Source organism: Micrococcus sp. iso_239 (assembly GCF_056173395.1).
The window spans coordinates 1358782-1474124 of the sequence record NZ_CM149672.1 but is presented as its reverse complement, the minus strand read 5'-3'; the positions used below and the strand labels follow the sequence as shown (position 1 = coordinate 1474124).

95 protein-coding genes and 1 pseudogene (2 of these 96 only partly in view) are annotated in these 115343 nt (G+C 73.9%); 62 read left to right on the top strand and 34 right to left on the bottom strand.

The genetic code is table 11. The features are described from left to right. Together pknB and AC0VX2_RS06760 are read right to left on the bottom strand one after the other, a co-directional pair. On the bottom strand, window positions 1-947 hold the 5' portion of the coding sequence (pknB, locus tag AC0VX2_RS06765; RefSeq protein ID WP_230297514.1) for a Stk1 family PASTA domain-containing Ser/Thr kinase. Its footprint begins 991 nt before the window's first position; only the first 947 of its 1938 coding nucleotides appear in the window; the start codon lies at window positions 945-947; its stop codon lies off the left edge, out of view. A gap of 55 nt (window positions 948-1002) precedes the next feature. Beyond that, a complete protein-coding gene (locus AC0VX2_RS06760) occupies window positions 1003-2100 on the bottom strand; it encodes a LysM peptidoglycan-binding domain-containing protein (protein ID WP_230297513.1) in 1098 nt (365 codons plus the stop codon). Between the two features lie 267 nt (window positions 2101-2367). On the opposite strand from AC0VX2_RS06760, the gene AC0VX2_RS06755 reads away from it, so the two are divergent. Further along, on the top strand, window positions 2368-2766 hold the full coding sequence (locus AC0VX2_RS06755) for an Rv2175c family DNA-binding protein (protein WP_044659490.1): 399 nt from the start codon (window positions 2368-2370) through the stop codon (window positions 2764-2766). Between the two features lie 43 nt (window positions 2767-2809). Here the strand turns inward: AC0VX2_RS06755 and AC0VX2_RS06750 are convergent, their stop codons facing one another. Next, window positions 2810-3925, bottom strand: a complete 1116-nt coding sequence (locus tag AC0VX2_RS06750; protein ID WP_098092497.1) for a polyprenyl synthetase family protein — start codon at window positions 3923-3925, stop codon at window positions 2810-2812. Window positions 3926-3981: 56 nt separating this feature from the next. On the opposite strand from AC0VX2_RS06750, the gene dinB reads away from it, so the two are divergent. The 24 genes from dinB (at window position 3982) to nrdR (ending at window position 31516) form a co-directional block, all read left to right on the top strand. Further along, complete coding sequence (gene dinB, locus AC0VX2_RS06745; RefSeq protein WP_144819695.1) at window positions 3982-5277, top strand: DNA polymerase IV; 1296 nt, start codon at window positions 3982-3984, stop codon at window positions 5275-5277. A 133-nt stretch (window positions 5278-5410) separates the two neighbouring features. Continuing rightward, window positions 5411-5797, top strand: a complete 387-nt coding sequence (locus AC0VX2_RS06740) for a DUF3040 domain-containing protein (protein ID WP_002854577.1) — start codon at window positions 5411-5413, stop codon at window positions 5795-5797. Between the two features lie 323 nt (window positions 5798-6120). Continuing rightward, window positions 6121-6552: a division/cell wall cluster transcriptional repressor MraZ gene (gene mraZ, locus AC0VX2_RS06735; protein ID WP_002854575.1), complete on the top strand. Its 432-nt coding sequence runs from the start codon at window positions 6121-6123 to the stop codon at window positions 6550-6552. Between the two features lie 142 nt (window positions 6553-6694). Continuing rightward, on the top strand, window positions 6695-7690 hold the full coding sequence (rsmH, locus tag AC0VX2_RS06730; RefSeq protein WP_144818922.1) for a 16S rRNA (cytosine(1402)-N(4))-methyltransferase RsmH: 996 nt from the start codon (window positions 6695-6697) through the stop codon (window positions 7688-7690). A 20-nt stretch (window positions 7691-7710) separates the two neighbouring features. After that, a complete protein-coding gene (gene ftsL / locus AC0VX2_RS06725; RefSeq protein ID WP_251393417.1) occupies window positions 7711-8280 on the top strand; it encodes a cell division protein FtsL in 570 nt (189 codons plus the stop codon). 68 nt (window positions 8281-8348) lie between these two features. Then, window positions 8349-10103 (top strand): peptidoglycan D,D-transpeptidase FtsI family protein, encoded by a 1755-nt coding sequence (locus AC0VX2_RS06720; protein ID WP_251393416.1) that lies wholly within the window; start codon window positions 8349-8351, stop codon window positions 10101-10103. Window positions 10104-10141: 38 nt separating this feature from the next. Beyond that, window positions 10142-11899 (top strand): Mur ligase family protein, encoded by a 1758-nt coding sequence (locus tag AC0VX2_RS06715; protein ID WP_251393415.1) that lies wholly within the window; start codon window positions 10142-10144, stop codon window positions 11897-11899. Then, window positions 11896-13410, top strand: coding sequence for a UDP-N-acetylmuramoyl-tripeptide--D-alanyl-D-alanine ligase (locus tag AC0VX2_RS06710; protein ID WP_036341567.1), 1515 nt, complete (start codon window positions 11896-11898; stop codon window positions 13408-13410). The genes AC0VX2_RS06715 and AC0VX2_RS06710 overlap by 4 nt, the downstream gene beginning before the upstream one ends. Then, window positions 13407-14534 (top strand): phospho-N-acetylmuramoyl-pentapeptide-transferase, encoded by a 1128-nt coding sequence (gene mraY / locus AC0VX2_RS06705; RefSeq protein WP_036341564.1) that lies wholly within the window; start codon window positions 13407-13409, stop codon window positions 14532-14534. Before AC0VX2_RS06710 ends, mraY begins: the two co-directional genes overlap by 4 nt. Continuing rightward, the gene (gene murD / locus AC0VX2_RS06700; RefSeq protein WP_169577779.1) at window positions 14531-16126 is read left to right on the top strand and encodes a UDP-N-acetylmuramoyl-L-alanine--D-glutamate ligase; all 1596 of its coding nucleotides are present in this window, start codon (window positions 14531-14533) and stop codon (window positions 16124-16126) included. Before mraY ends, murD begins: the two co-directional genes overlap by 4 nt. A 44-nt stretch (window positions 16127-16170) precedes the next feature. Next, window positions 16171-17463 carry a putative lipid II flippase FtsW gene (ftsW, locus tag AC0VX2_RS06695; RefSeq protein ID WP_102708626.1) on the top strand — a complete coding sequence of 431 codons (1293 nt, stop codon included), beginning with the start codon at window positions 16171-16173 and terminating at the stop codon, window positions 17461-17463. Next, window positions 17460-18590: an undecaprenyldiphospho-muramoylpentapeptide beta-N-acetylglucosaminyltransferase gene (gene murG, locus AC0VX2_RS06690; protein ID WP_144819694.1), complete on the top strand. Its 1131-nt coding sequence runs from the start codon at window positions 17460-17462 to the stop codon at window positions 18588-18590. Before ftsW ends, murG begins: the two co-directional genes overlap by 4 nt. Continuing rightward, window positions 18587-20074: a UDP-N-acetylmuramate--L-alanine ligase gene (gene murC / locus AC0VX2_RS06685; RefSeq protein ID WP_102708624.1), complete on the top strand. Its 1488-nt coding sequence runs from the start codon at window positions 18587-18589 to the stop codon at window positions 20072-20074. The genes murG and murC overlap by 4 nt, the downstream gene beginning before the upstream one ends. Then, window positions 20071-20850, top strand: a complete 780-nt coding sequence (locus tag AC0VX2_RS06680; RefSeq protein ID WP_256598131.1) for a cell division protein FtsQ/DivIB — start codon at window positions 20071-20073, stop codon at window positions 20848-20850. Before murC ends, AC0VX2_RS06680 begins: the two co-directional genes overlap by 4 nt. A 317-nt stretch (window positions 20851-21167) precedes the next feature. After that, window positions 21168-22391, top strand: coding sequence for a cell division protein FtsZ (ftsZ, locus tag AC0VX2_RS06675; RefSeq protein ID WP_475432434.1), 1224 nt, complete (start codon window positions 21168-21170; stop codon window positions 22389-22391). Next, complete coding sequence (locus tag AC0VX2_RS06670; RefSeq protein ID WP_060974345.1) at window positions 22388-23209, top strand: purine nucleoside phosphorylase YfiH/LACC1 family protein; 822 nt, start codon at window positions 22388-22390, stop codon at window positions 23207-23209. The genes ftsZ and AC0VX2_RS06670 overlap by 4 nt, the downstream gene beginning before the upstream one ends. Then, window positions 23206-23994 (top strand): YggS family pyridoxal phosphate-dependent enzyme, encoded by a 789-nt coding sequence (locus AC0VX2_RS06665; protein WP_061867225.1) that lies wholly within the window; start codon window positions 23206-23208, stop codon window positions 23992-23994. The genes AC0VX2_RS06670 and AC0VX2_RS06665 overlap by 4 nt, the downstream gene beginning before the upstream one ends. 110 nt (window positions 23995-24104) lie before the next feature. Continuing rightward, window positions 24105-24737, top strand: a complete 633-nt coding sequence (locus AC0VX2_RS06660) for a cell division protein SepF (RefSeq protein ID WP_475432432.1) — start codon at window positions 24105-24107, stop codon at window positions 24735-24737. A gap of 7 nt (window positions 24738-24744) precedes the next feature. After that, window positions 24745-25041 carry a YggT family protein gene (locus AC0VX2_RS06655; RefSeq protein WP_049146938.1) on the top strand — a complete coding sequence of 99 codons (297 nt, stop codon included), beginning with the start codon at window positions 24745-24747 and terminating at the stop codon, window positions 25039-25041. 139 nt (window positions 25042-25180) lie between these two features. Next, window positions 25181-25780: a DivIVA domain-containing protein gene (locus AC0VX2_RS06650; protein ID WP_475432430.1), complete on the top strand. Its 600-nt coding sequence runs from the start codon at window positions 25181-25183 to the stop codon at window positions 25778-25780. Window positions 25781-25836: 56 nt separating this feature from the next. Continuing rightward, on the top strand, window positions 25837-26307 hold the full coding sequence (gene lspA, locus AC0VX2_RS06645; protein ID WP_115166288.1) for a signal peptidase II: 471 nt from the start codon (window positions 25837-25839) through the stop codon (window positions 26305-26307). Between the two features lie 4 nt (window positions 26308-26311). Further along, window positions 26312-27274: an RluA family pseudouridine synthase gene (locus tag AC0VX2_RS06640; RefSeq protein ID WP_475432428.1), complete on the top strand. Its 963-nt coding sequence runs from the start codon at window positions 26312-26314 to the stop codon at window positions 27272-27274. A 107-nt stretch (window positions 27275-27381) separates the two neighbouring features. Further along, complete coding sequence (gene dnaE / locus AC0VX2_RS06635) at window positions 27382-30978, top strand: DNA polymerase III subunit alpha (RefSeq protein WP_475432426.1); 3597 nt, start codon at window positions 27382-27384, stop codon at window positions 30976-30978. Window positions 30979-31021: 43 nt separating this feature from the next. After that, entirely contained in the window at window positions 31022-31516 is a 495-nt protein-coding gene (gene nrdR, locus AC0VX2_RS06630) for a transcriptional regulator NrdR (RefSeq protein ID WP_002855838.1), read from the top strand. 158 nt (window positions 31517-31674) lie between these two features. On the opposite strand, the gene ppgK is transcribed toward nrdR, so the two are convergent. Together ppgK and map are read right to left on the bottom strand one after the other, a co-directional pair. Continuing rightward, window positions 31675-32499, bottom strand: a complete 825-nt coding sequence (ppgK, locus tag AC0VX2_RS06625) for a polyphosphate--glucose phosphotransferase (RefSeq protein WP_049146942.1) — start codon at window positions 32497-32499, stop codon at window positions 31675-31677. Window positions 32500-32520: 21 nt separating this feature from the next. Beyond that, window positions 32521-33465 (bottom strand): type I methionyl aminopeptidase, encoded by a 945-nt coding sequence (map, locus tag AC0VX2_RS06620; protein ID WP_082836650.1) that lies wholly within the window; start codon window positions 33463-33465, stop codon window positions 32521-32523. A gap of 36 nt (window positions 33466-33501) precedes the next feature. On the opposite strand from map, the gene AC0VX2_RS06615 reads away from it, so the two are divergent. Continuing rightward, window positions 33502-33714, top strand: coding sequence for an SPOR domain-containing protein (locus AC0VX2_RS06615; protein ID WP_036340724.1), 213 nt, complete (start codon window positions 33502-33504; stop codon window positions 33712-33714). A gap of 68 nt (window positions 33715-33782) precedes the next feature. On the opposite strand, the gene panB is transcribed toward AC0VX2_RS06615, so the two are convergent. Beyond that, entirely contained in the window at window positions 33783-34646 is an 864-nt protein-coding gene (panB, locus tag AC0VX2_RS06610; protein ID WP_070708815.1) for a 3-methyl-2-oxobutanoate hydroxymethyltransferase, read from the bottom strand. A gap of 36 nt (window positions 34647-34682) precedes the next feature. On the opposite strand from panB, the gene glnA (AC0VX2_RS06605) reads away from it, so the two are divergent. Both glnA (AC0VX2_RS06605) and AC0VX2_RS06600 read left to right on the top strand, forming a co-directional pair. Further along, window positions 34683-36023, top strand: coding sequence for a type I glutamate--ammonia ligase (gene glnA, locus AC0VX2_RS06605; protein WP_070708816.1), 1341 nt, complete (start codon window positions 34683-34685; stop codon window positions 36021-36023). 10 nt (window positions 36024-36033) lie between these two features. Further along, window positions 36034-39156 (top strand): bifunctional [glutamine synthetase] adenylyltransferase/[glutamine synthetase]-adenylyl-L-tyrosine phosphorylase, encoded by a 3123-nt coding sequence (locus tag AC0VX2_RS06600; protein ID WP_101966002.1) that lies wholly within the window; start codon window positions 36034-36036, stop codon window positions 39154-39156. A gap of 66 nt (window positions 39157-39222) precedes the next feature. Here AC0VX2_RS06600 and AC0VX2_RS06595 read toward each other — a convergent pair whose 3' ends face one another. Both AC0VX2_RS06595 and glnA (AC0VX2_RS06590) read right to left on the bottom strand, forming a co-directional pair. Further along, window positions 39223-40227, bottom strand: a complete 1005-nt coding sequence (locus AC0VX2_RS06595; RefSeq protein WP_036314199.1) for an LLM class flavin-dependent oxidoreductase — start codon at window positions 40225-40227, stop codon at window positions 39223-39225. A gap of 153 nt (window positions 40228-40380) precedes the next feature. Further along, on the bottom strand, window positions 40381-41805 hold the full coding sequence (gene glnA / locus AC0VX2_RS06590) for a type I glutamate--ammonia ligase (protein ID WP_036314201.1): 1425 nt from the start codon (window positions 41803-41805) through the stop codon (window positions 40381-40383). A gap of 151 nt (window positions 41806-41956) precedes the next feature. On the opposite strand from glnA (AC0VX2_RS06590), the gene AC0VX2_RS06585 reads away from it, so the two are divergent. Continuing rightward, entirely contained in the window at window positions 41957-42457 is a 501-nt protein-coding gene (locus AC0VX2_RS06585; RefSeq protein WP_049146950.1) for an RDD family protein, read from the top strand. A gap of 122 nt (window positions 42458-42579) precedes the next feature. Here the strand turns inward: AC0VX2_RS06585 and AC0VX2_RS06580 are convergent, their stop codons facing one another. Genes AC0VX2_RS06580 through lipB form a run of 3 tightly spaced genes read right to left on the bottom strand, consistent with a single transcriptional unit; the run spans window position 42580 to window position 45124 of the window. Continuing rightward, on the bottom strand, window positions 42580-43392 hold the full coding sequence (locus AC0VX2_RS06580; RefSeq protein WP_036314203.1) for a DUF4191 domain-containing protein: 813 nt from the start codon (window positions 43390-43392) through the stop codon (window positions 42580-42582). A 26-nt stretch (window positions 43393-43418) separates the two neighbouring features. Then, on the bottom strand, window positions 43419-44426 hold the full coding sequence (gene lipA, locus AC0VX2_RS06575) for a lipoyl synthase (protein WP_036383060.1): 1008 nt from the start codon (window positions 44424-44426) through the stop codon (window positions 43419-43421). Then, window positions 44423-45124 (bottom strand): lipoyl(octanoyl) transferase LipB, encoded by a 702-nt coding sequence (gene lipB / locus AC0VX2_RS06570; RefSeq protein WP_036314221.1) that lies wholly within the window; start codon window positions 45122-45124, stop codon window positions 44423-44425. The genes lipA and lipB overlap by 4 nt, the downstream gene beginning before the upstream one ends. A 108-nt stretch (window positions 45125-45232) precedes the next feature. Here lipB and AC0VX2_RS06565 point away from each other — a divergent pair, with 108 nt between their 5' ends. After that, window positions 45233-46888: a serine/threonine-protein kinase gene (locus AC0VX2_RS06565; RefSeq protein ID WP_144820223.1), complete on the top strand. Its 1656-nt coding sequence runs from the start codon at window positions 45233-45235 to the stop codon at window positions 46886-46888. Between the two features lie 116 nt (window positions 46889-47004). Here the strand turns inward: AC0VX2_RS06565 and AC0VX2_RS06560 are convergent, their stop codons facing one another. The 4 genes from AC0VX2_RS06560 to AC0VX2_RS06545 all read right to left on the bottom strand — a co-directional run bounded on the left by AC0VX2_RS06560 (window position 47005) and on the right by AC0VX2_RS06545 (window position 52359). Then, window positions 47005-47349, bottom strand: coding sequence for a hypothetical protein (locus AC0VX2_RS06560; protein ID WP_010078527.1), 345 nt, complete (start codon window positions 47347-47349; stop codon window positions 47005-47007). Between the two features lie 18 nt (window positions 47350-47367). After that, the gene (gene sucB, locus AC0VX2_RS06555) at window positions 47368-49233 is read right to left on the bottom strand and encodes a 2-oxoglutarate dehydrogenase, E2 component, dihydrolipoamide succinyltransferase (RefSeq protein ID WP_144818932.1); all 1866 of its coding nucleotides are present in this window, start codon (window positions 49231-49233) and stop codon (window positions 47368-47370) included. Window positions 49234-49331: 98 nt separating this feature from the next. Next, window positions 49332-50711, bottom strand: a complete 1380-nt coding sequence (lpdA, locus tag AC0VX2_RS06550) for a dihydrolipoyl dehydrogenase (protein WP_060973495.1) — start codon at window positions 50709-50711, stop codon at window positions 49332-49334. Window positions 50712-50826: 115 nt separating this feature from the next. Then, a complete protein-coding gene (locus AC0VX2_RS06545; RefSeq protein ID WP_044659535.1) occupies window positions 50827-52359 on the bottom strand; it encodes a leucyl aminopeptidase in 1533 nt (510 codons plus the stop codon). Window positions 52360-52592: 233 nt separating this feature from the next. Between AC0VX2_RS06545 and AC0VX2_RS06540 the strand changes: the two genes are divergently transcribed. From AC0VX2_RS06540 to AC0VX2_RS06530, 3 genes are all read left to right on the top strand, one after another. After that, window positions 52593-53549 carry a PAC2 family protein gene (locus tag AC0VX2_RS06540; RefSeq protein ID WP_044659523.1) on the top strand — a complete coding sequence of 319 codons (957 nt, stop codon included), beginning with the start codon at window positions 52593-52595 and terminating at the stop codon, window positions 53547-53549. Window positions 53550-53585: 36 nt separating this feature from the next. Then, window positions 53586-54644: a DUF4192 family protein gene (locus AC0VX2_RS06535; protein WP_144818934.1), complete on the top strand. Its 1059-nt coding sequence runs from the start codon at window positions 53586-53588 to the stop codon at window positions 54642-54644. A 160-nt stretch (window positions 54645-54804) separates the two neighbouring features. Further along, complete coding sequence (locus AC0VX2_RS06530) at window positions 54805-56337, top strand: RNA polymerase sigma factor (RefSeq protein WP_251393409.1); 1533 nt, start codon at window positions 54805-54807, stop codon at window positions 56335-56337. 65 nt (window positions 56338-56402) lie between these two features. Here AC0VX2_RS06530 and AC0VX2_RS06525 read toward each other — a convergent pair whose 3' ends face one another. Next, window positions 56403-56612: a DUF7455 domain-containing protein gene (locus AC0VX2_RS06525; protein ID WP_002858172.1), complete on the bottom strand. Its 210-nt coding sequence runs from the start codon at window positions 56610-56612 to the stop codon at window positions 56403-56405. A gap of 252 nt (window positions 56613-56864) precedes the next feature. On the opposite strand from AC0VX2_RS06525, the gene AC0VX2_RS06520 reads away from it, so the two are divergent. Then, complete coding sequence (locus AC0VX2_RS06520) at window positions 56865-58970, top strand: DNA gyrase/topoisomerase IV subunit B (protein WP_036384624.1); 2106 nt, start codon at window positions 56865-56867, stop codon at window positions 58968-58970. Between the two features lie 206 nt (window positions 58971-59176). On the opposite strand, the gene AC0VX2_RS06515 is transcribed toward AC0VX2_RS06520, so the two are convergent. Genes AC0VX2_RS06515 through AC0VX2_RS06505 form a run of 3 tightly spaced genes read right to left on the bottom strand, consistent with a single transcriptional unit; the run spans window position 59177 to window position 64233 of the window. Then, a complete protein-coding gene (locus AC0VX2_RS06515; RefSeq protein ID WP_036384625.1) occupies window positions 59177-60250 on the bottom strand; it encodes an NAD-dependent epimerase/dehydratase family protein in 1074 nt (357 codons plus the stop codon). Continuing rightward, the gene (locus AC0VX2_RS06510) at window positions 60247-63183 is read right to left on the bottom strand and encodes an alpha/beta fold hydrolase (protein WP_251393408.1); all 2937 of its coding nucleotides are present in this window, start codon (window positions 63181-63183) and stop codon (window positions 60247-60249) included. The genes AC0VX2_RS06515 and AC0VX2_RS06510 overlap by 4 nt, the downstream gene beginning before the upstream one ends. 18 nt (window positions 63184-63201) lie before the next feature. Further along, on the bottom strand, window positions 63202-64233 hold the full coding sequence (locus AC0VX2_RS06505) for a 3-oxoacyl-ACP synthase III (RefSeq protein WP_063189705.1): 1032 nt from the start codon (window positions 64231-64233) through the stop codon (window positions 63202-63204). Window positions 64234-64503: 270 nt separating this feature from the next. Between AC0VX2_RS06505 and AC0VX2_RS06500 the strand changes: the two genes are divergently transcribed. Genes AC0VX2_RS06500 through cydC form a run of 3 tightly spaced genes read left to right on the top strand, consistent with a single transcriptional unit; the run spans window position 64504 to window position 70640 of the window. Beyond that, a complete protein-coding gene (locus AC0VX2_RS06500) occupies window positions 64504-66078 on the top strand; it encodes a cytochrome ubiquinol oxidase subunit I (RefSeq protein ID WP_070709091.1) in 1575 nt (524 codons plus the stop codon). 27 nt (window positions 66079-66105) lie between these two features. Then, window positions 66106-67128, top strand: coding sequence for a cytochrome d ubiquinol oxidase subunit II (gene cydB / locus AC0VX2_RS06495; protein ID WP_036314110.1), 1023 nt, complete (start codon window positions 66106-66108; stop codon window positions 67126-67128). Then, entirely contained in the window at window positions 67125-70640 is a 3516-nt protein-coding gene (gene cydC, locus AC0VX2_RS06490; RefSeq protein WP_475432417.1) for a thiol reductant ABC exporter subunit CydC, read from the top strand. Before cydB ends, cydC begins: the two co-directional genes overlap by 4 nt. Before the next feature lie 10 nt (window positions 70641-70650). Here cydC and AC0VX2_RS06485 read toward each other — a convergent pair whose 3' ends face one another. Beyond that, a complete protein-coding gene (locus AC0VX2_RS06485) occupies window positions 70651-73257 on the bottom strand; it encodes a DNA gyrase/topoisomerase IV subunit A (RefSeq protein WP_036336994.1) in 2607 nt (868 codons plus the stop codon). 48 nt (window positions 73258-73305) lie between these two features. Between AC0VX2_RS06485 and AC0VX2_RS06480 the strand changes: the two genes are divergently transcribed. From AC0VX2_RS06480 to AC0VX2_RS06470, 3 genes are read left to right on the top strand one after another with little or no spacing between them, the layout of a single operon-like run. Further along, window positions 73306-76035: a bifunctional acetate--CoA ligase family protein/GNAT family N-acetyltransferase gene (locus AC0VX2_RS06480; protein WP_036382814.1), complete on the top strand. Its 2730-nt coding sequence runs from the start codon at window positions 73306-73308 to the stop codon at window positions 76033-76035. A gap of 57 nt (window positions 76036-76092) precedes the next feature. After that, on the top strand, window positions 76093-76761 hold the full coding sequence (locus AC0VX2_RS06475) for a DUF5998 family protein (RefSeq protein ID WP_036382843.1): 669 nt from the start codon (window positions 76093-76095) through the stop codon (window positions 76759-76761). Then, complete coding sequence (locus AC0VX2_RS06470) at window positions 76758-77939, top strand: alkaline phosphatase family protein (RefSeq protein ID WP_043279609.1); 1182 nt, start codon at window positions 76758-76760, stop codon at window positions 77937-77939. Before AC0VX2_RS06475 ends, AC0VX2_RS06470 begins: the two co-directional genes overlap by 4 nt. Window positions 77940-77969: 30 nt before the next feature. Here the strand turns inward: AC0VX2_RS06470 and sepH are convergent, their stop codons facing one another. After that, window positions 77970-79394, bottom strand: a complete 1425-nt coding sequence (gene sepH / locus AC0VX2_RS06465) for a septation protein SepH (RefSeq protein WP_020625074.1) — start codon at window positions 79392-79394, stop codon at window positions 77970-77972. Between the two features lie 291 nt (window positions 79395-79685). Here sepH and AC0VX2_RS06460 point away from each other — a divergent pair, with 291 nt between their 5' ends. Continuing rightward, window positions 79686-79985: a DUF4193 domain-containing protein gene (locus tag AC0VX2_RS06460; protein WP_002858157.1), complete on the top strand. Its 300-nt coding sequence runs from the start codon at window positions 79686-79688 to the stop codon at window positions 79983-79985. A gap of 19 nt (window positions 79986-80004) precedes the next feature. Here AC0VX2_RS06460 and AC0VX2_RS06455 read toward each other — a convergent pair whose 3' ends face one another. Then, the gene (locus AC0VX2_RS06455; protein WP_020625075.1) at window positions 80005-80547 is read right to left on the bottom strand and encodes a DUF3093 domain-containing protein; all 543 of its coding nucleotides are present in this window, start codon (window positions 80545-80547) and stop codon (window positions 80005-80007) included. A 117-nt stretch (window positions 80548-80664) separates the two neighbouring features. Here AC0VX2_RS06455 and dut point away from each other — a divergent pair, with 117 nt between their 5' ends. Genes dut through AC0VX2_RS06435 form a run of 4 tightly spaced genes read left to right on the top strand, consistent with a single transcriptional unit; the run spans window position 80665 to window position 82962 of the window. Continuing rightward, the gene (gene dut, locus AC0VX2_RS06450) at window positions 80665-81147 is read left to right on the top strand and encodes a dUTP diphosphatase (protein ID WP_020625076.1); all 483 of its coding nucleotides are present in this window, start codon (window positions 80665-80667) and stop codon (window positions 81145-81147) included. Further along, window positions 81144-81920 carry a DUF3710 domain-containing protein gene (locus AC0VX2_RS06445; protein ID WP_020625077.1) on the top strand — a complete coding sequence of 259 codons (777 nt, stop codon included), beginning with the start codon at window positions 81144-81146 and terminating at the stop codon, window positions 81918-81920. Before dut ends, AC0VX2_RS06445 begins: the two co-directional genes overlap by 4 nt. Next, the gene (locus AC0VX2_RS06440; RefSeq protein ID WP_020625078.1) at window positions 81917-82234 is read left to right on the top strand and encodes a single stranded DNA-binding domain-containing protein; all 318 of its coding nucleotides are present in this window, start codon (window positions 81917-81919) and stop codon (window positions 82232-82234) included. Before AC0VX2_RS06445 ends, AC0VX2_RS06440 begins: the two co-directional genes overlap by 4 nt. A gap of 23 nt (window positions 82235-82257) precedes the next feature. Then, window positions 82258-82962 (top strand): DUF3159 domain-containing protein, encoded by a 705-nt coding sequence (locus tag AC0VX2_RS06435; RefSeq protein ID WP_020625079.1) that lies wholly within the window; start codon window positions 82258-82260, stop codon window positions 82960-82962. Here AC0VX2_RS06435 and AC0VX2_RS06430 read toward each other — a convergent pair. Continuing rightward, window positions 82914-83627: a potassium channel family protein gene (locus tag AC0VX2_RS06430; RefSeq protein WP_020625080.1), complete on the bottom strand. Its 714-nt coding sequence runs from the start codon at window positions 83625-83627 to the stop codon at window positions 82914-82916. The genes AC0VX2_RS06435 and AC0VX2_RS06430 overlap by 49 nt on opposite strands. Then, window positions 83624-84325 carry a potassium channel family protein gene (locus tag AC0VX2_RS06425; protein ID WP_475432413.1) on the bottom strand — a complete coding sequence of 234 codons (702 nt, stop codon included), beginning with the start codon at window positions 84323-84325 and terminating at the stop codon, window positions 83624-83626. The genes AC0VX2_RS06430 and AC0VX2_RS06425 overlap by 4 nt, the downstream gene beginning before the upstream one ends. Before the next feature lie 134 nt (window positions 84326-84459). On the opposite strand from AC0VX2_RS06425, the gene AC0VX2_RS06420 reads away from it, so the two are divergent. The 5 genes and pseudogenes from AC0VX2_RS06420 (at window position 84460) to AC0VX2_RS06400 (ending at window position 93414) form a co-directional block, all read left to right on the top strand. Beyond that, complete coding sequence (locus AC0VX2_RS06420) at window positions 84460-86412, top strand: APC family permease (protein ID WP_036382845.1); 1953 nt, start codon at window positions 84460-84462, stop codon at window positions 86410-86412. Between the two features lie 159 nt (window positions 86413-86571). Continuing rightward, the gene (locus AC0VX2_RS06415) at window positions 86572-88044 is read left to right on the top strand and encodes a class I SAM-dependent RNA methyltransferase (protein ID WP_144860456.1); all 1473 of its coding nucleotides are present in this window, start codon (window positions 86572-86574) and stop codon (window positions 88042-88044) included. Between the two features lie 201 nt (window positions 88045-88245). Then, on the top strand, window positions 88246-90948 hold the full coding sequence (gene acnA / locus AC0VX2_RS06410; RefSeq protein WP_144860454.1) for an aconitate hydratase AcnA: 2703 nt from the start codon (window positions 88246-88248) through the stop codon (window positions 90946-90948). Between the two features lie 183 nt (window positions 90949-91131). After that, window positions 91132-91894, top strand: a pseudogene (locus tag AC0VX2_RS06405) (transposase); the annotation flags it as partial. A 369-nt stretch (window positions 91895-92263) separates the two neighbouring features. Continuing rightward, a protein-coding gene (locus AC0VX2_RS06400; protein ID WP_122054391.1) for an IS3 family transposase occupies window positions 92264-93414 on the top strand; the annotation gives its coding sequence in 2 pieces (ribosomal slippage) (window positions 92264-92534 and window positions 92534-93414; 1152 coding nt in all). Window positions 93415-93481: 67 nt separating this feature from the next. On the opposite strand, the gene AC0VX2_RS06395 is transcribed toward AC0VX2_RS06400, so the two are convergent. The 4 genes from AC0VX2_RS06395 to AC0VX2_RS06380 all read right to left on the bottom strand — a co-directional run bounded on the left by AC0VX2_RS06395 (window position 93482) and on the right by AC0VX2_RS06380 (window position 97447). Continuing rightward, window positions 93482-94105 carry a CueP family metal-binding protein gene (locus AC0VX2_RS06395; protein ID WP_144819003.1) on the bottom strand — a complete coding sequence of 208 codons (624 nt, stop codon included), beginning with the start codon at window positions 94103-94105 and terminating at the stop codon, window positions 93482-93484. A 182-nt stretch (window positions 94106-94287) separates the two neighbouring features. Then, window positions 94288-94623, bottom strand: a complete 336-nt coding sequence (locus tag AC0VX2_RS06390; RefSeq protein ID WP_020621614.1) for a metal-sensitive transcriptional regulator — start codon at window positions 94621-94623, stop codon at window positions 94288-94290. Window positions 94624-94634: 11 nt separating this feature from the next. Beyond that, window positions 94635-96770 carry a heavy metal translocating P-type ATPase gene (locus AC0VX2_RS06385; RefSeq protein ID WP_036382829.1) on the bottom strand — a complete coding sequence of 712 codons (2136 nt, stop codon included), beginning with the start codon at window positions 96768-96770 and terminating at the stop codon, window positions 94635-94637. Between the two features lie 89 nt (window positions 96771-96859). Next, a complete protein-coding gene (locus tag AC0VX2_RS06380) occupies window positions 96860-97447 on the bottom strand; it encodes a YdhK family protein (RefSeq protein WP_020627858.1) in 588 nt (195 codons plus the stop codon). Between the two features lie 501 nt (window positions 97448-97948). On the opposite strand from AC0VX2_RS06380, the gene dxs reads away from it, so the two are divergent. Genes dxs through AC0VX2_RS06360 form a run of 4 tightly spaced genes read left to right on the top strand, consistent with a single transcriptional unit; the run spans window position 97949 to window position 101786 of the window. Then, the gene (gene dxs / locus AC0VX2_RS06375; protein WP_020627857.1) at window positions 97949-99964 is read left to right on the top strand and encodes a 1-deoxy-D-xylulose-5-phosphate synthase; all 2016 of its coding nucleotides are present in this window, start codon (window positions 97949-97951) and stop codon (window positions 99962-99964) included. Beyond that, on the top strand, window positions 99961-100479 hold the full coding sequence (locus AC0VX2_RS06370) for a hypothetical protein (protein ID WP_020627856.1): 519 nt from the start codon (window positions 99961-99963) through the stop codon (window positions 100477-100479). Before dxs ends, AC0VX2_RS06370 begins: the two co-directional genes overlap by 4 nt. 3 nt (window positions 100480-100482) lie before the next feature. Next, window positions 100483-101457: an aldo/keto reductase gene (locus tag AC0VX2_RS06365; RefSeq protein ID WP_475432409.1), complete on the top strand. Its 975-nt coding sequence runs from the start codon at window positions 100483-100485 to the stop codon at window positions 101455-101457. Continuing rightward, a complete protein-coding gene (locus AC0VX2_RS06360) occupies window positions 101457-101786 on the top strand; it encodes a PLD nuclease N-terminal domain-containing protein (protein WP_020627854.1) in 330 nt (109 codons plus the stop codon). The genes AC0VX2_RS06365 and AC0VX2_RS06360 overlap by 1 nt, the downstream gene beginning before the upstream one ends. A gap of 7 nt (window positions 101787-101793) precedes the next feature. Here the strand turns inward: AC0VX2_RS06360 and AC0VX2_RS06355 are convergent, their stop codons facing one another. Then, window positions 101794-102306, bottom strand: a complete 513-nt coding sequence (locus AC0VX2_RS06355; protein WP_020627853.1) for a Rieske (2Fe-2S) protein — start codon at window positions 102304-102306, stop codon at window positions 101794-101796. Between the two features lie 94 nt (window positions 102307-102400). On the opposite strand from AC0VX2_RS06355, the gene AC0VX2_RS06350 reads away from it, so the two are divergent. Further along, window positions 102401-103057 carry a hypothetical protein gene (locus AC0VX2_RS06350; RefSeq protein ID WP_020627852.1) on the top strand — a complete coding sequence of 219 codons (657 nt, stop codon included), beginning with the start codon at window positions 102401-102403 and terminating at the stop codon, window positions 103055-103057. 41 nt (window positions 103058-103098) lie between these two features. Here AC0VX2_RS06350 and AC0VX2_RS06345 read toward each other — a convergent pair whose 3' ends face one another. The 4 genes from AC0VX2_RS06345 to msrB all read right to left on the bottom strand — a co-directional run bounded on the left by AC0VX2_RS06345 (window position 103099) and on the right by msrB (window position 107874). Further along, window positions 103099-105270 (bottom strand): 3-hydroxyacyl-CoA dehydrogenase NAD-binding domain-containing protein, encoded by a 2172-nt coding sequence (locus tag AC0VX2_RS06345; RefSeq protein WP_036317899.1) that lies wholly within the window; start codon window positions 105268-105270, stop codon window positions 103099-103101. A gap of 76 nt (window positions 105271-105346) precedes the next feature. Then, complete coding sequence (locus AC0VX2_RS06340; protein WP_036382839.1) at window positions 105347-106597, bottom strand: ribonuclease D; 1251 nt, start codon at window positions 106595-106597, stop codon at window positions 105347-105349. Window positions 106598-106668: 71 nt separating this feature from the next. After that, on the bottom strand, window positions 106669-107283 hold the full coding sequence (locus tag AC0VX2_RS06335; RefSeq protein ID WP_020627849.1) for a DUF3000 domain-containing protein: 615 nt from the start codon (window positions 107281-107283) through the stop codon (window positions 106669-106671). 75 nt (window positions 107284-107358) lie between these two features. Continuing rightward, complete coding sequence (gene msrB, locus AC0VX2_RS06330; RefSeq protein ID WP_020627848.1) at window positions 107359-107874, bottom strand: peptide-methionine (R)-S-oxide reductase MsrB; 516 nt, start codon at window positions 107872-107874, stop codon at window positions 107359-107361. 87 nt (window positions 107875-107961) lie between these two features. Between msrB and AC0VX2_RS06325 the strand changes: the two genes are divergently transcribed. Further along, entirely contained in the window at window positions 107962-109362 is a 1401-nt protein-coding gene (locus AC0VX2_RS06325) for an alpha/beta hydrolase family protein (RefSeq protein ID WP_020627847.1), read from the top strand. A 6-nt stretch (window positions 109363-109368) separates the two neighbouring features. Here AC0VX2_RS06325 and AC0VX2_RS06320 read toward each other — a convergent pair whose 3' ends face one another. Continuing rightward, complete coding sequence (locus tag AC0VX2_RS06320) at window positions 109369-111462, bottom strand: M3 family metallopeptidase (protein ID WP_136939970.1); 2094 nt, start codon at window positions 111460-111462, stop codon at window positions 109369-109371. A gap of 99 nt (window positions 111463-111561) precedes the next feature. Between AC0VX2_RS06320 and AC0VX2_RS06315 the strand changes: the two genes are divergently transcribed. From AC0VX2_RS06315 to secD, 6 genes are all read left to right on the top strand, one after another. Then, a complete protein-coding gene (locus tag AC0VX2_RS06315; RefSeq protein ID WP_036317934.1) occupies window positions 111562-112323 on the top strand; it encodes a YebC/PmpR family DNA-binding transcriptional regulator in 762 nt (253 codons plus the stop codon). A 47-nt stretch (window positions 112324-112370) separates the two neighbouring features. Next, the gene (gene ruvC, locus AC0VX2_RS06310) at window positions 112371-113006 is read left to right on the top strand and encodes a crossover junction endodeoxyribonuclease RuvC (protein WP_036317938.1); all 636 of its coding nucleotides are present in this window, start codon (window positions 112371-112373) and stop codon (window positions 113004-113006) included. An 80-nt stretch (window positions 113007-113086) separates the two neighbouring features. Next, the gene (ruvA, locus tag AC0VX2_RS06305) at window positions 113087-113731 is read left to right on the top strand and encodes a Holliday junction branch migration protein RuvA (RefSeq protein ID WP_036317942.1); all 645 of its coding nucleotides are present in this window, start codon (window positions 113087-113089) and stop codon (window positions 113729-113731) included. Next, window positions 113728-114750, top strand: a complete 1023-nt coding sequence (gene ruvB / locus AC0VX2_RS06300) for a Holliday junction branch migration DNA helicase RuvB (RefSeq protein WP_475432404.1) — start codon at window positions 113728-113730, stop codon at window positions 114748-114750. Before ruvA ends, ruvB begins: the two co-directional genes overlap by 4 nt. Window positions 114751-114810: 60 nt before the next feature. After that, the gene (locus AC0VX2_RS06295; protein WP_036317946.1) at window positions 114811-115242 is read left to right on the top strand and encodes a preprotein translocase subunit YajC; all 432 of its coding nucleotides are present in this window, start codon (window positions 114811-114813) and stop codon (window positions 115240-115242) included. A 70-nt stretch (window positions 115243-115312) separates the two neighbouring features. Next, on the top strand, window positions 115313-115343 hold the 5' portion of the coding sequence (gene secD, locus AC0VX2_RS06290; RefSeq protein WP_136939971.1) for a protein translocase subunit SecD. The gene runs 1775 nt beyond the window's last position; 31 of the gene's 1806 nt are visible here — the first part of the coding sequence; its start codon is at window positions 115313-115315; the stop codon falls past the right edge of the window.

Genomic DNA, 115343 nt, shown 5'->3' with positions numbered 1-115343 from the left:
GCTGCGTCCTCGGGGCCATCGGCGGCGGGGGCGCCCACCGCCGGCTCCGCATCCGGGCCCTCGGCGGGGTGGCGGTCCGGTTCGTCGGGGTCCAGGCCCGCCGCCACGGCGTCGATGCGGTGCAGGAGCTCGCCGGCACCGGCGGGCCGGTCGGCCGGGTCCGGCTCGGTGCACCACAGCACGAGGTCGTCGAGATCCTCGGGGAGCCCGGGGTGCAGCGTGGACGGCACGGGGACCCGCTCGTGGACATGCCGGTAGGCGACCTGCAACGCGGTCGCCGCGGTGTACGGCTGGCGGCCCGTGAGCAGCTCGAACAGGATGATGCCCACGGCGTACACGTCGGAGCGGGCGTCGGCGGGCGCCCCGGCGATGTGCTCGGGGGCGAGGTAGGCGGGCGTGCCCACGACGGCCTGCCCGGCCAGGGTGTGGGCCGTGGCGGCACGGGACAGGCCGAAGTCCGCGACCGTCACCCGCCCGTCGTCGCGGACGAGCACGTTCTCGGGCTTCACGTCCCGGTGCACCAGCCCGGCGCGGTGCGCGGCGGCCAGGCCGTCGACGAGCGGACGCAGGAACCGCAGCGCCTCCCGGGGTGAGAGCGGTGCACGGTCCCGGATGACGGTGCGCAGCGTGCGGCCGGGCACGTGCTCCATCACGAGGTAGGCCAGCACGTCGCCGTCCTCGGCCTCGGTGTGGCCCTGGTCCAGGACCGCGACGACGTGCGGATGGGACAGCCGCGCCGCCGTCTTGGCCTCCTGCTCGAACCGGCCGACGAGGACGGGGTCCTCCGCCAGGTGCGGGTGCATGACCTTGAGCGCCACCTCGCGGTCGAGACGCTCGTCCACGGCCAGGTAGACGGTGGACATGCCGCCCCGGGCCAGCCGCTCGACGACTCGGTAGCGGCCGTCGACGATGTCCCCCACGAGGGGGTCCCGGCGTGCGCTGCTCATCGTCCCAGGGTAGGACAGGCGGCGGACCCCCTCGGGGCGGTCCGCCGCCGGCGGATCAGAACATCGCCATGGCGGCGCGCACCTTGGCCACGTAGTCCCGTGCCTCCGGGTTCAGGCCGCTGTCCAGCACCCCGCCGAGGCCCTGGTAGTAGGCCCCGATGCCCTCATCGAGTGTGGGGGTGCGGTCCTGCACGTACTTGATGAACGCGACGCCGGCCACCGCGTTGTCGTAGGGGTCCAGCAGGTTCAGCTCGCGGCCCACCAGCTCCGAGGCGAACTCGCCCGTGATCGGGATGACCTGCATCGCCCCCACGGCGTTGCCGGGGGAGACCGAGGCCATGCGGAAGCGGGACTCGGTGTACGCGTGGCCCAGGGCCAGGCGGGGGTCCACGCCCATCCGCTCGGCGGTCTCGCGGACGATCTGCTGCATCTGCTCGGGGGTGGGCTGCGGGACGGAGCGCAGCAGGCGCAGGTTCTCGTTCGCCGAGGCCGTGACGTGCGGCGCGTCGGTGCGGCCGAGGAAGGTGTCGCCGACCGCCTGGACGGCGGAGACCGGCTCCACCTCGAGGGTGCCGTCGGAGATCACGAGCACGTCGCCGGGGTGTAGCGTCGAGGCCCGCGTCAGGCCGTTGAGCTCGCGCAGACGGGGGATGGAGACCTCGAACCGCTGGGAGATCCCCCAGAGGGAGTCGCCGGAGACCACGGTGTACCGGACCGTCTCGCCGGCGGCCGCCGGGGCCTTCGAGGCCGGCGCGGGGGCGGTCGACGCGGGGGTCTTCGGTGCGGCGGCCGTGCGCTGCGTGGTCAGGACCATGCCCGGGTGGAGCATGCTCGACGCGCTCATGCCGTTGAGCCGCTGCAGCTGCGCGGCGGAGACGCCGGTGCGGCGGGCGATGATCCACCACCCGTCGTTCGGCTGCACCGTGTAGGTCCCGACGGCCGGGGCCGGGGCCGCCGCGCCGGTCAGGCGGAGCTCGTCACCCGGGTAGAGCACGGTCTCCAGGCCCAGGCCGTTGAACCGCAGCAGGTCGGCGACGGAGACGCCGCGGGCGGCCGAGATCCGGGTGAGGGTGTCGCCCGGGCGCACGGTGTGCACCGCAGCCTCCTGGGCGTGGGCCTGGGCGGGCAGACCGGTGAGCAGCAGCAGGGGCACCGCGCCGCCGGTCAGGACGGAGCGCAGGCGGCGGGAGCGGACGGGGTGTGGGACACGGCAGACCTCGGCATCGGATCGGACGGATGGAACACGACGGGGAAGTGACGGGCGGGACCCGTGGCCCCCCGCGGTCGACCGACGACGTCGGCGCCCGGCCGTGGAGCCTCGGCGATGTTATCGGAATGTGATCTTCGTGACCATACCGAGATCCATGCCGTCCGGGGCGCGGTGGGCCGGGCCCGTCGGCGGCCACGTAGGCTGGCGCCCGTGAGCACCACTTCCTCCGACACCCCGGTCCCCGCTGACGCGATCCCCGCCGAGCTCGACGCCCTCGTGGGCGAGTGGCTCTCCGTGCCCGACGTGGCGGAACACCTCGACCAGCGCGTGACCCGCGTCCACAACCTCGTGCATGATCGCCGCCTGCTGGCCGTGCGTCGTCCCGAGCCCGCGGTGCGGTCCGTGCCGGCCCTGTTCCTCACCGAGACCGGCGTGCTCGACTCCCTGCAGGGCACGCTCGTGCTGCTGGCCGACGCCGGCTTCTCCGACGAGGAGGCCCTCCGTTGGCTGTTCACCGAGGACGAGTCGTTGCCCGGCCGGCCCATCGACGCACTCCGGGACGGCCGGAAGACCGAGATCCGGCGCCGCGCCCAGGCCCTGGCCTGGTGAGCCGGCCCCGCGGGCGGTCATCCGCCCGCGGGGTCCGTGCCGCTCAGTGGCGGCGCGACGTGTAGGCGTCGATCAGCCGCGTGAGCTCGGCGCTCACGTCCTCGGGGACGCCGTGCGCGAGCAGGCCCGCCACGGCCCCGGCCGCCTCGTGCGAGAGCGCCGCGACCCGCTCTTCGACGGCCCGGCGTGCGCCGCACGCCTCGAGGACGGCCTGCCAGTGGGCCACCCGGTCCGCGCCGAGGTCCGGGTCGCCGAGGTCCGCGTCGAGCGCGGCGGCCTCGTCCGGGGCGAGCAGCTCGACGGCGCGGGCGATGAGCACCGTCTGCTTCCCCTCCCGCAGGTCGTCGCCCGCGGGCTTGCCCGTGGTCGCCGGATCGCCGAACACGCCGAGCAGGTCGTCGCGGTACTGGAAGGCCATGCCGAACGGCAGCGACACCCGGGCGAACGCGGTCACCAGCCCGTCGTCCGCCCCCGCCAGCAGCCCCCCGAGGGCGAGCGGGTGCACCGCCGAATAGCGCGCCGACTTGTGCTCCACCACCGCCTCGGCGGCCGCCTCGGCCTCGCGGGCGTCGCGCGCCGCCGGGGCCATCTCGGCCACCACGTCGAGGTACTGACCCGCCATCACGCCGAAGCGCATCCGCTCGAGCTCGGCCCGCGCCCGGTCCTCCCGGGGCGTGCCGGCGAGGACGCGCGCGAAGGCCGTCTCGCTCATCCCCAGGGCGACGTCGCCGGCGAGGATCGCGGCGGAGACGCCGAAGTGCTCCGCGGCGTGGCGCCAGCCCGCCTCCCGGTGGAGGGACTCGAAGCGGCGGTGCACGCTGGGCATCCCGCGGCGGGTGTCCGAGCGGTCCAGGATGTCGTCGTGGATCAGCGCCGCGGCCTGGAACAGCTCGAACGCCGCGCCCGCCTCGGCGATGCGGGGGTCCTCCGCCTCGCCGCCGGCCGCCCGCCAGCCGAGCCAGGCCAGGACGGCGCGCAGGCGCTTGCCGCCCGCGGTCAGGTCCGCGATCGCGTCCACGAGGGGCGCCGTCAGCGGGTGGACGTCCCGGGCGCGTTCGCGGTGCTCCGCCAGCAGGCGGTCGAGGGCGTCGGCGACAGCGGCGCGGAAGCGGTCCTGGTCGGCGGGACGGGGGCGGGGGACGGCGACGTCGGCGGGCATGGCCCCACCCTAGCCGCGCCGCGCGGCGGCTCGCCGGTCCCGGATAGGCTCGGTCCATGTCCGAGACCGCGCCCGCTGCACCCCGCGATGAGGCGACGATCCTGCACGTGGACATGGACGCGTTCTTCCTGTCCGTCGAGCTGCGCGAACGGCCCGACCTCGAGGGGCGTCCCGCCGCCGTCGCCGCCCCGAGCGGCCGGTCCGTGGTGCTCTCCGCCTCGTATGCGGCGCGGGCCTACGGGATCCGCTCGGCGATGCCCCTGGCGCACGCCCGCGCCCTGTGCCCGCCGCTCGTGGTCATCCCGCCGCGCCAGCAGCTCTACCGGGCCGTCTCCGCCGAGGTGATGGCCGTGTTCGCGGACGTGACCCCCGTGATGGAGCAGCTCAGCGTGGACGAGGCGTTCCTCGACGTCGCCGGCGCCCGCCGCCGGCTCGGCCCGCCCGAGCACATCGGCCACCTGATCCGGGAGCGCGTCCGCTCCGAGCTGGGGCTGCCGTGCACCGTGGGCGGCTCGGCCGTGAAGTTCGTGGCCAAGACGGCGTCCACCGCGGCCAAGCCAGACGGCCTGCTGATCGTGCCGCCGGAGCGCACCCTGGACTTCCTCCATCCGCTGCCCGTGGGCCGGCTGTGGGGCGTGGGCCCCAAGGCGGCCGAGCGGCTCGCCCGGCGGGGGGTGGCGACCATCGGCGACCTCGCCCGGGTGGACCCCGCGCGGCTGGAGGCGTCGTTCGGGGCCGCCGGCCGGGAGTGGGCGTCGCTCGCCCGGGGCATCGACCCGCGCCCCGTCGCCCCGCGCCCGGCGGCCCGCAGCATCGGCGCGGACCACACCTTCGACGTCGACCCCGTCGACGTCGCGGGCGTCGACCCGGAGGTCCTGCGCCTGTGTCACCGGGTCGCGGCCCGGCTGCGCGCGGAGGGGGTCACCGCCGGCGCGGTCACGGTCCGCCTCAAGGCGCCGGACGGGTCGGTCCGCAGCCGCACCGCCCGCCTCGCCCGGCCGACCGCCACGGGCCACGACCTCCTCGGCCCGGCGCGGCGGCTCGTCCGCGAGCTGCACGCCGAACGGCCGCATCCGATCCGGCTCGTGGGCGTGCGCGCCGAGCGCCTCGGGGGCGAGGCCGATCAGCCTCCGGCCCAGGAGGCGCTCTTCGGCGGTCCCGCCTGGGGGACGGAGGACGAGGCGTCGGAGGAGGGCGACTGGGCCGGTGCCGAGGCCGCCCTGGACGCCGTCGCCCGGCGCTTCCCGACGGCGGCCGTGCGGCCGGCGTCGCTGCTGGGACGACGCGAGGCCCGCGCCGACGCCCGCCGGGACGCGCCGCGGCCGGGCCCCGGAGGCCCGGATCGGGAGTGAGGGGTTCCGGGGCCGGCGACGTCGCCACCTGGCTAGGGTGGGGCGGCAGGTCCTATCCTGGAGGGCAAGTCGGACGCGCGGGCGTCCCCTCCCGGTCCCGGAGGTGTCGGAGGCCGCGTTCGAAGGAGTCGCCATGCCCCTCTCAGAGCATGAGCAGCGGATGCTGGACCAGCTGGAGCAGCAGCTGCGCACCGAGGACCCCCGGCTGGCCACCCAGATGGCGGACACGGGGCGGCACCGGCTGCCCGTGGGTCGCGTCGTGGCCGGGGCCGTCCTCGCAGTGGTCGGGCTGCTCGTCGTGGTCCTCGGGGTCGCCAACCACGCGATCCTGCTGGGCGTGCTCGGCGTCGTCGTCATCGGGGCCGGCATCTTCCTGCTGACCACGCGGCCGCGCGCCGTCGCCTCCGGGGCCTCGGGCCCGGTGGCCCGACGGTCGGGCGCACCGCGACGGCAGGGGGGCGGCGACTTCATGGGCCGCCTCGAGCGGCGCTGGGACGAGCGGCGGGCCCGAGGCGACTGAGCGCCTGGCCCGCCGGGCCCCCACCCTCCTCCACTCCAGGCCCCGATCCGCTCCGGATCGGGGCCTTTGCGCTGCCCGAGGCCCCGTCGTCGCCGCGGCCCTCCACCGGGGGCCCACCGGTCCTCCACTTCCCTCCACGGCGACGCCGGCCCCGGGACCCGCGGGATGGCGCGCCGGACCCGGAAGCCTCGACACGCCCGTGGCGCCGGGACCCGCGTTCCTGGGTTGATGGTGGAGGGAAGTGGGGTAATGTGGAGGAAAGGAGAGAGCATGGGTCCCGACCTTGGTCGGGAGGGACCGCTCGACGAGCCAGGGGGTGTGCCGTGTTCTTGGGCACGTACACCCCCCGGCTCGACGAGAAGTCCCGGCTGATCCTCCCCGCCAAGTTCCGCGAGGAGCTGGCGGAGGGGCTGGTCCTGACCCGGGGTCAGGAGCGCTGCATCTACGTGTTCAGCGCTCGTGAGTTCGAGCGGGTCCACGAGCAGATGAGGTCGGCTCCACTGTCCTCCCGCCAGGCCCGTGACTACATCCGCGTCTTCCTCTCGGGGGCGTCGGACGAGGTCCCGGACAAGCAGGGTCGGGTGACCGTGCCGGCGCCGCTGCGGCAGTACGCGGGGCTGGACCGGGACGTGACCGTGATCGGCGCGGGGACGCGGGTGGAGATCTGGGACTCGGAGTCCTGGAACACCTACCTCGCCGAGCAGGAAGCCGCCTTCTCCGAGACCGACGAGGACGTCCTGCCCGGCGTCTTCTGACCGTGACCACCCGACCTCGAGCGAGACCTCCAGCCGACGCCGCCGCACCTGACCCGTCTTCCCCTGGGCCAGGCGTGGCGGCGGACGGATGGGGATCCCGCCCGAGGTCCGCCAGGACCGCGATGTGAGCAGGAGGTCGAGAGTGGACGCAGGCCAGCCGCGCCCCGAGGACCGCCACCTGCCCGTGATGCGGGACCGCGTCGTCGACCTCCTCGCCCCCGCCGTCCAGGCCGCGCTCGAGGCCGGCCGCACGCCCGTCGCCGTCGACGGCACGCTGGGCATGGGCGGGCACACCGAGGCCCTGCTGACCCGGTTCCCCCACCTGCGCGTCATCGGCATCGACCGCGACGCCCACGCCCAGGCCATGGCCGCCGAGCGCCTCGGCCCCCTCGCCGACCGTCTGATCCCCTTCCACGGCACCTACGACCGGGTGCCCGAGGCCATGGCCGCCGCGGGCGTCACGAAGGTCGACGCCGCGCTCTACGACCTCGGCGTGTCCTCCTACCAGCTGGACGACCGGGAGCGTGGCTTCGCCTACTCCTACGACGCTCCGCTGGACATGCGCATGGACGACACCGCCGAGCGCTCCGCCGCGACGCTCGTGGCGGAGCTGGACGAGCAGGAGCTGCGCCGGATCATCCGTCGCGACGGTGAGGAGCGCTTCGCCGGCCCCATCGCACGGGCCATCGTCCGGGCCCGCGCCGAGGCCCCCATCGAGACCACCGGCCGCCTCGTCGAGGTGATCCGCTCGGCCGTCCCCGTCGCCGCGGGGGCCACCGGCGGGCACCCGGCCAAGCGCACCTTCCAGGCCCTGCGCATCGCCGTGAACGAGGAGCTCGACATCCTCGACGCCGCCGTGCCCGCCATCCTCGACGCCCTCCACGTGGGCGGCCGCCTCGTGGTGATGAGCTACCACTCCCTCGAGGACCGGATCACGAAGCGGCACCTGAGCGCGTGGGCCACGTCCACGGCGCCCCCGGGGTTCCCGGTGGTGCTGGAGGAGCACGAACCCGTGGTGCGGGTGCTCACCCGCGGCACCGAGAAGCCCACCGAAGAAGAAATCTCAGAGAACCGTCGCGCCTCCTCCGCGAAAGTGCGTGCGGTTGAGAAGATCAGGACGTCCAGGACCACGGCATGACGCTGCACGAGGAGATGAGCATGGCCGCACACGCACGGATCGCAGAGTCGCTGCGCCCCGGGTCGACCCCCGTCGCCCCCGCGCGGCCGGCTCCGCAGGAGCGCACGCCGCTCTCGGTGGTGCCCGCCCCGCTGCCCCGATCCCGCTCCGGCGTGACCGTGCTGTGCGTCCTCGTGGTGCTCGCCGCGCTCGCGGCGGTGCTCGTCATGAACATCACGATGTCCAACCGGCAGTACGCCCTCCTGGACCTGCGCCAGGAGCAGCAGGCCGTCACCGAGACCAATGAGCGGCTGGCCGAGCAGGTGGGCCACCTCGAGGCGCCGCAGAACCTGGCCGCGCGCGCCGACGCCCTCGGGATGGTCGCCCCCGCCGGCACCGCCTCCGTGGACGCGGGCACGGGCCAGTTCGGCGGCGAGGCCCAGGCGGCCCAGGACGGCGACATCTCCGCCACCTACGTCGCGCCGCCGGCGGACGCGGACGCGGTCCGCCAGGGGGCGTCCGACGACGGCCAGGACGAGATCGAGGGACCGCGCACCTTCAGCGGCGCGGACGCCTCCGCCGCCCCCGACCAGGACGCCGCCGACCGTTGATCGACCGTCCCGCCTCGCACCTTCCCCGCGGCGGATCGACGGTCGGGCCCGCTCCCGGGCACCCCGCCGTGCGCACCCGCATCCTTCTCCTGCTCGTCTTCGTCCTGCTCGGCGGGCTCGCACTGCGGCTCGTCTACGTGCAGGGCATCGACCCCACGGGGCAGGCCGCGGCGGCCATGGACCAGCGCCTGACCCACCAGGAGACCCTGCCGCAGCGCGGGTCCATCCTGGACCGCGACGGCGACGTGCTGGCCGCCAGCGTGCGCCGCTACGACATCGTCGTGGACCAGCGCCTCGTCAAGGACTTCAACGAATGGGACCGCGAGGCCCGGGAGACCGTGCTGGTGGACGTGGACTCCCGCCTGGCCAGCCTGGCCGAGGTGCTCGGCATGTCGGAGGAGGAGGTGCGCGAGGCCACCATCGGCTCCCGCCCGTACGCCGTGGTGCGTCGCTCCGTGACCCCGGAGGTGCGGGACAAGGCCATGGCGCTCAACGTGCCGGGCCTGCTCTCCGAGGCGGTGGACCGCCGCACCTACCCGAACGGGTCGGTCGCCGGCAGCATCATCGGCTTCATGGGTGGCGACGGCACCGCCCTCGAGGGCCTCGAGCTCAGCCAGGACGACGTCATGACCGGCACCCCGGGCACCCGCACGTTCGAGGTGGGCGCAGACGGCATCCGCATCCCCAACGCCCCGCTCGAGGAGGTTCCGGCCGTGGACGGCGCCGACCTGCGCCTGACCGTGGACAAGGACGCCCAGTGGTTCGCGCAGGAGACCCTCGGCGCCCTCGCCGCCGAGTACGAGGCGGAGTGGGCGAACGCCGTCGTGATGGACGTGAAGACGGGCGACGTGATCGTCATGGCGGACTCCACCACGGTGGACCCCGCCGACCCCGACGCCACCGAGGAGAACTTCCGCACCTCCACCGTGATGAGCACCCCGTACGAGCCGGGCTCCACGGGCAAGGCGCTGCCGATCGCGGCCGCCGTCGACGCCGGGAAGGTCACCGCCACGGACGGCTTCACCGTCCCCGGCAGCCAGGACTTCGACGGGCAGACCATCAAAGACTTCTCCCCGCACCCGACGTTCGACATGACCGTGGCCGGCATCTACGCACGCTCCTACAACACGGGCACGGTGCAGATCGCCGAGAAGATCACGGACGAGCAGCGCTACGAGTACATGCGCTCCTTCGGGGTCGGCCGGCCCATCGACCTCGGCCTGCCGCAGCAGGCGGGCAGCGTCCTCGTCCCGCCCGAGCGGTGGGACGGCCGCCAGCGTCTGACCACGGCCTTCGGCCAGGGCTACACCCAGACCACCCTGCACACCGCCCAGATGTACCAGGCCCTCGCCAACGGCGGCGTGCTGATCCCGGCCCGGCTGATCGACGCCACGGTGGACGGCGACGGCGCGGAGAAGCGCTGGGAGTCGTCCGCGGAGCCCCACCGCGTGGTCTCCGAGGAGACGGCGGCGCAGATGCTCCGCATGATGGAGACCGTCGTGACGCAGGGCACCAGCAAGGCCGCCGCGATCCCCGGCTATCGCGTGGGCGGCAAGTCCTCCACCGCCGAGGCTGCGAGCGACACCGGCACGTACGACGGCTACAACCTCGGCTTCACCGCCGTCGCCCCGCTCGACGACCCCCGCTTCGTGGTGTCCGTGTCCATGCATCGGCCGCCGTCCAAGCAGGGCTCCCGGGACGTGTCCGTCGCGGCCGCCACGATCATGGAGTACATGCTCCGCCAGGCGGACGTGCCCGCCACCGGAGCCGAGCCGAACGACTACCGCGTCTTCGTGGACGATCCGCAGGACCGGCCGTGGTGACCCACGCCTCCGGCCCCGAGCACCCCAGGAGCACCCCCATGACCACCCCGAGCGACCCCCCTGCGCCGCTGACCTCGGCCCAGCAGGACGCCGCCTTCCGGCCCTCCCACACCCCCGCCACGGCCTGGCCCGCCCTCGCACGGGCGCTGGCCGAGGCGGGGATCGCGGCCCACGTCCACGGCGCGGCCCCGGCCGACGGCGTCACGGGGGTCAGCCTCGACTCGCGTGTCGTGCGCCCGGGCGACCTCTACGTCGCCGTTCCGGGGGCGCGCGCCCACGGCGCGGCGTTCGCGGCCACGGCGCTGGAGGCCGGCGCCGTCGGAGTCCTGACGGACGCGGCGGGCCGCGCGCTCCTGGCGGAGCAGGGCCTGGCCGACGTCCCGGTGCTCGAGGTCGACGCCGTGCGCACCGCCGCCGGCACCGTGGCGGCCCGCGTCTACGGCGGCGGGGGCGACGCCGGCCCGCGCCTGGTCGGCGTGACCGGCACCAACGGCAAGACCACCACGAGCTTCCTCGCCGCCGCGCTGCTCGAGGCCCTGGGGCGCCGGTCGGGCATCGTGGGCACGATCCTGATCCGCGCGGGGGAGCGGGAGGTCCCCTCCACGCTCACCACGCCCGAGGCCACCCAGCTGCACGCCCTCATGGCGCTCATGCGCGAGGAGGAGGTGGACACCGCCGTCATGGAGGTCTCCTCCCACGCCGTGGCGTATCAGCGGATCGCCGGCCTGCGCTACGCGGTGGCCGGGTTCACCAACCTGACCCAGGACCACCTGGACATGCACGGCTCGATGCAGGAGTACTTCGCGGCCAAGGCCGGTCTGTTCGACCCCGCTCGCACCGACCACGCCGTCATCACGCTCGACGGCGGCGAGGGGCCCCGCTGGGGCGTCGCCATGGCCCGGGCCGCCGGCGCTCCCGTCACCACGCTCGCCCTCGGGCCGGCCGCGCCGACGCCGGGCGCCCTGGCCGAACACGACCCCGGCCTCCGGGCGGACTGGGAGGTCGCCGAGCTCGCGCCGGACGGCCTCGGCCATCGCTTCACGCTGCGCCACGCGGCCACGGGCCGGGAGCTGCGGGCCTCCGTCGGTCTGCCGGGCCGCTTCAACGTGGCCAACGCGGCCCTCGCGGTCCTGCTCGTGCTGCACGCCGTGGGGGAGGAGCACCTGGACGCGCTCGCCGCCGTCCTGGACGTGCCCGCGGGCGAGGGCCCTCTGGCCGCCGCCGTCCCGGGACGGATGGAGGTCGTGGGCCGCGAGCCGGACGCCGTCGTCGACTTCGCGCACAACCCGGACGGCATGGTCCAGGCGCTGCGCTCCCTCGCCGACGCCCGGGCGGCGGCCGGGACGCGCGGCCGCACCCTGATCGTGTTCGGCTCCGCCGGTGACCGTGACCGTGACAAGCGGCCCGTGATGGGCGCGATCGCGGCCCGGGCGGCGGATGTGGTGATCGTCACCGACGACACCCCCCACTCGGAGGACCCGGCCCCGATCCGTGCCCACATCCTCGCCGGCGCCCGCGCCGAGGCCGACCGCATCGCGCGGGAGGAGGGCCGCACGGTCGTGATCGAGGAGGTGGCCGACCGTGCCGCGGCCATCCGCCGCGCCGTGGAGCTGGCGGGGCCGCAGGACGGCATCCTCCTGGCCGGCCGCGGGCACGAGACCACGATGGACTACGACGGCGAGCTCGTCCCGCTGGACGATCGGGTGGCCCTCCGCGAGGCCCTGGCCGCCCGTGTCGCGGCGGCCTCCGCCTCGGGCTCCGGCCCCGCCCGCGAGGGTAAGGTCATCGAGTCATGATCGCTCTCACCGCAGCCCAGATCGCCGAGGCCGTGTCCGGCACGCTCTCGGCCACCCTCGACCCCGCCACCGTGCTGGTGCACGTCACCCCCGACTCGCGGGAGGTCACCGCCGAGGGCACGCTCTACGTGGCGAAGCCGGGGGAGCGCGCCGACGGCCACGACTTCATCGACGCCGCGCTGGGCGCCGGCGCCGCCGCTGTGCTCGCCGAGCGCGCCACGCACGCCCCCGACGGCGCCGCGCACCCGGCGATCCTCGTGGAGGACGCCGTGCTCGCGATGGGCGCGCTCGCCCGGGAGGTCGTGCGCCGCGTCCGGGAGCACTCCCCGACCACCGTCATCGGCATCACCGGCTCGGCCGGCAAGACCACCACGAAGGACCTGCTCGCCGCCCTGCTGGCCACCCAGGGCCCCACCGTCGCACCGGTCGGCTCGTACAACGGCGAGGTCGGCGTGCCGCTCACGGTGTTCCGGGCGGAGCTGGACACGCGCTTCCTCGTGGTCGAGATGGGCGCGGACCACGTCGGCAACATCGCGTACCTCTGCGACCTCGTGCGCCCGGACATCGGCGTCGTGCTCATGGTGGGCACCGCCCACGCGGGCAGCTTCGGCGGCGTGGCGAACATCGCACGCACCAAGGGCGAGCTCGTGGAGGCCCTCGGCCCCGACGGCATCGCCGTCCTCAACCTCGACGACGAGCGTGTCGCCGGCATGGCGGCGCGGACCGCCGCCCCGATCACCTGGTTCACCGCGGACGAGCGGGGCGTCGCCCGCGCGGCCGAGGACGTGGCCGCCGGCCGTGCGTCGGGCCTCGTCGCCGCACGGGACGTGCACGCCGACGACCAGGAGCGCCCCGTGTTCGACCTGCAGGTCGGGACGGAGGAGGCCGCCCTGCGGCACCCGGTCGCCTCCGGACTGACCGGCCTGCACCACGTGCACAACGTGCTGGCCGCCGCCGCGGCCGCCCACGCCGCCGGCATGGACCCGGCCGAGATCGCCCGTGGTCTCGACGGGCTCGGGCCCGCCAGCCGCTTCCGGATGGAGCGCACCGACCGCGCGGACGGCGTCACGATCATCAATGACGCGTACAACGCCAACCCCGAGTCCATGCGCGCCGCGCTCCGGACGCTGGCCACCCTCGGCCGCTCCAGCGGCCGCCGCACCTGGGCCGTCCTGGGGGAGATGCTCGAGCTCGGCGATGCCCGCGTCCGTGAGCACACCCTCGTGGGCGAGTCCGTGGTGCGCCTGAACATCGCCCAGCTGCTGGTGGTGGGCGCCGGAGCCCGGCCGCTCTACATCGGCGCCCTCAACGAGGGCAGCTGGGGCGAAGAGGCGCACTTCGTCGACGACGCCGCGCAGGCCGAGGCGTTCCTCACCGAGCACCTGCGCCCCGGCGACCTCGTCCTCGTCAAGTCCTCCAACGGCGTCGGGCTCGCGGCCCTCGGCGAGCGCCTCGCCACGGCCGACGCCATCGCCGCCCCCTCCGCCTCCCCGAAGGAGTCCCGACCGTGATCGGACTGCTCATCGGCGGCGTGCTCGGCCTGGTCCTCTCGGCCGCCGGCACCCCGCTGTTCATCCGGTTCCTCGTCAAGCGCGGGTACGGCCAGTTCGTCCGCGACGACGGCCCGACCACCCACAAGACCAAGCGCGGCACGCCCACGATGGGCGGCGCGGTCATCATCGGCTCCCTGGTGCTGGCGTATCTGATCACCCACGGGCTGCTCGCGGTGCTCGGCGTCGACTTCGGCGGGCCCACGGCCTCCGGCCTCATCCTGTTGCTGCTCACCGTGGGCATGGCCTTCGTCGGGTTCGTGGACGACTTCACGAAGATCACGAAGCAGCGCTCGCTCGGCCTGACGCCGCGCGGCAAGATCATCCTCCAGGCCCTGATCGGCACCGCCTTCGCCGTCCTCGCCCTGAACTTCCCGGACGAGCGGGGCCTGACCCCCGCCTCGACGGCGATCTCCTTCGCCCGGGACGTCCCGTGGCTCGACCTGGCCTTCGCCGGACCCGCGATCGGCGTCATCCTGTTCGTGATCTGGTCGAACCTCATCACCACCGCCACCACGAACGCCGTGAACCTCACGGACGGCCTCGACGGGCTCGCCACGGGCGCCACCGCCATGATCACGGGCGCCTACGTCCTGATGTCGCTCTTCCAGTCGAGCCAGTCGTGCGCGCTCGAGGGCACACGCGGCTGCTACGAGGTCCGCGACCCCATGGACCTCGCCCTGCTCGCGGCGATCCTCACGGGCAGCCTGCTGGGCTTCCTCTGGTGGAACACCTCCCCGGCCAAGATCTTCATGGGGGACACCGGCTCCCTGGGCCTGGGCGGCGCCCTGGCCGGCTTCGCGATCTTCACGCGCACCGAGATCCTGGTGGCCGTGCTGGCCGGCCTCATGGTCGCGATCACCCTCTCCGTCATCATCCAGGTGGGCTGGTTCAAGGTCTCCGGCGGCAAGCGCGTGTTCCTCATGGCGCCGCTGCAGCACCACTTCGAGCTCAAGGGCTGGGCCGAGGTGACCGTCGTGGTCCGCTTCTGGCTGCTGTCCCTGATGTGCGTCACCGTGGGGCTCGCGATCTTCTACGGCGACTGGCTCATCCGCCAGGGCGGCCTCGCGGGGGTGACCCCGTGACCGGCCCCGCGTCCGACGCCGCGCCCGCACCGGTGCGCCGGCCCCGCGCCGACACCGCCCGCACCGCCGACCTCACGTCCTGGGACGCCCCGGGGTGGGCCGGCCTGCGCGTCGTCGTCACGGGCCTGGGCATCACCGGCTTCTCCGTGGCCGACACCCTGGCCGAGCTGGGCGCCGCCGTCGTGGTGGTGGACGGCGACGACGGCCCCGAGAACCGGGCGCGCGCCGAGACCCTGCGGATCGTGGGAGTCCGCGAGGTCCTGCTCGACCGGGCGGCCACGCAGGCGCTGCCCGAGGTCGACGGCGCCGCCGCGGACCTCGTCGTGACCTCCCCGGGCTGGCGTCCGGACCAGCCGCTGCTGATGGCCGCCCACGCGGCGGGCCTGCCGATCTGGTCCGACGTCGAGCTGGCCTGGCGGCTGCGCGAGCGCGCCGGCCGGAAGACCGCCGACTGGGTGTGCCTGACGGGCACGAACGGCAAGACGACCACCGTGACGATGGTCGAGGCCATCCTGCGGGCGGACGGCCGTCGGGCGGTGGCCTGCGGCAACGTCGGCACCCCCGTGCTCGACGCGATCCGCGACCCGGAGGGCTTCGACGTGCTCGCCCTCGAGCTCTCCAGCTTCCAGCTGCACTGGACGCACGGACTGGCGCCGGCGTCATCGGCGGTGCTGAACCTGGCCGAGGACCACGTGGACTGGCACGGCTCGATGGACGAGTACGCCGCCGCCAAGGGCAAGGTGTATGCGAACACGCGGGTGGCCTGCGTGTTCAACGAGCAGGACCCGCTGACCCGCACCCTCGTGGAGCGCGCGGACGTCCAGGAGGGCTGCCGCGCGATCGGCTTCACCACGGACACCCCGGGCCTGTCCGACATCGGCGTCGTGGACGGGATCCTCGTGGACCGTGCGTTCCTGGATAACCGGCGCCACGAGGCGATCGCCCTGGCCGAGCGCGCCGACCTGGGCCCGGTGGCGCCGCGCCACACCGTGGCCAACGCGGCCGCCGCGGCGGCGCTGACCCGGGCCGTCGGGGTGAGCCCCGCGGCCGTGGCCGAGGGCCTGCGCTCCTACGACCGCGGGGAGCATCGCATCCAGCTCGTGGCCACCTCCCGCGACGTGATGTGGGTCAACGATTCCAAGGCGACGAACCCGCACGCCGCGGACGCGTCGCTGGCGGCGTTCAGCTCCGTGGTGTGGCTGGCCGGCGGCCTGCCCAAGGGCGTGACCTATCACGAGCTGGTGGCCGCGCACGCCCACCGGCTCCGCGCGGTGGTGCTCCTGGGCAGGGACACCTCGGCCCTGCGCGCGGCCCTGGCCGCGCACGCCCCCGAGGTCCCCGTCCACGCCCCCCTCGCCACGGCCGACGGCACCGGCCCCGCCGACGGTGCGGCCGTGATGGCCGAGGCGGTGCGCGTGGCCGACGGCCTGGCCCGCCCCGGCGACACCGTGCTCATGGCGCCCGCCGCGGCGTCGATGGACCAGTTCCGCTCCTACGCGGCCCGCGGCGAGGCGTTCATCGAGGCCGTCGCCGGGCTGATGCGTGAGCACGGCTGGGACGTGCACGACGACGCCGCGCCCGACGCCGACTGACCCGCCGCCCACCCGACCGTCTCGCTTCCCCCGTGAGGAGGGCCATGTCCCCGATCGAGCTCCGCCCGGTGCGCTCCGGCGCGGACGACGACGCCCCCGAGCATCGGGAGCGGCTCCTGCGCCGGATGTGGCGGGTCCTCGAGGGTCGCCGCGCCCTCGACCTGTCGGTCCTGCTCATCAGCGGCTGCACCGCCCTGCTCACGGTGCTGGGCCTCGTGATGGTGCTCTCCTCGTCCTCCGTCGAGGCGATCGGCACCGGCGGCGGCTCGTACGCCCTGTTCCTGCGCCAGACCGCCTGGGCGGTGGCGGGCGTGGCGGCCCTGCTCGTGTTCTCGCGCCTGCCGGTGCGCGTCTTCAAGGCGCTCGCCTGGCCGGCGTTCGGCGTGGCCGTGATCCTGCTCGCGCTGGTCGCGTTCTCCCCGCTCGGGGTCACCGTGGGCGGCAATCGCAACTGGCTCGGCATCGGCGGGTTCAGGATGCAGCCCTCCGAGGCCGCCAAGCTCGCCCTGGCCCTGTGGGCGGCGGCGGTCCTGGAGCGCAAGCACCGCCTTGTCACCCAGGTGCGGCACGCGCTGATCCCGGTGCTGCCCGGCGGCCTGCTGCTGCTGGTCCTGGTGATGGCGGGCAGCGACCTCGGGACCGCGATCATCCTCGCGCTCGTGCTGGCCACGGTGCTGTACGTGGCCGGCACCCACTGGGGGGTCTTCCTCACCTTCCTGGCGCTGAGCGTGCTGAGCATCCTGGCCCTGACCCTCCTCGCCCCGCACCGCATGGTCCGGGTGCAGGCCTGGCTGGGGGACTGCTCCGACGCCACCGACCCCTGCTTCCAGCCGGCGCACGGGATGTACGCCCTGGCCTCGGGCGGCTGGTGGGGCGCGGGCCTCGGCCAGTCCCGCCAGAAGTGGAGCTACATCCCGGAGGCCGAGAACGACTTCATCTTCACCATCCTCGGCGAGGAGCTCGGGCTCGTGGGCACGCTGGTGGTGCTGCTGGCCTACCTCGGCCTGGCGATCGGCATCTACCGCGTCGCCTCCGGGACCACGTCCACGTTCATCCGCCTGTCCACGTGGGGGATCCTGGCCTGGCTCGTGGGCCAGGCGGCCGTCAACATCGCGATGGTCTCCGGGATCATCCCCGTGGTGGGCGTCCCGCTGCCCTTCATCTCCTATGGTGGTTCCGCGCTGACCCTGTCCTTGAGCGCGGTCGGCATCGTGCTGGCCTTCGCCCGCCACGAGCGTCGCCGTGCAGCGGAACCGGACGCCCGCCCGCAGGCGGGCGAGCCGGACACCGACCCCGTCCCCGTGATCCCCACCCCCGCCCTCCAGGAGCCCCGATGACGCAGACCTCTCATCCCTCCGGACCCCTGCGGGTGGTGCTGGCCGGCGGCGGCACCGCCGGCCACATCTCCCCGATGCTCGCGATCGCCCGCGCCCTGGAGGACGACGACGGCGGTCCCGTCGAGTGCACCATGGTCGGCACCGCCTCCGGCATGGAGACGCGTCTCGTCCCCGAGGCGGGCTACGAGCTCGACCTGATCGACCGGGTCCCGATGCCGCGCCGCCCGTCGATGGACGTCGTCCGCTTCCCGGCCCGCATGCGCGCCGCGGTCGCCACGGCGGCCCGGATCCTGCGGGACCGGCGCGCCGACGTCGTCGTGGGCGTGGGCGGCTACGTCGCCACCCCCGTGTACCTCGCCGCGTTCCGGGCCGGTGTGCCCGTGGTGGTCCACGAGGCCAACGCCCGCCCCGGCCTGGCCAACCGCATCGGCGCCCTGCGGGCCACGCACGTCGGCACCGCCCTGCCGGACACCCACCTCCGCGGCGCCCGCTGGGTGGGCATGCCGATGCGCCCCGAGATCTCCGGCCTGGACCGGGCGGCCGCCCGCCGTGCCGCCCGTGAGGCCCTCGGCCTCGACCCGGACCGGACCACCGTCGTGGTGACCGGCGGCAGCTCGGGTGCGCTGGCCGTGAACCGCACCGTGCGCGCCGCGCTGGGCGACCTCCTCGACGCCGGTCTGCAGGTCTTCCACCTGACCGGGCGGGACAAGGCCCTCACCGAGGACGACGGCAGCCTCCTGGTCCGGGACGGCTACGTCCAGCGGGAGTACCTGGCGGGCATGGAGCAGGCCTACGCCGCCGCCGACCTGATCGTCGCCCGCTCGGGCGCCGGCACGGTCTGCGAGGTGTCCGCGGTCGGCCTGCCCGCCGTCTACCTCCCCCTGCCCATCGGCAACGGCGAGCAGGCGCTCAACGCCCGCCCCGTGGTGGAGGCGGAGGGTGCGCTGCTCGTCCGCGACGACGCCTTCGGGCGCGCGTGGGTGCAGCGTCAGCTGATCCCGCTGGCGACCGACCCCGAGCGTCTGGCGCGCATGGGGGAGGCGGCCGCCCGCTTCGGCGTCCGGGACGCGGACGTCACCATGGCCGGCCTCGTGCGCTCGGCCGCCCAGGAAGGAGCCCGGCGATGAGCCGCGACGAGAGCACCCGTCCCGCGGCCGAGGGCCGCTTCGCCGACCTGGGCCGCGTGCACCTGCTGGGGATCGGCGGCGTGGGCGTGTCGGGGGTCGCCCGCATCCTCCAGGAGCAGGGCGTCGCGGTGTCCGGCTCCGACGCGAAGGACCTGCCCGTAATGCGCGAGCTCGCCGCGGGCGGCGCCCGGATCACGGTCGGCTACGACGCCGCGCACCTCGGCCGGGACGTCACCACGGTGATCGCCTCCTCGATCGCCGGGCCGGGCAACCCGGAGCACGACGCCGCCGTGGCACGCGGACTGCGCGTGCTGCACCGTTCCGAGGGCCTCGCCCTGGCCATGCGCGGCCACCGGGTGCTGGCCGTCGCCGGCACGCACGGGAAGACCACCACGTCCTCCATGGCCGCCATGGCCTTCTCCGACGCCGGCTGGGACCCCACGTTCGCCGTCGGCGCCGCCGTCGCCGGGCTCGGCACCAACGCCCGGGCGGGCCGGGGCGAGTGGTTCATCGCGGAGGCCGACGAGTCCGACGGCACCCTGGTGAACTACCCGAGCACGATCGGGATCGTCACGACCGTGGAGGCCGACCACCTGGACCACTACGGGACCGAGGAGGCGGTGCACCAGGTCTTCCGGGACTTCGCGGGCGGGCTGCCAGCCGCCGCCCAGGGCGGGGTCCTCGTGGCCTGCCTCGACGACGCCGGCGCGGCGGAGCTCGCCGCGTGGGCCCGTGACAACGCGGCCGCCGACGTCGTGACCTACGGCACGGCGCCCCGCGACGGCGTGGTGCCGGACCTGCTGGTCACCGACCTCGCGGTGGAGCCGGGCGAGACCGGAGTGGGCCAGCGCGCCACGTTCCGGATGGCGGACGGGCCGGAGCGCACCCTGCACCTGCAGGTGCCCGGCCGGCACAACGCGCTGAACGCCGCCGCCGTGGTCCTGGCCGCCGTCCGGGCGGGCATGGCCTTCGAGGCCGCCGTGCGGGGCGTCGAGGCCTTCCGGGGCACGGCCCGCCGATTCGAGTTCTGTGGCGCCGCGCGCGGCGTGCGGGTCTTCGACGACTACGCGCACCATCCCACGGAGGTGGCCGCCGCGGTCTCCGCCGGCCGTGCCGTGGCCGGTGACGCCCGCGTGCACGTCCTGTTCCAGCCCCACCTGTTCTCCCGCACCCGGGACTTCGCCGCCGAGTTCGCCGCCGCCCTCTCCGGGGCGGACGTGGTGCGCGTGCTGCCCGTGTACGCGGCCCGGGAGGAGCCGATGCCCGGCGTCGACTCGTCCCTCATCGCCTCCCGCCTCACCACGGGTGCCGCCGAGGACCGTGTCGTCGCCGAGGACCGCGCCGAGGCGGTGCGCTCGCTCGCGGCGGGCGCCACGGCCGGCGACGTCGTCCTGACGATGGGCGCGGGGGACGTCACCGCCCTGGGTCCGGACCTGCTGGCCGAGCTCGGCCGGGACGCGGCGCCCGGCGTCGCCCACCCGTGAGGCGCGGCCGCGGGACGCCGCCGCCGGCCGGAACCGACGCCTCCACCGTCGTCCAGTTCCCGGGGCGCACCGCGCGCCGGCGCCGCGCCACCCGCTGGGGTGTGGCGGCCGCGGTGCTCGCGGTGCTGGGCGCCCTGGGCTGGGTCGTGCTCGTCTCGCCCGTGCTCGCGGTGGACCGCGTCGAGGTCACCGGCACCCGCCATGTCTCCGCCACCGCCGTCCAGGAGCGCCTGGAGCCCGTGTACGGCGTGCCGCTGTCCCGCGTCGGGGCCGGCCGTGTGGGCGAGCTGGTCGGCGGTCTGCCCGGGGTGGCCGAGGTCCAGACCGTGCCCCGCCTGCCCACCGGCCTGGAGGTCGTGGTCCGGGAGCACGAGGCGCGGGCCCGGCGGGACGGTGACGACGGCGCGCAGCTGCTGCTCGCGGACGGCACCGTCCTGACGAGAGTGCCGGAGGAGCGGCTCGAGGGCGAGGACCTCCCCGCGTTCTCGGAGGAGCTGGCGCAGCGGGCACAGGAGGAGCGCGCCGAGGTGGCCGAGGTGCTGGCCGCCCTGCCGGAGCCTGTGGCCGATCGTGTCGAGACCGCCGACTCCCGGGGCCCGGGCCAGGTCTATCTGGCGCTCGAGGGCGGGGTGACCCTGGTCTGGGGCGACGCGCAGGACGCCGGCCTCAAGGGGTCCGTGGCCGAGGCGTTCCTGGCGGACGAGCGGCACGGGTCCGCGGCGGGCGGCGTCGCCGAGATCGACGTCTCCGTTCCCACGCGGCCGATCACGCGCTGAACCGGGGCCACAGGAGTCTCCAGTAGAACGTGAAGGTGAAGGTCGGGGCGCCTGGTCTCGTGCGAGTCGGGGTGTCCTCACCGCGGAGGCTCGTCCTTCGAGTCTCACGTGAAAGTTGATGTTGAGGGCGTCTTTTCCGCGTGGACACGCCGTTTTCTTTTGCGCGTGACGCGGGCCTCCCAGTACGGTGGATCCGAACGCGCGCGAGGCTCGCTTCACGCTGTGCTTGAAGGTGTCCACCCCGGGTGGCCGCCGATCACCGGGGCGATGTGCCTCGCGCTGACCTCTCGAGATCTCGAACAAAGGGAACCAACACCGTGGCTGCACCCCAGAACTACCTGGCCGTCATCAAGGTCGTCGGCATCGGCGGCGGCGGCGTGAACGCCGTGAACCGCATGATCGAGGTGGGGCTTCGCGGCGTGGAGTTCATCGCCATCAACACGGACGCCCAGGCGCTGCTGATGTCGGACGCGGACGTGAAGCTGGACGTGGGCCGCGAGCTCACCCGTGGACTCGGCGCGGGCGCGAACCCCGAGGTCGGCCGCCAGGCCGCCGAGGACCACGCGGAGGAGATCGAGGAGGTCCTGCGGGGCGCGGACATGGTGTTCGTGACCGCGGGCGAGGGCGGCGGCACCGGCACCGGCGGAGCGCCCGTCGTGGCCCGCATCGCGCGCTCGCTCGGCGCCCTGACCATCGGCGTCGTGACCCGTCCGTTCACGTTCGAGGGCCGCCGTCGCGCCGGCTCCGCCGAGGCGGGCATCGACGCCCTGCGGGACGAGGTCGACACCCTCATCGTGATCCCGAACGACCGCCTGCTGTCCATCTCGGACCGCAACGTCTCGATCATGGACGCCTTCCGTCAGGCGGACCAGGTGCTCCTCTCCGGCGTCCAGGGCATCACCGACCTGATCACCACCCCGGGCCTGATCAACCTCGACTTCGCGGACGTGAAGTCCGTGATGCAGGGCGCGGGCTCCGCGCTCATGGGCATCGGCCACGCGCAGGGCGAGGACCGCGCCGTCAAGGCGGCCGAGCTGGCGATCGCCTCGCCGCTGCTCGAGGCCTCCATCGACGGCGCGTACGGCGTGCTGCTCTCCATCCAGGGCGGCTCCGACCTCGGCCTCTTCGAGATCAACGAGGCCGCGCGACTGGTCCAGGAGGTCGCCCACCCGGAGGCCAACATCATCTTCGGCGCGGTCATCGACGACGCCCTCGGCGACGAGGTGCGCGTGACCGTGATCGCCGCGGGTTTCGACAAGGTGGACGTCACCTCCGCCCCGGCCGCCCCGCAGGCCGCGCAGCAGCAGCAGGCGGCCCCGCAGCGGGCCGCGGCCCCCGCGCAGCCGCAGCCCGTCCCCGCCCAGCCGCAGCCGGCCGCCCCGGCCCCGCCGCAGCAGGCCGAGCGCCCCGCCGTGCGCGGCACCGTGCCGCTGGCCCCGCAGGAGCAGCAGCCGCGCCGCCAGCAGGACCTGCCCACCGTGGTGGAGCCGGACCTCGGCGCCGGGTCCTCGGACCTGGACGTCCCGGACTTCCTCAAGTGACGGCCGCGGAGGGGCCGGCCGGGACCACACGGGTCCCCGCCGGCCCCTTCGTGCACCGCGAGACCGTCCGCACCGCGACGGGCGCCGTGCACGTCGCCTGGACCTCCGTGGCCGCCGGCAACCTCGCGCTGCACGTGGTCCCGCCGGACGAGGCCGAGGGGCTCGCTCGCGTCAGCGCCGCCCGTCGCGCCCTGGAGCGCGTGATGGGGGTCCCCGAGGGCGCCACGCTCTATCTGGACCAGGTGCACTCGGCCGACGTCGTGTGGGCGGACGGGCCCGGGCGCGGCGGTGCCCCGGCCCCCGTGGCCGACGCCGCCGTGAGCCGCGACGGGTCCCGGCCGCTGGCCGTCATGGTGGCCGACTGCCTCCCCGTGGTCCTCGTCGACGAGACGACCGGCGCGACCGCCGTGGCCCACGCCGGGCGACGCGGGCTGCTGGAGGGCGTCCTGGAGGCGACCGTCGATCGGCTGCTCTCCCTGCGTCCGGAGGCCGACCGAGCCGGTCCCGGCCTGCGCGCCTGGATCGGCCCCGGCGTGTGCGGCCGCTGCTACGAGGTGCCCGCGGCCATGCGCGACGACGCCGCCGCCCGCCTCCCGGCGACCGCCGCCACCACGTCCTGGGGCACCCCCGCCCTCGACCTGCCCGCCGGCGCCGCGGAGGTCCTCCGTGCCCGCGGGGTGGCCGCCGCGACGATCGACGTGTGCACGCGGGAGGACGAGCGCCTGTTCTCGCACCGTCGGGCGCCCGGTGAGGGCCGGTTCGCCGGCCTCGTCTGGCGCGCCGACCCCGACGCCACCACCCCGAGAGGAGACGCATGACCGCCCCCGCCACCGCCGGGCCGACCCCGACGGACCCCCGCGCCCGGGAGATCGCCGACGCGCTCGCCGCGGTGCACTCCCGCATCGCCGACGCCGCGCGGGACGCCGGGCGCGAGGCGGAGCCCGCGCTCGTCGTCGTGACCAAGACCCACCCCGCCGAGGACGTCGTGCGCCTCGCCGCGCTCGGCGTGACCGACGTGGGGGAGAACCGCGACCAGGAGGCCCGGCCCAAGGCCGAGGCCGTCGCCGCGGCCCTGGGGGCGGACGCCCCGCGCTGGCACTTCGTGGGCCAGCTGCAGACCAACAAGGCCAAGTACGTGGTGCGCTACGCGTCCGTGGTGGAGTCGGTGGACCGACCCGAACTGGCCGAGGCGCTCTCGCGGGCGCTCGTGCTGCGGCGCGAGCGCGAGCCCGAGGCCGCGATCCCCGACCTGGAGTGCCTCGTGCAGGTGGACGTCGACGACCGCGCCGACGAGGACCGTCCCGAGGGGATCGGTCCGCGCGGCGGCGCCCGCCCCGAGGACGTCGCCGCCCTCGCGGCCGTCGTCGCCGGCCTGCCGGGTCTGCGGCTGGGCGGGCTGATGTGCGTGGCACCGCGCGGCCTGGACCCGGAGGACGCGTTCCGCCGGCTCGCCGCTCTCGGCGCGCGCGTGCGGCAGACGCATCCGGAGGCCACCGCGCTGTCCATGGGGATGAGCGCGGACCTCGAGGCGGCCGTGCGCGCCGGGGCGACACAGGTGCGCATCGGCTCCGACGTTCTGGGGGCCCGGGACGCGGTGGGCTAACGTTGACCCCGCGCGTCCCGGCGGGACGCGACAGGACCGTGCGGACGCATGCGCACCGACGACGAACGACGGCGGCCCCCGGGGCCGGAGGACGTGGTGAAGGAAGACTCATGGCTGGTGCCCTGAAGAAGACGATGATCTACCTCGGCCTGGCCGACGGCGATGAGTACGACGAGCAGCCCCGTGCCACCGAGCGGGAGGCCGCGCCCCGACACGAGGTCGTCGAGGCGCGCCGCCCCGCGGAGCCGGACACCGACCCCCACATGGAGGCCGTCCGCCCGACTGCGGTCCGCGATCCCGAGCCGGCCGAGCGGCCGGAGCCCGTGACCCCGTCCGGCTCCACCGCGGCCGATCCCGTCGAACCCCGGCGTCCGGCGCGTCCCGAGCCGGTCGACCCGGGCTACCGGGCCCCGGTGACCCCCATCAAGCGAGCCGCAGCGTCGTCTGCCGAAGGAGCCTCCGTGCACACCCTGTCCACCGTCCACCCCCGCTCCTACAACGACGCGAAGGCGATCGGCGAGGCCTTCCGCTCCGGCGTCCCCGTGATCATGAACGTGACCGACCTCGGTGAGAACGAGGCCAAGCGCCTCGTGGACTTCGCGGCCGGCCTCGTCTTCGGCCTGCACGGCTCGATCTCCCGCATCACCAGCAAGGTGTTCCTGCTGACCCCGGCCACCGTGGACGTCGTCGGCGCCGAGCAGGGCGAGTCCGGCGCGGTCGACTCCCCGTTCGACGGCGACTGAGGCGCCCATGCAGCTGCTCCTCGCCCTCGCCTACCTCGCCCTGACGGTGGTGCTCGCGGCGCTGACCGTGCGGATCGTCCTGGACGTCACGCAGTCGTTCGCCCGCCACTGGCGCCCCACCGGGGCGGCCCTCGTGCTGGCCAGCGGCGTGTACGGGGCCACCGACCCGTTGCTGCGCCCCGTGCGTCGTGCCGTGCCGCCGGTGAACCTGGGCGGCATCGGCCTGGACGTGGCCTTCCTCATCGTGTTCCTCGGCGTCGTCCTGCTGCGGGTCCTGGTGCTGAGCCTGGCCGGCGTGGCCTGACCCGCGGCCCGGGGCGGCTGTCGGCCCCGGTGGTAGTCTTCGCGGCAGGATCGGCGCCGCCCCTCACCGGCGCGCCGGCCGTCGACGCGCCGGGCCGCCCGGCCGTCCCCGAGCACCGAGCAGAGAGCGAGACGGTTCCATGGCGCTGTCCTGGGAAGACGTGGTCAACAAGCAGTTCCAGCCCACGAAGTTCCGCGAGGGCTACGACCAGACCGAGGTGGATGACTTCCTCGACGAGATCGTGGCGGAGTTCAAGCGCCTGATCGCCCTCAACGAGCAGCTCGAGTCCGAGAACGCGGAGCTGCGCGCCGGCGGCGCCGCCCCGGCCGCCGGCCCCGCTGCGGACACCCCGCAGGCCGCCGCGACGCCGGCCTCCGCCGAGGAGTCGGCCCCGGCCGCCGCCCCCGAGTCCGCCGACGCGGCCGCGACCTCCGCCGCCGGCGTCCTGGCCATGGCCCAGCGGCTGCACGACGAGCACGTCGCCGCGGGCGAGCAGCGCAGCACCGAGCTCGTGGCCGAGGCCGAGGCCACCGCGGCCCGGCTCGTCAGCGACGCCGAGGAGCAGAAGGCCCGCACCCTCGAGGCCCTGGCCGAGGAGAAGGCCGGTCTGGAGGGCGAGGTCGAACAGCTGCGCAGCTTCGAGACCGACTACCGCAGCCGCCTCACCTCCTACATCGAGGGCCAGCTGCGGGAGATCCGCGCCCAGAAGCGCGTCGAGCCCCCCACGCCCACGGCGTGAGTCGTGCCGTCGACGCCGCGCCGGCCCCGCGATCCCCTCGCGCGGGCCGGCGAGCCGTGCTCACCGCCCTCATCGTGGCGGTGCTGGCCTACGCCCTCGACCAGCTGACCAAGTACGCGGTCGAGAGCACGATGCAGCTGGGGGACTCCGTCACGGTGATCCCCGGGGTGCTGCGCTGGCACTACATCCTGAACCCGGGCGCGGCCTTCTCCATCGGCGAGGACCACACCTGGGTGTTCACCGTCATCCAAGCCGTGGTGGCGGTGGCCGCCCTCGTCGGGATCGCCCGCGTGCGCTCGACGCCGTGGGCCCTGGCGCTGGGCGGGCTCGCCGGCGGCGTGCTCGGCAACCTCACGGACCGGCTGTTCCGGCCCCCGGCGTTCGGGCGCGGCCACGTGGTCGACATGATCTCCGTGCCGCACTTCGCGATCTTCAACGTGGCGGACTCGTTCATCGTCTGCTCCGTCATCGGCGTCGCCCTGCTCGTGATGACCGGCCGCCGCCTGGACGGCACACGGGAGGCGTGAGGACATGGGCATGAGACCGGGACTGACCGAGCGGCTCGAGGTCACCGAGGCCGAGGCGGGCCGGCGGGTCGACGCGGTGCTCGCCGACGCGTTCGGCATCTCACGATCGCTGCTGGCGGACTGGTTCTCCCGGGGCCTGGTGCGGGCCGAGTCGCGCTCCGGCCGCCGGGACCGCGTCCTGGCCAAGTCCGCGAAGGCCGTGGCGGGGGAGACCCTCGCCGTCGACGTCCCCGACGACCCCGACCCCCTGGAAGTGAGGGCAGAGCGCGTGGACGCGCTGAGCATCCTGTACGAGGACGAGGACCTGGTGGCCGTGGACAAGCCCACCGGCGTGGCCGCACACCCCTCGCCCGGCTGGGTCGGGCCCACCGTGGTGGGCGCCCTGGCCGCCCTCGGCTACGACATCACCACCTCGGGCGCCCCCGAGCGCCAGGGGATCGTGCACCGGCTCGACGTCGGCACCACCGGGGTCATGGTCGTGGCCAAGACCGAGCGCGCCTACACGGCCATGAAGGACCAGTTCCGCGAGCGCGTGCCGGAGAAGGTCTACCACGCCGTGGTCCAGGGCATCCCGGACCCGCTGAGCGGCACCGTGGACGCGCCCATCGGGCGGCATCCCGGCCATCACTGGAAGTTCGCGGTGCTCGACGACGGCCGGCCGTCCGTGACCCACTACGAGACGCTCGAGGTGTTCGGCCGGGCCACCCTGCTCGAGGTCCACCTGGAGACCGGGCGCACCCACCAGATCCGCGTGCACACCTCGGCGCTGCGCCACCCGTGCGTCGGCGACCTCACGTACGGGGCGGATCCGCGACTGGCGGCCGAGCTCGGGCTGACCCGCCAGTGGCTGCACGCCCACCGGCTGGCGTTCCCGCACCCGGTCACGGGGGAGCCGGTGACGATCACCTCCCCGTATCCGGACGACCTCGCCCACGCCCTGGCGGCGCTGCGCGGCGACGAGGACTGAGCCGGCACCGTCGACGAGACCCCCGTCCCGGTCCGGCCCCGCCGCCCGGGCACCACGAGTAGGCTGGTGCGGCCCCGCCGTCCTCCCCGTCGAAAGGCCCACCCCGCATGACCGTGTCCGCCGACGCCCGCGCCGACGCCGTGAAGGACGGCGGCTTCGTCCACCTGCACACGCACACCGAGTACTCCATGCTCGACGGCGCCGCGAAGCTGGACGACCTGTTCGCCGAGGCTCAGCGGCTGGGCATGGACTCGCTGGCCATCACGGACCACGGCTACCTCTTCGGCGCCTACGACTTCTGGTCCAAGGCGAAGGCGGCGGGCGTCAAGCCGATCATCGGGCTCGAGGCCTACGTGGCCCCCGGGCATCAGCACCGCACGGACAAGGAGAAGACCCGCTGGGGCGAGCCCCACCAGCGGGGGGACGACGTGTCCGGCGGCGGTGCGTACACGCACATGACGCTGCTGAGCGAGACCACCGAGGGGATGCACAACCTGTTCCGGATGGGCTCGATCGCCTCGCTGGACTCGGTGTACGCCAAGTGGCCGCGGCTGGACCGGGAGCTGCTGAGCCAGTACTCGAAGGGCCTGATCGCCACCACGGGCTGCCCCTCCGGCGAGGTGCAGACGCGCCTGCGCCTGGGCCAGTACCGGGAGGCGATGCAGGCGGCCTCGGACTTCCGGGACATCTTCGGCAAGGACAACTACTACTGCGAGATCATGCACCACGGCCTCGACATCGAGCGCCGGGTGATGACGGACCTGCGCCGGCTCGCCAAGGACCTGGGCCTGCCGTTCGTGGCCACGAACGACCTGCACTACACCCACGAGCACGACGCCAAGGCGCACGAGGCGCTGCTGGCCCTGCAGTCGGGCTCGAAGCTCAACGAGCCCAGCTACGACCAGGGCGGCTCCCGCTTCGCGTTCTCCGGCACCGAGTACTACCTGAAGTCCCCGCGGCAGATGCGCGAGCTCTTCGCGGAGCTGCCCGAGGCCTGCGACAACACGCTGCTCATCGCCGAGCGGTGCGAGGTCGAGTTCGACACGAAGGCCAACTACATGCCGGTCTTCCCCACGCCGGAGGGCGAGGACGAGACCAGCTGGCTCATCAAGGAGGTCGCCTCCGGTCTGGCCTACCGCTACCCGGACGGCGTGCCGGACCACGTGCGCAAGCAGGCGGACTACGAGCTGGACGTCATCATCTCGATGGGCTTCCCCGGGTACTTCCTCGTCGTGGCCGACTTCATCAACTGGGCCAAGGAGAACGGCATCCGGGTGGGCCCGGGCCGTGGCTCGGGCGCCGGATCGATGGTGGCGTACGCGCTGCGCATCACGGACCTGGACCCGCTCAAGCACGGGCTGATCTTCGAGCGGTTCCTCAACCCGGACCGCGTGTCCATGCCCGACTTCGACGTCGACTTCGACGACCGCCGTCGCTCCGAGGTGATCGACTACGTCACCCGCAAGTACGGCGACGAGCGCGTCACCATGATCGTCACGTACGGCACCATCAAGACCAAGCAGGCCCTGAAGGACTCGGCCCGCGTGATGGACCAGCCGTTCTCGATGGGCGAGTCCCTCACCAAGGCGCTGCCGCCGGCGGTGATGGCCAAGGACATCCCGCTCAAGGACATCGAGGACCCCGCGGCCCCGCGCTACGGGGAGGCCGCGCCCTTCCGCGCGCTGATCGCCACGGACCCGGTGGCGAAGGAGGTCTTCGAGACCGCCAAGGGCCTCGAGGGTCTGAAGCGGCAGTGGGGCGTGCACGCGGCCGGCGTGATCATGTCCTCGGTGCCGGTGATCGACGTCATCCCGATCATGCGTCGTCTCCAGGACGGCCAGGTCATCACCCAGTTCGACTACCCGATGGCGGAGTCCCTGGGCCTGATCAAGATGGACTTCCTGGGGCTGCGCAACCTCACGATCATCTCGGACGCGCTCGAGAACGTGAAGGCGAACCAGGGCGTGGACCTGGACCTGGAGACCCTCGACGTGGACGACCCGGCGGCCTACGAGCTGCTGGCCCGCGGCGACACCCTCGGCGTGTTCCAGCTCGACGGCGGCCCCATGCGCTCGCTGCTGAAGATGATGCGCCCGGACAACTTCGAGGACATCTCGGCGACCATCGCCCTGTACCGCCCCGGCCCCATGGGCGCGAACTCGCACACCAACTACGCGCTGCGCAAGAACGGGCAGCAGGAGATCACCCCGATCCACCCGGAGCTGGAGGAGCCGCTGCGGGAGATCCTGGACACCACCTACGGCCTGATCGTGTATCAGGAGCAGGTCATGGCGATCGCCCAGAAGGTGGCGGGCTACTCGCTCGGCCAGGCCGACATCCTGCGCCGCGCGATGGGCAAGAAGAAGAAGTCGGAGCTGGACAAGCAGTACGAGGCGTTCCACCAGGGCATGCTGGACCGCGGCTACTCGGAGGCCGCGGTGAAGGCCCTGTGGGACATCCTGCTGCCCTTCTCGGACTACGCGTTCAACAAGGCGCACTCGGCCGCCTACGGCCTGGTCTCCTACTGGACGGCCTACCTCAAGGCGCACTACCCGGCGGAGTACATGGCGGCGCTGCTCACCTCGGTGGGCGACGACAAGGACAAGCTGGCCATGTACCTCAACGAGTGCCGCCACATGGGCATCACGGTGCTGCCCCCGGACGTGAACGAGTCCCACCTGACCTTCACCCCCGTCGGCCGGGACATCCGCTTCGGCATGGGCGCCGTCCGCAACGTGGGCGCCAACGTGGTCAAGGGCATGGTCCAGGCGCGCGAGGACAAGGGCTCGTACACGGGCTTCGGCGACTTCCTGGCGAAGGTGCCGCTCGTGGTGTGCAACAAGCGCACCATCGAGTCCATGATCAAGGCCGGCGCCTTCGACTCCCTCGGCTACGCCCGCCGCGCCCTGCTGGCCGTGCACGAGGAGGCCGTGGACGCCACCGTGGCGCAGAAGCGCAAGGAGGATCACGGCGAGTTCACCTTCGACCTGTTCGCGCTCGGCGGCGGCGACGAGGACGACTCCGACGCCGCGGACGGCGTCGCCGTCCCGGACCTGCCGGAGTGGGCGAAGAAGGAGAAGCTCGCGTTCGAGCGCGAGATGCTGGGCCTGTACGTGTCCGACCATCCGCTGCAGGGCCTCGACGGCGTCCTGGCCCAGCACGCCGACGTCCAGATCACCCGCGTGCTCGACGACGACGGGCCCGCCGACGGCGCGATCGTCACCATCGCGGGCCTGATCACCACGCTCGAGCGCCGCATCGCCAAGTCCTCGGGCAACGCGTACGCGCGCTGCGAGATCGAGGACCTCGGCGGCTCGATGGACGTCATGTTCTTCGGCCAGGTGTATGCGCCCATCGCGATGATGCTGGCCGAGGACCTCGTCGTCGCCGTCAAGGGCAGGGTGCAGCGCCGGGACGACGGGTCGGTGTCCCTGTCGGCGATGGAGCTGACCATCCCGGAGCTCTCGGACGGCCCCGGCGGCCCCGTGCGGATCACGCTGCCCGCGTTCAAGGCCACGGAGCAGGTCATGGGCCAGCTGGCGGACGTGCTGCGCACCCACGAGGGCTCCTCGGAGGTGCGGCTGTCCCTGGTGGGCCAGCGTGCCACGCAGGAGTTCCAGCTGGGCCCGCAGTTCCGGGTGAGCCCGAACCCGGCGCTGTTCGGGGACCTCAAGATCCTGCTGGGTCCGGCCTGCCTCGGCTGAGCGGACGTAGCATGGGAGTGCCCCGCCCAGGAGGAGAGAGCTGATGCACTGCCCGTTCTGCCGTCATGAGGACTCGCGCGTGGTGGATTCACGCTCCCTCGACGACGGCTCCGCCATCCGTCGGCGTCGGCAGTGTCAGGCCTGCGGGAAGCGGTTCACCACCATGGAGACCACCGCCCTGACCGTCGTCAAGCGCTCCGGGGTGGCGGAGCCGTTCGACCGCTCCAAGGTGATCAACGGCGTCCGGAAGGCGTGCCAGGGGCGGCCGGTGACGAGCGACGACCTGGCCATGCTCGCCCAGGAGGTCGAGGAGACGGTCCGTGCCACGGGCAACGCCGAGGTGGACGCCCACGACGTCGGCCTGGCCATCCTCGATCCGCTGCGCCGTCTCGACCAGGTGGCCTTCCTGCGCTTCGCCTCCGTCTACCGGGACTTCGAGTCCCTCGACGACTTCGAGGAGGCCATCGCCGAGCTCCGGGCCGGTGACGGGGACGACCGCGGCCGTCCCGCCGTGCAGCCGCGGCTGTTCACCCGCTGACCTGGGCCGATGCGACGGCGCGGCCGGGATCGACGCTGCAGTGGTGCGCACGGCCTCCAGGCGCTACAGTGATCTCCGGGTCGACCTCGGTCGGCCCGGCAAGACTGCCGAGGGCGGTTCCGGAGGGGAAGCCGGAACCGCCCTCGGTGTCTGCGCCCTCAGTTGCCGTCGGCGAGCGAGCCGTGCGCGGCCAGGGCGGCGCCCACGATGCCCGCGTTGTTCTGCAGCTGGGCCGGGACGATCGGGGTGCGCAGGCGCAGCAGCGGCAGGTAGTCGTCCGGCCGCTTGGAGATGCCGCCGCCGACGATGAACAGGTCGGGCGAGAAGATCCGCTCCACGTGGGAGAAGAAGCGCTGCAGTCGCTCGGCGTACTCGGCCCAGCTGAGCTGATCGCGCTCCCGGGCCTTCGCGGAGGCCCGCGACTCGGCCATCACGCCGTCGAGCTCCAGGGATCCGACCTCGAAGTTCGGGACGAGCACGCCGTCGTGGATCATCGCGCCGCCGATGCCGGTGCCGAGCGTGATCACGTGCACCAGGCCGCGCACGCCCCGCCCGGCCCCGTAGCGGGCCTCCGCGAGGCCGGCCGCGTCGGCGTCGTTGACCACGGTCACGGGGCGGCGCAGGTGCTCCTCGAACGTGCCGCGCAGATCGGTGCCGATCCACGAGTGGTCGATGTTGTTCGCGGACAGGCACACCCCGTCCTTGACGATCGAGGGGAAGCACACGCCCAGCGGGGCGGAGGGCTTCGGCGCCTTCTCGCGCCCGTCGAGCTCGGCGGTGATGGCCGCCAGGGTCGCCGCCACTGGCTCGGGCATGGCCGGCTGCGGCGTGGGGATGCGGAAGCGGTCCCCGCGCAGGGTGCCGGCCTTCGGCCCCGACCCGAGGCGGACCAGGCCGCCCTTCATGCCGGTCCCCCCGACGTCGATGCCGATCGTCGTGGGGTATTTGGAGGAGCGCTGGGCGGTGCTGGTGTGCGTCGTCACGGCCCCCAGCTTAGTGCCGGGTCACGGCAGCGTGAGAATCTCCGCGCCGTCGTCCGTGACCACGATCGTGTGCTCGAACTGCGCGGTGCGACGGCGGTCGCGGGTCACCACGGTCCAGCCGTCGTCCCACTGGTCCCACTCGATCGTGCCGAGGGTGAGCATCGGCTCGATGGTGAACACCATGCCGGGCACGAGCAGGCGGTCGTGGGCCGGGGCCGCGTCGTAGTGGGGGATCACGAGGCCGGAGTGGAAGTCCACGCCCACGCCGTGGCCGATGAAGTCGCGCACCACGCCGTAGCCGAAGCGCTTGGCGTAGGACTCGATGGCGCGGCCGATCACGTTGACCTGACGGCCGGGCTTCACGGCGCGGATGCCGCGGCGCAGGGCCTCCTCGGTGCGCTCGACGAGCAGCCGGGACTCCTCGTCCACGTCGCCGACCAGGTAGGTGCGGTTGTGGTCCCCGTGGACGCCGTCCAGGTACGCGGTGATGTCCAGGTTGACGATGTCCCCGTCCTCCAGGACGGTGCCGTCCGGGATGCCGTGGCAGATGACCTCGTTGATCGAGGTGCAGATGGACCGCGGGAAGCCGCGGTAGCCCAGGCAGGACGGGTAGGCGCCGCGCTCCACGAGGAAGGCGTGCGCGATCCGGTCCAGCTCGTCCGTGGTGACGCCCGGGCGGATGTGGGCGGCGGTGTGCTCCATGGCCTGCGCGGCCAGGCGGCCGGCGGCGCGGATCCGCTCGATGCCGGCGGCGTCGTAGACGTCCGAGGCGTTGCCCTCGTCCGGGGTGGCCTTGCCGACGTACTCGGGGCGCGGGATCGCGGCCGGCACGGGCGGGGCGGGGGACGGGGCCCCGGGCGTCAGAGTGCCGACGGGGGCGAGCGACCCGGGCTCCGGTGCGGTGGGGCCCGCGGGGCGGGGACCGTTGTGGCTGGACGGGACGGCGGGGTTCTGACGCTGGGACATGTCCTCCAGCCTATCGGCCCGGCTATTGTGGCCCCCATGACCGAGACGAGCGAGTTCTGGTACAACGTCAACACGCATCAGGTGGAGGTGGGCGCCCAGTCGGACTGGTCCCAGCTGCTGGGCCCGTTCGGCACCCGTGAGGAGGCCCAGGCCGCGATGGACCGCGTGCGGGCGAACAACGAGGCCGCCGACGCGGAGGACGCGCGCGACGACGACTGGGACAGCCGTCCCGTCGATGACGCCTCCTGACCGCGGCACCGGACGACACCGGGCCCCCGTCCTGAGGGACGGGGGCCCGGTCGTCTCAGGGGGCGGGTTCAGCCCTCGAAGCCGTGCTCCGGGGCCGGGAACGCGCCGTCGAGCACGTCCGCGCGATAGGCCCGGACCGCCTCACCCACGACCTCGTGCAGGCGGGCGTACTGACGGACGAACCGGGGCACCCGGCCCTCGCGCAGGCCGAGCATGTCCTGCCACACGAGCACCTGGCCCGTGGTGCCCGGGCCCGCGCCGATGCCCACGGTGGGCACCCGCAGCGCGGCGTCGACGGCGGCGGCGACGTCCGAGGGGACCATCTCCATCAGGACGGCGAACGCCCCCGCGGCCTCGAGGGCCCGGGCCGACGCCGTCATCCGCTCGGCCGCCCCCGCGCCGCGGCCCTGCACCCGGTAGCCGCCGAGCACGTGCTCGGACTGCGGGGTGAAGCCGATGTGGGCCATGACCGCGACGCCGGCTGCCGTCATCGCGGCCACGTGCTCGGCGAAGCGCTCGTCGCCCTCCACCTTGACGGCGTGCGCGCCGGACTCCTTCACGAGGCGCACGGCCGACTCGACGGCCTGCCGCGGGGAGGCCTCGTACGAGCCGAAGGGCAGGTCCGCGACCACGAGGGCACGCTCGGCACCGCGCACCACGGCCTGGGTGAACAGGATCATCTGGTCCAGGGTGACCGGCAGGGTGGTGGGATGGCCCAGCACGGTGTTGCCCACCGAGTCGCCCACGAGCAGCACCTCGACGCCGGCCTCGTCGAACAGGGCCGCCGTCATCGCGTCGTAGGTGGTGAGCATCGCGAAGCGCCGGCCCTCGTCCTTGGCCCGCTGCAGGTGGACCGTCCGGTACCGGGACGGGGCGGGCGGCCCGTAGGGGGCGGTGTCGTCAGGCTGCCGGGGGGACTGGGGAGCAGACATGGGCCGGAGTCTACGCGGCGCGTCTAGAGTGGCGGCATGGATCGACAGCAGGACTACGTGCTCCGCACCATCGAGGACCGGGACGTCAGGTTCGTCCGGCTCTGGTTCACGGACGTGATCGGTACGCTGAAGTCGGTGGCCCTGTCTCCGGCCGAGGTGGAGAACGCCTTCACGGAGGGCCTGGGCTTCGACGGCTCCTCGATCGACGGATACACCCGCATCTCGGAGTCGGACATGCTGCTGCAGCCCGATCCCTCGACCTTCCAGATCCTGCCCTGGCGCGGCGACCAGGGACAGAGCTCCCGGATGTTCTGCGACGTGCTCACCCCGGACGGCCGCCCCGCCCCCGCCGACCCGCGGCACGTGCTGCGCCGCGTGCTGGACCGGGCCGCGGACCAGGGCTTCACGTGCTTCACCCACCCGGAGATCGAGTTCTACCTCCTGCAGTCGGACCAGCCCGGCCCGGACGGGGAGCCGGTGCCCGTGGACCGCGCGGGCTACTTCGACAACGTGCCCGGCTCCGACGCGGCCGACTTCCGCCGCGACGCCGTCAGCCTCCTCGAGGGCATGGGCATCTCCGTCGAGTTCAGCCACCACGAGAACGGCCCCGGCCAGAACGAGATCGACCTGCGCGCGGCGGACGCGCTCACGACGGCGGACAACGTGATGACCTTCCGGACCGTCGTCAAGGAGGTCGCCGCCGCCCAGGGCACGTACGCCACGTTCATGCCCAAGCCGTTCTCCGAGCACCCCGGCTCGGGCATGCACACCCACATCTCCCTCTTCGAGGGCGACTCCAACGCCTTCTACGACCCCGCGGACGAGTTCCGGCTCTCCGTGACGGGCCGCCGGTTCATCGCGGGCCTGCTGCGCCACTCCGTGGAGATCAGCGCCGTCACCCACCAGTTCGTGAACTCCTACAAGCGCCTGTGGGGCGGCGGCGAGGCGCCCTCGTACGTCTCCTGGGGCCACAACAACCGTTCCGCGCTCGTGCGCGTGCCCCTGTACAAGCCGGACAAGGCCGGCTCGGCCCGCATCGAGTACCGCGGCATCGACGCCTCGGCCAACCCGTACCTGGCCTACGCCCTGCTGATCGCGGCCGGGCTCAAGGGCATCGAGGAGGGCTACGAGCTGCCCGAGTCCGCCGCCGAGGACGTCAGCGCGCTGACCACCCACGAGCGGCGCGTGCTCGGCCACGTCCCCCTGCCCGGCACCCTGCACGACGCCCTGCGCGCCGCCGAGGAGTCCGAGTTCGTGGCATCCGTGCTGGGCGAGCACGTCTTCGACGCCCTGCTGCGCAACAAGCGCCAGGAATGGGACGACTACCGGGTGGAGGTCACGCCGTACGAGCTGCGGCGCTACCTCTCCGGCCTCTGAGGCGCCGGCCGTGTCCGCCCTGCCCGACGCGGCGACCGCCGACGCCCCGGACCGCCGCACCCTCGCGCACGCCGGCGTCGCCGACGCCGGCCGCGTGCAGACGCTGCTCACCTCGCCCGAGTTCGAGGGCGTGGACGTGCGTCCCCTCGTCGAGCTCCTCGGCCACGCCGCCGATCCCGACCGGGCCCTGCTGCTGTGGGTGCGCCTGGCCGAGCGCGAGCCCCGCGTCCACCACGCCCTCCGGGACCCCGGGACGACGGCCCGCCTGCTGCGGCTGCTCGGCGCCTCCGAGGCCCTCGGCGAGTTCCTCATCCGCCGTCCCGAGCACCTGGACCTCGTCCTCGACCCGGACGCGGCCGCCGCCACCGCGCCCGCCCTCGCCCAGCCCGACCCGACCGCCGGCGAGCCCTGGGGTGATGCGTCCGCCGCCCTGCGCCGCCTGCTCCTGGACTCGGTGGGCGCCGACCCGGACGCCGACCGCCCCCTCGCGGCCGTCACCGGCAAGGACGCCGCCGTCGCCTTGCGCCGCGCCTACCGCCGCCAGCTGGCCGCGATCGCCCTGCGCGACCTCGACTCCGCCGAGCCCACGGCGGCCATGCCCTCGGTGGGCCGCTGGCTCGCGGACCTGGCCGGCGCCACCGTGGACGCGGCGCTCGCCGTCTCACGGGCCGTCCTCACCGAGCGGGAGGGCCCCGTGGTGGACCGCGTGGACCTCGCCGTGATCGGCATGGGCAAGTGCGGCGCCGGCGAACTCAACTACGTCTCAGACGTGGACGTCGTGTTCGCCCACGCCGTCCGCGAGGCCGCGGACGGCGCGGACCCCGACGCCCAGGTCCCGGACGGGCCGCGCGCCGCCGCGCTCGCGGCCGAGCTGGCCGCGGGCATCGGCCGCGTGATCCAGGGTGCGGCCCCCGAGCCGGGACTGTGGGAAGTCGACGCCAACCTGCGTCCCGAGGGCAAGGACGGCGCCCTGAGCCGCACCGTGGAGTCCCACGCCGAGTACTACCGCCGCTGGGCCCACGGCTGGGAGTTCCAGGCCCTGCTCAAGGCCCGCCCGATCGCGGGCTCGCCACAGCTCGGCGAGCGCTACATCGCGGAGATCTGGCCCCGGGTGTGGGAGTCCTCCGCGCGCGACGGGTTCGTCGAGTCCGTCCGGGCCATGCGCGCCCGGGTCCTGGACACCCTCGCCCCCGCGGAGCGCGAGCGGGAGATCAAGCTCGGGCCCGGCGGTCTGCGCGACGTCGAGTTCACGGCCCAGCTGCTCCAGCTCGTGCACGGCCGTGCGGACGAGTCGCTGCGGGTGCGCGGCACGCTCGACGCGGTGCGGGCGCTGCACGCCGCCTCCTACGTCACCACGCGAGACGCGCGGGCGTTCGACGAGCACTACCGGTGGCTGCGCACCCTCGAGCACCGCATCCAGCTCGTGCACCTGCGGCGCACCCACCTGATGCCGGTCAAGGAGGAGGCCCGCCGCGTCGTCGCCCGGTCGATGCGCGGCGCCATGGACCGGGGCCCCGCCACCGGCGAGGACCTCCAGGCTGAGTTCACGCGCGTGCGCCGCGCCGTGCGCGGTCTCCACGAGACCGTGTTCTACCGGCCGCTGCTGTCGACGACGGCCGCCCTGTCCGCCGAGGACGTGCGGCTGTCCGCGGAGGCCGTCCGCGACCGCCTGGCGGCGCTGGGCTACCGCGACCCGCAGGGCGCCCTGCGGCACATCGAGGCCCTCACCCAGGGCGTCTCGCGCCGGGCCGCGGTCCAGCGGCAGCTGCTGCCGGCCATGCTCGGCTGGTTCGCGCGGGGCGCCGACCCCGACGGCGGCCTGCTCGCCTTCCGCCGGCTCTCCGAGTCGCTCGGCGGCACGGCCTGGTATCTGCGGATGCTCCGCGACTCCTCGGACGCCGCCCGGCGGCTGTGCCTGGTCCTGTCCGGCTCCCGGTTCGTGGGGGACCTGCTCGAGCACTCGCCCGAGGCCGTGGCCTGGGTGGGCGACGACCGGGAGCTCGACCCCCGGGGCGCGATCCAGCTGTGGCGCCAGGTCGACGCGCGGCTCGACCGCCGCGTGGCCGCGGAGGAGGCCCCCGCGGCCGTGCGCCACGTGCGGCAGGTGCGGCGCAGCGAGACGCTGCGTGTCGCCCTGGCCGACATGTCCGGCCTGCTGGACCTGGAATCCGTCTGCGGCGCGCTCGCGGACATCGACCAGGTGACGGTGGTGGGCGTCCTGCGGGTGGCGTGGCGGGCCGTCGTCGGGGACGCCGAGCCCCTCACCGACGTGCTCGTGGTGGCGATGGGCCGCCAGGGCGGGCGGGAGATCACCTACGGCTCGGACCTGGACGCCCTGTTCGTGCACCGGCCACGCCCCGGCGTCGACGAGGGGCGGGCGCGCGAGCAGGCCGAGGAGGTCGTGCGGACGCTGATGTCCCTGCTGCACCGCCCCGCGACCCCGCCGCTGCCCGGCGAGCGGCCGCTCGAGGTGGACGCCGACCTGCGCCCCGAGGGACGCCAGGGGCCCCTGGTGCGCACCCTGGACTCGTACCGGGAGTACTACGGTCGCTGGGCCGAGGTGTGGGAGCGGCAGGCGCTGCTGCGCGCCCGCCCCCTGGCCGGCGACGACGACCTGGCCACCGACTTCCGCCGCTGGGCCGACGGCGTCCGCTACGCGCAGGACCTCTCGGCCGTCGATGCCCGGGAGATCCGCCGGATCAAGGCCCGCGTGGAGGCCGAGCGGCTGCCCCGCGGGGCGGATCCGGCGCGCCATGTCAAGCTCGGGCGCGGGGGGCTCTCGGACGTCGAGTGGCTCGTGCAGTCAATGCAGCTCAAGCACGCCGGTCAGATCGAGGACCTGCGGGTCACCGGCACGCTGCCGGCCCTGCGGGCGATCGCCCGGCACGGGCTGCTGCCCGAGGCCGAGGTCGCCGTGCTGGAGGAGGCGTGGCTGCTGGCCACCCGGATCCGCGCCGCCCTGCTGCTGTGGACGGGCAAGGTCTCGGACGTGCTGCCCACGAACATGCGCGACCTCGAGGCCGTGGCCCGCCTCAGCGGGGTGGGCACGACCGGCGGGGAGCTCGAGGAGCGCTACCTGCGGGTGACCCGCCTGGCCCGTCAGGTGTTCGAGACCCGGTTCTACGGGCTCTGAACGACGCCGGCCCGCCACCTCGACGGGGTGGCGGGCCGGCCGTGCTCCGGTGTCGCGAGCGCCGGCTCAGGCGCGCACGACGTGCTCCCCGAGCAGCTCCAGGGTGCGTCGCCGCACGCCGGCGTCCTGGGCCGCCGTCGTGATGATCAGCTCGTCCGCCTGGACCCGCGCCGCGAAGTCGTGCAGCCACGCCGCCGTCGTCGGGCCGGTGCCCACGGCCGTGCACTCGAGCATCCCGAGCACCTGCTGACCGGCGGGGGAGTGCAGCAGCATCTCGACCTCGTCGTCGGTGAGGGTGCGGCCCCGGCCGAGCATCATCCGGATGCGCGCCCGCTGCGCGGCCTGCCACTCCCGCTCGGCCACCTCCTCGGTGTCCGCGGCGATCACGTTGGCCGCCGCGATGAAGTGCGGCTCCGCGAGGGCCTCGGAGGGCTCGAAGTGCTCCCGGTACAGGCGCGCCGCATGCTCGAGCATCTGCGGTGCGAAGTGGCTCGCGAACGCGTAGCCCAGGCCGAGCTGCGCGGCCAGCTGGGCGCCGAACGCCGAGGAGCCGAGGATGTACAGCGGGACGTTGGTGCCCTTGCCGGGGTAGGCGTCGATGCCGGGGATCAGGCTCTGGCCGGTGAGGTAGCCCTGCAGCTCGAGCACGTCCTGCGGGAAGCGCTCGGCCGCCGACGGATCCCGGCGCAGCGCCTGCAGCGTCCGCTGGTCGGTGCCGGGGGCGCGACCCAGGCCCAGGTCGATGCGGCCGGGGTGCAGCTCGGCCAGGGTGCCGAACTGCTCGGCGATCACCAGCGGCGAGTGGTTGGGCAGCATGACGCCGCCGGAGCCGAGGCGGATCGAGTCGGTGTGCGCGGCCACGTGCGCGATGAGTACGGCCGTGGCGGAGGAGGCGATGGAGGGCATGTTGTGGTGCTCCGCGTACCAGACGCGCCGGAAGCCGGCGGCCTCGGCGACGCGGGCCTGCTCCACGGATTCGGCGAAGGCTTCGCCCATCGGGGCGCCGTCGCGGACGAGGGCGAGGTCCAGCAGGGACAGCGGCAGGGGGGTGGGGGCGGTGTGCTCGGTCATGGTGCTCCTGGTCTGCGGGCCGCCCGGCCGGGCGGAGGTCTCCACAGATCCAGCGCCCACCGGCCCCGGACTATTCCGCGGCCGGGCACGACGACGGCCGCCCGCCTCCGGCGTGGGAGACGAACGGCCGTCGTCGGGGCCGCGGCGGGCGGATCAGACCGAGTAGTACAGCTCGAACTCGTAGGGGTTCGGGCGCAGGGCCAGCGGGGCGATCTCCATCTCGCGCTTGTACGCGATCCAGGTCTCGATCAGCTCCTCGGTGAACACGTCGCCGGCCAGGAGGAACTCGTGGTCCTCCTCGAGGGCGTTCAGGGCCTCGTCCAGGGTGGCGGGTGCCTTCTGGATGTCGGCGGCCTCCTCGGCCGGCAGCTCGTAGAGGTCCTTGTCGATCGGCTCGGCCGGCTCGATGCGGTTGCGGATGCCGTCCAGGCCGGCCATCAGCTGCGCGGCGAACGCGAGGTACGGGTTGCCCGAGGCGTCCGGGGCGCGGAACTCGATGCGCTTGGCCTTCGGGTTGGAGCCGGTGATCGGGATGCGGATGCCCGCCGAGCGGTTGCCCTGCGAGTAAACCATGTTCACGGGGGCCTCGAAGCCCGGCACCAGGCGGCGGTAGGAGTTCACCGTGGGGTTGGTGAAGGCCAGGACCGCGGAGGCGTGCTTCAGCAGGCCGCCGATGTACCAGCGGGCGGTGTCCGAGAGGTTCGCGTAGCCCTTCTCGTCGAAGAACAGCGGCTCGCCGCCGTTCCACAGGGACTGGTGGCAGTGCATGCCGGAGCCGTTGTCGCCGAAGACGGGCTTGGGCATGAAGGTCGCGGACTTGCCGAACATGTTGGCGACGTTCTTGACGACGTACTTGAACTTCTGCAGGTCGTCCGCCGAGTGGGTCAGCGTGTTGAAGCGGTAGTTGATCTCCGCCTGGCCCGCGGCGCCCACCTCGTGGTGGGAGCGCTCTACCTCGAGGCCGACCTCGGCCAGGACCGAGCAGATCTCGTCGCGCAGGTCGGCCTGCTTGTCCGTGGGGGAGACGGGGAAGTAGCCGCCCTTGAGGCCGGTCTTGTGGCTCAGGTTGCCGCCCTCGTCCTCGCGGGAGGCGTTCCACCAGGCCTCGTCCGAGTCCACGGCGTAGAACGAGCCGCGGGGGGAGGACTCGTAGCGGACGTCCTCGAAGATGAAGAACTCGGCCTCGGGGGCGAAGAACGCCGTGTCGGCGATGCCGGAGGAGCTCAGGTAGGCCTCCGCGCGCTGGGCCACGCCGCGCGGGTCGCGCAGGTAGGGCTCGCCGGTGCGGGGGTTCACGATGGAGAAGTTCATCGTGAGGGTCTTGCGGACCCGGAAGGGGTCCACGAAGGCCGTCGCGACGTCCGGGATGAGCTGCATGTCGGACTCGGCGATGCCGGCGAAGCCCCGGATCGAGGAGCCGTCGAAGAGCTGGCCCGTGACGAAGAAGTCCTCGTCGACGCTCGAGGCGGGCACGTTGAAGTGGTGCTGCATGCCGGGGAGGTCGGTGAAGCGGACGTCGACGAACTCGATCCCCTCATCCTTGATGTACGCGAGGACGTCCGCGGGGGAGGTGAACATGGTGCGCTCCTGTGGTCGTGACGATGGTGGCATGTCCGGCACGGCGGCGCTGGCGTGGCGGGTGTCATCACCCTACTTGCCCGGCGGCCTCCGTGGGCGTCGGTGACGCCCCACGGCGAGCCTCGCGGTTCCGCGCCGGTAGGCTGGGCCGGTGGCACGCAGAGCACCCGACCCCGCGCAAGAGCCCGAACCGACCCGCCGCGACGAGCCGCTGATCACCCGGCGCGACCTCGCCGGCTGGGTGGACGGTCCGGGCGGCGGCCTGGCCGGCGGCCGCTGGCCGGGGGACCTGCTGGGCCTGCCCGAGCACGGCCCGACCTCGATGGCCACTGCGGCCCGCCGCGCCGTCGCCCTCGTGATCGACTGGTTCCTGGCCCTGGGCGTGTCCTGGCTGCTCTTCGACTCCGACGCGATCGCCACCCTGATGGTCTTCGCCACCATGCACATCCTGGGCATCACCCTGCTGGCCACCACCGTGGGCAAGGCCGTGTGCCGCACCCAGGTGGTGCGCCTCGGCGGCCGGACCGCCCCCGTGCACCGCGTGGTGGTGCGCACGGCGCTGCTGTGCCTCGTGCTGCCGGCCGTCGTCGTCGGCCCGGACGGCCGCGGCATGCACGACAAGGTCGCCGGCACCGTCGAGATCCGCATGTGAGCGCACCGGCCCGCGCCGGACGACGCCGGATCCGACTCGACGCGAGGCCGGACACGACGAAAGGGGGGCGCCCCGCCGAATCCTCGGCGGGGCGCCCCCCTTTCGCGCGGGTGCGTCGGCGCTCAGCGGCCGCGCATGGCGCGCCGGCTCGGGCGCACCTTGTTCGGGTCGACGCCCTTGGGGATGGGCAGCCGGTTGGTGTTGAGCGCGGTCAGACGCTTGTCCACGGCCTGGACCTCCTGCGCCGTGAGGGCCTTCTTCATGCCCTTGAGCGTGCCGGGCAGCTCGTGCAGCGGGACCTGGCCCTGGCCGTTGCCGGACTCCACCACGGTGACGGGCACGCCGGGCAGGAAGCGGCGCATGGCCTTCTCCTCCTTGACCACCAGCGCGGCGACGCGGGGGGAGGGGCCCTCCGTCACCAGCACGACGCCCGGCCGGCCCACGGCGCGGTAGACGAGGTCCTGGGTCTTCGGGTTCACGGCGGCCGGCTGCTCGGACACGATCCAGCCGCGGCCCAGCGTGGAGAGCGCGGCGCCGGCGGCGCCGGGGCGGCCCTCGAGCTGGGCGAACCCGGCGCGGCGCGCCTTCCGGTTCAGGATGACGACGGCGGCGAGCACACCGAACGGGATCGCGATGAGCAGCCACGTGATCCAGTTGTCCAGCAGGAGGCCGATGACGAGGCCGACGACCAGGGCGCCCAGGAAGGCCAGCAGCATCCACAGTCCGACCTTGGGGTCGTGCGCCTTGGTCATGGCGTAGGCCTGCTTGAGCTGGGAGATCACGCCCGGGCCCTTCGTGGCGCGCTTGTCCCGGCGCTGGGCCTTCGCCTGCTCCTTCTCGCGGAGGCGACGCTCGCGCTGCATGGCCTTGACCTCCTTGAGCGTGGCGGAGGTGGAGCCGGAGGAGGACGCGGGGGGCTGGCTGTTCTTCGTCATGGCGGGGTCCAGTCTAGTCGGGCGGCTCAGGACATCTGGGCGACGACGGCGGAGGCCTCCTGGCGGGCGGTCTTCTCCCCGGCCAGGTGCGCCAGGTTCTCCGGCAGGGTCCGGCCGAGGCGCTGCATGGCCTGCGCGTAGAGCTTGCCCGCGCGGTACGACGAGCGCACCAGCGGGCCCGCCATGACGCCCTGGAAACCGATCTCCTCGGCGCGCTGGGACCACTGGACGAACTCCTGCGGCTTCACCCAGCGGTCGATGGGGTGGTGCAGCTTCGAGGGCCGCACGTACTGCGTGATGGTGATGATGTCGCAGCCGGCCTCGTGCAGGTCCACCAGGGCCTGGTCGATCTCGTGGTCCTCCTCGCCCATGCCCAGGATGAGGTTGGACTTGGTGACGAGCCCGTCGGCCTTGGCCATCGTGAGCACCCTGAGGGACTTCTCGTACGTGAAGGCCGGGCGGATGCGCTTGAAGATGCGCGGCACCGTCTCCAGGTTGTGCGCGAACACCTCGGGCCGCGCGTCGAACACCTGCTGGACGAGCTCCGGCACCGCGCCGAAGTCCGGCGGCAGGATCTCGACGCCGGTCCCCGGGTTGAGCGCGTGGATGCGGCGGATGGTCTCCGCGTAGAGCCACGCCGCGCCGTCCTTCTGGTCGTCACGGGCCACGCCCGTGACGGTGGCGTACCGCAGGTCCATCTCGCGGATGTTCTCGGCGACCTTCTGCGGCTCCTCCATGTCCAGGGGGCGCGGCTTGCCGGAGGTGATGTCGCAGAAGTCACACCGGCGGGTGCAGATGTCCCCGCCGATGAGGAACGTGGCCTCGCGGTCCTCCCAGCACTCGAAGATGTTGGGGCAGCCGGCCTCCTCGCACACGGTGTGCAGGCCGGCGGACTTGACCTTGTTCTTCAGGCCGATGTACTCGGGGCCCATGTGGACCTTGGCCTTGATCCACTCGGGCTTGCGCTCGACGGGCACCTCGGCGTTGCGCGCCTCCACGCGCAGCAGGCGGCGTCCTTCGGGGGCGAGGCTCATGCGGGGATTCCTTCCGTGGGGGTGACGGCGATGTACGCAGGCCCGAGCTCGTCCAGATGACGGGTGAGCACCGGCACGACGTCGGCCGGGGTGATGGTCCGGCCCGTCTCGACCGACAGGGTGGTGGTGGCGGCGTCCGTGATGCCGCACGCGATGATGCCCTCGTAGGGGGCCAGGGAGTTGGAGCAGTTCAGTGCGAAGCCGTGCATCGAGACGCCGTCGTGGATGGACAGGCCGATGGCGCCGACCTTGCGGTCCGGGCGGGCCGTGCCGTCGTCGTCCCGGTCCGCGAGGACCCAGATGCCTGCCCGCCCGTCCACGCGGACGGCCGTGACGCCGAACTCGGCGGCGGTGCGGATCAGCAGCTCCTCGAGGAACCAGACGTAGTCCTTGACGTGGGCACGGTCGCGCAGCCGGACCACGGGGTAGCCGACCAGCTGGCCCGGCCCGTGCCATGTGATCTTGCCGCCGCGGTCCACGTCCACGACGGGGGCGCCGTCCGTGGGGCGCTCGGCGTCCTCGGTGCGGCGACCGGCCGTGTAGACGGCTTCGTGCTCCAGGAGGAGGAATTCGCCGTCGGAGCGGCCGGCGACGACGTCCGCGTGCAGGGCGCGCTGGGCGTCCCAGGCGGCGTGGTAGTCCACCAGGTCGGGCGCCAGGCCGAGCACGCGCAGGGGCGGCAGGGGTGTCTCGGGCATGACGTCCACTGTAGTCCTCGGGCCCGGACCTGTGGACAACCGCCGTGACGCTCGGGGACATGCGGCACCCTGGGCTGGAACGGACGGCGCGGCGGAGAGGGGAGACCGATGCGGGACTGGGACGAGGCGGACGGCGGCGCGGCCGGACGCGTCGGCGGCGGGCCGGAGACCGAACCGGAGAGGTCGTCGGAGCCGGGCACGGCTGCGCCGCGCGCCCCGGGCTGGGAACCCGTCCGGCTGCTCGGCGCGGGCGCCCAGGCGGAGGTCTGGCTCGTCGAGGACGGTCGGGGCGTCCGGGCCGCCCTGAAGGTGCCCCGTGCCGGCGCGGCGCCGGATGCGCTGGCGGCGGAGGCGCAGGCCGGACGGGTCGCGCATCCCCATCTGCTGCGCGTGCTCGGCGTGGTGGAGACGGACCGGGGCCTCGGGGTCCTCACCGAGCACCGCGCGGCCGGCACGCTGCAGGACATGGTGCAGCGGGTCGGACCCCTGAGCCCGGGGCAGGCCGTCACCGTGCTCGTCCCGATCGCCCAGGCTCTCGCGTGCCTGCACCGCGAGGGGGTGGTGCACGGCGACGTGTCCCCGGCGAACGTCCTGTTCGGCGTCGACGGCAGCCCGGCCCTCGCCGACCTCGGCGTCGCCCGGGTGGTCGGCGGGGCGTCGGGGGCCGGGGCGACGCCGGGCTTCGCGGCCCCCGAGGCGCTCGCCGCGGTGGAGGGGGCCGGGGCGGAACCGGGGGCGTCTCCGGCGGTGGGGGCGCCGAGTGACGTCCATGCGTGGGCCGCCCTGGGCTGGTACGCGCTCACCGGTCGGGCGCCGGGCGCCGCCGGGCATCGGGCGCCGCTGCCCGTCCTGGTCCCCGAAGCGTCCCCCGAGCTCGCGCTGCTGCTCGATGCGGCGCTCTCCCCGGACCCGGCGGCGCGGCCGAGCGCGGAGGAGGCCGCCGCAGCCGTATACGCGACGGCCCGGCCCGAGCCGGTCCCGCTGGGAGAGGCCGCCCCCGCCGAGGTGGCGCACCTGCTGCCCACGGTGCTGCCGGGCTCCGGGCCCACGCGGCGACGCCGACGACGCGCGGCTCCGAGACGGCGCGCGCTCGCGCGCCGACGGGGGGCGGCGCCACGCCGGGGCGTCCTCGTGGCCGCCGGGCTGGCCACCGCGCTGGCCGTCGGCGGCGGCACCGCCGGGCTGTGGTGGCCGGCGTCCCTGGGCGACGCGACGGAGGGGGCGCCGGAGCCGGCGGGCGCGGTGCCGGCCGGCACCTCGGTGGACGCGGCGCGCCCGGCGGACGGGACGCCGGAGAGCGGGACGCCGGCGAGGGTGCCGGACGCGGGTGCCGCCGGGGAGGACGCCGTCGACGTGGGCGAGGCGCTGGCCGCGGTCGGCCACGCCCGGACTGCCGCGCTCATCGACCCGGAGCCTGCGCGACTGGACGCCTACGCCGTGCCCGGGGGACCGGCGTGGGAGAACGACCGGGATCTGCTGCGCCGGCTGACGGACGAGGGGTTCGCCTTCTCCGGCCTCGAGGTGACGGTGGAGCAGGCCGGACCCGCCCGGCGGGCCGGGGACGACGCGCTGCGTGTCGACGCCGTGCTCCGGACGTCGGCCCACACCGTGGTGGACCGCGCGGGACGCGTGGCGGCGCATCGGGAGGCGACGGCCGAGGAGGTCGTGCTGGTCCTGCGCAGCGGCCACGGAGAGGGCCCCGAGGGGCGGGACGGTGGCGCGGCGGGTCGGACGTGGCGGGTCGAGACCGTCGATCCGCGCTGACCCCGGGCCCGGATCCAGCGCCGGAGGCCGGCGGTCCAGACGGGGGGACGCCGCGGGCCCCGGGGAGAAGCTCCCCGGGGCCCGCGGTGTGGTGCGGCGTCAGCCGCCTGGGCTGATCACTGCCAGAGGACGGCGACCAGGATGTTCACCAGGCCCAGACCGCCCACCGCGTGGGCCAGGCCCGTGGGCACGACCTCCCCGCGGTTGGACTTGCGGCGGCCGATCAGGGCGGCCACGAAGACGATGACGCCGATCAGGAACTTGACGCCCAGCTTCATGTGGTTCGGCTCCCCGCTCATGGCGAGGCCGAAAAGCACCACGCCGGAGACGATCATGCCCACGGAGCCCCACCACTGCGAGGTGGTGACGGTCGGGTTGCGGAAGTGCGCGAACCAACCGCCCACGATCGCTGCGGCGGACACGATGTGCACGGCCACCAGGATGCTGTGCAGGATATCCACAGTCCTTCTCCCTTTCCGTCAGAGACCCAGCTCGTTGGCGAACTCGCCGCCCTCGAGACGCTGACGCAGCGTCGTCAGGAAGCGGCCCGCGTCGGCCCCGTCCACCAGGCGGTGGTCGTAGGTCAGGGACAGGTACATCATGTGGCGGATGGCGATCGAGTCGTTGCCGTCCGCGTCGGTCACCACCATGGGGCGCTTCACGATCGCACCGGTGCCCAGGATCGCGACCTGCGGCTGGTTGATGATCGGCGTGTCGAACAGCGCGCCCACGGAGCCGATGTTCGTGATCGAGAACGTGCCGCCCGAGAGCTCGTCCGGCGAGATCTTGTTCGTGCGGGTGCGCTCGGCCACGTCGGCGATCTTCTGGGCGAGGCCCGTCAGGTTCAGGGAGCCGGCGTCCTTGATGACGGGCACCAGCAGCCCCTTCTCCGTGTCCACGGCGATCGCGATGTCCTCGGACGCGTGGTACGTGATCTCCTTGTTGTCCTCGGAGAACGACGCGTTCAGCTTGGGGTGCTGCTTGAGGGCCTCGGCGACCGCCTTGGTGATGAACGGCAGGTACGTCAGGTTCACGCCGGCCTGCTGCTGGAAGGAGGCCTTGGCCTTCTTGCGCAGCTGCACGATGCGGGTGACGTCCACCTCGTGCACCTGGGTCAGCTGGGTGGACAGGTCGAGGGACTCGCGCATGCGCTGGGCGATGACCTGGCGGATGCGCGGCGCCTTCTCCACCTCGCCGCGGACCGAGGGGTCCACGGAGGAGCTCGCGGCCGGGGCGGACGCAGCGGCCGGGGCGGACGACGGGGCGGCAGCCTCGGAGGCCTGCTCGGCCGGAGCCTCGGACCCGCCCGCGGCGGCCTGCGAGGCCAGCGCGGCGGCGAGCACGTCCTGCTTGCGGATGCGGCCGCCGACGCCCGTGCCGCGAACCGTGGACAGGTCCACGTTGTTCTGGTGGGCCAGGCGGCGCACCAGCGGGGTCACGTAGCCCTGGCCGGGCTCGGTGGCGGAGGGCGCCTCGGCGGACTCGGCCTGCGCGGGGTCGCGCTCAGCGGACTCGCGCCGGGAGGCCTCCTCGGACGGAGACGCCTCCGGCGTCTTCTCCGACTTCTCGGCGCCGGCGGCCTCGGCGGCCTCCTCGGTCTCCTCGGGGGCCTCGGCCTCGGTCGCCTTGTCCTCGATCTCCTCGGCGGACGCCTCGTCCTGACCGGAGGAGCCCTCCGACGGGGCGGAGCCGCCGCCGGCGGAGCCGGAGCCGACGAGTGCGAGGACGGCGCCCACCTCGACGGTGTCGTCCTCCTCCGCACGGATCTCCAGGAGGGTGCCCGCCACGGGGGAGGGGATCTCGGTGTCGACCTTGTCGGTGGAGACCTCGAGCAGCGGCTCGTCGACCTCGACCTCGTCGCCGACGGACTTCAGCCAGCGGGTCACGGTGCCCTCGGTCACGGACTCGCCCAGCGCGGGCAGGGTGACCTCGGAGGCCTCGCCGCCGGCCGACGGGGCCCCGTCCGAGCCCTGGTCGGTGGAGGCGCGCTCCTCCGGAGCCGGCTCGCCTGCGGGCTCCTGCTGGGCGTCGTCCTGCTGCGCCTCCTCGACGGCGGGCTCCTCGGCCGCGGCGTCGTCCTCCGACGCGTCGGCGGAGCCGCCGCCGGAGCCGTCGCCGATCGTGGCCAGCGGGGCGCCGACCTCGACCGTGTCGTCCTCCTCGACCAGGATCTCCTCGAGCACGCCGGCCACGGGGGACGGGATCTCGGTGTCGACCTTGTCGGTGGAGACCTCCACCAGGGGCTCGTCGACGGCGACCTCGTCGCCGACGGCCTTGAGCCAGCGGGTCACGGTGCCCTCGGTGACGGATTCGCCCAGGGCGGGCAGGTTCACGGTTTCAGACATGGTTCCGATGCTCCTCATGAGGGGTGGGCGCCGGGGGCGCCCACCCGGGGTTGCGAGGTGGGCCCGACGCACGGGCCCGGGATGGTCAGTGCGGTGGGTCAGCTGTGCAGCGGGTGGCCGAACAGGGCCATGGCGGCCTCGCCCAGGGCCTCGTTCTGCGTGGGGTGCGCGTGCACGAACTGGGCGACGTCCTCGGGGTAGGCCTCCCAGTTCACGATGAGCTGCGCCTCGCCGATCTGCTCGCCGATGCGCTTGCCGATGCCGTGCACGCCCACGATCGGGCCGTTCTTCTGGCGGATCATCTTGATGATGCCGCCGGTGCCGAGGATCGAGGACTTGCCGTTGCCGGCCAGGTTGTACTCGGCGACCTCGACGTTGTCCTTGCCGAACTTCTCCTCCGCCTTGGGCTGGGTGTAGCCCACGGACATGATCTCCGGCTCGGTGAAGGTGACCTTCGGGATGTTGATGTCCTCGACGACCATCGGCTTGTTGCCGGCGATCTCCTCGGCCACGAAGATGCCCTGCTGGAAGCCGCGGTGCGCCAGCTGCAGACCGGGAACGATGTCGCCCACGGCGTAGATGCTGCCGACGCCGGTGTGCAGACGCTCGTCGGTGAGGACGAAGCCGCGGTCCATCTTGACGCCCTGCTCCTCGTAGCCGAGGCCCTCGGTGTTCGGGCCGCGGCCGACGGCGACGAGGCAGACCTCGGCCTCGAACTCCTTGCCGTCCGCGAGGGTCACCTTGACGCCCGAGTCGGTCTCCTCGACCTTGTCGAAGAACGTGCCCAGGTTGGTCTTGATGCCCTTCTTCTTGAACTCGCGCTCGAGGACCTTGATGATCGCCGGGTCCTCGTTGGGGACCAGGGTCTTCAGGCCCTCGATGATGGTGACGTCGACGCCGAAGGAGTTCCACAGGGACGCGAACTCGGAGCCGATGACACCGCCGCCGAGCACGATGGCCGACTTCGGGGTGTAGTCCAGCTCGAGGGCCTCCGTGGAGGTCATGATCTTCTTGGAGATGGGCAGGCCCATGGTCTTGGCCACGGAGCCGGAGGCCAGCACGATGTTCTCCGCCGTGTAACGGGTGCCGTCGACCTCGACCTCGTTCTTCGAGACGAGCTTGCCCTCGCCCTCGATGACCTGGACCTTGCGCATCTTCAGCAGGCCGGCCAGGCCCTTGTGCTTGCCGGCGACGATGCCGTCCTTGTAGTCGCGCACCTTCGCCATGTCCACGGACTCGAGGGTCGCGTTGACGCCGAACTTGGCGGCGTTGCGGGTCTCATCGGCCACCTCGGCGGCGTGCAGGTAGGCCTTCGTGGGGATGCAGCCCCAGTGCAGGCAGGTGCCGCCGACCTTGGACTTCTCCACGAGGGCGACGGACTTGCCGTACTGCACGGAACGCAGGGCTGCGGCGTACCCGGCGGAGCCACCGCCGAGGACGAGGACGTCGAATTCCTGAGCGGTTGCCTTGTCGGCCACGGTGTTGCTCCTTGGTGCTGGGGTCGGTGGATCGTGGTGGTGGTGCGTCACCGCCACCCCCGGCCGTCGGCGGCGGGCCGCGCGGCCGGGGACGCGGTGGACATCGGGACCAACCTTACCGGGCACGCCCCTCGATGAGACCCACCAGGGTCCGCACCATCACGCCGGTGGCGTCCTGCGGGGTGTAGCCGTACGCGGCCGACTCGTTGAAGGAGGGGCCGGCGATGTCGAGGTGGGCCCAGGGGGTCCGTGCGGCGGCGTCGCCCTCCGACCGTCCGGCGTCGACGAATTCGCGCAGGAAGGTGGCGGCGGTCATCATGCCGCCGAAGCGGTCGCCCATGTTGGAGATGTCCGCGACGCGCGAAGTGAGCGAGGCGCGCAGCTGCTCCGGCAGGGGCATGCCCCACGCGAGCTCCCCGGCCGCGTCGGCCGCGGCGACGACCTCGTCGCGCAGCGCGTCGTCACCCATGACGCCCGTGTGGCGCACGCCGAGGGCGACCAGCTGGGCACCGGTGAGGGTGGCCACGTCGAGCACCGCGTCGGGTCGCTCGTCGGTGGCCGCCACGAGGGCGTCGGCCATGACGACGCGGCCCTCGGCGTCCGTGTTCATGACCTCCACGGTCTTGCCGCCGTACATCGTGATGACGTCGGACGGGCGGATGGCGGTGCCCGAGGGCATGTTCTCGGCCAGCGCCAGCCAGCCGGTCACCTTCACAGGGACGTCCAGGGCCGCGGCGGCGCGCACGACGGCGAAGACGGTGGCGGCGCCGGCCATGTCCGACTTCATCGTCATCATCGAGGCGGCGGGCTTCAGCGAGATGCCGCCCGTGTCGAAGGTGATGCCCTTGCCCACCAGCGCGATGTGCGCGGCGGCGTCGGCCGGCGCGTGCTCGATGCGCACGAGCCGCGGCGGGCGGGAGGAGCCCTGGCCGATCGCGAGGATGCCGCCGAAGCCCTCGGCGCGCAGGCGGTCCTCGTCCCACACGTCCACGCTCACGGACGAGTCCGCGAGGTCCTCCGCGACGGCGTCCGCGAACGTGGCCGGGTAGAGGTGCGAGGGGGCCGTGTTCACCAGGTCGCGCACGGCGCAGACCGCGTCGCCCACGACGGCGGCCCGGCGCAGCACGGGGTCGGCGTCCGCGGCGGCGAGCGGGGTGACGACCTCGACCTCGCGGACGGGACGGGACGTGTCCGTCTCGGCGCGGGCGCGCTCGGACTTCTGGGCGGTGAAGGCGTACGCGCCCAGGACGGCGCCCTCGGCGACGGCGGCCAGTCGGGCCGGGGTGTCGGCCGGCAGGGCCAGGGCCACGGCGTCGGTGCCGGCCAGGGAGCGCACGGCAGCCCCGGCGGCGCGGCGCAGGGACTCGTCCGCGGCCTCGCCGTCGTCGTCCAGACCGCCGACGCCGGCCAGGACCAGCAGCGGCACCGGCACGCCGCCCAGGCCCGGCAGGCGATGGACCTCGTCCTCGGCGCCCCGCACGCCCAGCAGCTCGAACGAGGCCTCGAGGGCGGTGGCCGCCTCGGCCGGCAGCGCGTCCGTCAGGAGCACGGGGCCGTCCGGGCCGGTGCCCACCCCCACCACGAGGGCGGAGGCGGTCAAGTCCTCCAGGGCGCGGGCGGTCAGGGTCGGGCGGTCCAGGGTGATCACGGACGGGCCTCTCTTCCGGGGGTGGGGGATGCGCCCGGCGGGGTGGGCCGGGCCGTCCCGCGTCATCCTAGCCAGAGGGCTCGCGCGCCCGTCCAGGGCGCGCGGGCGCGGAATAGGAGGGTGCCGTGCCGTGGTTGACTGACGCCAGAGGACAGGGAGGGATCCGCGTCCGCCGCCATCCGGGCGGCGGGGACGGCTCTCCCGCAGACGGACCACCGGAAGGGGAACGAGACGTGCAGGACGCCGCGCCGCTGTACACCCGTCATGAGGGGGCGCCCGTGCCCCCCGGCCTGGGCATGCTCGTGGCCCTGACCGGGCACATGGACGCGGGCCGGGTCGCTCGGCAGGTGCGGGCCGCGCTGCACGAGCACCTGACCCATCGGACCGTCGTCTCCTTCGACGTCGACTCGATGTTCGACTACCGCGCCCGGCGTCCCCGGCTCCGGTTCGACCGGGACCGCTACCGTGATCTGCGCCTGCCCGCGCTCGAGGTGCAGCTGGTCGAGGACCTGCTCGGCCACCCCTTCCTGCTGCTGTCCGGCCCCGAGCCGGACTTCCGGTGGCAGGCGGTGACGGAGGCCGTGCTCGGCCTCGCGCAGGAGTGGGAGGTGGACTCGCTCACCTTCCTCGACGCGGCCCCGCTGCCCGTGCCGCACACGCGGCGGCTCGGGGTCACGACCCACGGGTCCCGCGCCGACGCCGTCGAGGGGCTGTCCACCTGGAGCCCGGAGGCGGACATCGTCGCGGGGCTGCTGCAGATGCTCGAGCTGCGCGCCGAGGAGGCGGACCTGCCGACGGCGGGCTACACCGTCCATGTGCCGCACTACGTGGCCGAGGCGTCCTTCCCCCAGGCGGCCGTGGCCGCGCTCGAGTACGCGGGGGCCGCCATGGGGCTCATGCTGCCCTCGGACGACCTGCGAGACGCCTCGCGGGACATCGAGGCCGAGCTGGAGCGCCAGGTCTCCGGGTCCGGGGAGATCCAGCAGATGATCGCCGGCCTGGAGCGCAACTACGACCAGAACGCCGAGGACCAGGAGCGGTCGTTGCTCGAGACCGAGCAGGGCCTGCCCGACGGCGACGAACTCGCCTCCGCCGTCGAGGCGTACCTCGCCGCGCGGGACGCCGGCGGCGGGTCCGCTCCTGCACAGGAGGACGGACCCGGCCGTCCGTCCACCGGCGACGGGGACTGATCCCACCGCGGGCGCCCGGTCGGCCAGGGTGGCGGCATGGAAGCCCCCACCTCACTCGACGTCCCCGTCCTGCCGGCCCGCGGCCCGGAGGACCTGCTCGCCTACGTCGGCCACGCCCTCGGGCGGTTGCCCGAGGGCAGCCTGGTCCTCCTCACCCTGCGCGACGGGCGCCTGCGCGCCGTGGTGCGGGTCGACCTGCCTCCCGAGGAGGTCGACGTCGGCGCCTGGGCCTGCGCCGTGGCCGAGGTGTGCCGGCGGGACGCAGCCGCGGACGCGACGCTCTGCCTCGCGCTGCCGGACGGCGCCCGGGCCACGCTCGCCCGTCCCGGCTGGGCCGCGGCGCTCGACGACGCCCTGGCGTCCGCGGGTCGCCCCCTGACCGCGGCCTGGACGTGCGCGCGGGGACGGGCGCGCCCCTGGTGGGGGAGCGGCGTCGCCGAGGAGGGCCCGCTCGACCCCCGAGCCGCGCCGCTGTCCCTGCACCTGATGACCCGCGGTTCGGTCTGGGACCGTGCAGCAGTGCCCGACCCGGTCCCGCGCCGCGGTCCCGCGGCGGCCCGGGCCGACGACGCGCGGTGGCGGCCTCCCGAGCAGGACGCGCCCGCGGCACGCCGCGCGTGGCTGGCGCAGTGGGAGTCGGTGCTGACCGGCGCGGTGGGTGACCGCGGCGCGCCCGCACCCGCCGTGCTGGGCTCGCCGCTGACGCGTCCGGCCTGGCGCGACGGCCTGCTGCTCCATGCCGCCGCGCCGTCCGGCGCGGCCACGGGGGATCCGGGGGACGAGGAACGGATCCTCACCGCGGCCTCGGGCCGGGCGCCGGCCTGGGATCGGCTGGACGCCCTGCGGGCGGGGCTGCGCGCGCTCGTGCCCGTCGCGACGCCGGCCGTGGCGGCGCAGGCCCTGGCGCTGGCCGGGTGGGTCGGCTGGGCCCGCGGCCACGGCTCCGACGCGGACGCCCACCTGACCGCGGCGGCGGCGCTGAACCCCGGCGACCCGTTCGTCTCCGTCCTGCGACGCATCGTGGCCGCGGGGTGCGTCGCCGGCTGGGCGACCGACCCGGCCACCGCGTGGCGGCCCGACGGTGGCGGCCCATGAGAGAATGATGCGGCTTCACGACGGCACGGCCGATCGCACCCCGTTTCCCGGGTTCGGAATAGATCGGTCACAGCCGTCGTTGGCACTGGCGGACCCTGCAGTCGACGGGCCCGGACGACGTCGGTCGTCCGAGGCCCGGACTTGACAGGGTCACGTGTATATGGACTGCAAGGATCCGCGGGTGGCCGCGGACGAGACGGAAAGGCCTCGAGTGACCACTTCGACGACCAGCGGTGCGCAGGACGGCAAGGAGACCACTGCCTCCGGGGCCACGACCACGCGCACCCGCTCCACGGCAGCCAAGAAGTCGACCGCCACGAAGAGCGCCACGACCAAGGGCGCCACGACGCGGACGACCGCGGCGAAGTCGGCGGCGACCAAGACCGCTGCCACGCCGACGGCCAAGAAGAAGACGACCCGGAAGCCCGCCGCGGCCAAGACCACCGCCACGAAGAAGACCGCCACGACCCGGGGCAAGAAGGCCACCGCCTCCGCCGCCTCCGCCGAGCAGGCCGAGGACGACGAGGAGTTCGTCGAGGCGCGCGAGCGCACCGAGGCCGCCGACGCCGTCGAGGAGGACGTGGTGGAGGACGAGACCGCCACCGAGGACTCGGATGACGAGGACGCGGACGGCTCGGACGCTCCGGAGCGCCCGGCGATGGACGCGGAGGCCGTGACCGGCACGAAGGCCGCCACGGGCCAGAAGGTGGCCCAGTCCAAGGGCGCGTTCGTCATGGACGACTCCGAGGACGACGCCCCGGTGCAGCAGGTGGTCGTGGCGGGCGCCACGGCGGACCCGGTGAAGGACTACCTGAAGCAGATCGGCAAGGTCGCCCTGCTCAACGCCGAGCAGGAGGTGGACCTGGCCATGCGCATCGAGGCCGGCCTCTACGCCGAGCACGTCGTGCAGCACGAGGCCTCCGACGACTACCGCGAGCGCCGGGACATCCAGCTGATCATCGCGGACGGGCGCAAGGCCAAGAACCACCTGCTCGAGGCCAACCTGCGTCTGGTGGTCTCGCTGGCCAAGCGCTACACCGGCCGCGGCATGCTGTTCCTGGACCTCATCCAGGAGGGCAACCTCGGCCTGATCCGCGCCGTCGAGAAGTTCGACTACACCAAGGGCTTCAAGTTCTCCACGTATGCCACGTGGTGGATCCGACAGGCCATCACCCGCGCCATGGCGGACCAGGCCCGCACCATCCGCATCCCGGTGCACATGGTGGAGGTCATCAACAAGCTGGCCCGCGTGCAGCGGCAGATGCTCCAGGACCTCGGCCGCGAGCCCACCCCGGAGGAGCTGGCCAAGGAGCTGGACATGACCCCGGAGAAGGTCGTGGAGGTGCAGAAGTACGGCCGCGAGCCCATCTCCCTGCACACCCCGCTCGGCGAGGACGGCGACTCCGAGTTCGGCGACCTGATCGAGGACTCCGAGGCCGTCGTGCCCGCGGACGCCGTCTCCTTCACGCTGCTCCAGGAGCAGCTGCACTCGGTGCTGGACACGCTCTCCGAGCGCGAGGCCGGTGTCGTCGCCATGCGCTTCGGCCTGACCGACGGCCAGCCCAAGACGCTGGATGAGATCGGCAAGGTCTACGGCGTGACGCGCGAGCGGATCCGCCAGATCGAGTCGAAGACCATGTCCAAGCTGCGTCACCCCTCCCGCTCGCAGGTGCTCCGGGACTACCTGGACTGAGTCGGAGCGGCATGACGAAGGGCCGGACCCCCGCGGGGGTCCGGCCCTTCGTCATACCGGGCGCCTCAGGCGCCGGCGGTGAGGCGGTCCGTCTCGTCCTGCCACAGCGCGGCCTGGGGACGCAGCGCGTCCTCGACGGCGCGGGCGTGGTGGGCGCAGAACTGGAGGGCACCGCCGGAGTGCAGCACGGCGCGGACGTAGGCCTGCGCGCCGCAGCGGTCGCAGCGGTCGGAACGGGTGAGGGCGGCCGGCTCGGCCACGGCGGTGATGGACATGGTGTCCTCCTCGGGTCTCTCGGGGCTGGAGGGCGACGACGCCGGTGGGGCGGGCCGGTCCTCCTCTTGTCCCATGGAACAGCAAGGATGGCAGGGAACTTCCCCGCGCGCCCGCCCTCCACCCGCGTTTCGCCACCCGCGTACGCGAGGAGCCCAGCCGGGCGGCCCGCGACGTCCGGCGCGGAGCCCGGCGTGTCCGGCCCGCGGAGTAGGCTGGACCGGCCGCCGTCGTCCACCGAAAGGCCCGCCCCCGTGCCCGCGAACACCGAGTACAACGCCCGCCACCTCTCCGTGCTGGAGGGGCTCGAGGCCGTCCGCAAGCGGCCGGGCATGTACATCGGCTCCACCGATTCCCGCGGCCTCATGCACTGCCTCTGGGAGATCATCGACAACTCGGTGGACGAGGCCCTGGCCGGCTTCGGGCAGTCGATCGAGATCACCCTGCATCCGGACGGCTCCGTCGAGGTCGAGGACAACGGGCGCGGCATCCCCGTGGACGTGGAGCCGCGCACCGGTCTGTCCGGCGTCGAGGTGGTGTTCACCAAGCTCCACGCCGGCGGCAAGTTCGGCGGCGGTTCCTACGCCGCCTCGGGCGGCCTGCACGGCGTGGGCGCGTCGGTGGTCAACGCCCTGTCCTCGCGCCTGGACGTGCAGGTGCTGCGCGGGGGCAAGGTCCATCAGATGTCGTTCCGGCGCGGCGAGCCGGGCCGCTTCCAGGACGGGTCGCGCCCGTCGCCGGACGCCCCGTTCGAGCCGTCCACGGACGCCTCGCCGCTGGACGTCGTCGGGAAGGCCAAACGTGGGCAGACCGGCACGCGCGTGCGCTACTGGGCGGACGAGCAGATCTTCGTGAAGGACGCGACGTTCTCCGCCGAGGAGCTCCAGGCGCGGGCGCGCCAGACCGCCTACCTGATCCCGGGCCTGCGGATCACGGTCAAGGACCTGCGCCGCCGACCCGGCACGCCCGGCGCCGACGGCCCGGTCGAGGAGGTCTTCCAGTACGACGGCGGCATCTCCGAGTTCGTGGAGCACCTCACGCCCGCCACCCCGGTGACGGACGTGTGGCGGATCCAGGGCTCCGGCACCTTCAAGGAGCGGGTCCCGGTGCTCGGCGAGGACGGGCGCACCTCCATGCAGGATGTGCAGCGCACGTGCGAGGTGGACGTCGCCCTGCGCTGGGACGTCGGCTACGACACCGTGTTCCGGTCCTTCGTGAACATCATCGCCACGCCCAAGGGCGGCACCCACCAGTCCGGGTTCGAGGCGGCACTGCTGAAGGCGTTCCGCGCCCAGGTGGAGGCCAACGCGCGCCGGCTCAAGGCCGGGTCGGACAAGGTGGAGAAGGACGACGTGCTGGCCGGCATGACCGCCGTCCTGACGGTGCGGCTCGCCGAGCCGCAGTTCGAGGGACAGACCAAGGAGATCCTCGGCACCTCCGCGGTGCGGCGGATCGTCTCCCAGGTGGTGGAGAAGCAGCTGACCGCCCGCCTCACCTCCACGGCCCGCGCCCAGAAGCAGCAGGTGCACACGCTGCTGGAGAAGGTCGTCGCGGAGATGAAGTCGCGCATCTCCGCGCGCACCCACAAGGAGAACCAGCGGCGCAAGAACGCCCTGGAGACCTCGACGATGCCGGCCAAGCTGGCGGACTGCCGCAGCAACGACGTCGCCTCCTCCGAGCTGTTCATCGTCGAGGGCGACTCGGCGCTCGGCACCGCCAAGCTGGCCCGGTCCTCCGACTTCCAGGCCCTGCTGCCGATCCGGGGCAAGATCCTGAACGTGCAGAAGGCCTCCGTCTCGGACATCCTGGCCAATGCCGAGTGCGCGGCGCTGATCCAGGTCGTCGGGGGCGGCGCGGGGCGCAGCTTCGACCTGGATGCGGCCCGCTACGGCAAGGTCGTGCTGATGACGGACGCGGACGTGGACGGTGCCCACATCCGCACCCTCCTGCTGACGCTCTTCTTCCGCTACATGCGTCCCATGGTCGAGGCCGGGCGCGTGTACGCGGCCGTCCCGCCGCTGCACCGGATCGAGGCGGTGACCCGCGGCGTGAAGGAACGCGAGGTCATCTACACGTACTCGGAGCAGGAGCTGCACGCGACGCTCGCCCGCCTGGAGCGGGAGGGTCGCTCGTACCGCGAGCCGATCCAGCGCTACAAGGGCCTGGGCGAGATGGACGCCGACCAGCTGGCCGAGACCACGATGGACCCGCGCCACCGCATGCTCCGCCGCGTGAACATCGCCGAGGTGGAGGCCGCCGAGCGGGTCTTCGACCTGCTCATGGGCTCCGCCGTGGCCCCCCGCAAGGACTTCATCGTCTCCCACGCCGACGAGCTGGACCGCGAGCGCATCGACGCCTGACCCCCCACTTTCGTTCGGGAAACGGCGGCCCCAGGAGCGTCGTCGTTCGGGAAACGGCGGGCACCGAGACGACGGCGGCGCAGTCTCCGCCGTTTCCCGAACGAAAGCGGCGTGACCCGCGCCGTTTCCCGAACGAAAGCGGCGTGACCCGCGCCGTTTCCCGAACGAAAGCCCTGGGCGGGCGGCTGCTCCGACCGCGGCGGACGTCAGCGGTCGCGGTAGTACGCCGCGACGCGGTGCAGGCCCTCGTCGATGCTCACGGTCGGCGTCCACGCGAGGACCTCACGGGTGCGCCGCTGGTCGAACCAGTGGGCGGTCGAGAGCTGCTCGGCGAGGAACTCGGTCAGCGGCGGCTCGCCGTCGTCGGAGCCCACGCCCCGGGACCGCAGCCCGAACAGGTCCCGCTCCCACGCCCGCTCGATCAGGGCGCCGGCACGCCGGGCCAGGCCCGCCGGGACGCGGCGCTCGGGTTCCGCGGCACCGCCCGCCAGCGCGATCTGGCGGATCAGCTCGCCGACCGGTCGCGGCTCGCCGTTGGTCACCACGAGGGCCTCGCCGTGGTGCACGTCCGCCGCGGACACGGCCGCCACCACGGCCTCGACGGCGTTGGCCGTGTACAGCGTGTCGACCAGGGGAGCGCCCGTGCCGAGCACGGGCATCCGCCCGGCCCGCGCACGCTGCACGATCCGGTCGGTGAGCTGCAGGTCCCCGGGCCCCCACATCAGGTGGGGGCGCAGCACGAGGACGCGGAAGTCGTCGCGGTCGGCGGCCAGGGCCAGTCGCTCGCCGGCCGCCTTCGTGCGGGCGTAGGGTCCGCGCGCGTGCTCGGGGCTGGCGGCTCCGGCGCCCTCGCCGACGATGGAGTCGCCGGCGTGCGCCACGGAGGGGGAGGAGACGTGGACGAAGCGTCGCACGCCGTGGCGCTGCGCGGCGTGCAGCAGGATGCGCGTGCCCTCGACGTTCACGGCCTCGTACTCGTGCTCGGGGCCGGACACGGACACCTTCGCGGCCACGTGCACCACGGTGTCCGCGCCGGTCAGGGCCTCCTCGACGGCGGCCGGGTCGGTCACGGAGCCACGCACGTCCCGCGCACCGGGCACGCCCGAGGGACGCCGCTGCAGGGTGGTCACGTCGTTGCCGGCATCGGCGAGCACCCGGGCGACGCCCGCGCCCAGCAGCCCCGAGGCGCCGGTCACCAGGACGCGGCGCGACTCGAGGCGCTCGACGAGGTCGGGCATGCCGGCGGCATCGAGGCCGACGTCGTAGCCGAAGCCGCTCACAGCGCACCCGCCTTCCCGCCGGCGAGCACGGCCTCCGCCCAGTCGGCCACCCGGGCGCGGTCGATCTTGGAGTTGTGCCGGATGTCCGTGGGGATCTCATCCGCCACGAGCACCGCGGCCACCGGCAGCGGCTCGAGGGCCGCGCGCACGGCGGAGGCCAGCGCGGTCGGGGCGAGGCCCTGCTTGGGTCGGCCGTCGCGGTGGTGACCCGGGCGCCGCGCCGGGCGCGTGGCCGGCACGGCCGCCTCCACGACGACGACCACGGCCTGCGTGCCCCGGGGCCCGGCGCCGACGACGGCGCTGCGCCGCACCGGCCCGAGCGCGTCGACGGTCTTCTCGGGCCCGCCCGGACCGACCGGGCCCTCGGGCGTGGTGATCACGTGTTGGAGCCGACCCTCGAGCCAGACGCGGCCCTCGGCGTCGAAGTGGCCGACGTCGGCGGTGCGGTGCCACACCCGGCCGTCCCGCCGCCACAGCCCGTCGCGCTTGCTCTGCTGGTCGGTGTGCCAGAGCGCGTCGTAGCGGTCCTTCAGGTGGGGGGCGCTGACCACGATCTCGCCGAGGACGCCGTGGCCCCGCGCGGGGTCGAGGATGACGTCCTCGGCGCTGCCGTCCTCGAGCAGCGGCGCGATGGCCAGGGACACCGTGGGCAGCGCGGAGCCCACGCAGACGCCCTCGTCGTCGGCGGTGCGCAGGCGCTGCACCTCGGCGCCGTCGATGTCCGTGAGCAGCAGCCCCTCGGTCATGCCCCACGGCGTGTGGACCCGGGCGTTCGGCATCAGGTCCGAGACCTGACGCATCAGCTGCGGGTGCACGGGGGCGCCGGCCGAGAGCACGAGGCGCACGGCGTCGAGGGCCTCGCGCCGGGGCGCGTCGAGGCCGTCGGCGGTCGCGACCACGTTCGCCAGGGCGGCGGGGGAGGCGAACAGCACGCTCGACTGCCCGGCGATCGCGGCGTCGGCCAGCTTCTGCGCGGTGAGGGTGGCCGGCTGGGTGACGTCCATGTCCGGGGAGACGGACGCGGCGCCGAGGGCGGGTCCGAGCAGCGCGAACGGGGCGAAGCCGGCCAGCAGGGACCCGCCCGGGCGGATGCCCAGGGTGCGGGAGATCAGCGCCACGAGGCGGCCCAGCCGCTCGTGCGTGTACACGACGCCCTTGGCCGGGCCCGTGGAGCCGGAGGTGAACAGCACCGCGGCGTCCGCGTCCAGGGCGGGCTCGGGCAGCACGGTGCCGTGCTCGTCGACGGCGTCGCCCGCGGCCGGGTCGCGGTGGCGGTCGACCATCGCGTAGAGCGAGTCGGAGACGTCGAGCAGGCGGCGCTGGGCGGCGCCCGGCTCGGTCACGGAGATCCGGGTGCCCGGCCACGACTGGGCGCGGGCGAGCGTCAGCCCGGGGGTGCGGCCGATGATCCACCGGGGGCGGGCCGACTTCATCGCCCGGGTCATGCCCTTGACGCCGAGGCCCTGGTCCGCCACCACGGCGACGGCGCCCACGCGCAGCACGGCGTACAGGGCCGCCGACAGGTCGCGGCCCGGCGGCACGAGCATGGCGACCCGGTCGGCCGGCCGCATGCCCGCGGCCCACAGCCCGGTGGCGATGGCCGAGACCATCTCCTGCAGCTCGCCCCAGGTGACGGCCACGGGTCGGCGGGCGGTTCCCACGAGCGAGCGGCCGGCCTGGGCGCCGGCCATGTCCACCAGCGCCGTGTACTCGCGGTGGTCCGAGCCGGGGGCGCCCCAGTCGCGCAGGTGGTCCCAGAGCCGGACCACGCCGGGCTCGCGGGCTCCGGGATCCTCCCCGAGGTCCACCTCCAGGCCCGGGTCGGCGGCGGCGTCGGCGGTGGCGTGCGGGACGGGGCCCGGCAGCCCCGAGGCGGGGTCGGAGAGCTGGCCGCCGCGCAGCAGCTGGGCCCACTGCAGCAGGGGCGCGGTGATGTCGCGGTCGTCCACGAGCAGGTGTCCCGCCTGCTCGTAACGGTGCACGCGCGCGTGGGGCAGGCGGTCGCGGAGGTCGTCGAGGTAGCGGTCCAGGAAGACCGGGTCGTCGGCGCCCCACAGGATGAGAGCGGGCACGTCGGTGCGGCCCAGGGCGGCGAGGTCCTCTCCCACCCGCTGCAGTTCGGGATGGCTGCCGTGGCGGGGGTCGGCCGGGATGTCCGCGACGAAGCCGCCGACGCCGCCGCGTCGGGCCGCCGTGTCGTAGGGCAGGTGGTAGGCCGCCCGGGTCTCGCGGTCGAGGGCCGGCGTGGCGAGGGAGGTCGTCACGGAGAGGAAGGCGTCCGTGGTGACGGTGGAGGCCGGCAGGACGGGCCCGGCGAGGGCGGCCTGCAGCGGGGCGGGGATCGGCGCCCCCTCGGGCTGGTGGACCGCGGTGTTCAGGGTCGCGACGCCGGCCACCAGCTCCGGATGACGCGCCGCCCAGCCGAGGGACACGACGCCGCCCCAGTCGTGGCCGAGCGTGATCAGCGGGTGGCCGGTGGCTGCCAGGTCGCGCAGCCCGAGAGCCGCCAGCAGGGCGTCCAGGTCGTCGATGCGGCCACCCAGCGTGCGGTAGGTGTCGCCGGCACGGCCCATCGACGCGGCGGACGGGGAGCCCGCGTGCGCGAGGCGCTCGGAGAAGCCCATGTCCAGCTGGTCCGGCGCCACGACGCGCCACGCGGCCATGCCCCGGCGTGCCCGGCGCACGGTCTCCGCGAGCAGGGACCGCCACAGCCAGGACCAGGTCGGGTTGCCGTGCACCGCCACGATCGTGCCGACGATCTCGGCCCCGGCCGCCGCGAGCACGGGACCGGTGTCCGCCACGTGCAGCGTCCGCACGGTCCCCTCCGGGTCCGCGGCGGAGCGGATCTCCACGAGGCGGGACCATGCCGGGTCCCAGCCGGGCAGTCGGTCGGCCGGCGGCAGGGCGGCGGGGGCGGCGGGGATCTGGGGCATGGCTCTGGCTCCTTCAGCTCACCATTCGATCTCGAGCATCGCGGTGTTCAGACCCGAGCCCACGCCCAGGCAGACCACTGTGTCCCCGTCCTCCAGGGAGTCCATCTCCCGCACGAGGGTGATGGGCAACGACGCCGGGCCGACGTTGCCCAGCGTGGGGAACGTCGTCGGGATGCGCGCCGGGTCCAGGTGGGCGGACTCCGCGATCGCGTCGGTGTGCATCTGCGAGACCTGGTGGGTGATGAACCGGTCGGCCTCCGGCCACGCCCACTCCGCCGGGACGTCGTGCCACGCGTCCATCACGAGCTCGAGACCGTCCTTGAGCAGGGCGGTGGAGTCGGTGTACATGCCGTGGTGGTCGCCCACGCACAGGCCGTGGTGGTCGGTGCCGGCGCGGGTGATCCCGCGGACGATCCGATGGGCGTCCGGGTGGTCCTCGATGCGGCCGACGACGGCGGCGGCGGCCCCGGAGCCCAACGTCAGGGACGCGAACTGCTCCATGAAGTTGCCGCGGTGCGTGGTCTCGGCGTGCAGGTTGGCCACGGTGGCGGCCTGCACCTTCGAGGCGTCCTCGGCGGCGACCACGACCGCGTAGTCGATCTGGCCGGCGTCCACCAGGGTGGAGGCGAGCATGAGGCCGTTGACGAACCCGAGGCACGCGTTCGTGATGTCGAAGTTGGTCGCCGAGGTGGGCAGCCCCATGAGGTGGTGGATCCGCACGGCCACGGAGGGCTCGAGCGTGGCCCGGGTCACCGACGTGTTCACGAGCAGGCCCACCCGCTCCCGCGGGACGCCGGCCTGCTCCAGGGCCGCGACGCCGGCGCGCGCGGCGGCCTCCTGGAAGTCCTCGGTCTCGTCCCAGTTCCGTCGGCTGCGCACACCGGCCACCCGCTCCAGGAGGGAGCCGGGCAGGCGCAGGCGGGTGAGCACCTCCGCCAGCTGGTCGTCGAGGTCCTGCGAGGTGACTTCGACGGGGGCCTCCACCTCGGTGACCGCCAGGAGGGCGGCGCGGGAGTACTCGTAGCTGGCGTTGCCGGACACGTTCGTCACCAGGACCAATCTGCGGGGGTCGGGGAGGGGGCGCTCACCTGCGGTGAGACGACAGCCCACTGTATCGGAGGGGTCGGGCGGGGCGCCCGTCGGAGGCCTCGATCGGCCCGAGGCGAACAGGGTCGCCTCGGCCGGGACAGTCCGCGGACACGGTCAGGGCGTCGTCGGCCCGGCGCCGTCCGGCGATGTCACGACGTCCGACGGACTAGGGTGGTGGTATCCAGCGACCGCGTTGTCGCGGTCGAACGCCTGTCTCAGGAGCGCAGCCTCGTGGATCCCCTCGAACTCGCACGGTGGCAGTTCGGCATCACCACCGTCTACCACTTCCTCATGGTCCCGCTGACCATCGGACTCGGCCTCGTCGTCGCCGTCCTGCAGACCCTCTGGGTCGCCACGGGCAAGGACCACTACCTGCGGATGACGAAGTTCTGGGGAAAGCTGTTCCTGATCAACTTCATCATGGGCGTGGCCACCGGGCTGGTGCAGGAGTTCCAGTTCGGCATGGCCTGGTCGGAGTACTCCCGGTTCGTCGGGGACGTCTTCGGGGCGCCGCTGGCCCTCGAGGCGCTCATCGCGTTCTTCCTGGAATCGGTGTTCCTGGGCATCTGGATCTTCGGCTGGGACCGGATCCCGCGAAGACTCCACCTGGCCGCCCTGTGGTGCGCGGTGCTGGGGATCAACCTCTCGGCCTACTTCATCATGGTGGCCAACGGCTTCATGCAGCACCCGGTGGGCTATGAGGTCGTCGACGGCCGCCCGGTGCTCAACGACCTCGGCGCCGTGCTGACCAACCCGATCGTCCTCACCCACTACCCGCACACCATCTTCGGTTCCTGGGCCGTGGCCGGCGGCTTCCTCGTGGGGATCGCCTGGTACCACCTGTGGAAGCGCCGCCGGGACGGCATCGACGTCGTGGACGAGGCGGGCCTGGTCGTCGTCGGCGACGCCGGCACCGCCGCCCGGGACCGCACCGACCACCGCGTCTGGCTCACCTCGCTGCGCGCCGGGGCGGCCGTCGCCCTGATCGGCTTCGTCGGCACCGCATTCTCCGGCCATGCCCAGGCCCAGCAGATGATCCACTTCCAGCCCACCAAGATGGCCGCCGCGGAGGCCGCCTGCCACGACGGCACCGCGTTCTCCGTGCTCACCCTCGGCGATGTGCGCTCGGGTGGAGCGACCACCTGCGAGGACGTCCAGGGCGTGATCGAGGTGCCGGGCCTGCTCTCCTACCTCGCGTACGAGGACTTCACCACGCCGGTGCGCGGCATCAACACCCTGCTGCCGGAGTTCGAGCAGAAGTACGGCACGCACCTGCCCGACTCCGAGCTCTACGGCGACCGCGCCGGCAGCGAGATCTCCTATCTGCCGCTGATGGAGGTCACCTACTGGGGATTCCGGCTCATGATCCTCTTCGGCGGACTCGGCGCGCTCGCGGCACTGGGCGCGCTGTGGTTCTCCCGCCGCGGCACCGTCCCGGCCTCCCGTGGCTGGATGCGCCTGGCCGTGGCCTCGATCGGGGCGCCGTTCGCGGCGAACATGACCGGCTGGGTGTTCACCGAGATGGGCCGGCAGCCGTTCGTGGTGTACCCGAACCCGGCGATGGGCGTGGATCAGGTGTACATGTTCACCGCCGCGGCCGTCTCGCCCGGGGTCACGGGTGAAGAGGTCCTCGTGTCCCTGATCGTCCTGGTCGGGATCTACGCGGTGCTGCTGGGCGTCGAGGTCTTCCTGCTGACCCGGTTCGTCCGCGGCGGCGTCCCGGCCGCCATGCCGGAGCTCACCGCCGCCGAGCACTCCGATGAACAGAAGCGCGACCGCGACGACGTGCTCGCGTTCGCCTACTGACCCGCTCGCAGAGAGGACAGCACGACCATGGCTGAGGTCCTTCCCGTCTACTGGTACGTCATCATCGCCGTGCTCTGGCTCGGCTACCTGGCCCTCGAGGGCTTCGACCTCGGGGTCGGCATGCTCGTGCGCTTCTGGGCGCGGGACGAGCCACGGCGCCGGGTGCTGCTGAACATCATCGGCCCCGTCTGGGAGGGCAACGAGGTGTGGCTGATCACCGCCGTCGGAGCGATGTTCGCGGCCTTCCCGTTCTGGTACGCGGCGGTGTTCTCCACCCTGTACCTGCCGATGCTCGTGATGCTGTTCGGTCTGATCCTGCGGGCGGTGTCCATCGAGTACCGCGGCAAGGCCGCCACCGACGCCGGCCGGGAGATCTGGACCTGGACCCTGGGCATCGGCTCGTTCCTGGCGGCCTTCATGGCCGGCGTGCTGCTCGTGCTGACGACGACCGGCCTGCCGCTGGACGCCAACGGGGACCGGGTGGGCGGCCCCTTCGTGTGGGTGACCGGCCCGGCGCTGCTCGGTGGTCTGGCCGTGGTCGGTTTCTCCCTGGCGCAGGCGTGGGCGTTCATCGGCCTGAAGACCGACGGCGCCCCCCGCCGGTCGGCCGCCCGCTTCCTGTCCACGTGGACCCCGCTGGCCGTGCTGCCGCTGCTGGTCTGGGCAGGGCTCGTGGTGGCCCGCGGCGACCGCCCGTGGACCTGGGCGCTGCTGGTGCTGGCCGTCGTGGCGGTGGCCGCGTCGGTGGTGGCCGCCCGGGCCGGCCGCGAGGGCCTGGCCTTCACGTCCCTGACGCTGGTTCTGGTGCTGGCGTGGACGGCGATCATGGTCACCCAGTACCCGGTCGTGCTGCCCTCTACGGTGGACCCGCAGTTCAGCCTCACCGCTCAGCTGGCCTCCTCCGGCCCGTACACCCTGGGCCTGATGGCCGTGATCTCCCTGATCTTCGTGCCCATCGTGCTGGCCTACACGGGGTGGTCCTACTGGATGTTCCGCCGCCGTCTGGCCGACACCCACATCCCGGAGGCCCACCTGGTGGAGCCGCTGTGAGCCCCAGCCGCCCCGCCGCCCCGGCCGTCGAGCGCTCCGCCTCGGCGGCCGGGCCGCCTCCGGGCCCGACCCGTCGGGCCCGGCCCCCGATGACCCCGGCCGCACTTCGGGCCCTGCCGGCCCTGCTGGCCCTCGCCGTGCTGCGCGCGCTCGGCTGGATCCTGCTCGCCGAATCCCTGGCCCGGCTGATCACCGGCCTGGCGATGACCCTGGACCCCGAGGACTCCGCCCGGCTGCTCGACCTGCTGTTCCACCCGCCGGCCCCCGTGGGCCCTGTGCCCGCCGCGCAGACCCTGAGCGGCCCCGTGCTGCTCGGGGCGGCCGGGGTGGCCCTGCGTGCCCTGGCGGAGGCGGGGCAGCGCGTGGTGGGCCGCCGCGCCGCGCTGGGGGCCCAGCAGCAGGTGCGGGCCGCCGTCGTCGCCCAACGACTGGCCGCCGCCGACGGCGGACGCCCCCGTTCCGGCGCCGATGCCGTCCTGGTCACCCACGGCCTCAAGAGCCTGGACGACCACTACACCGAAGCCCTGCCCGCGCTGGCCGCCACCGCCGTGGTCCCGGCGGCCCTGGGCGTGTGGATCCTCACCCACGACCTCGTCTCCGCCGTGGTGGCCGCCATCACCCTGCCCCTGGTTCCCCTGTTCATGATCCTGGTGGGCCGCCACACCCAGGAGCGCATCGATGCCGCCCAGGACGGGCTCGACCGGCTGGCCGGGCACCTGCTGGAGCTCGCCCGCGGCCTGCCGGTGCTCGTCGGACTCCACCGGGCCGGCGTCCAGCGCCGCGCTCTGCAGGAGGTCTCCCAGCGGCACCACGCGGCCACGATGGTCACGCTGCGCACCGCATTCCTCTCCGGTCTCGCCCTCGAGCTGATCGCCTCCCTGTCCGTGGCCGTCATGGCGGTGTTCATCGGACTGCGCCTGGTGAACGGGCAGATGGCGCTTCTCGACGGCCTGGTGGTCCTCATCCTCGCCGCCGAGCTCTACCTGCCGCTGCGGGAGGTCGGCGCGGCCTTCCACGCCTCCGAGGACGGCCGCGAGGCCGAGTCCCGCGCCCGGGCCGCGGCCAACGCCCCCGTCCCGGCCCCCGTGCTCGACACGCTCGGGCCGGCCTCCGGGCCGGACCGGGACGGCGGCGTCGTGATTCGGGACCTGAGCGTTCGGCTGGCCGGACGGCAGGTGCTCGGGGGGCTCGACCTCAGCGCGCTCCCGGGTCGCCTGACCGCGCTGGCCGGGCCCTCCGGCACCGGCAAGTCCACCGTCCTGCGTCTGCTGGCCGGCCTGCTGCGCCAGGACGCCGCCGAGGCCACCGGCCGGGTCGCCGGAGTCGACACGGAACGCACCCTCTGGATCGGGCAGCACCCCGTGCTGACCGAGCGCACGGTCGCCGGCGAACTGGACCTGGCCGCCGGGGGTGCGCTGCCCGGTCCCGTTCGCTCCGCCGTGCTGGCCGCCGTGGCGCTCGAGGGTCTCCAGGAGCGGGACCCGGCCGATCTGAGTCCGGGGGAGTGCCGGCGGGTCGCGGTCGCCCGCCTCCTGGCCCGCCTGCACGCCGCGGACGGGACCGGCCCGTGGCTCGTACTCCTGGACGAGCCCACCGCCCACCTGGACGGCGCCGTCGCCGCCGTCGTCGTCGAGACCCTCGCGGCCTTGCCCTCCGGTGCGGTGCCCGGGCTGAGCACGCCGCAGTGCACCGTGCTGGCCGCCTCCCACGATCCCACCCTGCTGACGGCCGCCAACGCCATCGTCCGGCTGGCCCCCGGCGCCGGTCCGACCGCCGGATCCCCGGCCACGGCTATGCCGGTCGCCGCCGCCCAGGGGCGTGCGCGGCCGGAGCCGGTCACCCCGCGACAGGTCTCGCTGCGGGCCGGACTGCGGCTGCTGCCGTGGCGGCAACCGAAGCTCTGGGCCGGCATCGGCTGGGCCGCCGGGACCCACGTGTCCGCGGCACTGCTGGCGGCACTGTCCGGCTGGCTGATCGTCACCGCCTCGACGCGGCCGCCGGTGCTCTACCTGCTGGCCGTGATCGTGCTGGTGCGCGGGTTCGGCCTGTCCCGGGCCGTGTTCCGCTACCTGGACCGGCTGACCACCCACGACGCCGTGTTCGGCTGGGCCACGGAGCTGCGGCTGCGCCTGTGGGACGCGCTGGGCCGTCAACCCCGGCTGTGGGGGCGGGTGGGCCGGACCGACGGCGCCCTGTCCCTGTTGGTCTCGGACGTGGACGCCTTTCGGGACGCGGTGCCCCGGGTGCTCGTGCCTGCCCCGGCGGCCCTGCTCGCCTGGCTGGCCACCGCCGCCCTGACCTGGGCGTTGGCCCCGGAGCTGGCGGTCGTGGCCCTGGTGCCCGGGGCGGTCGCCCTGGTGGTGATCCCCGCGCTGGTCGCCGTCCTGGACCGCCGCCAGACCGCGGCCCAGGTGCGAGGGCAGGGCGCGCTCGTCGACCGTGTGGCCGCCGTGCTGAACGCGGCCGGGGACCTGCGCGGGCTGGGGCTGACCGAGCCTGCGCTGAGGGGACTGGCGGTGCTGGACGACCGGCTGCAGCGTCCCCGCCGTCGGGCCGCGTGGGCCGCCGGCGGGGGCCGGGCGCTGGCGGTCGCGGCCTCCGGGGGGATCGCGGTGGCCGCGGCGGCCGCGGCGGCCCACACCGGCACCTCAGCGCCGGTCGCGGCCCTGGTGGTGCTGCTCGCACTCTCCTGGGCCGAGCCCTATGGGGCGCTGGCCGCCGCCGCCCAGCACTGGGGCACCCTGGCGGATCGGGCGCGGGCGACCGGCGAGCTGCTCGGCCCGGAGGAGGGCGGAGCTGCCGCGGCGCCGCCTGAGCCGGCGGAGGCCGCAGAGCCGGAGGCACGGGTGTGCCGCCTGCGCCTGGTCGAGGCCGCCTTCGCCCACCCCGGTGCGCCGCCGCTGTGGACCGACCTGGAGCTCGACCTGGCCCCCGGGGACGTCGCCGTCGTCACCGGGCCCTCCGGATCCGGGAAGTCGACCCTGCTGGCCGTGCTGCTGGGCTTCCTGCCCCTGACCGCCGGCCGGTACACGCTCGAGACCGTGCCCCCGACGCCCCAGCCGGACCCGGTCCGCCCGGACGCGACGGCGCTGGCCCGGGTCGCCTGGACCCCGCAGGACGCCCTGATCTTCGACTCCACGGCGCGCGGCAACCTCGCCCTGGCCCGCGGCGTCGCGGACGCCCCGTCCGACGCAGAGCTCACCGCCGCGCTCGAGCTGGTGGGACTGGGTCCGTGGCTGGCCGCGGCACCGCAGGGCCTGGACACGCGCGTCGGCCCTGGCGGGCAGCGGCTCTCGGGCGGGCAGCGTCAACGCCTGGCCGTGGCCCGGGCTCTCGTGGCCCGCGCCGATGTCGTGCTGCTGGACGAGCCGACCGCACACGTGGACGCCGACGAGGCACGCGCCCTCATCACGGATCTGCGCCGGGCTCTGGCAGACAGGATCGTCGTGATCGTCACCCATGACGGCAGGCTGCTCGAGGACGGTGACGTCCCTGTGCGGGTCGGTTGCTGAGGCCCCCTGATCAGTCCGCGGACACGGCCACGGCGTCGTCCTCGGCGGGCGGGGCCGAGACGAGGTCGGGGGAGGCGCCGGCACCGACGGCCTCGATGCGCTGGTCCACGGGCACGCCCGAGCCGTCCCGACGCCCGTACTCGATCGGCAGCGCGCGGGCCACCCCGGCCCGCGAGGCCGCGAGCGCGGGCGCAGCGCCGATCCAGCCGAGCTCGAGGCCGCTCTCGCCCTTGAGCAGCCGGTGGGCGCGCACGCCGCCGGTGCCGCGGCCCTTGGCCGGATACTCCCCGAGCGGCGTGACCTTGACGGAGCCCGGGGCGGAGCCGAGCACGTCCGCCTCGCCGTCCGTCACGGTCACCACGACGGCGGGCCGTGGGTGGGCGGCGGCGTCCGCACCGGTCTCGGTGAGGGAGGCGGCGGGGGCCACCCCGAACGCGAGCACCGTGTCCCCGGCGGCCAGCCGGATGCCCGCGACACCGCCGCCGGCCGGGCCCTGGGGGCGCACGGCGGAGGCGGCGTAGCGCAGCAGCTGGCCGGTGCGGGTGAGGAAGACGAGCTGGTCGGCCTCGTCCGGGGCGGGGGCGGCGCCGACCACCGCATCGCCGTCCTTCAGGGCGACGGCGTCGACGACCTGGCGGTTCAGGGGCCATTCCGGCCGGACGCGCTTGACGACCCCGTGGGCGGTGCCCAGCGCCAGGACGGCGTCCAGGGGGACCAGGGCCACGAGCGTCTCGCCCTTGGCCAGGGGCACCAGCTCCGCGGCGGGGACGGCCGCGGTCATCGCGGGGGCCGCGGACGGCTCGCCGGCCACCGGCAGGTCGACCGCCTGGAGGCGGTGCAGCGCGCCGGCGGAGGTGAGGGCCCCGATCTCACCGCGGGCCGTCGTCGGGACCACGGAGGCGAAGGCGTCGTGCTTGCGGCGCCGGCCCTGCGGGGCGATCGGCGTGCGGTCCGCGGTGCGCAGCAGGCGTCCGGAGGTGGAGAGCAGGGCCCAGCACGCCGTGTCCGGGACCATCAGGTCCGCCCCGGCCTCCGCGGCGCCGGCGGGGGTGGGCCCGGACGGTGCGGGCCCGGCGGCGGGGGCCGCGGCGGTCTCGGCCTCGAGCAGGACCGTGCGCCGGTCGTCGCCGTGCTCGTCGGCGACGGCCTGCAGCTCGGCCGAGACCACCTCGCGCAGCCGCGCGTCGGAGGCGAGGATCGCCTCGAGCTCGGCGATCGCGGCCTGCAGCTCGTCGCGCTCGGCCTCCAGCTCGATGCGGGAGAATCTCGTCAGCTGGCGCAGCCGCAGCTCCAGGATGTGGTCGGCCTGCACCTGGGTGAGGTCGAAGACGCCCATGAGGCGGGTGCGCGCGGCCGTGGTGTCGTCCGAGGAACGGATGATCTCGATGACCTCGTCGATGTCCACGAGCGCCAGCAGCAGGCCCTCGACGAGGTGGAGGCGGTCGCGGTGCTTGCCGAGGCGGTGCCCGGTGCGGCGCCGCACCACGTCCAGACGGTGGTCCACGTAGACCCGCAGCAGGGGCAGCAGGCCCAGGGTCTGCGGCTGGCCGTCGACGAGCGCGACGTTGTTGATCCCGAACGTCTCCTCGAGCGGGGTGTGCCGGTACAGGGCGGCCAGCACGGCCTGGGGGTTGAACCCGGACTTGAGCTCGATCTGCAGGCGCAGCCCGTTCTTGCGGTCCGTCAGGTCCACGACGTCGGCGATGCCGCTGAGCTTCTTCGCGTCGACGCCGGCCTTGATCCGCTCGATGACCTTCTCGGGGCCCACGCCGTACGGCAGCTCGGTGACGACCAGGCCGGTGCGCCGCGCGGAGACCTGCTCCACGGCGACGGCGGCCCGCATGCGGAACGTGCCGCGGCCGGTCGCGTAGGCGTCGCGGACGCCGTCGAGCCCCACGATCCGGCCGCCCGAGGGGAGGTCGGGGCCGGGGATGTGGGCCATGATCGCCTCGAGGTCCGCCTCGGGGTCCGCGAGCAGGTGGCGCGCGCCCGCCACGACCTCGCGCAGGTTGTGCGGGGCCATGTTCGTGGCCATGCCGACGGCGATGCCGGTGGTGCCGTTGACGAGCAGGTTGGGGTAGGCGGCGGGCAGCACGGCCGGCTGCTGGAGCTGGTTGTCGTAGTTGGGGACGAAGTCCACGGTGCCCTCGTCGAGGTCCGCGGTGAGCGCCAGGGCGGCCGGGGCCATGCGGGCCTCCGTGTAGCGCGGGGCCGCGGGGCCGTCGTCGAGCGAGCCGAAGTTGCCGTGCCCGTCCACCACGGGCAGGCGCAGGGAGAACGGCTGGGCGAGGCGGACCATCGCGTCGTAGATCGCGGCGTCGCCGTGGGGGTGCAGCTTGCCCATCACCTCGCCCACCACACGGGCGGACTTCACGTGGCCGCGGTCCGGGCGCAGGCCCATGCGGGACATCATGTAGAGGATGCGCCGCTGCACCGGCTTGAGGCCGTCGCGCGCGTCCGGCAGGGCGCGCGAGTAGATCACCGAGTAGGCGTACTCGAGGAAGGACGCCTCCATCTCCTCGGAGACGTCGACGTCGACGATGTTCTCCTGCTCCAGCGGCAGCGGGCGCGGGGCGTCCTGCTCGGCGGGGCGGGAACGGGATGAACGGGCCATCATGGTGGTCGGGGAGTCCTCACGGCGTCGGGGATTGTCTACAGTGATCCTATGGGTGAGACCGAAGCCGTCCGCGGATATCCCTCCCACTGGGAGGCCGATGTGGTGCTCCGTGACGGTGCGACGGCCCACCTGCGGCCCATCTCGCCCGAGGACGCCGCCGAGCTGCAGCGCATGCACGCCGGGCAGTCCGAGAACTCCATCTACCTGCGCTACTTCACGTACAAGTCCGAGCTGAGCGCCAAGGACCTGGACCGGTTCACCCACGTGGACCACCGGGACCGGGTGGCGTTCGTGATCACCCGCGGCGGCCGACTGCTCGGCGTGGGCCGCTACGACCGCTACGGGGACTCCGACGCCGCGGAGGTCGCCTTCAACATCTCCGACGCCGCGCAGGGCCGCGGACTGGGCTCCATCCTCATGGAGCACCTCGCCGTGGCCGCCCGCGAGAACGGCATCCGCCGCTTCACCGCCGAGGTCCTGCCCGAGAACCGCAAGATGCTCTCGGTGTTCCAGGAGTCCGGCTTCGAGGTGACTCGCCGCTTCGAGGACGGCGTCGTGGCCGTCGAGTTCCCCATCGACCCCACCGCCCGGTGGCGCGCCGTCGTCGAGTCCCGCGAGCACCGCGCCGAGTCCCGCAGCGTCGCCGAGCTGGTCGAGCCCGCGTCCGTGGCCGTCGTCGGCGCCTCCCGCGATCCGCAGGCCGTCGGCTCGCTCGTGCTGCGCCACGTCCTCGAGGCGGGCTTCACGGGAGCCGTCCACGCCGTGAACCGCGCCGCCGAGGACGTCCAGGGCCTCACCGCCCACCGCTCCCTGGCCGACATCGGCGAGCCGGTCGACCTCGTCGTCGTCGCTGTGCCCGCCGACGAGGTCGAGGCCCTCATCCCCGAGGCCGCCGCGGCCGGGGCCCAGGGCCTCGTGGTCCTCACCTCGGGCTACGCCGACGCCGGCGCCGAGGGGCTCGAGGCCCAGCGCCGCCTGGTCTCCCTCGCCCGCGCCCACGGCATGCGCGTGATCGGCCCGGCCTCGGCCGGCCTGGTCCGCACCGACCCCGCGATCCGCCTCAACGCCTCCCCGTCCCCGGGCCTGGCCCAGCGCGGCCCCGTCGGGCTGTTCAGCCAGTCCGGCGCCGTCGGCGCCATGGTCTCCGCCGGCGTCAAGCGCCGCGGGGTGGGGATCTCCACCTCGATCAGCGCCGGCAACCGTGCGGACGTCTCGGGCAACGACGCCATGCAGTTCTTCGAGGCGGACCCCCACACCGCCGCCGTCGGTGTGTACCTCGAGTCGTTCGGCAACCCACGCAAGTTCTCCCGCATCGCCCGGCGGCTCTCCCGCACCAAGCCCGTCGTGGTGGTCCGCTCCGACGTCACCGGGCGCTTCCTGCCCCCGGGCCACGAGACCCGCACCACCCAGGCCCCCGAGGGCACCGTGGACTCGATGCTCGACCAGACCGGCGTGCTCGAGGCCCACACGCACGAGGCCATGCTCGACATCCTCATGGCCGTGGCCAGCCAGCCGCTGCCCACGGGCCACCGCGTCGTCCTCGTGGCCGACTCCCTCGCCCTGGACCGGCTGGGCCGCGACGCCGCGGCCGAGGCCGGGCTGGAGGTCACGGCCACCGTCGGCCTCGTCGGCAGCGAGCAGGGCATCGCCCCGCCCGCCGAGACGCTGGTCTCCGCCGTCCGGGACGCCGTCCGCCACGAGCAGGCCGACGCCGTCGTGGTGCTGGCCCGCCTCGGCCTGCACCAGGCGGACGACGAGCCGGAGCGACTGGCCCACGCCCTCGCCGACGCGACCCGGGACGCCCGCATCCCCGTGCTCGGCTGCCTGACCGACGTCGTCTCCCCGCGCTACCGCGGGGCCACGCTCGGCGCCGCCGGTCCCGTCGACGACGACGCCGAGCCCGGCTCCCTGCAGCCCGGTCTGCCCTTCTACCCGTCGCCGCAGCAGGCCATGACCGTGCTCGGCGCGCTCGCGGACTACGTCCACTGGCGCCGCCAGGAGGTCGGCGAGCCGCTCGAGCCGACCGGCCTGCACCCGCACGAGGCCGAGGAGCTCGTGGAGGCGGCCGCCGCGCGTGCCGAGGGCACCGAACTCGTCCGGCTCTCCGACGAGGAGACCGAGACGCTGCTGGGCCACTACGGGATCACCGTGCTGCCCTCGGCCCGGTTCGAGACCGCCGACGAGGCCGTGGCGGCCGCCGAGCGGCTCGGCTTCCCCGTGGCGCTCAAGGCCGTGGACCCCCACCTGCGGCACCGACTCGACCTGGGCGGCGTCCGCCTGAACGTGGTGGACGCCGACTCCCTGCGCCGCAACGTCGAGCACATGCGCCGTCTGCTCGCGCCGTTCGGCGTGCGCGAGCTCGAGGTCCAGGCCATGGCCCCCGCCGGCCAGGCCTGCATGCTCACGGCGCTCGAGGACCCGCTGCTGGGCCCCGTGGTCTCCTTCGGCATCGCCGGCGACGCCACGGACCTGCTGGGGGACTGGGTGCACCGCGTGCCCCCGCTCACGGACCGGGACGTGGCCCGCATGGTCCGCGCCCCCCGCGCCGCCGTGAAGCTGCGCGGCACCGGCGGGGTGCCCTCCGTCAACCTCGCCGCGCTGGAGGACCTCGTGGGCCGCGTCAGCGTCCTCAAGGACGACCTGCCGCAGGTCGCCCGCCTGCGCTTCGCGCCCGTGCTGGCCGCCCCCGAGGGCGTGACGGTGCTGCAGGCCGAGGTGCACGTCGCCAACGCGGCCCGCCGCACCGACTCGGCCCGGCGCGCGCTGCGCGGCCGCTGACCGGGCCGTCCACAGCGGGCCCGGACGGCCCGGCACCGGACCCGTAGCATGGGGGACATGAGCCCGTTCCGCAGGAGTCACGAGCCCGGCCGTCCCGACCACCGCCCCGACGCCCCCGAGGCCGAGGGCCGGCAGCGCGAGGCCCGCACCCTGGACGGCAGCGGCGGCCTCGACGCCTCGCTCGTCCGCGCCGGCTTCTACCCGGACCTCGTGGCGCACGCCATCGCCGTCGAGCTCGAAGGCCGCACCCCGGACGCGCACCTCGTCCACGTGGACACGCACTTCGACTACGAGGAGATCCACCGGCACATCACGGCCCTCGTGCTCGCCGGGGACACCCTGCTGGCCGTCCACCTCGACGACCACGCCGCCGACCCGGCCGGCCAGGCGGTCCTCGCCCAGGTCTCCACCGAGATGGTCCCGGTCCGCGCCCTCGGCTCCGTGGTCCTGACCACCGGCCACGCCGACCCCGCCCGCTTCCGGCCGTCCGACCCCGTGGCCGAGATGACCCTCGGGCTGATGTGGGCCGGAGGCCAGCGACTGGACCTGCAGCCCGCCGGCTGCGCCGACCCCCAGTGCGACCTCGACCACGGCTACACCGGCACCGCCACCCGCGAGGACCTCGTGATCCGCGTCGCCGCCGACGCCGACGGGCAGGGGGCCGTCGACGGCGCCCTGGCCTTCGCCCGGGCCCTGCGCCGCGCCCACCTGGCGGCCACCACGTGACGGGGCCCGCCCTCCCCGCGGGCGTGGTCCCCGCCGACCGTGCCCTGCGCTCCGTCCTGACCTCCGCCGCGGCCGCCCTCGGTGTCCCGGGCTGTGAGAACGCGCTCGCGGTCCCGGCGGGCCGCCGCGTGGTCGTCGCCCTGGTGGACGGCCTCGGACGGTCCCTGCTGAAGCGCTTCGGCGGCCACGCCCCCACGCTGCGCTCGGCGATGGCCGACGGCGGCCGCGTCCTCGAGGTGGCCGTGCCCACCACGACGGCCGCCTCCCTCACGAGCCTGGGCACCGGGCTGGACGTCGGGGAGCACGGCGTGGCCGGCTACGACGTGCTCGACCCGGACCGGGACGTGGTGATCAATCAGCTGGGCGGCTGGGACGAGGCCACCGACCCGGTGGGGTGGCAGCCGAAGCCCACCGTGTTCGAGCGCGCCGCCGCGGCCGGCGTGGACGCCGTCACGGTCTCGCTGCCCGCCTTCGAGCGTTCGGCCCTGACACGGGCGGGGCTGCGTGGCGGCCGGTTCGTGGCCGGTCGCACCCTGATCGCCCGCGCCCAGGCCGCCGAACGCGTGATGAAGGACGCGCGCGTGCCCACGCTCGTCTACTTCTACGTCAACGAGCTGGACAAGGCCGGCCACCGGGACGGCGTGGGCTCGGAACGGTGGCTGCACGCCCTCGAGGAGATCGACGCGGCGGTGCGGCGCCTGGTGGACCGCGTGCCCGCCGGGACGGTGGTGCTCGCCACCGGCGACCACGGCATGGTCGACGTGCCGCCGTCGCGCCGCGTGGACTACGCCGCCCTGGACGAGGCCGGGGAGCTCGCCGACCCCGCGCTGCTCGAGGGGATCGCGCACACCGCGGGGGAGCCCCGCCTCGTGCAGCTGCACTTCCGGTCCGACGCGGGTCCGGACGTGCGCGCGAGGGTGCGGCGCACCTGGGCCGAGCGCTACGGGGCGCACGCGTGGGTGCTCACGCGGGACGAGGCCGTCGACGCCGGCTGGTTCGGCGCCGTCGTCGAGGACCGGGTCCGTGCCCGCATCGGGGATCTGCTCGTCGCCGTGCACGGGGATCTGGCCCTCTACGACGGCCGGCGGGTGCCCCCGCACGCCTTCGAGATGGTGGGCCAGCACGGCGCGCCCACGCGCGCCGAGCGGGAGGTCCCGCTGCTCACCTGGCACCGCTGAGCCCGCCCCGCGGCCGGGGCCGGGCCGGGGTCAGTCGCCCTTGCGGCCGAAGACGATCTCGTCCCAGCTGGGCACGGACGCGCGGCGAGCGGCCGAGCGGGCCCGGGGGCGCGGCGTGACGGTCGGCATGGCAGGGCGCGCGGCACGCTCGCGAGGCGCGGGCTCCGCCCCCTCGTCCTCGACACCCGCGTCCGCGACGTCTGCGGCAGTGTCCTCGGCGCGGTCGGTCTCGGCGGCCGGTTCCGGCGCGTCGACGACCGGGGCGTCGTCGGCGGTCGTCAGGGCCCCCTCGGCGTCGACCGGGGCGAGCCGCTCGGGCGCCTGGGCGGCCTCGCGCCGACTCCGGTCCTGGTGCTCGCGAGCGATCAGGTGCGCGAGCGCGTCGTCCGACTCCAGGTCCGCGCCCACACGCTGACCCCGGCGCACCCGCAGGATCTCCAGCAGATCGGCGTCGCGGTCGGCGGCCGGGGAGTGCGCACCCGCGGGGGTCACGGCGTCCTCGGCGTCCACGTCGTCCGTCACCGGTTCGGCCGCGGGGGCGCGGGGGACCAGGTCCCAGGCCTCCGCCTCGGACAGGGCGCGGGCCCAGGCGTTCTCGGGTTCGAGGTGGCGTCCGGCCGGGCGGAACGTCCAGAGCGCCGGCGGCTCCTCGCGGGTGGGCAGACTCCTCGCACCGGCCACGGCGAACCGGGCGGCCACGGTCCAGCCGGCCTGGTCCTCGCGCCACGCGTCCCACTCGAGGCTCGCCTCGTCCACGCCCAGCTCGGCGAGCCGGTGCGCGGCGAGCTCGCCGAGCGTGGTGGGGCCGCCGTCCTGGACGAGGTCCGAGTAGAGGTCGGGCCCGCCGACCCAGACCTCGACGGCGCGGGCCTGCCGGGCGATCCAGTCGCGCTCGGCCAAGACGGGGTGACCGTAGGTGCGGATGCGCGAGAACGCGTTCCCGCTCTCCCGGGCCACCTGCTCCACGGAGGCGCCCGCACGGATGCGCTGCTGGATCTCCCGGGGGGTGAGGGGCACGGCCTCCTGGGTCGCGGCGGCCTTGACGGACTCCTGGTCGGTCAGCGGCGCCGGGGTCGGTCCGTCCGCGGTCGAGTCGTCGGCCACGGGCCGCGGGTCGATCCGCGGGGTGAGCGCGAGGTCCTCGTCCGGCCGGGCCGGGCCGGAGGGCGCCTCGGGAGCCCGCTCGTCCTCCGCCGCGGCATCGTCGGCGTGCGTCGCCGCGTCCACCGGTCCCTCGGCGTCCTCGTCGTCCGCCCCGGGGACGTCCATCTCCGTCATGTCGTGCCAGGCCGCGGGGCCGTCCTCGGCCGGTCGCCCGTCCTCGGGCGCGGCGCCCTCGATGACCAGCCGGCGCAGATAGGGGGAGAGGGGGAGCGTGTGCTCCTCGCCCTCGGGCCCCGACAGGCGCAGCGCGTCGCCGTCCTCGGTGGGTCCGGTCAGTCGCAGCTCTGCCATGGCGGTGGTCCCTCCCACATCGTGTTCTGGTCACCGGGCATGCGGACGCCCGGCCGGGCATGCCCCGATCCTAGCCGCCGTGCCGCAGACCACGGCCCGGGCGAGGGACGAGCGCCCGCGCGAATCCGCCCTGGGCGAGCGTGCCCGACAACATTTGGCACGGGTTCGGGCATGGTGCACAATCTACGCGCAACGGCGCAGGCCGGTGACGCGTGGTCCGCCCACGACGCCGCCCGCGCAGTGCCGGCACCGGTCCCGGTGCCGTCCCCCACCAGCGGAGCGTGAAACCCCATGGCCACTGACTACGACGCCCCTCGCAAGAACGAGGAAGAGCTGAGCCAGAACTCCATCGAGGAGCTGAAGGCACGGCGCACGGACACCCAGTCCGCCGTCGTGGACGAGGACGAAGCGGAGGCCGCCGAGGGGTTCGAGCTGCCCGGCGCCGACCTCTCGGGTGAAGAGCTGATGGTGCGGGTGCTGCCCGCCCAGTCGGATGAGTTCACCTGCGCCTCCTGCTTCCTGGTCCGCCATCGCTCGCAGGCCGCGCGTGAGAAGAACGGCCTGATCTACTGCACCGACTGCGAGGGCTGAGCCCCCGCCGCCGGGGCGGTCAGCGGCCCTCGGCCGTCCCCTCCTGCCGGGCCATGGTCCCGCCGAGGGCCGCGACCAGCTCCTCCGGACGCCGGGTGCTGGTCAGCCAGTAGGGTGTGCGGTCGCGCTCGTCGGTCAGCTGGATCCGCACGACGGGCGCGATCCAGCCGCGCACGTTCACGAAGGCCAGCCCGTGCAGCAGCGGGCCGCGCTGGGCCCGGGCGTCCTCGCCGCGATACCCCGTGACCTGACCGACGTGGTGCCGTTCGATGCTGGCGCGGCCCACCTGGAGGGTGCGTTCGCGCACCACGATGCGCGGGGTGGTGGCCACCAGGATCAGGACCTCGACGGCGAAGAACGCGACGGCGGCCGCGATGCCCACCCCGAGGTCGATCGGCGCGAACACGAGTATCGTCAGCGCCGCCAGCATGAGCGCCACGGCCCAGACCCCCGGGGAGGGCGTCAACCGCTCCTCGAACAGGACCGGATCGGGTCCCGCCGCGGCGCCCCCGGGGGCGCGGCGGGAGGCATCGGCGACGGGGTGCTGCTGGGGATCACGCATGGGTCCCAGCTTCCCACATCCGGACTCCGGTCCCGCCGCGCGGCACCGGCGAGGGCGCCCGCCCGGCCGCCTCGACGCGGCCCCGGGCCGACGGGTGCTCGTGTAGGGTCGGGCCTCGTGACCGACTCCGCCGAGCTGCCCGTGCCCCTGCACGCCCTCGATCCGGGCCTGGCCCCGCCCGCCTACGCGCAGCCGGGCGACGCGGGCGCGGACCTGCGCACCGCCGTCGACGTGACCCTGGCCCCGGGAGAGCGCGCCCTCGTGCCGACCGGCGTGGCGCTGGCCATCCCGGAGGGCCACGCGGGGTTCGTGCACCCCCGCTCGGGCCTCGCGGTCCGCCACGGCCTGAGCGTCGTCAACGCCCCCGGCACCATCGACGCCGGCTACCGCGGCGAGATCAAGGTGCCCCTGATCAACCTGGACCCGACGGAGCCGATCGTGCTGCGCCGCGGCGACCGGATCGCCCAGCTCGTGCTGCAGCCGGTCGTGCGGGCCCGCTTCGAGCCCGTGGACGCGCTGCCCGACTCCGAGCGCGGGGCCGGCGGCTTCGGCTCGACCGGCGGCTTCACCGCCGACAACACCCCTGGGAGGACGTCGTGATCTTCGGACGCAACCGCACCGTGCGCCACGAGCAGGTCAGCCTGCCGGCCGAGCTGCTGGAGGAGCGCGACCTTGAGATCGCCGCCGCGCCGGAGGCAGCCGACGTCGGTCCGCACGACGTCGCCACCCGCCCGGATCCCGCCGGCATGATCGACCTGGGGTCGCTGCGCCTGCGGGCGGTCCAGGGCATGAAGCTGCGCCTCGACGTCGAGGACGCGACGAAGCGGATCGTCGCCGCCACCGTCAGCCTCGGCCGCTCGGCGCTGCAGGTCCAGGCGTTCAGCGCCCCGCGCCGCACGGGCCTGTGGGACGACCTGCGCGCCGAGCTGCACGACTCCCTGTCGACCACCGCCCACGCGACCGTGCAGGAGCAGACCGGCCGCTTCGGCATCGAGATCCTCACGCGCGTGCCGGCGGCGCTGCCGGACGGCTCGCCGGGGTGGAACGTCGCCCGGTTCGTGGGCGTGGACGGTCCGCGCTGGTTCGTCCGCGGCGTGTTCCACGGCGAGGCCGCCTTCCAGCCGGAGGCCGCCGAGCCGCTGGAACAGGTGTTCTCCGACCTGGTCGTGGTGCGGGGCGACGAGCCGCTCCCGCCGCGCGAGCTGCTGCCCCTGCGTCCGCCTCCCAACGCGCGCCCGCTGCAGCGTCGCCGCCCGGCCCCGGACGAGGGCCGGGACGTGCTCGCGGACACCGCCACCGGCCCGGGGGACGGCGCGGCACCGGAGGCCACCGCGCTGCCCGAGCGCGGTCCGGAGATCACGGAGACCCGGTGAGCCCCGCCGTCGCAGCCCGCCCGACCGGCGCCGCGGGCCGCATCGAGCGCCGCGGCGTCATCGCCTCCGTCACACTGCCCGGCGCGGACGAGGCGACCGTCTTCCGCGCGGTCTTGGCCGACCGCCTGCCCGCGCCCGGGAGCATGGCGCCCGCGGAGACGCTGCAGCTGGTCTGGCACGGGCGGCGCCGCGTGCCCGGTGTCATGCCGGGGGAGTGGCTGACGGTCCGCGGCCGCGTCACCCAGATGGACGGCGTGCCCACCCTGCACAACCCCGAGTTCGACCTGGTCGACGCGCCCGAGGCCACGCGCTGAGCACGGCCCCGAGAGGAGAGCCCATGACCGAGCCGCGTGGCCCCGTCACCGCCGCCCCGGACGGGGCCGGCCCCCTGCCGTCTCGAGCCCGCCTGGACGAGCGCGGCCGCCTCGACGCGCTGGGCAGCGTCGGTGGCTGGCGCGGCATCGTCGAGGCCTCCCTGCCCACCCTCGTCTACATGGTCGGCTACGTCGCCACCCAGCAGGTGTGGCCCTCCGGCGTGGCGGCCGTCGCGGTCGCACTCGTGCTGGGCGTCGCGCGCCTCGTCCAGCGCCAGTCGCCGGTCCAGGTGCTGGCCGGCCTCGCCGTCGTCGTCCTGTCCGTCGTGGTCTCCCTGACCACCGGCCAGGCCCGCGACTACTACCTGTGGGGCTTCGTCACCAACGCCGCCTACGGCCTCGCGTTCGCGGTGTCCGTCCTCGTGGGCTGGCCCGCGGCGGGCCTGGTGCTCGGCCTCGTGCGCGCCGAGGGCACCCGCTGGCGGGCCCACCGGCGTCGGCGCCGCGCCTACGCCGCGGCCACCTGGATCCTCGTGGCCGTGTTCGCGCTGCGCCTGGCGGTGCAGGTGCCCCTCTACCTCGGGGACGCCGTCACCGCGCTCGGGGTGGCCCGCCTGGTGATGGGCCTGCCGCTCTATGCCCTGGGGCTCTGGCTCGCCTGGTCCGTCAGCTCGCCCGGTCAGGACGACGGCGTGCCGGCGGACTCCGCCGCCTCCGAGCGTCCCTGAGCGCGGCCCTCGCCGACGAGGAGGCGACGCAGGGCCGGCTCGGCGGAGCCGGCGGCCAGGAAGAAGAGCTCGTCGCCCACCTCCAGGACCTCGTCCGCCGACGCCTGCCGGGGGGCGCCGTCGCGCACGACCGCCACGAGCGGAGCCTCCTGCGGCCAGGACACGGTGCCGATGCGCCGGCCCTCGAGCCAGTGCTTTGCCGGGACCCGGAACTCGGACAGCGCCGCGCCGCCGGCCTCCAGCCTGAGCAGGCGCACGAGGTCCCCGGTCTCCACGGCCTCCTCCACGAGCGCCGTCATGATCGAGGGGGTGGACACGGCCACGTCCACGCCCCACGACTCGTCGAAGAGCCAGTCGTTGAGCGGGTTGTTGACGCGAGCCACGGTGCGGCCGACGCCGAACTCCGAGCGGCTCAGCAGGGAGCACACGAGGTTGACCCGGTCGTCGCCGGTCGCCGCGACGAGCACGTCCGCCTCCAGGGCGCCGCACTGCTCGAGCACGGTCAGGTCGCACGCATCCCCGAGGACGAGGCGTGCGCCGCCGACGTCGGCCTTGCGGGCCGCGTCCGTGCGCGCCTCGACGACGACCACCTCGTGGCCGTGCGCGTGCAGCTCCCGCGCGATGGAGGCGCCCACGGCGCCGGCTCCGGCGATGACGGCCCTCATGCCCGTCCCTCCTCGTCCTCGTCCGTGCCGTCCGGCACGCGTGCCTCGCCCTGCAGGGCGGCCTCCACCTGGTCCCGGCGGTCCACCGGGTAGACGGCGTGCAGCACGTCGCCCTCCTGCAGGCGGTCGCCCGGCCGGGGCAGCTGGCCGTCGCCGAGCCGGGTGAGGTAGGCGATGCGCATCCCCACCGTGGACTCGACGTCGGTCAGCCAACGGCCCCACCACGAAGAGTGGGGGACCAGCTCGGTCACGAGCAGCCGGCCGGAGGCGTCGCGGTGCTCCGCGTCGGCGGTGCCGGCCGGCAGCAGCCGGTGCAGCACCTGGTCGGCCGTCCACTGGATCGAGGCGACCGTGGGGATGCCGAGGCGCTGGTACAGCCGGGCCCGGTCGGCGTCGTAGATGCGCGCCACCACGTGGTCCACGTGGAAGGTCTCGCGGGCCACGCGGGCGGCGATGATGTTCGTGTTGTCGTCCGCGGTCACGGCCGCCAGGCCCTGCGCGCGGTCGATGCCGGCGGCGAGCAGCGCGGAGCGGTCGAAGCCCACGCCGGCCACGAGCTCGCCGGAGAAGCCGGGGGCCAGCCCCTCCACGGTCCGCGGGTCGCGGTCCACGAGGGCGACGCCGTGACCGGCCGCGTCCAGCGCGGCCGCCAACCGGGTGCCCACCCGTCCGCCGCCGACGATCACGTAGTGGGCCATGCCCGTCCCTGCCTCTCGTGCGGTGCTCCGTGCGCCGGGGAGCCAACGCGCGCTCCATCCTCGCATCCGGCGGGCACGTCCGGGAGCATCCGCGTCGCCGCGGCGTCCGGGCCCGGCGGGGGTACCGTGGTGCGGTGGCCACGCTGTCCTCCCTCCTGCGCCGCGGCCTCCTCGGTCGCCCCGTGACGTCGCACGCCGCCGACGAGCCCCGCATGAACCGGTGGCGGGCGCTGCCCGTGACGTCGTCGAACGCCCTGTCCTCCCTCGCCTACGCCCCGGACGAGGTCATCCTCACCCTGGTCGCGGCCGGCACGTCCGCGCTCGCGCTCGGACCCGCCGTCGGCTGGGCCGTCGTCGCGGTGATGCTGCTCATCGTCGTGTCCTTCCGCGCCGCGGTCGCCGCCGTTCCGCACGGCGGCATCTATCACATGGCCGGCATGAAGCTGGGCCCGAGGGCCGGCGTCGTCGCCTCGGCCGCGCTCCTGCTGGACTTCGTGTTCACCGCCGCGGTCTCCGTGGCCGCCTTCGCCCACTTCGTGGCGGCGCTGGCCCCCGGACTCACCGTCGGCAGCCGCGTGCTGGTGGCCTCGGCCGCGCTCGTGGGCGTACTGCTGGCCGCGCTCCGCGGGGTGCGGCTGTCCCGGTGGGTGCTGCCCGTGCTCGTGAGCGTGTTCGTCGCCCTGACCGCGCTGCTCGTCCTGGCGGGCCTGTGGCAGGAGGGCCGTGGGCTGCTCGGCGCGGCGCCGACGGCCGGCTGGACGCAGGAGGGCGCCGGGGTCGGCGGGACCGTCGGCACCGTGGCGACGGCGCTGCTCGCCCTGCGCGCGTTCAGCGCGGGATCGGTGCTGCTCACCGGCGTCGAGGTGCCGGTCTCGAGCACCCGCCTGATGGCCCGGCCGGCCGTGCCCACGGTGCGGTGGGTGCTCACCGTGATGGCCCTCACCCTCGGCGCGCTGACCGTGGGCGTCATGCACCTGGCCCAGCGCACCGGCGTCGTCGTCGGGCTGGAGCTGGAGAACCTCCGGGACGCCGCGGGTGCCGAGGTCACGCCCGACCGCGCCCCCGCCCCCGTGCTCGCCCAGCTCGCGGACACCGTGTACGGCCCGGGCAGCATCCTGTCCGTCGCCACCATCGCGGCCACCGCCCTGCTCCTGCTGTTCGCGGCCAAGTCGGCGTTCCGCTCGTTCCCCGCCCTGGCCGCGCGCGTGGCCGAGGACGGCTACCTGCCCCGGCAGCTGAGGGTCCGCAGCGACCGGCTGGTGCACACGTGGAGCGTCCTCGGGATGGGGGCCGTGGCCCTCTCGCTCGTGCTGTTCTTCGAGGCCCGGACCGCCCTGCTCGTGCAGCTCTACGTCATCGGCGTGCTGCTGGCCTTCACGCTCGCGCAGGCCGGCATGCTGCGGCTGTGGCGCCGCCGGCTCGTGCACACACCGGGCGCCCGGGCCCGCGCGGCCGTCCGGCTGCGCCTGATCATCACGGCGGTGGCCTGGGTGGTCACGGCGCTGGCGGGCGTCGTCGTCCTGGTCACCCGCTTCACGCAGGGCGCGTGGGTGGCGCTGCTGGCGATCGTGCTCGGCTCGCTGGTTATGGGGCGGATCCGCCGCCACTACGCGGACGTGGACCGCGAGCTCGCACCGGACCCCCAGGACGACGCGCGGGCCCTGCCCTCGCGGGTCCACGTGGTGGTCGTCGTGACCACGCTGGACCGGCCGGCGCTGCGGGCGCTGGCCTACGCCCGCGCGTCGCGGCCGTCCTCCCTCGAGGCCGTCGTCGTGGACGCCGAGCGCGCCGCCACCCTGGAGGTGATCGACGCCTGGGAGCGTGCCGGCCTGCCGATGTCGCTCACCGTGATCGCCTCGCCCTACCGCGACACGGTGGCCCCCCTGGTGCGGCATGTGCGCGAGCACCGACGCCGCTCCCCGCGGGACCTGACCATGGTGTTCATCCCGGAGTACGTGGTCCGGCCGGGCTGGCGCACGCTCCTGCACAACCGGACCGCCACCCGCCAGACGCGGCGACTGCAGCGGGAGCCGGGCGTGATGGTGGGCTCGGTGCCGTGGCAGGTCCACGAGGGCCAGGGCTCTTGACCGCCCCGGCGCCCCCGGGGAGCGGCGGATGACGCCGTCCGACGGCGCGCCCACGATCGAGGCGACACAGCCGCATCGGTCTGCAAGGATGATGATGATCTGACCAGTCGATGCTCAGGGCAAGACCTGAAGCGCGCTGCGATGCGAGAGGAGCCAGACATGGCAGTCGTCGACACGTCCACAGACGTCACCGGGATCGGGAGGACCATCGAGGTGGAGGTCGGGGCCATGGCCCACGGCGGCCACTGCGTGGCCCGGCACGAGGGGCGGGTCGTCTTCGTGCGCCACGCCGTGCCCGGTGAGAAGGTCCGGGTGGCCCTGACCGAGGCCGAGGACGGGGCCCGCTTCTGGCGCGGCGACGTCGTGGAGGTGCTGCGGCCCTCCGAGTTCCGCCGCATCCACCAGTGGAAGCTCGCGGACATGCTGCGCGCCCACGCCTCGGGTCGCCCGCCCGTGGGCGGCGCCGAGTTCGGCCACATCGTGGTCCCGCACCAGCGCCGGCTCAAGGCCCAGGTCTTCCGGGACACGGTGCACCGCATCGCCGACCTCGCGGTGGAGCCGGAGGTGTGCTTCGCCGGCTCCGAGGACGAGCCCACCGGCCAGCGCTGGCGGACCCGGAACGCGTTCGCGGTGACCCCCCAGGGGCACATCGCGATGCACGCCTACCGTTCGGCGACCCTCCTACCCGTGCGCAACATGCCGCTCGGCGTGCCGGCCCTCGATGCGCTCGCCCTGTGGGACTGGGACTTCACCGGAGCCGCCCGCGTGGACGTCGCGACGCCGGCCTCCGGCTCCCGCCCCCTCGTGCTGGTGACGCCCACCCCGCAGACGCGGGCGGACGAGGTCAAGCTCGGCCGGCTGCGCACCCGGATCCGCCAGGCGGCCAATGCGTGCGGCGTGGACGTCTCCACCGGCCTGGCCCTGCCCGGCCCGAAGCAGTTCCAGCCGGTCAAGGTCGAGCGCATCACCGGCAAGACCTGGGTCGAGGAGACCGTGGAGTCCGAGCGCGGCGGCACCAAGCGCTTCCGCGTCACGGGTGACGGCTTCTGGCAGGTCCACCAGCACGCCCCGGCCACCCTCGTGGACGCGGTGCTCGAGGACGCGCGCGTCGAGCCGGGCCAGGTCGTGGCCGACCTCTACGGCGGCGCCGGCCTGTTCAGCGCGTACCTGGCGGACGCCGTGGGACCCGAGGGCCGCGTGTACTCGGTGGAGGCCTCCCGCCAGGCCTCGAAGGACGCCCGCCGCAACCTGCACGACCAGCCGCAGGCCTCGGTGCTCAACGGCCCCACGGACAAGGTGCTCGGCAGCTGGCTGAAGTACCCCGAGCGTCCCGTGGCGGACGGCGGCCTCGGCGGTGCCGCGCTGGACACCGTCGTCCTGGACCCGCCGCGGGCGGGCGCGGGGCGGCGGGCGATCGAGCGCATCCTCGCGCTCGAGCCGGGCCGCATCGTGTACGTCTCGTGCGACCCCGCCTCGTTCGCCCGCGACCTGGCGTGGCTGCGCGACGGCGGCTACGAGGTGGAGCGCGCCCGCGTGTTCGACCTCTACCCGGACACGCACCACCTCGAGTCGGTCACCGTGCTGGTGCCGGCCGCCCAGAGCACACCGGCCGCGGCCGTCGTCGAGATCTGATCCGGCGCCCGCGCGGCGGCCTCCGGGCCGCCGCGCGCCATGCCCGCGTCATACGCGACCGGCGCGGTACCCTGGGACGCAGTGCGGCACCTGTGACGCAGACGACGCCCGTCCCGGACGGCGCGCGGTCCGCGGCCGCGGGTGACCACCCCCCACTGGACGAGCGCCCGGAGGAAACCGGGCGGGAAGAGGAGTCCTCTCGTGACCACCGTCGACAGCTTCGGCTCCAAGGGCGTCCTGGACGTCAAGGGCGCCGAGTATGAGATTTTCCGTCTGAACAAGGTCGAGGGGGCGCAGAAGCTGCCCTACTCCCTGAAGGTGCTGCTGGAGAACCTGCTGCGCACCGAGGACGGCGCCAACGTGACCGCCGACCAGATCAAGGCCCTGGCCGCCTGGGACCCGAACGCCCAGCCGGACACCGAGATCCAGTTCACGCCGGCGCGCGTGATCATGCAGGACTTCACCGGCGTGCCCTGCGTCGTGGACCTGGCCACCATGCGTGAGGCCATCCAGGACCTGGGTGGCGACCCGGAGCGCGTGAACCCGCTCTCCCCGGCCGAGCTCGTGATCGACCACTCCGTGCAGATCGACCACTTCGGCAACGAGCAGGCGATCGAGCGCAACATGGAGATCGAGTACGAGCGCAACGGGGAGCGCTACAAGTTCCTGCGCTGGGGCCAGACCGCGTTCGACGACTTCAAGGTCGTCCCCCCGGGCATGGGCATCGTGCACCAGGTCAACATCGAGCACCTGGCCCGCACCGTCATGACCCGCGACGTCGACGGCGTCACCCGCGCCTACCCCGACTCCTGCGTCGGCACCGACTCGCACACCACCATGGTCAACGGCCTGGGCGTGCTCGGCTGGGGCGTCGGCGGCATCGAGGCCGAGGCCGCGATGCTCGGCCAGCCCGTGTCCATGCTGATCCCGCGGGTCGTGGGCTTCAAGCTGACCGGCAGCATCCCGTCCGGCGCCACCGCGACCGACGTGGTGCTGACCATCACCGAGATGCTCCGCCAGCACGGCGTGGTCGGCAAGTTCGTCGAGTTCTACGGCGAGGGCGTCGGCTCCGTGCCCCTGGCCAACCGCGCCACCATCGGCAACATGTCGCCCGAGTTCGGCTCCACCGCCGCGATCTTCCCGATCGACGAGGTCACCCTCGACTACCTGCGCCTGACCGGCCGCTCCGAGGAGCAGGTCGCCCTCGTGGAGGCGTACACCAAGGAGCAGGGGATGTGGCACGACCCGTCCTCCGAGGTCGCCTACTCCGAGTACCTCGAGCTGGACCTGTCCACCGTGGTGCCCTCCATCTCCGGCCCGAAGCGTCCCCAGGACCGCATCGAGCTCACCGACTCCAAGGACCAGTTCCGCAAGGACCTGCACAACTACGCCACGCAGGACGAGGCCGGCGAGGGCCGCCCGTCCAAGCTCGTGGACGTGGCCATGCCGGACGGCCGCCAGTTCCAGCTGGACCACGGTGCCGTGTCCATCGCCTCGATCACCTCGTGCACCAACACGTCAAACCCCTCCGTGATGATGGCGGCCGGCGTGCTGGCCCGCAACGCGGTCGCCAAGGGCCTGAAGTCCAAGCCGTGGGTGAAGACCTCCGTGGCCCCGGGCTCCCGCGTGGTGACCGACTACTACGAGAAGTCCGGGCTGCGCGAGTCCCTCAACGACCTCGGCTTCAACGTGGTCGGCTACGGCTGCACCACCTGCATCGGCAACTCCGGCCCGCTGGAGTCCGAGATCTCCGAGGCCATCCAGGAGAACGACCTGTCCGTGACCGCGGTGCTCTCCGGCAACCGCAACTTCGAGGGCCGCATCAACCCGGACGTGAAGATGAACTACCTGGCCTCCCCGCCGCTGGTGGTCGCCTACGCCCTGGCCGGCACCATGGACTTCGACTTCGAGAACGAGGCCCTGGGCCAGGACACGGAGGGCAACGACGTCTTCCTCAAGGACATCTGGCCGGACCCGACCGAGGTCCAGCAGATCATCGACGCGTCGATCGACACCGAGATGTTCACCTCGCAGTACGCCACGATCTTCGACGGCGACGAGCGCTGGCAGTCCCTGGAGACCCCCTCGGGCTCCACCTTCGAGTGGGACGAGAAGTCCACCTACGTGCGCAAGCCCCCGTACTTCGAGGGCATGACCATGCAGCCGGACCCGGTGTCGGACATCTCCGGCGCCCGCGTCCTGCTCAAGCTGGGTGACTCCGTGACCACGGACCACATCTCCCCGGCCGGCTCCTTCAAGTCGGACACCCCGGCGGGCCGCTACCTGCTGGAGAACGGCGTGCAGCGCAAGGACTTCAACTCCTACGGATCCCGTCGTGGCAACCACGAGGTCATGATCCGCGGCACGTTCGCGAACATCCGCATCAAGAACCAGCTGCTCGACGGCGTGGAGGGCGGCTTCACGCGCGACTTCACCCAGGAGGGCGCCCCGCAGGCCTACGTGTACGACGCGGCGCAGAACTACGCCGAGCAGGGCACCCCGCTGGTGGTCCTGGGCGGCAAGGAGTACGGCTCCGGCTCCTCCCGTGACTGGGCGGCCAAGGGCACCGCGCTCCTGGGCGTCAAGGCCGTGATCACGGAGTCCTTCGAGCGCATCCACCGCTCGAACCTCATCGGCATGGGCGTGCTGCCGCTGCAGTTCCCGGAGGGTGAGAACGCCGACTCGCTGGGCCTGACCGGCACCGAGACCTTCGACATCTCCGGCATCACCGCCCTCAACGAGGGCACCACGCCGAAGACCGTGAAGGTCACGGCCACCGGTGAGGACGGCAGGGTCACCGAGTTCGACGCGGTCGTCCGCATCGACACCCCCGGTGAGGCCGAGTACTACCGCAACGGCGGCATCCTGCAGTACGTGCTCCGTCAGATCGCCGCGAAGGCCTGATCCACGGGACACCGCCCGCGCGCGGGCACCACGACGACGGCGGCCCGCCGCCCTCCGCACGGAGGGCGGCGGGCCGCCGTCGTCGTGGCCGCTGGGGCCGACCCCGGTGCACGACCGCTCTTCATCCCCCAGTTCAGAGTCCGGCTCACCCTCGGGCCAGACGGGCCTAGGGCGTGTCTGACAATGAATCCAGGGTCGGCTGGCGCCCTCGAAGACACGTCCCGGTTCCAGATGCTCCCCGCCTGCACGGGCCGGCAGGGGCGGCCGTTCGCCGATGACCGCACGAGGGTCGAAGCCATCATCCACCGGGACAGGTGCTTCGATCCCGTGGCGGGACCTGCCCGAGGTCTCCGGGCCCTGGCTGAGTAGTGTGGACCTGGCACGGCCGCATGGCCGAAGAGGGCACCTGGGACACGGTGCTGGCAACACGGACCACCTGCAGCGGATGCCGAAATCCTGATCGATTGGTCGGTCTCGGTCGACTCCACGATCGCCCGCGCCCATCAGCACGCGAGGAACACCACCCGGCTCAGAGGGGCTGGATCGAACGACAAGGAATCCGCGTGAAGAGCCCGCCGATCACGGCCTCGGGCGCTCACGGAGCGGGCTGAGCACGAAGACCCATCAGCTGGTCGACGGTGCTGGGCGAGAGGGCGTACTCATCGCGGGCGATCGGCACCCATCTGCGCGCCGGTGGCATCAAGGCCGTCCTCCCCAACCGGCTGACCAGCAGGGCCACCGCAGACGCCGCGGCTCGGCCGGCGGCCGACCCGTGGGCCTGGACTCGGAGGCTTACACGGGCCGGAACGTGATCGAGCGCCAGGACGCGCACCTGAAGCAATGGCCGGGCCTGGCGAGCAGGTACGACGAGTACGCGATCGTGTACTGGGCTGCCGTGGTCCTGAATGCTGTGCTCGCGTGGTCGACGGCATTGTCGGACACGCCCGAGTGGCGTGTTCGAACTGATCGACGATCCAGGTCAAGTGCTCGAGAAGCTCGGCGAGGCTCAGCACCGGCAGGTATGAGCGTGAGGACCTGGACAGAGAGGATCCCCCGAAATGCACATCGTGAAACAGAGTGAGCGATGTAGTGCTCTTCAGTTGGCACTGGTTGATATTGGTCGACGAGGCTTCAGCCCGGTCTGGTGATGCCCTGCGATGACTCTGAAGCCGGCTCTCGGGCGAATCCTCACATCGGGACGCCGAGACCCTGTGGGAGTCCAAGGATGGGACTGGGCTGACCCCGTTTCGTAGGTCCAGTCGTTATGAGAGTCGTCCTGTTGCCCGCGGTCGCGGGCAGGGAGACTGGTCAGATCATGACGAACAGCAGGAAGCGTCACACCCCCGAGCAGGTCGTCCGTAAGCTCGGGCAGGCCGACAGGATGCTCGCCGATGGTCAGGACGTCGCGGCGGTGTGCCGGGAGCTCGGGGTGTCCGAGCAGACGTACTACCGGTGGCGGAACCAGTACGGCGGCCTCAAGGCCGACGACGCAAAGCGCCTGAAGGAGCTGGAGAAGCAGAACGCGACCCTGAAGCGTCTGCTCGCGGAAGCGGAGCTGGAGAAGGCCGCGCTCAAGGAGCTGGCTGAGGGAAACTTCTAAGCCCGGACAGGCGCCGCGCCGCCGTCGATCACCTCAAGCGCAAGTTGCGGGTGAGCGAACGGATGGCGTGCCGTCTGGTCGGGCTGAGCCGCTCCGCGTACCGGCGACCGCTCAAGGGCGACACGGTCGCGGACCCGGATCGGGCGCTCAGGGAGTGGCTGCGCGCCTGGGCGAAGGACCATCCCCGCTACGGGTATCGGCGGGCGTATCACGACGCCCGCGCCGAGGGGTGGGTGGTGAACCACAAGAAGATCCAACGCCTGTGGCGTGACGAAGGGCTCCGGGTCCCGCAGCGGCGTCGACGCAAGCGCGTCGGGTCCTCGACCGTCGACGCGCCGACGGCGGACGCGCCGAACGTGGTGTGGGCGGTGGACTTCCAGTTCGACGCCGACGAGCACGGGCGACCGATCAAGATCTGCTCGATCGTCGACGAACACACCCGGGAGTGCATCGGCGGGCTCGTGGAGCGCTCGATTACCGCCGACCGACTCACCGCCCACCTCGAGGACCTCGTCGCCGCCCGGGGCGCCCCGGCGGTGCTCAGGTCGGACAACGGGCCGGAGTTCATCAGCGAGGCGGTGGCCGACTGGGCCGGCACCCGCACCGGCCTGTCCTACATCCCTCCGGGCTCGCCGTGGCGCAACGGGTACGTCGAGTCGTTCAACAGCCGGATCCGCGACGAGTGCCTCAACATCAACAGCTTCTACTCGCTGCTGCACGCACAGGTCATCATCGGCGACTGGAAGGACGAGTACAACCACCACCGCCGGCACTCCTCGCTCGGCTACCTAACCCCAGCCGAGTACGCTCGGCAGTGCACCCATCAAATGGAAACCGACGACTCACAGAACGTCCGGACCGAATGAAGGGGGCGGCTCAGGACGTCTCGACGCCTGATCTGTCGGCGCTGCAGAGGAGCATGAGACCTGGGCCTTAAACCAGCTGAAGACCGGTCAAGCAGGTGGGGTCGTCGGGGCGGGTCGAGATGGCCTTTTTCGCGGTGCGGCCTTCAGCTGAGACAGTGAGAGTAGCGTCAATTCCACGCGGCAGCCAGACCCCGACGAATCCGTTGTCGTACGTCGTCAGCGTTTCATCGAGGAGGGTCTCCCCGGACGTCGCCTCGACCACGGTGACGTGGACGTCAGTATTGGCGAGTTCGCCGGTGCAGGTCGTGAGGCTGTGGAAGTAGCATTCGTGAGTCTGGCTGCGATACGGGGCGATAGAGACGTAGAACTCGTCTTCTGGCATCGGCACGGTGGTCTGATTGTTCTGATCGTCGGTCAGTACAAGCTGGTCGGGTTCAATCGACGCGATGAATTCAGACGAGCGATCTGTCACCTTCGTTGAGTCGAGGCGCGTGATGATCTCGCGAGCATTCAATCCGTCTAGATTGTGCTCGACCACCAGTGAGTGATCGGATCCTGCATCAGCGGACGGTCCCGCATCAGCACAGCCGCTGAGCAGGAGGACGGCGCTGGTCGCCAGACCGGTCAAGGCCGCGCAGATCCTCAGGCGGCTCCTGGAGGACTGGATCGGAGCAACAATGGCAAGTGGCATGCCCAACTCTTTTCTCAGGTGAACGTGTTCATGTCGTCAGGTTAGACAGAAGGCATCCCGAGTTCGCCGGTGCCAAGGGCGCGACGAGGTGCAAAGCACGCCTGCCCGGAGACATCAAGAGCCTTGTCCTGATCTGGGGTCCACCGGTCCGAAGCACCCTGTGTTGACGAAATCGGATGGTGTCAGGAGCGCACGAGGCGATTGATGGCGTCGGTGGCCTCCTGGATCTTGGTGATGGCCGCGTCTTCATCGCCTTTCTTGGCGGCGTCGAGCACGCAGTGCTTGAGGTGGTCATCGAGCAGACCGGTCGCCACTCCTTGCAGGGCGCGGGTGAGGGCCGAGACCTGGGTGAGGATGTCGATGCAGTACTTTTCGTCGTCGATCATCTTCGTGATGCCGCGGGCTTGGCCTTCGATGCGCTTCATGCGGTTGCGGTAACGGTCCTTGTCACTGATGTAGCCGTGCCGATGGGCTCCGGTGTCGGCACCGGTCTCATCGGCTGCAGTTTCAGTGGTCACGAGTGCGTCCTTCACTTCTGGTGCTCCAGGACGGAGCGGGTGCTGGCATCTGGGGCGAGGTCGATGCGACGCAGCAGCTGGGCGTTGAGCGCGACGACGACGGTGGAGATCGACATCAGGATCGCACCTACTGACATCGGCATGACGAAGCCAACGGGTGCGAGCACGCCAGCCGCGAGCGGCACAGAGAGCAAGTTGTACCCTGCAGCCCACCACAGGTTTTGCCTCATTTTACGGTATGCGGCACGGGAGAGCTGGATCACCGAGAGCACGCTACGCGGGTCGGAGCTGGCGAGGATGACACCTGCAGAGGCGATGGCGACGTCGGTGCCGGCCCCGATGGCGATGCCGACGTCGGCCTGGGCCAGGGCAGGGGCGTCGTTGACGCCGTCGCCGACCATGGCGACCTTCTTGCCCTCCTTCTGCAGCTGGTCGACCTTGGCGGATTTGTCCTCGGGGCGGACGCCGGCGAAGACCCGGTCGATGCCGAGCTCTCTTCCCACCTCGTTCGCCACGGCTTCCGCGTCGCCGGTGATCATGACGACCTCGACGCCGAGCTGATGGAGCGCATCGACGGCGTCGCGGGACTCTGGGCGAACCTCGTCGGCGAGCTTGAGACCGCCGATGACCTTGCCGTCGCGGAGGACGTGCAGGATGATCGCACCCTCTGCCCGCCATTCGTCGGCGACACCGATCTCGTCCTGGCCGGTCTCCTCGAGCAGACGGGGTCCGCCGACGCGGATCTCATGGTCGGCCACCGTCGCGGTGACGCCGACCGCCGGGGAGGAGGTGAACCCGCTGGCCGGTTCGACGGCGAGGCCCTTCTCCTTGGCGGCGGTGACGATGGACCGGGCGAGGGGGTGCTCACTGTCGGCCTCGGCGGAGGCGGCCAGGGCGAGAAGCTGTTCGGCATTCAGGCCGCCGGTCGGCTCCACGCCGGTGACGGTGGGCTCGCCCTTGGTCAGGGTGCCGGTCTTGTCGAAGAGCACCGCGTCGACCTGGCGCATGGACTCCAGGGCGAGGCGGTCCTTGATCAGGACGCCGCCGCGGGCGGCGCGCTCGGTGGCGATGGACACGACCAGAGGGATCGCCAGACCCAGCGCATGGGGGCAGGCGATGACGAGGACAGTGATGGTGCGAACGACCGCGTCGTCGGGGAGCCCGAAGAGCGTCCAGACGACGGCGGTGATCAGCGCAGCTCCGAGGGCGAACCAGAACAGCAGGGCCGCAGCCCGGTCGGCGATGCGCTGGGCACGGGAAGATGAGCCCTGCGCCTCGGCGACGAGCCTGTTGATGCCCGCCAGAGCCGTGTCGTCGCCGGTGGCGGTGATCTCTACGCGCAGGCCGGAGTCGGTGGCCACGGTGCCGGCGGTGACGTTCTCGCCCTCGCCGCGGGCGACGGGGTGTGATTCGCCGGTGATCATGGACTCGTCCATGTCGGCGCGGCCGTCGACGATGGTGCCGTCGGCGGGGACGCTGCCGCCAGGCCGGACGATGACGACGTCGCCGACGCGCAGCTCTGCCGGGTCGACCTTGACGACGTCGTCTCCCTCTATACGCTCAGCCTCGTCAGGGAGCAGCGCGGCGAGGGAGTCCAACGCCGAGGTGGTCTGGGCCAGTGAGCGCATCTCGATCCAGTGGCCCAGCAGCATGATGACGATCAGCAGCGCCAACTCCCACCAGAACTCGAGCTCGGGGTGGACGAGACCGACAGTGGCGGCCCAGGAGGCGAGGAACGCTACGGTGATGCCGAGCGCGATGAGCAGCATCATCCCCGGCTGGCGGCTTTTCAGCTCGCTGACAGCACCGGTGAGGAACGGGGTGCCGCCCCAGGCGTACATGACGGAGCCGAGGACTGCGGCGACCCAGCCCGCCCAGCTGGGGACCGAGTAGCCCAGGAGCATGGCGAACATGGGGGAGAACGCGACCACCGGGATGGCGATGATCAGATTGATCCAGAACAGCCGCCGGAACTGGCCGACGTGGTCGCCGTGGCCCGCGTGACCACCGCCGTGATGACCGTGCCCGGCGTGGTCACCGTGTTCCATGGTGTGGTCTTCGTTCTCGGCGCGCGAGTCGTCACGGTGGCCGGACTCGGTGGTCGCGACGCCGGCGTGGTCATGGTGATGCGTGGTCGGGTCCGTCATGCTCTTCGCTTCCCCTCGTCATTCCCCGATCTTTCCTTCGATCGGGTCGTATTTCGCCGCGGACCTTCAGCGCGCCCGCGGCGATCGGCTCAGGAGGCCGGCTTGAGCTCGCTCTCGACGACCCACTTGTGGTTGGTCATCGTCATGCCGTCGGACTCGTAATCGACCATGTAGACGGTCTCCTCGGTGGAGGAGGCGATGGTCGCCTTCGCGCCCTTCATGCCTTCCATGTGTTCGGCCTCGAGAGTGACCTCGGTGCCGTCGGCCAGACGTTCATCTCCGGCGTCCTTGATCTCCTGCTGGACGACCCACTTGTGATCCTTGACCGGCTCCCCGCCTGCGGACGGCGTGAAGTCCACCGCATAGGTGTACGTGTCGTACGCGCCGGCGATCATCGCGTTCGCACCGTCCATGCCCTCCATGTGGTCGGCGGTGAGCGTGACCTCGGTGCCGACCGGGTATGTGGGCGACGCAGCCGTCTCGATGCCCTCGGGGGCGGGGCCGCCGTCCATCGGATGCTCCATCCCGCCGCTGTCAGAGCTGCTGCCGTGGCCCTCGTGCTGGCTGGTCGTCGAGGGGGTCCCTTGGTCCTGGTCGCCGCCGGTGCTGCAGCCGGTGAACACGAGCGCTCCTCCGAGCACTCCTGCGGCGACGGTGGTCTTGAGGTGCTTGCGCATGAAGTCTCCTGTTCGTTCTGGTCCAGTCAACGCTATACCCCTCCCGGGTATCAAGTCGATGTCGATCGGCGGGCGTGGAATCGCCCGGCCAAGATCCAGTCGACCCGGGGTGGCAGCGCTGAGGCTGCGATGGAGAACATCGGCTCGGCGGCCCTGGTCGCAGATGGAATCGAGGCCCGAACGGACGGGCTCACCTCGCTCGCCGTCGTGACGGGATCGGCTGCGTCGTCTCGTGAACATCACCGTGGTGAGAAGACGATCCCAGTACCGCCGATCACCCAAGAGAAATTGGTCTTGTACGGTTGCATCGTCGGGCGTCCCATCGAGACAGGGATCCTGAGAGCCGACGGAAGCTGTGCAACTATCGCCAGGCAGAGCGAAGCATGTCTCAGTACGTGCTCCGTCAGATCGCCGCGAAGGCCTGATCCACGGGGCCCGCCCGCGCGGGCCGCCGCCCGCGTCCCGCCCGGGCGCGGACCCGCGGAGTAGGCTGGTCGCACCATGGAACATCTGCCCCCCACGAGCCCCGGCGCCCCGCTGCTGCCGCAGATCGCCCGCCCGGCGGACCTGTCGGCCCTCACGGAGGACCAGTTGACCGCGCTGGCGGCGGAGATCCGCGCCTACCTGATCGCCCACGTCTCCAAGACGGGTGGCCATCTCGGACCGAACCTGGGCGTCGTCGAGCTGACGCTGGCCGTGCACCGCGTGTTCGAGTCGCCGAAGGATGCGGTCATCTTCGACACGGGCCACCAGTCGTACGTGCACAAGCTGCTCACGGGGCGCCAGGACTTCACGACGCTCCGCCAGGAGGGGGGCCTGTCCGGCTACGGCGACCGCACCGAGTCCGAGCACGACGTGGTGGAGTCCTCGCATGCCTCCAGCTCGCTCTCCTGGGCGGACGGCATCGCGCGGGCCTGGGCGCAGACCGGGCAGGGGGACCGCACCGTGGTGGCCGTGATCGGCGACGGCGCGCTCACGGGGGGCATGGCCTGGGAGGCGGTCAACAACATCGCCGCCGGCCGGGATCGGCGCGTGGTGATCGTGGTCAACGACAACGGCCGCTCGTACGCGCCCACGGTGGGCGGCGTCGCCGAGCACCTGGGCGGACTGCGCCGCGGGGTGCTGGACAAGGTGCGCACCCACCACCGCTACGAGCAGACCCTCGACTACCTCAAGCGCCGCCTCCAGGAGGCCGGCCTCGCGGGTGAGCTGGTGTACCGGCCGCTGCACGCGGCGAAGAAGGGCCTCAAGGACCTCTGGGCGCCGCAGGGCCTGTTCGAGGACCTGGGCATGAAGTACATCGGTCCGGTGGACGGTCACGACCTCACCGCCATGGAGGAGGCCCTCGAGGACGCGCGGGCGTACGGCGGGCCCGTGATCGTCCACGCGATGACCGAGAAGGGGCACGGCTACGCGCCGGCGGTCGCGCACGAGGCGGACCAGTTCCACGCGATCGGCGTGATCGACCCCTCCACGGGCGAGCCCATCACCTCGTCGACGGCCCAGTCCTGGACCTCCGTGTTCGGCGAGGAGATGGTCGCGATCGCGGACGAGCGGCCGGACGTCGTGGCCATCACCGCCGCCATGCAGAACCCCGTGGGCCTGGCCCCGATGGCGCTGGCCCACCCGGACCGGGTGTTCGACGTCGGCATCGCCGAGCAGCACGCGGTCACGTCGGCCGCCGGCATGGCCTTCGGCGGCCTGCACCCCGTGGTGGCCGTCTACGCGACCTTCCTCAACCGCGCCTACGACCAGGTGCTCATGGACGTGGGCCTGCACCGTGCGGGCGTGACGTTCGTGCTGGACCGCGCGGGCGTCACCGGGCCGGACGGCCCGAGCCACCACGGCATGTGGGACCTGGCCCTGCTGCAGTCGGTCCCGGGGCTGCGGATCTCCGCGCCCCGCGACGCGGACACGCTCCGGGAGGAGCTGCGCGAGGCCGTCGCCGTCGAGGACGCGCCCACCGTGGTGCGGTTCGCGAAGGGCTCGGTCGGCGAGCCGGTGCGCGCCCTGGAGCGGCTGTCGGACGGCACGGACGTGCTCGCCCGGCGCGGCGAGGCCGGCGGACGCGACGGCGCCGAGCGGGACGTGCTGATCGTGGCGGTGGGCGCGATGGCCGAGCTCGGCCTCGACGTCGCCGAACGGCTCGAGCGGCACGGCATCAGCGCCACGGTGATCGACCCGCGGTGGGTCCTGCCCGTGGCCCGGTCCGTGATCGACACGGCCGCCCGCCACCGGATCGTCGTGTGCCTCGAGGACGGGGTGCGGGCCGGCGGCGTCGGCTCGCGGATCCGGCAGGAGATGCGCGCGGCCGGCGTGGACACCGCCCTGAACGAGGTCGGCCTGCCGGTCGAGTTCCTCGCCCACGGCAGCCGCGAGCAGGTGCTGGCCCGCGTGGGCCTCACCGCGCAGCGCATCACCCAGGACACCGTCGCCCAGGTCCTCGGCGCCAAGGTCCCGTACGCCCGGCCCGTCCCCGAGGACGCGGCCGCCCCCCACCACCAGGAGCAGGCATGAGCATCGTCCGGCTGTACCGTGAGACCGTCGGCGACGACGGCGCCCGGCTCTTCGAGTACCGCGAGGCATGGGCCGACGCGGAGGCCGGGGAGTTCGTGGTCCACCACGGCCGGGTCGGCCAGCCCGGCACCGTCGGGGAGCAGCCCCTGGCCGACCAGGCCGAGGGTGATCAGCTGCTGGCCGCGTTCGTGGCGCAGGGCGCGGAGGAGGGCTTCGCCGAGGCGGACCCCGCGACCTTCGCCGTGCTGCCGGTGGCCTACCGGCTCCGCGGCCGGGAGGCCACGGTGATCGAGCGGCGCACCGTGGAACGGCTGCGCGTCGAGGTGACCCACCAGCTGGCCTGGCGCGGTCTTGGCGAGGTCGAGGACGTCGTCGAGGAGGCCGGTGCCCTCGTGCTGCGCGTCCGGACCCCCCACGCCCGCAAGGCCGCCGCCGAGATCCCGGCGGCCGCCAAGCGCGCCGACGGCGTGCAGCCGAACAAGGTGGACGTCCGCACCGCAGAGCAGGAGGGCTGACCCGTGCGCCACACCCGTCTCGGCCGCTCCGGGCTGACCGTCTCCGTCGTCGGCCTGGGCTGCAACAACCTCGGCCGCCCCGGCACCGCCACGCTGGAGCAGGCCGGCACCAACGCCGTCGTCCACGCCGCGCTCGACGCCGGCATCACCTTCTTCGACGTCGCCGACGTCTACGGCGCCGAGCCCGGCCTGTCCGAGGAGCGGCTCGGCCGCGCCCTGGGCGCCCGCCGCGACGAGGTGGTGATCGGCACCAAGTTCGGCATGGACATGGGCGGTGTCGCCGGCGACGACGGCGGCGCGCGGGGCTCCCGCCGGTACATCGTGCGCGCCGTCGAGGACTCCCTGCGCCGCCTCGGCACCGACTGGATCGACCTCTACCAGTTCCACACCCCGGACCCGGCCACGCCCATCGAGGAGACCCTCCGCGCGCTCGACGACCTCGTGCGCGCCGGCAAGGTCCGCTACGTGGGCCACTCGAACCGGGCCGGGTGGCAGATCGCCCAGGCCGAGTACGTGGCCCGCGAGCTGGGCGTGGAGCGCTTCGTGTCCGCGCAGAACCACTACAACCTGCTGGACCGCCGGGCCGAGCTCGAGGTGGTCCCGGCGGCGGCCGAGTTCGGGCTCGGCGTCCTGCCGTACTTCCCGCTGGCCAACGGGCTGCTCACGGGCAAGTACTCGCAGGGCGACGCCCCCGAGGGCTCGCGCCTGTCCCACGTGCGCCAGCACATGGTGGCCGACGCCGACCTGGAGCAGCTGGCCGCGTTCGGCCGGTTCGCCCGGGAGCGGGGGATCACCGAGGTCCAGGCCGCGATCGGGTGGCTGGCGGCGCAGGGACCGGTGTCCTCCGTGATCGCCGGCGCCACCCGTGCCGAGCAGGTCGTGGAGAACGCGGCGGCGGCCGACTGGCTCGCCACCGCGGAGGACCTGGCCGAGCTGGACGCCCTGTTCCCGGGCCCGGAGAAGGTCGCGCTCTTCTGATGGCCGGCGCGCTGACCGGCGCGGCCGCCGCGACCCCGCTCGTGCCGACGCCGGGGGAGGCCGCCCTGGGCTGGACCGTGTCCGTCGTGGCCGGTGCGCTGTGGGTGGCCGGCTTCGTCTCGCTGGGCCGCAGCCCCCTGGACGCCCGGGCGCGCCTGCCGTGGGTCGGCCTCATGCTGCTGCTGCCGGTGCTGGGGGCGCTCATCTGGTTCTGGTGGCGGCACCGCTACTACCCGGCGCGGCGGCGCGAGCAGCCGGCGTGGGACCCCAACGACCGCTCCGCCGTCGTGGTGCCCCCGCGCCGGCGCTACGGCGCGCCGGAGGAATGAGCCGGGCTCAGAGCTTGACGACGATGCGGTCGTCGACGACGGCCGCGTCGTAGTCCATGAGGGCCTTGCGGGCCGGGCCGCCGAACGGCTTCCCCGAGGTGACGTCGAAGTGCGAGCCGTGGCAGGGGCAGGCGTAGGCCGGGCCCTCCTGCCGGTCCACGACCTGGAGCAGGCAGCCCTGATGCGTGCACACGTTGGTGAAGGCGGTCACCGTGGTCTCGTCCACGCGATGCATCATCAGCGTCCTACCCTGCACCTGCACCTCCCGGGAGGCGCCCACGGGCAGCTCGGCGGCGGGCAGCGCGTCGACGGCGTCGGAGCCGGTGTAGTGGTCCTGCGCGGTGTCCTTCTCACGCAGCCGGTCCGTGCAGCCGGCCAGCGCGAGTGTGCCGGCACCCGCGGCGGCGACGGCGGCGCCGCGGCCCAGGACGGTGCGGCGGGAGGTGTCCGGGCGGGCGTGGTCGTCGCAGCAGCCGGACCGGGAGGAGTTCGGGGTGAGGGGGGAGTCCTGCGTGGTCATCGACCCATTATCGCCCGTGGCGAGGGCGGATGCGACCGGGCCCGACGGGTGCGAGGATCGGGGGGACGGACCCCCGAGCCCCAGGAGCACCGCCGTGACCCACCCCGCCCCGCGCCCCACCGGCGCCGCCCGTTTCGACCTCACTCCCTTCGAGCGGTGGGAGGCCGTGACCCTCGACGACGTGCACGTCGGCTTCCTGCACCGGGTGCTGGAGGACGGCGTGCTGACCACCCGCATGGGCTTCGCCCCCACGCCCGCCCAGCGCGCCGCCCGCGGTGGACTGCCCGAGCGCTACCTCGCCCAGACGCAGGTCGGCTTCACGCCCGACGGGGACGGCTGGGCATGGACGACCCACGAGGACTCCGCCGGAGCCCAGCGGGTGCGCATCGACCGTGAGCGGGCCGGCATCGACGCCGCGGTGCTGCCCTCGTACGCGGAGTACCTCCTCCTCGCGCGGGTGGCCGCCGAAGGCCCGCTCGCCGTGGACCGGCTCGAGGAGGCCTCGCCCCTGCAGGGCGGGCTGCGCGTGCCCCGCGCCGAGCTGCGCCCGGCGGACGCGGGCGGGTCGGACGTGCGGGTGGCCGTCGTCGCGGACGGCGTGGAGCTGGGGGCGCACCTCGTGCGCGAGGGCGCCGTGGTCGCCTCCGACTGGGGCGGGGGCACCGCCTCGACCCCCGTGGCCGACCAGACCGCGGCGACCGCCGGGCTCGACGCGCACGTGGTGACGTTCGCCGGGCTGCCGATCGCCTGAGCCGTGGGCCGGGCCGTCGCGGACGGCCCGGCCGGGGCCGGTCAGGCCTGCGCGGCCGGGTGGAAGCGCCGCCCGTTCACCCGCTCGGCGGCCCCGCAGTCGTCCAGGTACGGCGTGATGCCGCCCAGGTGCAGGGGCCAGTTGGCGCCGAGGATCATGCACAGGTCCACGTCCTCGGGGGCCGCGACGACGCGCTCGTCCAGGAGCAGGCCGATCTCCTCGGCCAGCGCGTCCTCGACCCGGCGCAGCAGCTCCTCGGAGGTCTGCGGGGTCGAGCCCTGCTCCAGCAGGGCCGCGGTCGCCTCCGGGATCTGCTCGCCGGTCGCGCCGGCGGCCTCCTCGTCGCGCCGGTCGGGGCGGACGTCCTTGGCCCAGATCGCGGTCTTGCCGGCGTCGATCAGGCGCTGCAGGTTCGCCGAGACCGGGAAGCGCTCCGCGCCGAAGGACGCGGAGAGGGACTCGGACACGTGCTGGGCCACGGGGATGCCGACCATGGCCAGGAGGGTGAACGGCGTCATCGGCAGGGCCAGCGGGTCCAGCGCGTGGTCGGCCTCGTGCGCGTCGGTGCCCTCGTCGAAGGAGTTCTGCACCTCGCCCATCATGCGCAGCAGGACGCGGTTGACCACGAACGCGGTGGCGTCGTGGACGAGCACGCCGGTCTTGCGGAGCCGGCGGGTCAGTTCGAACGCGGTGGCCACGACCTCGTCCGTCGTCGCCTCGGTCCGCACGATCTCCACGAGCGGCATGACCGCCACCGGGTTGAAGAAGTGGAAGCCCACGAGGCGCTCGGGATGCTCGAGGACCTCGGCCATGGCGGCCACGGACAGGCTCGAGGTGTTGGTCATCAGGATGGCGTCCTCACGCACGATGCCCTCGAGCTCGCGGAAGACGGTGCGCTTGACCTCGAGCTCCTCGAAGACGGCCTCGATGACGATGTCGGCGTCCGCGTACACCGCCTTGTCCGTGTCCGCGGTGATCAACCCGGCCAGGGCCTCGCCGTCCTCGGCGGAGAGCCGTCCACGGGAGACCATCTTCTCGACCTGCGCGCGCACGCCCGCCAGGCCGCGCTCGACACGCTCGGCGTCGATGTCCGTCATCACGACGGGCACCCGCAGGTGCCGGGCGAAGACGAGGGCGAGCTGGCCGGCCATCAGGCCCGCACCGACGATGCCGACCTTGCGGACCTCGCGGGCGAGCTCGCGGCCCGGGTCGCCGGCGGGGCGCTTGGCGCGGCCCTGGACGAGGCCGAGGAACGCGTACACGGTGCGCCGGAACTCGGGGGAGTGCAGCAGCGTCCCGAGGGCGTCCGCCTCGGCCTGGGCGGACTCGGCGCGGGTGCGCGTGCGGGCGCCGGTGAACAGGTCCTCCAGGTGACGGCGCGCCGGCAGGTGGCGTCCGGGGCGAGCGGCCTGCAGCCGCTCCAGCGCCGCCAGGGCGCGGTCCCAGGCGGCGTCGGACACGTCGCGGTCGCGGTGGGCGGCCAGTTCGGCCGCCACGGACTCGTCCCCGGCGACCAGGGCGGCGGCGAGCTCGAGGCCCGCGTCGAGGAGGTCCCCCTCCACGATCCGGTCCATCAGGCCGAGCCCGTGCGCCGCGCGGGCGTCGAGCATGCGGTTGTCGTCGAGGGGGTTCTTCAGCACGACGTCGACGGCGGCCTCCGGGCCGATCAGATGGGGCACGCGCCACACGCCGGACCAGCCGGGGATCAGGCCGAGCCGGACCTCGGGCAGGCCGAAGCCCTTCGCATCGGCGGCCACCACGCGGTGTCCGGCGGCCAGGGCCAGCTCGAGGCCGCCGCCGAGGGCGAGGCCGTTCACGAGCGCGACCGTGGGGATCTCGAGGGCCGCGAGCCGGTCGTAGACGGCGTGGCCGAGCAGGGCCAGGTCGCGGCCGACGTCGTCGGTGAGGCCCGCGATCAGGGACAGGTCCGCCCCGGCCGCGAAGGTCCCCTCCACACCGGTCACGGCCAGGGCCTGGATCGCGCCCGCGGCGGCCCGGGCGGCCTGCTCGTCGAGCACCCGGCCGAGGCCGAGGAGCGTGGCCGGGCCCAGGGTGGCGGGCCGGCGGGGTCCCTGCCCGTTGTCCAGCGTGAGCAGCGCGAGCGTGCCCGCGCCATCGGGCAGGGCGTGGTCGGTCACGGTGACGGTGGTGACGACCTCATCCGGGGCCAGGGCGGGCAGGTGGTCGAAGGAAGCAAGAGAAACGGATGTCATGCGGGTCACACTACCGGCGAGTAGCCTCGGCGTCGACGCGACGCGACGGACCGATCCGGCCGGCCGCGTCGGGGGCTCAGGCGCCGGCGGGATCGGGGTCGAGGAGCGCGACCGTGACGATCGCGCCGACGTTCTCCACCTGCCACGGGCGCGCGCCCCGCTCCGTCAGGAACGCGTCGACGGTCTCGGGGGTGATCGGGGCGGGCGGGGTCCAGCAGATCCGCCGAAGGGTGTCCGGGGTGAGGAGGTTCTCGGTGGGCATCCCCAGCTGCTCGGCCCGTCGGGCGACGCGGGCCTTGGCCGTGCGCAGGCGGCGGTCCGCCACCGGGTCCCGGTCCTTCCAGGCCCGGGGTGGGGGCGGGCCGTCCCCGGTGCGGATCTGCGCCGCGGGGGCGTCGTCCCGCTCGGCGTCCTCGACGCCGGCCCGGATCGCGGCGATCCAGCGCGGGGCCTCGCGGCTCGCGGCGCGGCCGTGGAAGCCGGAGGTCTGGCGCAGGGCGGGGACGGTGCGCGGCTGGGCGGCCGCGGCGGCGACGATCGACCGGTCCGGGATGAGCCGGCCGGGGGCGACGTCGCGGTGGCGGGCGAGGTCCTCGCGGGCCTCCCACAGGCGCTTGAGGACCGCGCGCTGCACGGGGCGGCGCAGCGTCTGGGAGCCCGAGGTGCCGCGCCAGGGGTCCTTCTTCGGCGTGGGCGGCGGGGCCGTGCGCACGTGCTCGAACTCCTGCTCGGCCCACGCGAGCTTGCCGTCGGCCTCGAGGCGCGCGATCAGGGCCTCGCGCAGCGGGACGAGCAGCTCGACGTCGAGCGCCGCGTAGGTGAGCATCGCCTCGGGCAGCGGACGCACCGACCAGTCGGCGGCCGAATGCTCCTTGGCGAGGGTGACCCCCAGCAGCTCCTCCAGGACCGCGGCCAGGCCGACGCGCGGCAGGCCGGACACCCGGGCCGCGAGCTCGGTGTCGAACAGCCGATCGGGGCGCAGCCCCTGCTCGGCCAGGCAGGGCAGGTCCTGGCTGGCCGCGTGCAGGATCCACTCGACGCCCGCGAGGGCCTCCTGCAGCGGGGCCAGCCCGTCGAGGGCTTCGGGATCGACGAGCCAGATGCCGGCGCCCTCGCGCTTGAGCTGGACGAGCATAGCCCGCTGGCCGTACCGGATCCCGGAGGCGCGCTCCGCGTCGACGGCGACGGGCCCGGTCCCCGCGGCGAGCGCCGCGGCGCAGGCCTCCAGGCCCGCGCGGGTGTCGGTGAGCCGGGGGACTCCACCGGCCGGTGTGGCGATCAGCCGCGGGGGCGCGTCCGGGGCGGCCGTCTCGGGGGCGTCGGTCATGCTGCTCCTGTTCGGGGAGGTCGGGGCGGGGACGGGCCGGGGCCCGGTGTGTCGGAGGCGCGGGCGCGCGGTCAGGGGCCGGCCGTGTGGACGTCCGCGGCGTGCTCGGGCGGCAGACCGGCGAACGCGCAGATCATGTCCGACCACGCCTCGAGATGCGAGCCGAGGTCCCGCGGGGCCGGGGTCCACGAGGCGCGCAGCTCGATGTCGGTGGTGTCCGGGGCCGCACTGAGCGTCCCGAAGCCCTCCGCGATGCTGCGCGTCGCGGTGCCGCCGGCGTGGGAGTGCTCGGCGTGGCGGCGCTCGAGCGCCTCCACGAGCCACGTCCACGCGACGGCGCCGGCCAGCTGGTCCAGTGCGACGTCCGGTTCCAGGCTCGCACGGATCCATGTCACCGCCCGGAAGCCTCCCGGCCACCGGGCGTCCGGGGCCGGGTCGTGCAGGAGGACGAACCGCCCCGTGGCCAGCACGCCGCCGGTCGCGCCCGGCCCGTCGCACACGTCGGCGGCGAGGGCGACGGCGAAGGGCGCCTGCCCCTCGGGTGCCGGGATCTCCCGCAGCCGCACCTCGGTCCGTGGCCGCGCATCGCGCAGGTCCGCCAGGGCACGCCGGAACACCCCCGGCGGCACGGGCGCCTCGACCGCCCCGGGGGCGGCGGAGAGGCGACGGGGCCCGATCACGCTCATGCCCGTCAGCCTAGGCTGCGGGGCCCAGCGGGCCGCGGGGGCGCGCCGTGGACGCCACGGCGCTCCCGCACCGGATCAGCGCGCCCCGTCCGGGGCCGCCGCGTCGTCGGCGGGGGCCAGGCGCAGCGAGATCGAGTTGATGCAGTAGCGCAGGTCCGTGGGGGTGTCATAGCCCTCGCCCGCGAAGACGTGACCCATGTGGGAGCCGCACGCCGCGCACCGCACCTCGATCCGCTCCATGCCCAGGGTGGTGTCCTTCAGGTACTCCACCCGGTCCTCCGCGAGCGGTGCGAAGAACGAGGGCCAGCCGCAGTGCGCGTCGAACTTCTCGTCCGAGCGGAACAGCTCGGATCCGCACGCCCGGCACGCGTACACGCCCTTCACGTGCGAGTCCCAGTACTCGCCCGTGAAGGGCCGTTCCGTGCCGGCCCGGCGCAGCACCTGGAACTCCTCGGGCGTGAGCCGTCGGGCCCACTCCTCGTCCGTCAGGCGGGCGCCGCCCGGGGCGGCCAGGGTCTGCTCGGGAGCGGGGACGTCCCGCGCGGGGTCGGGGGTGGGGCCGTCATGGGGGGTGTGGGGAGTCTCGGTCATGCCCGGTGCAACGGTCCGGAGCGCCGTCGTGTTCCCGACCGGCGTCGCATTGGCGGGCGCGCCCGCCCGTGGAGGACAATGGCGCGCATGGCCGCACGACCCCGCCGTCCCCGTCCCCACCCCGCCGACCTGCCGCCCGCCCTGGCCGCCGCCGTCACCGTGGCAGCCCGGCGGGCCGGGGGTCGCGACTCCCGCGTCCGCCGAGCGGGCCGCCTGGTCCGCCGCGGAGTCACCGGATCGGTGCGCGGCGGCGTGGCCGTGGCCTCCCCGGTGGCCCGCTGGGCCCCGCCCGTGCTCAGCGTCGCCGCGGCCTCCGCCTTCGTGCTGGCCGGGGCGAGCTCGGCGCTCGCAGGCGTGTTCGCCCGCACCGTGGTGACCCCCGTGCGCCGCCACGCCGAGTCCACGCCGATCCTCGCCGTCGTCGACACGCCCGCCGGGCAGGACGTGATCCTGCAGGCCGACGAGTACACCACCGTGCCCGGCCAGTACTCCCTCACGTTCGACGACGGCGCCGGATGCGCCCGCATCGGGGAGATCACCTCCTTCGACCCCCGGGACGGCACGGTGCAGCGCGCGGTCGAGGAGGTCTTCTCCGGCGATCTGACGACGGCGACCCGGGGCCGGTTCACCGGCTTCGTCTACCCGACCCCCGCCGACGCCGGGCTCGACGCCGAGGACGTGCAGGTGCCGGTGCCCGGCGGCCACGCCCGCGCATGGCGCATCGAGCCGGACCCCAGCGAGGACGGCGAACCCCGTCCCGCGGAGGGGCTGTGGGCGGTGATGGTCCACGGCCGCGGTGCGCGCCGCAACGAGGGCATCCGCGCCGTGCCGACCGCCCGCCGCCTGGGCATGACGTCGCTGCTGATCTCCTACCGCAACGACGGCGACGCCCCGGACGCCGCCGACGCCCGCTACGGGCTCGGCACCACCGAATGGGAGGACGTCGAGGCGGCCATCCGCTACGCCCTCGACCACGGCGCCCGGGACGTCGTCCTCTTCGGCTGGTCCATGGGCGGGGCCGTGGTGCTGCAGACCGTGGACCGCTCCCCGCTGGCCCCGCACGTGCGCGGCGTGGTCCTGACGGGCCCCGTCATCGACTGGGTGGACGTGCTGCGCCACCAGGCCCGGCTCAACCGGATCCCCGAAGCCGTGGGCCTGCTCGGCCAGTGGCTGCTGGCCAACCGGGCCGGCCGGTTCATCACGGGCCTGGCCGCCCCCGTGGACCTCAAGGCCCTGGACTGGGTGACCCGCGCCGACCACGTGCGTGTGCCCACGCTGATCCTGCACTCCGAGGACGACGAGTACGTGCCCGTCGGCCCCTCGCAGGACCTGGCCGAGCGCAACCCGGACCTCGTGCGGTTCGTCCGCTTCCACCAGGCCCGCCACACCCGCGAGCAGAACGTGGACCCGCGCAAGTGGGACACCACCGTGCGCGGCTGGCTGCGCGCCGTGCTCAGCGCCCCCCGCCCCGGCGGCCGGGGGCGCTGACCGCGCTCAGGCCGCGGCGTCCGCCAGCCCCCGACGGCGCAGCAGCGGCTCGAGCTCGGCGTCCCGGCCACGGAACGCGCGGTAGGACTCCAGCAGGTCACGCGTATCGCCCCGCGAGAGCAGCTCGTCCGCGAACCGGCGGCCGTTCTCCCGCGTCATCCCGCCGTGCTCGCGGAACCACTCCACGGCGTCCGCGTCCAGCACCTCGGCCCACACGTAGGAGTAGTACCCGGCCGCGTAGCCGCCGCCGAAGATGTGCTTGAAGTAGCCGGTGCCGTAGCGCGGAGGCACCAGGTCCGGGTCGATGCCCGCCTCGGTCAGCACCCGGCGCTCGAACGCGGCCGGGTCGGCCGTGGCGGCGTCCACCGTCTCCTCCGTCAGCGAGTGCCAGGCCCAGTCCACGAGTGCCGCGCCCAAATACTCGACCGTGCGGTGCCCCTCGCCCCACAGGTCCGCCGCCTCGAGCCGCTCCAGCGTCCCCGCCGGCAGCGGCTCGCCCGACTCCACGTGCCGCGCGTACGCGGCCAGCAGGGACGGCTCGCGCAGCCACACCTCGTTGACCTGCGACGGGAACTCGACGACGTCGCGCGGCACGTTCGTCCCGGTGAGCGAGGCGTACTCGCCCCGGGCCAGCAGCCCGTGCAGGGCGTGGCCGAACTCGTGGAACAGCGTCGTGGCCTCATCCAGCGTCAGCAGGGCCGGACGCCCCGCCGTCGGGGCCGGCACATTCATCGTGGTGAACACCACCGGGCGCTCGCCCAGGGCGTCCGCCATGTCCCGCACCGTGTGCATCCAGGCACCGCCCGACTTGGTCGGCCGCGCGAACAGGTCCGCGACGAACAGACCCACCCCGGCACCGTCCTCACCCGTCACCTCGAACACCCGGATCCCGGGGCGGTACAGGTGCCGCGCCAGCTCCGGGCGCTCGGCGAACGTGAGCCCGTACAGCGCCGTCGCCGCCGCGAACACGCCCTCGGTCAGCACCCGGTCCAGCTCGAAGTACGGGCGCAGGGCGTCCGCGTCCACCGCGAACTCCTCCCGCGCGTACGCCGCGGACAGCGCCGGCCAGTCCCATGGGGCCACCTCGGCGTCCGTCCGGCCCGCGTGCGCCGCCGCCGTCGCCGCGTCCGCCCGCGCGTTGGCCATCGCCCGCGGCGCCATCGCGGCCAGCAGCTCCTCCACGGCCGCCGTCGACGGCGCCGCCCGGTCCTTCAGCGCCTGCTCGGCCCAGCTCTGCGCCCCCAGCAGCCGCGCCTTGCGCAGCCGCAGCCGCACCATCGCCATCGCCGTCGTCAGCGTCTCGTGCTCCCCGGACCCGCCCCGGCCCGTCGACGCCTCGAACACCTCGCGCCGCATCCCCTCGTCCTGCAGGGACGCCAGCCACGGCTGCGACGTGAACAGGGACAGCGTCAGCAGCCACGGGCCCGCCGCCGCGTCCCCGTCCCCGTGCCCCGCCTCGGCGGCCGCCCCCGCCGCCGCGGCCAGGTCGTCCTCGCTCAGACCGGCCAGGCGCTCGCGGTCCGTGACGAGCACGGCGCGGGCGGCGGTGTCCGCGACGAGGCGGCGCGTGTAGGCGGCCGAGAGGGACGCCAGCTCCGTGTTGATCCCGCGCAGCTCCTCGCGCGCGGCCTCGTCCAGGTCCGCCCCCGCCAGGGAGAGGCGCAGGCGCAGCGTCTCCAGCAGGCGGGCGTCCTCGCCCGTGAGGCCGCCGTCGTCGATCGAAGCGGCGCGCGCCGCCAGCCGCGGGTCCAGCAGGATCGCGTCCTCGTGGGCCGCGAGCTCGGGGGAGAGCTCCTCGGCCAGGGCCTGCCGCGCATCCGTGCCGTCCGAGCCGACGAGCGTGAAGAACATCGCGGCGGAGCGGCGCAGCAGCTGGCCGGACAGCTCGAGCGCACGGACGGTGTTCTCGAAGGTCGGCGCCGTGGCCGCCCCGAGGATCTGGTCGACCTCGGCGCGCTGGGCCGCCATCCCCGCGCGCACGGCCTCGGCCAGCTGCGCGTCGGAGACGGCGGAGAAGTCGGGCAGCCCGTAGGGCAGGTCGGAGGGGGTCGCCAGCGGGTGGTCGGCGGGCAGGACGGAGGGCGCGGAGGTGTGGGTCATGGGCGCGAGTGTAGTCAGCCGTGATCCGCGCCACCCCACCGGGCGTCGCTAGACTGGGCGGTCGAGCCAGCAGACGAGATCCAGACCTGAGGAGGCGTGATGGCAGGACATTCCAAGTGGGCGACCACCAAGCACAAGAAGGCCGTCATCGACGCGCGGCGCGCCAAGGCGTTCGCGAAGTACATCAAGAACATCGAGGTCGCGGCACGTGCCGGCGGACCCGACGTCGCCGGCAACCCCGCCCTCGACCTGGCCGTGTCCAAGGCCAAGAAGGCCTCGGTGCCCAACGACAACATCGACCGCGCCGTCAAGCGCGGCGCCGGCCTCACCGGCGAGGTCATCGACTACGCCGAGATCATGTACGAGGTCCGCGGCCCCCAGGGCTCGGCGCTGCTGGTCGAGTGCCTGACCGACAACAAGAACCGCGCCGCCGCGGACGTGCGCGCGGCCGTCACCCGCAACGGCGGCACCATGGCCGACTCCGGCTCCGTCTCCTTCCTCTTCGAGCGCAAGGGCCTCGTGCGCCTGCCCGCCGAGGGCAACACCGAGGACGGCCTGCTCGAGGCCGTGCTCGAGGGCGGCGCCGACGCCGAGGAGGTCGTCGTCTCCGGCGACTCCTTCGAGATCCTCTCGGACCCCTCCGACCTGCAGTCCGTGGCCAAGGCCCTCGACGAGGCGGGCGTGGAGTACGAGTCCGACGAGCTCGAGTTCGTCCCCACCATGAAGGTGGACCTGGACGCGTCGGGCGCCCGCACCTTCCTCAAGCTGGCCGATGCCCTCGAGGACCTCGACGACGTCCAGAACGTCTTCTCGAACGTGGACATCGCCCCCGAGGTCCTCGCCGAGCTCGACGAGGACTGATCGCGCTGAGCGCGCGCCGGCCCGCCGACGTCGTCCGGATCCTCGGGGTGGACCCGGGGCTCACCCGCTGCGGGATCGCCGTGGTGGACGTGGACGCGCGACGGCGGGCCGCGCTCGTCCACGTCGAGGTCACGGGCACCCCGCCCACCGCCCCCCTGGACCAGCGCCTCCTGCGCATCGACGAGGCCGTCTCCGCGGTCCTCGCCGCGCACCGGCCCGATCGCGCCGCCGTCGAGCGCATGTTCGCGAACACGAACACGCCGACCGTGCTGGGCACGGCCCAGGCCGCGGGCGTGGCGATCGCCGCGGCCGCGCGCGCCGGCGTCCCCGTGGGCCTGCACACCCCCTCCGAGGTCAAGGCCGCCGTCACCGGACACGGCGATGCGGGCAAGGAGCAGGTCACCACGATGGTCACCCGGATCCTCCGCCTCGACGCCCCGCCGCGCCCGGCCGACGCGGCCGACGCCCTCGCCTTGGCCATCGCCCACGGCTGGCGCGGCACCGCCCTCGGCGCGGCCGCCGGCCAGACCGGCCTCGACACCGCGGACCTCGCCTCCCGGGCGGGGCGCTCGCAGTTCGCCGCCAAGGCGCCCGCGCGCGCCCGCCCGCGGGGCCAGCTCACCGCCGCGCAGCGGGCCTGGCTCGACGCCGAGCGCTCGGCGGGCGGCGGGCGACGCCGGTAGGCCGCTGCCGGGCCGGCGTTCGATGATATGTTCGAATCCGCGCCGACCGGCGTCCGTCCGTCCCGACAGGAGGGCCCCTCATGATCGCCTCGCTCAGCGGCACCGTCGAGCACGTGGCCCTCGACCGGGCGGTCATCGCCGTCGGCGGCCTGGGTGTGCAGTTCTCCGCCACCCCGCAGACGCTGGCCACCCTGCACGAGGGCCGGCCGGGGGCGGTGCAGACCCACCTCGTGGTCAAGGAGGACGCCCTGACCCTCTACGGCTTCGCGGACCGCGACGAGCGCGAGGTGTTCGAGGTGCTCATCACGGCCAACGGCGTGGGTCCCCGCCTCGCCCTGGCGATCCTCTCCGTCCACCACCCCGAGACCGTGCGCCGGGCGGTCACCGAGGAGGACGAGAAGACCCTCACCCGCGTGCCCGGCATCGGGCCGAAGATGGCGCGCAAGATCATCGTCGAGCTCTCCGGCCGCCTCGCGCCCACCGGGGAGCCGGTGCCCGAGGCGGAGGCCGAGGCGAGCGCCGAGCCGACCGTCGAGGCGCTCTGGCACGCCGACGTCGTGCAGGCGATGGCCGGCCTGGGCTGGTCCGAGAAGGAGGCGCTCAAGGCCGTCGAGGCCACCGTGGCGGCCCGCCCGGAGCTGGACGAGGGCCGCGACGTCGCCGCGCTGCTGCGTGCCACCCTGCGCGACGTCGGCATGGCCGGCTCTGTGCGAGGCGGGCGATGAGCGCGGAGTCCTCGCCGCTGTCCGCGGCGGCCGTCGACCCGGAGGAGCGTTGGCTCGAGGCCGCGCTGCGCCCCAAGCACCTGGACGAGTTCGTGGGCCAGATGCGCGTGCGCGAGCAGCTGGACCTCATGCTCGCCTCCGCCCGGCTGCGCGACCGCGCCGCGGACCACGTCCTGCTCTCCGGTCCGCCCGGGCTCGGCAAGACCACGCTGGCGATGATCGTGGCCGCGGAGATGAACGCCCCCCTGCGGCTGTCCTCCGGCCCCGCGATCCAGCATGCGGGCGACCTCGCGGCCATCCTGTCCTCGCTCACCGAGGGCGAGGTGCTCTTCCTCGACGAGATCCACCGGATGTCCCGCCCGGCCGAGGAGATGCTCTACATGGCCATGGAGGACTTCCGGGTGGACATCGTGGTGGGCAAGGGCGCCGGCGCCACCTCGATCCCGCTCGAGCTGCCGCCCTTCACGCTCGTCGGCGCCACCACGCGGGCCGGCCTCCTGCCGGGGCCGCTGCGCGACCGCTTCGGCTTCACGGGCCATCTGGACTTCTACACCGAGGTGGAGCTCGAGCGCGTCCTGCGCCGCTCCGCCCTGCTGCTGGACATGCGGCTGGCCACGGAGGGGTACCGGCAGATCGCCCGGCGCTCGCGCGGCACCCCGCGCATCGCCAACCGCTTGCTGCGCCGCGTGCGGGACTGGGCGCTCGTGAAGGGGCTGGCCGAGGTCGGCGCGCACGACGCCGCCGCCGCCCTGGACATGTACGAGGTCGACGGGCGCGGCCTGGACCGGCTCGACCGGTCCGTGCTCACGGCCCTGTGCACCACGTTCGGCGGCGGGCCCGTGGGGCTCAGCACGCTGGCCACCGCCGTGGGGGAGGAGGCCGAGACCGTGGAGACCGTGGCCGAGCCCTTCCTCATCCGCGAGGGCATGGTGGCGCGGACCCCCCGTGGCCGCGTCGCGCTGCCGGGGGCCTGGGAGCACCTGGGCCTCGCCGCTCCGGAGGCCACGCCGGGGCCGTGACGCCCAGGGCGGGCCCCTACACTGGACAGGCCCGCCCACCCCGAGCATCAGGAGTCCCCCATGCCCGTCGCCACCGCCGCGACCCTGCCCGTGATCGCCCAGCAGGCCCAGGGGGGTGGCGGCAGCCTGCTCATGCTCATCGCCTTCGCCCTGCTCGCGGTGATGCTCTTCCTCTCCTTCCGCAAGGGCAAGAAGATGCAGCAGCAGCAGGCGCAGATGCGCAGCACCCTCGCCCCAGGCGTCGAGGTCATGACGGGCGCCGGCATCTTCGGCACCGTCGTGGCCGTGGACACCGAGGGCCAGCGGGTGACGCTGGAGACCGCCCCGGGCACCCGCATGGACGTGCACCTGCAGGGCGTCACCACCGTCGTGGAGCCGGAGACGGCCGCCGCGCCCACCACGGACCCGTCGCGTCTGGATGACGCCCCCGGCACCGAGTACCGCGCCGACGACGCCGACGACCCGCGTCCGCGCCGCGACGACCTGGCCTGAGGCCCACCCACCCCTGCACACGCGGCCCCGCCTGGCGGGGCCGCTCGAATGTGACGGAAGCACCTGAGCAATGGCGAAGAGAACACCCACCGGCTCCGCCG

Coding starts and splice junctions, on each gene's coding strand:
- AC0VX2_RS06750 (WP_098092497.1), bottom strand. CDS start 3,925: ATGCCCGCCGACGTCGCCGTCCCCCGCCCCCGTCCCGCCGACCAGGAC.
- dinB (WP_144819695.1), top strand. CDS start 3,982: ATGTCCGAGACCGCGCCCGCTGCACCCCGCGATGAGGCGACGATCCTG.
- AC0VX2_RS06740 (WP_002854577.1), top strand. CDS start 5,411: ATGCCCCTCTCAGAGCATGAGCAGCGGATGCTGGACCAGCTGGAGCAG.
- ftsL (WP_251393417.1), top strand. CDS start 7,711: ATGGCCGCACACGCACGGATCGCAGAGTCGCTGCGCCCCGGGTCGACC.
- AC0VX2_RS06715 (WP_251393415.1), top strand. CDS start 10,142: ATGACCACCCCGAGCGACCCCCCTGCGCCGCTGACCTCGGCCCAGCAG.
- AC0VX2_RS06710 (WP_036341567.1), top strand. CDS start 11,896: ATGATCGCTCTCACCGCAGCCCAGATCGCCGAGGCCGTGTCCGGCACG.
- ftsW (WP_102708626.1), top strand. CDS start 16,171: ATGTCCCCGATCGAGCTCCGCCCGGTGCGCTCCGGCGCGGACGACGAC.
- murG (WP_144819694.1), top strand. CDS start 17,460: ATGACGCAGACCTCTCATCCCTCCGGACCCCTGCGGGTGGTGCTGGCC.
- murC (WP_102708624.1), top strand. CDS start 18,587: ATGAGCCGCGACGAGAGCACCCGTCCCGCGGCCGAGGGCCGCTTCGCC.
- AC0VX2_RS06665 (WP_061867225.1), top strand. CDS start 23,206: ATGACCGCCCCCGCCACCGCCGGGCCGACCCCGACGGACCCCCGCGCC.
- AC0VX2_RS06660 (WP_475432432.1), top strand. CDS start 24,105: ATGGCTGGTGCCCTGAAGAAGACGATGATCTACCTCGGCCTGGCCGAC.
- AC0VX2_RS06655 (WP_049146938.1), top strand. CDS start 24,745: ATGCAGCTGCTCCTCGCCCTCGCCTACCTCGCCCTGACGGTGGTGCTC.
- AC0VX2_RS06650 (WP_475432430.1), top strand. CDS start 25,181: ATGGCGCTGTCCTGGGAAGACGTGGTCAACAAGCAGTTCCAGCCCACG.
- AC0VX2_RS06640 (WP_475432428.1), top strand. CDS start 26,312: ATGGGCATGAGACCGGGACTGACCGAGCGGCTCGAGGTCACCGAGGCC.
- dnaE (WP_475432426.1), top strand. CDS start 27,382: ATGACCGTGTCCGCCGACGCCCGCGCCGACGCCGTGAAGGACGGCGGC.
- nrdR (WP_002855838.1), top strand. CDS start 31,022: ATGCACTGCCCGTTCTGCCGTCATGAGGACTCGCGCGTGGTGGATTCA.
- map (WP_082836650.1), bottom strand. CDS start 33,465: ATGTCCCAGCGTCAGAACCCCGCCGTCCCGTCCAGCCACAACGGTCCC.
- AC0VX2_RS06615 (WP_036340724.1), top strand. CDS start 33,502: ATGACCGAGACGAGCGAGTTCTGGTACAACGTCAACACGCATCAGGTG.
- panB (WP_070708815.1), bottom strand. CDS start 34,646: ATGTCTGCTCCCCAGTCCCCCCGGCAGCCTGACGACACCGCCCCCTAC.
- glnA (WP_070708816.1), top strand. CDS start 34,683: ATGGATCGACAGCAGGACTACGTGCTCCGCACCATCGAGGACCGGGAC.
- AC0VX2_RS06595 (WP_036314199.1), bottom strand. CDS start 40,227: ATGACCGAGCACACCGCCCCCACCCCCCTGCCGCTGTCCCTGCTGGAC.
- glnA (WP_036314201.1), bottom strand. CDS start 41,805: ATGTTCACCTCCCCCGCGGACGTCCTCGCGTACATCAAGGATGAGGGG.
- AC0VX2_RS06580 (WP_036314203.1), bottom strand. CDS start 43,392: ATGACGAAGAACAGCCAGCCCCCCGCGTCCTCCTCCGGCTCCACCTCC.
- lipA (WP_036383060.1), bottom strand. CDS start 44,426: ATGAGCCTCGCCCCCGAAGGACGCCGCCTGCTGCGCGTGGAGGCGCGC.
- lipB (WP_036314221.1), bottom strand. CDS start 45,124: ATGCCCGAGACACCCCTGCCGCCCCTGCGCGTGCTCGGCCTGGCGCCC.
- AC0VX2_RS06565 (WP_144820223.1), top strand. CDS start 45,233: ATGCGGGACTGGGACGAGGCGGACGGCGGCGCGGCCGGACGCGTCGGC.
- sucB (WP_144818932.1), bottom strand. CDS start 49,233: ATGTCTGAAACCGTGAACCTGCCCGCCCTGGGCGAATCCGTCACCGAG.
- AC0VX2_RS06535 (WP_144818934.1), top strand. CDS start 53,586: ATGGAAGCCCCCACCTCACTCGACGTCCCCGTCCTGCCGGCCCGCGGC.
- AC0VX2_RS06530 (WP_251393409.1), top strand. CDS start 54,805: ATGGACTGCAAGGATCCGCGGGTGGCCGCGGACGAGACGGAAAGGCCT.
- AC0VX2_RS06525 (WP_002858172.1), bottom strand. CDS start 56,612: ATGTCCATCACCGCCGTGGCCGAGCCGGCCGCCCTCACCCGTTCCGAC.
- AC0VX2_RS06510 (WP_251393408.1), bottom strand. CDS start 63,183: ATGCCCCAGATCCCCGCCGCCCCCGCCGCCCTGCCGCCGGCCGACCGA.
- cydB (WP_036314110.1), top strand. CDS start 66,106: ATGGCTGAGGTCCTTCCCGTCTACTGGTACGTCATCATCGCCGTGCTC.
- AC0VX2_RS06485 (WP_036336994.1), bottom strand. CDS start 73,257: ATGATGGCCCGTTCATCCCGTTCCCGCCCCGCCGAGCAGGACGCCCCG.
- AC0VX2_RS06480 (WP_036382814.1), top strand. CDS start 73,306: ATGGGTGAGACCGAAGCCGTCCGCGGATATCCCTCCCACTGGGAGGCC.
- AC0VX2_RS06475 (WP_036382843.1), top strand. CDS start 76,093: ATGAGCCCGTTCCGCAGGAGTCACGAGCCCGGCCGTCCCGACCACCGC.
- sepH (WP_020625074.1), bottom strand. CDS start 79,394: ATGGCAGAGCTGCGACTGACCGGACCCACCGAGGACGGCGACGCGCTG.
- AC0VX2_RS06460 (WP_002858157.1), top strand. CDS start 79,686: ATGGCCACTGACTACGACGCCCCTCGCAAGAACGAGGAAGAGCTGAGC.
- AC0VX2_RS06455 (WP_020625075.1), bottom strand. CDS start 80,547: ATGCGTGATCCCCAGCAGCACCCCGTCGCCGATGCCTCCCGCCGCGCC.
- AC0VX2_RS06435 (WP_020625079.1), top strand. CDS start 82,258: ATGACCGAGCCGCGTGGCCCCGTCACCGCCGCCCCGGACGGGGCCGGC.
- AC0VX2_RS06430 (WP_020625080.1), bottom strand. CDS start 83,627: ATGAGGGCCGTCATCGCCGGAGCCGGCGCCGTGGGCGCCTCCATCGCG.
- AC0VX2_RS06425 (WP_475432413.1), bottom strand. CDS start 84,325: ATGGCCCACTACGTGATCGTCGGCGGCGGACGGGTGGGCACCCGGTTG.
- AC0VX2_RS06415 (WP_144860456.1), top strand. CDS start 86,572: ATGGCAGTCGTCGACACGTCCACAGACGTCACCGGGATCGGGAGGACC.
- AC0VX2_RS06395 (WP_144819003.1), bottom strand. CDS start 94,105: ATGCCACTTGCCATTGTTGCTCCGATCCAGTCCTCCAGGAGCCGCCTG.
- AC0VX2_RS06385 (WP_036382829.1), bottom strand. CDS start 96,770: ATGACGGACCCGACCACGCATCACCATGACCACGCCGGCGTCGCGACC.
- AC0VX2_RS06380 (WP_020627858.1), bottom strand. CDS start 97,447: ATGCGCAAGCACCTCAAGACCACCGTCGCCGCAGGAGTGCTCGGAGGA.
- dxs (WP_020627857.1), top strand. CDS start 97,949: ATGGAACATCTGCCCCCCACGAGCCCCGGCGCCCCGCTGCTGCCGCAG.
- AC0VX2_RS06370 (WP_020627856.1), top strand. CDS start 99,961: ATGAGCATCGTCCGGCTGTACCGTGAGACCGTCGGCGACGACGGCGCC.
- AC0VX2_RS06360 (WP_020627854.1), top strand. CDS start 101,457: ATGGCCGGCGCGCTGACCGGCGCGGCCGCCGCGACCCCGCTCGTGCCG.
- AC0VX2_RS06355 (WP_020627853.1), bottom strand. CDS start 102,306: ATGACCACGCAGGACTCCCCCCTCACCCCGAACTCCTCCCGGTCCGGC.
- AC0VX2_RS06345 (WP_036317899.1), bottom strand. CDS start 105,270: ATGACATCCGTTTCTCTTGCTTCCTTCGACCACCTGCCCGCCCTGGCC.
- AC0VX2_RS06340 (WP_036382839.1), bottom strand. CDS start 106,597: ATGACCGACGCCCCCGAGACGGCCGCCCCGGACGCGCCCCCGCGGCTG.
- AC0VX2_RS06335 (WP_020627849.1), bottom strand. CDS start 107,283: ATGAGCGTGATCGGGCCCCGTCGCCTCTCCGCCGCCCCCGGGGCGGTC.
- msrB (WP_020627848.1), bottom strand. CDS start 107,874: ATGACCGAGACTCCCCACACCCCCCATGACGGCCCCACCCCCGACCCC.
- AC0VX2_RS06325 (WP_020627847.1), top strand. CDS start 107,962: ATGGCCGCACGACCCCGCCGTCCCCGTCCCCACCCCGCCGACCTGCCG.
- AC0VX2_RS06320 (WP_136939970.1), bottom strand. CDS start 111,462: ATGACCCACACCTCCGCGCCCTCCGTCCTGCCCGCCGACCACCCGCTG.
- AC0VX2_RS06315 (WP_036317934.1), top strand. CDS start 111,562: ATGGCAGGACATTCCAAGTGGGCGACCACCAAGCACAAGAAGGCCGTC.
- ruvA (WP_036317942.1), top strand. CDS start 113,087: ATGATCGCCTCGCTCAGCGGCACCGTCGAGCACGTGGCCCTCGACCGG.
- ruvB (WP_475432404.1), top strand. CDS start 113,728: ATGAGCGCGGAGTCCTCGCCGCTGTCCGCGGCGGCCGTCGACCCGGAG.
- AC0VX2_RS06295 (WP_036317946.1), top strand. CDS start 114,811: ATGCCCGTCGCCACCGCCGCGACCCTGCCCGTGATCGCCCAGCAGGCC.